This window comes from Actinoplanes sp. CA-252034 (assembly GCF_050956125.1).
In the GTDB taxonomy this organism is placed as follows: domain Bacteria; phylum Actinomycetota; class Actinomycetes; order Mycobacteriales; family Micromonosporaceae; genus Actinoplanes.
The window spans coordinates 9,775,669-9,889,562 of sequence record NZ_CP191846.1; the positions used below are offsets into that span (position 1 = coordinate 9,775,669).

Annotated in this window: 101 protein-coding genes, 2 tRNA genes and 3 pseudogenes (1 of these 106 running past the window's edge); 48 read left to right on the top strand and 58 right to left on the bottom strand. The window is 70.6% G+C overall.

Annotated features, from left to right (window positions below):
- Positions 1-400, top strand: the 3' portion of a protein-coding gene (locus ACQPZW_RS44095; RefSeq protein ID WP_433791952.1) for an RNA ligase family protein. Its footprint begins 221 nt before the window's first position; 400 of the gene's 621 nt are visible here — the last part of the coding sequence; the start codon falls outside the window, past its left edge; it ends in the stop codon at positions 398-400.
- Here the strand turns inward: ACQPZW_RS44095 and ACQPZW_RS44100 are convergent.
- The 5 genes and pseudogenes from ACQPZW_RS44100 to ACQPZW_RS44120 form a co-directional block, all read right to left on the bottom strand.
- Positions 384-1,544 carry a nitric oxide synthase oxygenase gene (locus tag ACQPZW_RS44100; RefSeq protein ID WP_433791953.1) on the bottom strand — a complete coding sequence of 387 codons (1,161 nt, stop codon included), beginning with the start codon at positions 1,542-1,544 and terminating at the stop codon, positions 384-386. The two genes, ACQPZW_RS44095 and ACQPZW_RS44100, sit on opposite strands and share 17 nt — an antisense overlap.
- Positions 1,545-1,678: 134 nt before the next feature.
- On the bottom strand, positions 1,679-3,772 hold the full coding sequence (rho, locus tag ACQPZW_RS44105; RefSeq protein ID WP_433791954.1) for a transcription termination factor Rho: 2,094 nt from the start codon (positions 3,770-3,772) through the stop codon (positions 1,679-1,681).
- A 296-nt stretch (positions 3,773-4,068) separates the two neighbouring features.
- The gene (gene thrB, locus ACQPZW_RS44110) at positions 4,069-5,013 is read right to left on the bottom strand and encodes a homoserine kinase (protein WP_433791955.1); all 945 of its coding nucleotides are present in this window, start codon (positions 5,011-5,013) and stop codon (positions 4,069-4,071) included.
- A 20-nt stretch (positions 5,014-5,033) separates the two neighbouring features.
- Entirely contained in the window at positions 5,034-6,290 is a 1,257-nt protein-coding gene (locus tag ACQPZW_RS44115; protein WP_433791956.1) for an MFS transporter, read from the bottom strand.
- Positions 6,291-6,352: 62 nt separating this feature from the next.
- A pseudogene (locus tag ACQPZW_RS44120) lies at positions 6,353-9,621 on the bottom strand (efflux RND transporter permease subunit).
- A gap of 39 nt (positions 9,622-9,660) precedes the next feature.
- Here ACQPZW_RS44120 and ACQPZW_RS44125 point away from each other — a divergent pair.
- Entirely contained in the window at positions 9,661-10,224 is a 564-nt protein-coding gene (locus tag ACQPZW_RS44125; protein WP_433791957.1) for a MarR family transcriptional regulator, read from the top strand.
- 110 nt (positions 10,225-10,334) lie between these two features.
- On the opposite strand, the gene thrC is transcribed toward ACQPZW_RS44125, so the two are convergent.
- The 4 genes from thrC to argS all read right to left on the bottom strand — a co-directional run bounded on the left by thrC (position 10,335) and on the right by argS (position 15,866).
- On the bottom strand, positions 10,335-11,384 hold the full coding sequence (thrC, locus tag ACQPZW_RS44130; protein ID WP_433791958.1) for a threonine synthase: 1,050 nt from the start codon (positions 11,382-11,384) through the stop codon (positions 10,335-10,337).
- 136 nt (positions 11,385-11,520) lie between these two features.
- Positions 11,521-12,819: a homoserine dehydrogenase gene (locus ACQPZW_RS44135; protein WP_433791959.1), complete on the bottom strand. Its 1,299-nt coding sequence runs from the start codon at positions 12,817-12,819 to the stop codon at positions 11,521-11,523.
- On the bottom strand, positions 12,816-14,201 hold the full coding sequence (gene lysA / locus ACQPZW_RS44140; protein WP_433791960.1) for a diaminopimelate decarboxylase: 1,386 nt from the start codon (positions 14,199-14,201) through the stop codon (positions 12,816-12,818). Before lysA ends, ACQPZW_RS44135 begins: the two co-directional genes overlap by 4 nt.
- A 3-nt stretch (positions 14,202-14,204) precedes the next feature.
- Positions 14,205-15,866 (bottom strand): arginine--tRNA ligase, encoded by a 1,662-nt coding sequence (argS, locus tag ACQPZW_RS44145; RefSeq protein ID WP_433791961.1) that lies wholly within the window; start codon positions 15,864-15,866, stop codon positions 14,205-14,207.
- A gap of 86 nt (positions 15,867-15,952) precedes the next feature.
- Between argS and ACQPZW_RS44150 the strand changes: the two genes are divergently transcribed.
- The 3 genes from ACQPZW_RS44150 to ACQPZW_RS44160 all read left to right on the top strand — a co-directional run bounded on the left by ACQPZW_RS44150 (position 15,953) and on the right by ACQPZW_RS44160 (position 17,558).
- Entirely contained in the window at positions 15,953-16,738 is a 786-nt protein-coding gene (locus ACQPZW_RS44150; protein WP_433791962.1) for a DUF3105 domain-containing protein, read from the top strand.
- Between the two features lie 2 nt (positions 16,739-16,740).
- Positions 16,741-17,382: a DUF305 domain-containing protein gene (locus ACQPZW_RS44155; protein ID WP_433791963.1), complete on the top strand. Its 642-nt coding sequence runs from the start codon at positions 16,741-16,743 to the stop codon at positions 17,380-17,382.
- A 105-nt stretch (positions 17,383-17,487) separates the two neighbouring features.
- A tRNA-Arg gene (locus ACQPZW_RS44160) sits at positions 17,488-17,558 on the top strand.
- Between the two features lie 1,342 nt (positions 17,559-18,900).
- Here the strand turns inward: ACQPZW_RS44160 and ACQPZW_RS44165 are convergent.
- Together ACQPZW_RS44165 and ACQPZW_RS44170 are read right to left on the bottom strand one after the other, a co-directional pair.
- Positions 18,901-19,464: a PIN domain-containing protein gene (locus tag ACQPZW_RS44165; RefSeq protein ID WP_433791964.1), complete on the bottom strand. Its 564-nt coding sequence runs from the start codon at positions 19,462-19,464 to the stop codon at positions 18,901-18,903.
- Between the two features lie 17 nt (positions 19,465-19,481).
- On the bottom strand, positions 19,482-19,931 hold the full coding sequence (locus tag ACQPZW_RS44170) for a helix-turn-helix domain-containing protein (RefSeq protein WP_433791965.1): 450 nt from the start codon (positions 19,929-19,931) through the stop codon (positions 19,482-19,484).
- Positions 19,932-20,067: 136 nt separating this feature from the next.
- Between ACQPZW_RS44170 and ACQPZW_RS44175 the strand changes: the two genes are divergently transcribed.
- Entirely contained in the window at positions 20,068-20,445 is a 378-nt protein-coding gene (locus ACQPZW_RS44175) for a LamG-like jellyroll fold domain-containing protein (protein WP_433791966.1), read from the top strand.
- A 21-nt stretch (positions 20,446-20,466) separates the two neighbouring features.
- Here the strand turns inward: ACQPZW_RS44175 and ACQPZW_RS44180 are convergent, their stop codons facing one another.
- Both ACQPZW_RS44180 and ACQPZW_RS44185 read right to left on the bottom strand, forming a co-directional pair.
- On the bottom strand, positions 20,467-22,308 hold the full coding sequence (locus ACQPZW_RS44180) for a capsular polysaccharide synthesis protein (protein ID WP_433791967.1): 1,842 nt from the start codon (positions 22,306-22,308) through the stop codon (positions 20,467-20,469).
- Between the two features lie 77 nt (positions 22,309-22,385).
- Complete coding sequence (locus ACQPZW_RS44185; protein WP_433791968.1) at positions 22,386-23,963, bottom strand: protein kinase domain-containing protein; 1,578 nt, start codon at positions 23,961-23,963, stop codon at positions 22,386-22,388.
- Between the two features lie 142 nt (positions 23,964-24,105).
- Here ACQPZW_RS44185 and ACQPZW_RS44190 point away from each other — a divergent pair, with 142 nt between their 5' ends.
- Genes ACQPZW_RS44190 through ACQPZW_RS44200 form a run of 3 tightly spaced genes read left to right on the top strand, consistent with a single transcriptional unit; the run spans position 24,106 to position 26,752 of the window.
- Positions 24,106-24,564 (top strand): hypothetical protein, encoded by a 459-nt coding sequence (locus ACQPZW_RS44190; RefSeq protein WP_433791969.1) that lies wholly within the window; start codon positions 24,106-24,108, stop codon positions 24,562-24,564.
- 41 nt (positions 24,565-24,605) lie between these two features.
- Positions 24,606-25,199, top strand: coding sequence for a TetR/AcrR family transcriptional regulator (locus ACQPZW_RS44195; RefSeq protein ID WP_433791970.1), 594 nt, complete (start codon positions 24,606-24,608; stop codon positions 25,197-25,199).
- Positions 25,196-26,752, top strand: coding sequence for an MDR family MFS transporter (locus ACQPZW_RS44200; RefSeq protein ID WP_433791971.1), 1,557 nt, complete (start codon positions 25,196-25,198; stop codon positions 26,750-26,752). Before ACQPZW_RS44195 ends, ACQPZW_RS44200 begins: the two co-directional genes overlap by 4 nt.
- Before the next feature lie 60 nt (positions 26,753-26,812).
- Here the strand turns inward: ACQPZW_RS44200 and ACQPZW_RS44205 are convergent, their stop codons facing one another.
- Positions 26,813-27,169, bottom strand: a complete 357-nt coding sequence (locus ACQPZW_RS44205) for an STAS domain-containing protein (protein WP_433791972.1) — start codon at positions 27,167-27,169, stop codon at positions 26,813-26,815.
- A 295-nt stretch (positions 27,170-27,464) separates the two neighbouring features.
- Here ACQPZW_RS44205 and ACQPZW_RS44210 point away from each other — a divergent pair, with 295 nt between their 5' ends.
- Positions 27,465-28,442 carry an AraC family transcriptional regulator gene (locus ACQPZW_RS44210; protein ID WP_433791973.1) on the top strand — a complete coding sequence of 326 codons (978 nt, stop codon included), beginning with the start codon at positions 27,465-27,467 and terminating at the stop codon, positions 28,440-28,442.
- Between the two features lie 7 nt (positions 28,443-28,449).
- Here ACQPZW_RS44210 and ACQPZW_RS44215 read toward each other — a convergent pair whose 3' ends face one another.
- Entirely contained in the window at positions 28,450-28,779 is a 330-nt protein-coding gene (locus ACQPZW_RS44215) for a hypothetical protein (protein WP_433791974.1), read from the bottom strand.
- Positions 28,780-29,132: 353 nt separating this feature from the next.
- Positions 29,133-30,035 carry a Gfo/Idh/MocA family protein gene (locus ACQPZW_RS44220; protein ID WP_433791975.1) on the bottom strand — a complete coding sequence of 301 codons (903 nt, stop codon included), beginning with the start codon at positions 30,033-30,035 and terminating at the stop codon, positions 29,133-29,135.
- Positions 30,036-30,113: 78 nt separating this feature from the next.
- On the opposite strand from ACQPZW_RS44220, the gene ACQPZW_RS44225 reads away from it, so the two are divergent.
- Entirely contained in the window at positions 30,114-30,479 is a 366-nt protein-coding gene (locus ACQPZW_RS44225) for a hypothetical protein (RefSeq protein ID WP_433791976.1), read from the top strand.
- On the top strand, positions 30,472-30,912 hold the full coding sequence (locus ACQPZW_RS44230; protein WP_433791977.1) for a hypothetical protein: 441 nt from the start codon (positions 30,472-30,474) through the stop codon (positions 30,910-30,912). Before ACQPZW_RS44225 ends, ACQPZW_RS44230 begins: the two co-directional genes overlap by 8 nt.
- A 40-nt stretch (positions 30,913-30,952) precedes the next feature.
- Here the strand turns inward: ACQPZW_RS44230 and ACQPZW_RS44235 are convergent, their stop codons facing one another.
- Genes ACQPZW_RS44235 through ACQPZW_RS44250 form a run of 4 tightly spaced genes read right to left on the bottom strand, consistent with a single transcriptional unit; the run spans position 30,953 to position 35,307 of the window.
- Positions 30,953-32,383, bottom strand: a complete 1,431-nt coding sequence (locus tag ACQPZW_RS44235) for a glutathionylspermidine synthase family protein (protein ID WP_433791978.1) — start codon at positions 32,381-32,383, stop codon at positions 30,953-30,955.
- A gap of 27 nt (positions 32,384-32,410) precedes the next feature.
- On the bottom strand, positions 32,411-32,800 hold the full coding sequence (locus tag ACQPZW_RS44240) for a hypothetical protein (protein ID WP_433791979.1): 390 nt from the start codon (positions 32,798-32,800) through the stop codon (positions 32,411-32,413).
- A gap of 48 nt (positions 32,801-32,848) precedes the next feature.
- Complete coding sequence (gene fabG, locus ACQPZW_RS44245; RefSeq protein ID WP_433791980.1) at positions 32,849-33,610, bottom strand: 3-oxoacyl-ACP reductase FabG; 762 nt, start codon at positions 33,608-33,610, stop codon at positions 32,849-32,851.
- A 50-nt stretch (positions 33,611-33,660) separates the two neighbouring features.
- On the bottom strand, positions 33,661-35,307 hold the full coding sequence (locus ACQPZW_RS44250) for an alpha-amylase family protein (RefSeq protein ID WP_433791981.1): 1,647 nt from the start codon (positions 35,305-35,307) through the stop codon (positions 33,661-33,663).
- Positions 35,308-35,451: 144 nt separating this feature from the next.
- Here ACQPZW_RS44250 and ACQPZW_RS44255 point away from each other — a divergent pair.
- Positions 35,452-36,101: pseudogene (locus ACQPZW_RS44255) on the top strand (DedA family protein).
- Between the two features lie 4 nt (positions 36,102-36,105).
- Here the strand turns inward: ACQPZW_RS44255 and ACQPZW_RS44260 are convergent.
- The gene (locus tag ACQPZW_RS44260; RefSeq protein ID WP_433791982.1) at positions 36,106-37,476 is read right to left on the bottom strand and encodes a carbohydrate-binding protein; all 1,371 of its coding nucleotides are present in this window, start codon (positions 37,474-37,476) and stop codon (positions 36,106-36,108) included.
- Positions 37,477-37,601: 125 nt separating this feature from the next.
- Here ACQPZW_RS44260 and ACQPZW_RS44265 point away from each other — a divergent pair, with 125 nt between their 5' ends.
- Entirely contained in the window at positions 37,602-38,756 is a 1,155-nt protein-coding gene (locus tag ACQPZW_RS44265) for a carboxylate-amine ligase (protein WP_433791983.1), read from the top strand.
- 221 nt (positions 38,757-38,977) lie between these two features.
- Positions 38,978-40,303, top strand: a complete 1,326-nt coding sequence (locus tag ACQPZW_RS44270) for a polysaccharide deacetylase family protein (protein ID WP_433791984.1) — start codon at positions 38,978-38,980, stop codon at positions 40,301-40,303.
- On the opposite strand, the gene ACQPZW_RS44275 is transcribed toward ACQPZW_RS44270, so the two are convergent.
- Positions 40,272-41,114: an Fpg/Nei family DNA glycosylase gene (locus ACQPZW_RS44275; protein WP_433791985.1), complete on the bottom strand. Its 843-nt coding sequence runs from the start codon at positions 41,112-41,114 to the stop codon at positions 40,272-40,274. The genes ACQPZW_RS44270 and ACQPZW_RS44275 overlap by 32 nt on opposite strands.
- A 91-nt stretch (positions 41,115-41,205) precedes the next feature.
- Between ACQPZW_RS44275 and ACQPZW_RS44280 the strand changes: the two genes are divergently transcribed.
- The 4 genes from ACQPZW_RS44280 (at position 41,206) to rocD (ending at position 44,846) form a co-directional block, all read left to right on the top strand.
- Positions 41,206-41,811: an ATP-dependent Clp protease proteolytic subunit gene (locus ACQPZW_RS44280; protein ID WP_433791986.1), complete on the top strand. Its 606-nt coding sequence runs from the start codon at positions 41,206-41,208 to the stop codon at positions 41,809-41,811.
- Between the two features lie 103 nt (positions 41,812-41,914).
- Complete coding sequence (locus ACQPZW_RS44285) at positions 41,915-42,517, top strand: hypothetical protein (RefSeq protein WP_433791987.1); 603 nt, start codon at positions 41,915-41,917, stop codon at positions 42,515-42,517.
- 261 nt (positions 42,518-42,778) lie between these two features.
- Positions 42,779-43,576 carry a dimethylargininase gene (gene ddaH, locus ACQPZW_RS44290; protein ID WP_433791988.1) on the top strand — a complete coding sequence of 266 codons (798 nt, stop codon included), beginning with the start codon at positions 42,779-42,781 and terminating at the stop codon, positions 43,574-43,576.
- Positions 43,577-43,631: 55 nt separating this feature from the next.
- Positions 43,632-44,846 (top strand): ornithine--oxo-acid transaminase, encoded by a 1,215-nt coding sequence (gene rocD, locus ACQPZW_RS44295; RefSeq protein ID WP_433791989.1) that lies wholly within the window; start codon positions 43,632-43,634, stop codon positions 44,844-44,846.
- A gap of 167 nt (positions 44,847-45,013) precedes the next feature.
- Here the strand turns inward: rocD and ACQPZW_RS44300 are convergent, their stop codons facing one another.
- Positions 45,014-46,162, bottom strand: a complete 1,149-nt coding sequence (locus ACQPZW_RS44300; protein ID WP_433791990.1) for an FHA domain-containing protein — start codon at positions 46,160-46,162, stop codon at positions 45,014-45,016.
- 141 nt (positions 46,163-46,303) lie between these two features.
- Between ACQPZW_RS44300 and ACQPZW_RS44305 the strand changes: the two genes are divergently transcribed.
- A complete protein-coding gene (locus ACQPZW_RS44305) occupies positions 46,304-47,074 on the top strand; it encodes a hypothetical protein (RefSeq protein WP_433791991.1) in 771 nt (256 codons plus the stop codon).
- 182 nt (positions 47,075-47,256) lie between these two features.
- Here ACQPZW_RS44305 and ACQPZW_RS44310 read toward each other — a convergent pair whose 3' ends face one another.
- Positions 47,257-48,300 carry a 1-acyl-sn-glycerol-3-phosphate acyltransferase gene (locus ACQPZW_RS44310; protein ID WP_433791992.1) on the bottom strand — a complete coding sequence of 348 codons (1,044 nt, stop codon included), beginning with the start codon at positions 48,298-48,300 and terminating at the stop codon, positions 47,257-47,259.
- Entirely contained in the window at positions 48,300-49,145 is an 846-nt protein-coding gene (locus ACQPZW_RS44315) for a patatin-like phospholipase family protein (RefSeq protein ID WP_433791993.1), read from the bottom strand. The genes ACQPZW_RS44310 and ACQPZW_RS44315 overlap by 1 nt, the downstream gene beginning before the upstream one ends.
- A gap of 84 nt (positions 49,146-49,229) precedes the next feature.
- Here ACQPZW_RS44315 and ACQPZW_RS44320 point away from each other — a divergent pair, with 84 nt between their 5' ends.
- Both ACQPZW_RS44320 and ACQPZW_RS44325 read left to right on the top strand, forming a co-directional pair.
- Positions 49,230-49,592 (top strand): MerR family transcriptional regulator, encoded by a 363-nt coding sequence (locus ACQPZW_RS44320; protein WP_433791994.1) that lies wholly within the window; start codon positions 49,230-49,232, stop codon positions 49,590-49,592.
- Positions 49,574-49,921: a thioredoxin family protein gene (locus tag ACQPZW_RS44325; RefSeq protein WP_433791995.1), complete on the top strand. Its 348-nt coding sequence runs from the start codon at positions 49,574-49,576 to the stop codon at positions 49,919-49,921. Before ACQPZW_RS44320 ends, ACQPZW_RS44325 begins: the two co-directional genes overlap by 19 nt.
- Before the next feature lie 260 nt (positions 49,922-50,181).
- On the opposite strand, the gene ACQPZW_RS44330 is transcribed toward ACQPZW_RS44325, so the two are convergent.
- The 6 genes from ACQPZW_RS44330 to ACQPZW_RS44355 all read right to left on the bottom strand — a co-directional run bounded on the left by ACQPZW_RS44330 (position 50,182) and on the right by ACQPZW_RS44355 (position 59,082).
- Entirely contained in the window at positions 50,182-53,298 is a 3,117-nt protein-coding gene (locus ACQPZW_RS44330; RefSeq protein ID WP_433791996.1) for a cyclic nucleotide-binding protein, read from the bottom strand.
- A 230-nt stretch (positions 53,299-53,528) separates the two neighbouring features.
- Entirely contained in the window at positions 53,529-55,103 is a 1,575-nt protein-coding gene (locus tag ACQPZW_RS44335; RefSeq protein ID WP_433791997.1) for a trypsin-like peptidase domain-containing protein, read from the bottom strand.
- A gap of 39 nt (positions 55,104-55,142) precedes the next feature.
- Positions 55,143-56,711 carry a sensor histidine kinase gene (locus tag ACQPZW_RS44340; RefSeq protein ID WP_433797811.1) on the bottom strand — a complete coding sequence of 523 codons (1,569 nt, stop codon included), beginning with the start codon at positions 56,709-56,711 and terminating at the stop codon, positions 55,143-55,145.
- 38 nt (positions 56,712-56,749) lie between these two features.
- Positions 56,750-57,463, bottom strand: a complete 714-nt coding sequence (locus tag ACQPZW_RS44345; protein ID WP_093619114.1) for a response regulator transcription factor — start codon at positions 57,461-57,463, stop codon at positions 56,750-56,752.
- Positions 57,464-57,538: 75 nt separating this feature from the next.
- The gene (locus tag ACQPZW_RS44350) at positions 57,539-58,324 is read right to left on the bottom strand and encodes a lysophospholipid acyltransferase family protein (protein WP_433791998.1); all 786 of its coding nucleotides are present in this window, start codon (positions 58,322-58,324) and stop codon (positions 57,539-57,541) included.
- Positions 58,321-59,082, bottom strand: coding sequence for a GNAT family N-acetyltransferase (locus ACQPZW_RS44355; protein ID WP_433791999.1), 762 nt, complete (start codon positions 59,080-59,082; stop codon positions 58,321-58,323). Before ACQPZW_RS44355 ends, ACQPZW_RS44350 begins: the two co-directional genes overlap by 4 nt.
- Positions 59,083-59,175: 93 nt before the next feature.
- Here ACQPZW_RS44355 and ACQPZW_RS44360 point away from each other — a divergent pair, with 93 nt between their 5' ends.
- The 7 genes from ACQPZW_RS44360 to ACQPZW_RS44390 all read left to right on the top strand — a co-directional run bounded on the left by ACQPZW_RS44360 (position 59,176) and on the right by ACQPZW_RS44390 (position 69,031).
- Positions 59,176-59,850 (top strand): hypothetical protein, encoded by a 675-nt coding sequence (locus ACQPZW_RS44360; RefSeq protein WP_433792000.1) that lies wholly within the window; start codon positions 59,176-59,178, stop codon positions 59,848-59,850.
- A gap of 34 nt (positions 59,851-59,884) precedes the next feature.
- A complete protein-coding gene (locus ACQPZW_RS44365) occupies positions 59,885-60,805 on the top strand; it encodes an ABC transporter ATP-binding protein (RefSeq protein WP_433792001.1) in 921 nt (306 codons plus the stop codon).
- Positions 60,802-61,611: an ABC transporter permease gene (locus tag ACQPZW_RS44370; RefSeq protein WP_433792002.1), complete on the top strand. Its 810-nt coding sequence runs from the start codon at positions 60,802-60,804 to the stop codon at positions 61,609-61,611. Before ACQPZW_RS44365 ends, ACQPZW_RS44370 begins: the two co-directional genes overlap by 4 nt.
- 205 nt (positions 61,612-61,816) lie before the next feature.
- Positions 61,817-65,527 (top strand): multifunctional oxoglutarate decarboxylase/oxoglutarate dehydrogenase thiamine pyrophosphate-binding subunit/dihydrolipoyllysine-residue succinyltransferase subunit, encoded by a 3,711-nt coding sequence (locus ACQPZW_RS44375; protein WP_433797812.1) that lies wholly within the window; start codon positions 61,817-61,819, stop codon positions 65,525-65,527.
- Positions 65,528-65,590: 63 nt separating this feature from the next.
- Positions 65,591-65,767, top strand: coding sequence for a DUF6104 family protein (locus tag ACQPZW_RS44380; RefSeq protein ID WP_173476669.1), 177 nt, complete (start codon positions 65,591-65,593; stop codon positions 65,765-65,767).
- Positions 65,768-65,834: 67 nt separating this feature from the next.
- The gene (gene pta, locus ACQPZW_RS44385; protein WP_433792003.1) at positions 65,835-67,916 is read left to right on the top strand and encodes a phosphate acetyltransferase; all 2,082 of its coding nucleotides are present in this window, start codon (positions 65,835-65,837) and stop codon (positions 67,914-67,916) included.
- Positions 67,913-69,031 (top strand): acetate/propionate family kinase, encoded by a 1,119-nt coding sequence (locus tag ACQPZW_RS44390; RefSeq protein ID WP_433792004.1) that lies wholly within the window; start codon positions 67,913-67,915, stop codon positions 69,029-69,031. Before pta ends, ACQPZW_RS44390 begins: the two co-directional genes overlap by 4 nt.
- Here the strand turns inward: ACQPZW_RS44390 and ACQPZW_RS44395 are convergent.
- Complete coding sequence (locus tag ACQPZW_RS44395) at positions 69,017-69,178, bottom strand: hypothetical protein (RefSeq protein WP_433792005.1); 162 nt, start codon at positions 69,176-69,178, stop codon at positions 69,017-69,019. The genes ACQPZW_RS44390 and ACQPZW_RS44395 overlap by 15 nt on opposite strands.
- A gap of 125 nt (positions 69,179-69,303) precedes the next feature.
- On the opposite strand from ACQPZW_RS44395, the gene ACQPZW_RS44400 reads away from it, so the two are divergent.
- Positions 69,304-70,131 (top strand): alpha/beta hydrolase family protein, encoded by an 828-nt coding sequence (locus tag ACQPZW_RS44400; RefSeq protein ID WP_433792006.1) that lies wholly within the window; start codon positions 69,304-69,306, stop codon positions 70,129-70,131.
- A gap of 94 nt (positions 70,132-70,225) precedes the next feature.
- Here the strand turns inward: ACQPZW_RS44400 and ACQPZW_RS44405 are convergent, their stop codons facing one another.
- From ACQPZW_RS44405 to ACQPZW_RS44415, 3 genes are all read right to left on the bottom strand, one after another.
- Positions 70,226-71,167, bottom strand: a complete 942-nt coding sequence (locus ACQPZW_RS44405) for a zinc-binding dehydrogenase (protein WP_433792007.1) — start codon at positions 71,165-71,167, stop codon at positions 70,226-70,228.
- Between the two features lie 77 nt (positions 71,168-71,244).
- A complete protein-coding gene (locus ACQPZW_RS44410; protein WP_433792008.1) occupies positions 71,245-72,531 on the bottom strand; it encodes an NAD(P)-dependent malic enzyme in 1,287 nt (428 codons plus the stop codon).
- A gap of 144 nt (positions 72,532-72,675) precedes the next feature.
- Positions 72,676-72,936, bottom strand: a complete 261-nt coding sequence (locus ACQPZW_RS44415) for a S24 family peptidase (RefSeq protein ID WP_433792009.1) — start codon at positions 72,934-72,936, stop codon at positions 72,676-72,678.
- A 133-nt stretch (positions 72,937-73,069) separates the two neighbouring features.
- Here ACQPZW_RS44415 and sodN point away from each other — a divergent pair, with 133 nt between their 5' ends.
- On the top strand, positions 73,070-73,474 hold the full coding sequence (gene sodN, locus ACQPZW_RS44420; RefSeq protein WP_317790294.1) for a superoxide dismutase, Ni: 405 nt from the start codon (positions 73,070-73,072) through the stop codon (positions 73,472-73,474).
- Between the two features lie 101 nt (positions 73,475-73,575).
- Positions 73,576-73,977, top strand: coding sequence for an anti-sigma regulatory factor (locus tag ACQPZW_RS44425; RefSeq protein ID WP_433792010.1), 402 nt, complete (start codon positions 73,576-73,578; stop codon positions 73,975-73,977).
- A 1,540-nt stretch (positions 73,978-75,517) separates the two neighbouring features.
- On the opposite strand, the gene ACQPZW_RS44430 is transcribed toward ACQPZW_RS44425, so the two are convergent.
- Both ACQPZW_RS44430 and ACQPZW_RS44435 read right to left on the bottom strand, forming a co-directional pair.
- On the bottom strand, positions 75,518-76,210 hold the full coding sequence (locus ACQPZW_RS44430; RefSeq protein ID WP_433792011.1) for a FadR/GntR family transcriptional regulator: 693 nt from the start codon (positions 76,208-76,210) through the stop codon (positions 75,518-75,520).
- A gap of 38 nt (positions 76,211-76,248) precedes the next feature.
- Positions 76,249-76,623: a hypothetical protein gene (locus tag ACQPZW_RS44435; RefSeq protein WP_433792012.1), complete on the bottom strand. Its 375-nt coding sequence runs from the start codon at positions 76,621-76,623 to the stop codon at positions 76,249-76,251.
- 51 nt (positions 76,624-76,674) lie between these two features.
- Here ACQPZW_RS44435 and ACQPZW_RS44440 point away from each other — a divergent pair, with 51 nt between their 5' ends.
- Positions 76,675-77,625: a diacylglycerol/lipid kinase family protein gene (locus ACQPZW_RS44440; RefSeq protein WP_433792013.1), complete on the top strand. Its 951-nt coding sequence runs from the start codon at positions 76,675-76,677 to the stop codon at positions 77,623-77,625.
- Positions 77,626-78,033: 408 nt separating this feature from the next.
- Positions 78,034-78,288, top strand: coding sequence for a WhiB family transcriptional regulator (locus ACQPZW_RS44445; protein WP_433792014.1), 255 nt, complete (start codon positions 78,034-78,036; stop codon positions 78,286-78,288).
- 419 nt (positions 78,289-78,707) lie between these two features.
- On the opposite strand, the gene ACQPZW_RS44450 is transcribed toward ACQPZW_RS44445, so the two are convergent.
- The 4 genes from ACQPZW_RS44450 to ACQPZW_RS44465 are packed head-to-tail and all read right to left on the bottom strand — an operon-like array spanning position 78,708 to position 82,031.
- Positions 78,708-79,433, bottom strand: coding sequence for a sirohydrochlorin chelatase (locus tag ACQPZW_RS44450; protein WP_433792015.1), 726 nt, complete (start codon positions 79,431-79,433; stop codon positions 78,708-78,710).
- Positions 79,415-80,182 carry a phosphoadenylyl-sulfate reductase gene (locus ACQPZW_RS44455; protein ID WP_433792016.1) on the bottom strand — a complete coding sequence of 256 codons (768 nt, stop codon included), beginning with the start codon at positions 80,180-80,182 and terminating at the stop codon, positions 79,415-79,417. The genes ACQPZW_RS44450 and ACQPZW_RS44455 overlap by 19 nt, the downstream gene beginning before the upstream one ends.
- Entirely contained in the window at positions 80,179-80,340 is a 162-nt protein-coding gene (locus ACQPZW_RS44460; RefSeq protein ID WP_433792017.1) for a hypothetical protein, read from the bottom strand. The genes ACQPZW_RS44455 and ACQPZW_RS44460 overlap by 4 nt, the downstream gene beginning before the upstream one ends.
- Positions 80,337-82,031: a nitrite/sulfite reductase gene (locus tag ACQPZW_RS44465; protein ID WP_433792018.1), complete on the bottom strand. Its 1,695-nt coding sequence runs from the start codon at positions 82,029-82,031 to the stop codon at positions 80,337-80,339. The genes ACQPZW_RS44460 and ACQPZW_RS44465 overlap by 4 nt, the downstream gene beginning before the upstream one ends.
- Before the next feature lie 697 nt (positions 82,032-82,728).
- Between ACQPZW_RS44465 and ACQPZW_RS44470 the strand changes: the two are divergent.
- Positions 82,729-83,073 (top strand): annotated as a pseudogene (locus ACQPZW_RS44470) (glycosyltransferase family 39 protein); the annotation flags it as partial.
- Between the two features lie 960 nt (positions 83,074-84,033).
- Here ACQPZW_RS44470 and ACQPZW_RS44475 read toward each other — a convergent pair.
- The 4 genes from ACQPZW_RS44475 to ACQPZW_RS44490 all read right to left on the bottom strand — a co-directional run bounded on the left by ACQPZW_RS44475 (position 84,034) and on the right by ACQPZW_RS44490 (position 88,979).
- A complete protein-coding gene (locus tag ACQPZW_RS44475; protein WP_433797813.1) occupies positions 84,034-84,564 on the bottom strand; it encodes an SUKH-3 domain-containing protein in 531 nt (176 codons plus the stop codon).
- Positions 84,513-86,270: a polymorphic toxin-type HINT domain-containing protein gene (locus ACQPZW_RS44480; RefSeq protein ID WP_433792019.1), complete on the bottom strand. Its 1,758-nt coding sequence runs from the start codon at positions 86,268-86,270 to the stop codon at positions 84,513-84,515. The genes ACQPZW_RS44475 and ACQPZW_RS44480 overlap by 52 nt, the downstream gene beginning before the upstream one ends.
- A gap of 100 nt (positions 86,271-86,370) precedes the next feature.
- Positions 86,371-87,918, bottom strand: coding sequence for a sensor histidine kinase (locus ACQPZW_RS44485; RefSeq protein ID WP_433792020.1), 1,548 nt, complete (start codon positions 87,916-87,918; stop codon positions 86,371-86,373).
- A 26-nt stretch (positions 87,919-87,944) separates the two neighbouring features.
- Positions 87,945-88,979, bottom strand: coding sequence for an SIS domain-containing protein (locus ACQPZW_RS44490; RefSeq protein ID WP_433797815.1), 1,035 nt, complete (start codon positions 88,977-88,979; stop codon positions 87,945-87,947).
- Between the two features lie 348 nt (positions 88,980-89,327).
- On the opposite strand from ACQPZW_RS44490, the gene ACQPZW_RS44495 reads away from it, so the two are divergent.
- The gene (locus ACQPZW_RS44495; protein WP_433797817.1) at positions 89,328-90,683 is read left to right on the top strand and encodes a tetratricopeptide repeat protein; all 1,356 of its coding nucleotides are present in this window, start codon (positions 89,328-89,330) and stop codon (positions 90,681-90,683) included.
- Between the two features lie 16 nt (positions 90,684-90,699).
- Here the strand turns inward: ACQPZW_RS44495 and ACQPZW_RS44500 are convergent, their stop codons facing one another.
- A complete protein-coding gene (locus ACQPZW_RS44500) occupies positions 90,700-90,915 on the bottom strand; it encodes a biotin/lipoyl-binding carrier protein (protein ID WP_433792021.1) in 216 nt (71 codons plus the stop codon).
- Between the two features lie 130 nt (positions 90,916-91,045).
- On the opposite strand from ACQPZW_RS44500, the gene ACQPZW_RS44505 reads away from it, so the two are divergent.
- A complete protein-coding gene (locus ACQPZW_RS44505) occupies positions 91,046-91,120 on the top strand; it encodes a 50S ribosomal protein bL37 (protein WP_369700219.1) in 75 nt (24 codons plus the stop codon).
- A gap of 37 nt (positions 91,121-91,157) precedes the next feature.
- Here the strand turns inward: ACQPZW_RS44505 and rsrA are convergent, their stop codons facing one another.
- The 5 genes from rsrA to ACQPZW_RS44530 form a co-directional block, all read right to left on the bottom strand.
- A complete protein-coding gene (gene rsrA, locus ACQPZW_RS44510; protein ID WP_433792022.1) occupies positions 91,158-91,442 on the bottom strand; it encodes a mycothiol system anti-sigma-R factor in 285 nt (94 codons plus the stop codon).
- A 4-nt stretch (positions 91,443-91,446) separates the two neighbouring features.
- Positions 91,447-92,244, bottom strand: coding sequence for a sigma-70 family RNA polymerase sigma factor (locus tag ACQPZW_RS44515; protein ID WP_433792023.1), 798 nt, complete (start codon positions 92,242-92,244; stop codon positions 91,447-91,449).
- Between the two features lie 74 nt (positions 92,245-92,318).
- Positions 92,319-92,912: an alpha/beta hydrolase family protein gene (locus ACQPZW_RS44520; RefSeq protein WP_433797819.1), complete on the bottom strand. Its 594-nt coding sequence runs from the start codon at positions 92,910-92,912 to the stop codon at positions 92,319-92,321.
- Between the two features lie 28 nt (positions 92,913-92,940).
- Entirely contained in the window at positions 92,941-93,336 is a 396-nt protein-coding gene (locus ACQPZW_RS44525) for a WhiB family transcriptional regulator (RefSeq protein ID WP_433792024.1), read from the bottom strand.
- A 192-nt stretch (positions 93,337-93,528) separates the two neighbouring features.
- Entirely contained in the window at positions 93,529-94,206 is a 678-nt protein-coding gene (locus ACQPZW_RS44530; protein ID WP_433797821.1) for an SOS response-associated peptidase, read from the bottom strand.
- Between the two features lie 208 nt (positions 94,207-94,414).
- Between ACQPZW_RS44530 and aroA the strand changes: the two genes are divergently transcribed.
- From aroA to ACQPZW_RS44560, 6 genes are all read left to right on the top strand, one after another.
- Positions 94,415-95,710: a 3-phosphoshikimate 1-carboxyvinyltransferase gene (aroA, locus tag ACQPZW_RS44535; RefSeq protein WP_433792025.1), complete on the top strand. Its 1,296-nt coding sequence runs from the start codon at positions 94,415-94,417 to the stop codon at positions 95,708-95,710.
- A gap of 3 nt (positions 95,711-95,713) precedes the next feature.
- On the top strand, positions 95,714-96,775 hold the full coding sequence (gene rsgA, locus ACQPZW_RS44540; RefSeq protein ID WP_433797822.1) for a ribosome small subunit-dependent GTPase A: 1,062 nt from the start codon (positions 95,714-95,716) through the stop codon (positions 96,773-96,775).
- A 36-nt stretch (positions 96,776-96,811) separates the two neighbouring features.
- Complete coding sequence (gene hisN / locus ACQPZW_RS44545) at positions 96,812-97,612, top strand: histidinol-phosphatase (RefSeq protein WP_433792026.1); 801 nt, start codon at positions 96,812-96,814, stop codon at positions 97,610-97,612.
- Positions 97,613-97,714: 102 nt separating this feature from the next.
- On the top strand, positions 97,715-98,485 hold the full coding sequence (locus ACQPZW_RS44550) for an ATP-binding protein (protein WP_433792027.1): 771 nt from the start codon (positions 97,715-97,717) through the stop codon (positions 98,483-98,485).
- A gap of 9 nt (positions 98,486-98,494) precedes the next feature.
- Positions 98,495-99,049, top strand: a complete 555-nt coding sequence (locus ACQPZW_RS44555; protein ID WP_433792028.1) for a DUF5709 domain-containing protein — start codon at positions 98,495-98,497, stop codon at positions 99,047-99,049.
- Positions 99,050-99,198: 149 nt separating this feature from the next.
- Positions 99,199-99,915 (top strand): carbohydrate-binding protein, encoded by a 717-nt coding sequence (locus ACQPZW_RS44560; protein WP_433792029.1) that lies wholly within the window; start codon positions 99,199-99,201, stop codon positions 99,913-99,915.
- Here the strand turns inward: ACQPZW_RS44560 and ACQPZW_RS44565 are convergent, their stop codons facing one another.
- Together ACQPZW_RS44565 and ACQPZW_RS44570 are read right to left on the bottom strand one after the other, a co-directional pair.
- Complete coding sequence (locus ACQPZW_RS44565; protein ID WP_433792030.1) at positions 99,916-101,154, bottom strand: chitosanase; 1,239 nt, start codon at positions 101,152-101,154, stop codon at positions 99,916-99,918.
- Positions 101,155-101,178: 24 nt separating this feature from the next.
- Positions 101,179-101,430, bottom strand: a complete 252-nt coding sequence (locus ACQPZW_RS44570; protein ID WP_433792031.1) for a hypothetical protein — start codon at positions 101,428-101,430, stop codon at positions 101,179-101,181.
- A 63-nt stretch (positions 101,431-101,493) separates the two neighbouring features.
- On the opposite strand from ACQPZW_RS44570, the gene malQ reads away from it, so the two are divergent.
- The gene (malQ, locus tag ACQPZW_RS44575) at positions 101,494-103,488 is read left to right on the top strand and encodes a 4-alpha-glucanotransferase (protein WP_433792032.1); all 1,995 of its coding nucleotides are present in this window, start codon (positions 101,494-101,496) and stop codon (positions 103,486-103,488) included.
- On the opposite strand, the gene ACQPZW_RS44580 is transcribed toward malQ, so the two are convergent.
- The 3 genes from ACQPZW_RS44580 to ACQPZW_RS44590 form a co-directional block, all read right to left on the bottom strand.
- A complete protein-coding gene (locus ACQPZW_RS44580) occupies positions 103,443-103,775 on the bottom strand; it encodes a hypothetical protein (protein ID WP_433792033.1) in 333 nt (110 codons plus the stop codon). The two genes, malQ and ACQPZW_RS44580, sit on opposite strands and share 46 nt — an antisense overlap.
- 61 nt (positions 103,776-103,836) lie before the next feature.
- Positions 103,837-105,090: a DUF1501 domain-containing protein gene (locus ACQPZW_RS44585; protein WP_433792034.1), complete on the bottom strand. Its 1,254-nt coding sequence runs from the start codon at positions 105,088-105,090 to the stop codon at positions 103,837-103,839.
- Positions 105,091-105,092: 2 nt separating this feature from the next.
- Positions 105,093-106,643 (bottom strand): DUF1800 domain-containing protein, encoded by a 1,551-nt coding sequence (locus ACQPZW_RS44590; RefSeq protein ID WP_433792035.1) that lies wholly within the window; start codon positions 106,641-106,643, stop codon positions 105,093-105,095.
- An 82-nt stretch (positions 106,644-106,725) separates the two neighbouring features.
- Between ACQPZW_RS44590 and ACQPZW_RS44595 the strand changes: the two genes are divergently transcribed.
- Positions 106,726-107,577, top strand: coding sequence for a spermidine synthase (locus tag ACQPZW_RS44595; protein ID WP_433792036.1), 852 nt, complete (start codon positions 106,726-106,728; stop codon positions 107,575-107,577).
- A 160-nt stretch (positions 107,578-107,737) separates the two neighbouring features.
- On the top strand, positions 107,738-108,781 hold the full coding sequence (locus ACQPZW_RS44600; protein ID WP_433792037.1) for a translation initiation factor 2: 1,044 nt from the start codon (positions 107,738-107,740) through the stop codon (positions 108,779-108,781).
- Positions 108,782-108,791: 10 nt separating this feature from the next.
- On the opposite strand, the gene ACQPZW_RS44605 is transcribed toward ACQPZW_RS44600, so the two are convergent.
- Positions 108,792-110,003, bottom strand: a complete 1,212-nt coding sequence (locus tag ACQPZW_RS44605) for a TerC family protein (protein ID WP_433792038.1) — start codon at positions 110,001-110,003, stop codon at positions 108,792-108,794.
- 9 nt (positions 110,004-110,012) lie between these two features.
- Complete coding sequence (locus ACQPZW_RS44610; RefSeq protein ID WP_433792039.1) at positions 110,013-110,594, bottom strand: pentapeptide repeat-containing protein; 582 nt, start codon at positions 110,592-110,594, stop codon at positions 110,013-110,015.
- A 406-nt stretch (positions 110,595-111,000) separates the two neighbouring features.
- Between ACQPZW_RS44610 and ACQPZW_RS44615 the strand changes: the two genes are divergently transcribed.
- Positions 111,001-112,182 (top strand): lamin tail domain-containing protein, encoded by a 1,182-nt coding sequence (locus tag ACQPZW_RS44615; protein ID WP_433792040.1) that lies wholly within the window; start codon positions 111,001-111,003, stop codon positions 112,180-112,182.
- 65 nt (positions 112,183-112,247) lie between these two features.
- A tRNA-Met gene (locus ACQPZW_RS44620) sits at positions 112,248-112,321 on the top strand.
- The last annotated feature ends 1,573 nt before the right edge of the window (positions 112,322-113,894 follow it).

Sequence of the window (113,894 nt, forward strand, 5' to 3'; positions counted from 1 at the left end):
GGCGTACCGGATACCCGACGACTGGCGGGTCTGCGGCGAGTCCATGTGGGCTCGCCGCAGCGTCGCCTACCGCGACCTGCCCGGTGTGTTCCTCGTCTTCGGCATCTGGGACGAGACGAACACGCTGCTCGGCTGGGACGACACAGTGGATTGGGCGCGCCGCCTGGAGCTGCCGGTGGTCCCGGTCCTCTACCGCGGCGGCAGCCTCTCCGAGGCGCGTGCCGCCTGGGCCGCCCAGCGGGACACCGACACCTCCGAGGGGTACGTGGTGCGCGCGGCCGGTCGCATCCCGGCGGCCGAGTTCGACCGCAAGCTGCTCAAGTGGGTGCGGGCCGACCACGTCCGTACCGAGGCTTCCTGGCGTCACCGCGACGACTTCGCGATCAACGAGTTCGCCTAGGGCAGCCCCGCGCCAGCTCCGCGGCCTCGTCGTCGAGGTAGAAGGCGGGACGCTGGTCGAACTCGTCGTAGTAGCGGTGAAAGACCGGGGTGATGCCGCCGGACAGGGGCGGGACGATCCACGTCCAGTCGGCGGGCACCCGGCGGCCGGCCTTCTCCTCGTTGCGCAGGTGCGTGATGAACCGCTGCGACTCGGTGTGGTGGTCGCTCATCTTGACGCCGGCACGCTCGAAGCTGTGCAGGACCGCCCGGTTCACCTCGACCAGCGCCCGGTCGCGCCAGAGCGTCGACTCCCGGCCGGTGTCCAGCCCCATCCGGGCGGCCACGAGCGGCAGGAGGTCGTAGCGGTCGGCGTCGGCCAGGTTGCGCGCGCCGATCTCGGAGCCCATGTACCAGCCGTTGAACGGGGCGAGCGGGTAGTGCACGCCGCCGATCGTGAGGCGCATGTTCGCGATCGCCGGAACCGCGTGCCAGCGCAGTCCCAGCTCGGCGAACCAGCCGAACTCGGGATGGCTGAGCGGCACCTCACGAATCGCACGTTCCGGGAGCTCGTAGACGCGTACCCCCTCGCCGGGTGTCTCGATGATCAGGGGCAGCACGTCGAACGCCTCGCCCTTGCCCCGCCATCCGAAGCCGCGGACCGCGTCGGTGAAGCCGATCTGCCGCGGGTCGCCGACCGCTGTCCCGTCCTCGGCGCGGTACCCGGCGTACCGGATCAGCTGCTCGTTCCAGACCCGGGCGTGCGGCCGGCCGGGCTGGGCGGGGGCGAAGACGCTGATCACCGGCCGGATCTGCCCGCCTCCGGCGGTCTGCAGATGCTGCACCAGCAGGGAGTAGATCTCATCGGCGGTACGGGCGCGCCGTCGATCGAGAACCACGAGACTTCGCCAGTACAGCCGCCCGATGCAGCGGCTCGCGTTGCGCCACGCCATCTTCGCGCCGTGGGTCAGCTCGTCGGTGGTGTGCACGTACGTGCCGGTCGCGGCGATCTGCGCGCGGACGATGGCGAGCCGCGGCTCGACCGGCCCGAGGCGGGGGTTCTCGGTGTAGCACAGGCGCAGGAAGTCCTCGGCTTCGCCGGGGTCGACCGGTGAGCCCGGATCCCATGGCTCGGTCGGGCAGTCCCGGTAGCCGGGCACGATCATCGGGCGCCTCCTTCAGTGTCGAGCGGCGGGGATACCGGAGGTTCGCACGACCCGGGACGGACCGAATCAGACTGGTTGTGCGACAAAAACAACGCAGCCCACCCGTTTGGGTGGGCTGCGTTGTTTTTATTCGTTTATTCGCCAGGCGTGGACTTGGCGATCTGCATCAGGAACTCGATGTTGGTCCGGGTCTGCTTGAGCCGGTCCATCAGCAGGTCCAGGGCAGCGCCGGACTCCAGCGAGCTGAGCACCTTGCGGAGCTTGTGGATGATCGCCAGCTCCTCCTTGCCCAGCAGGATCTCTTCCTTACGGGTGCTGGAGGCGGAGACGTCCACGGCCGGGAAGATCCGCTTGTCGGCGATCTTCCGGTCGAGCTTGAGCTCGGCGTTACCCGTGCCCTTGAACTCCTCGAAGATGACCGTGTCCATCATCGACCCGGTCTCGACCAGCGCGGTCGCGAGGATGGTGAGCGAGCCACCGTTCTCGATGTTGCGCGCCGCGCCGAGGAAGCGCTTCGGCGGGTAGAGCGCGGTCGAATCGATACCACCCGACATGATGCGGCCGGAGGCCGGAGCAGCCAGGTTGTACGACCGGCCGAGGCGGGTCACCGAGTCGAGCAGCACGACCACGTCGTGGCCCAGCTCGACCAGCCGCTTCGCCCGCTCGATGGCGAGCTCGGCGACCGTGGTGTGGTCCTGCGGCGGACGGTCGAACGTGGCCGCGATGACCTCGCCCTTCACCGTGCGCTGCATGTCGGTGACCTCTTCGGGCCGCTCGTCCACGAGCACGACCATCAGGTGGCACTCGGGGTTGTTGCGGGTGATCGCGTTGGCCAGGGCCTGCAGGACCATCGTCTTACCGGCCTTCGGCGGGGAGACGATGAGCGCGCGCTGGCCCTTACCGATCGGCATCACCAGGTCGATGATGCGGGTGGTGAGGATGTGCGGCTCGGTCTCCAGCCGCAGGCGCTCCTGCGGGTAGAGCGGGGTGAGCTTGTAGAACTCGGGCCGGCGACGGGCCTCGTCCGGCTCCATCCCGTTGATGGTGTCGAGACGGACCAGCGGGTTGTACTTGTCCCGCCGCTGCCCGTCGTTGCCACTGTCACGCGGGGTGGACCGCACGGCGCCGGTCACCGCGTCGCCGCGGCGCAGACCGTACTTCTTGACCTGCGACATCGAGACGTAGACGTCGTTCGGTCCGGAGAGGTAGCCGGTGGTACGCACGAACGCGTAGTTGTCCAGCACGTCCAGGATGCCGGCGACCGGGACGAGAACCTCGTCCTCGGTCACGTGCGGCTCCCGGCCCTCACGCTGGCCACCAGTGCGCTCCTCGCGCGGGTTGTCGTCACGGTCACGACCGCGGCGACGGTCCCGGAAGCGGCTGCGACGGCTCCGGCGGCCGGCTTCGCTGTCGTCGTCCCCGTCGTCGTGACCCTGGCCGTCGCGCGGACCACGGTCGTCGCGCTGCTGGTTGTCACGCGGACCACGGTCGTCACGCTGCTGGTTGTCACGCGGACCACGGTCGTCACGCTGCTGGCCGTCACGCGGACCACGGTCGTCACGCTGCTGGCCGTCACGCGGACCACGGTCGTCACGCTGCTGGTTGTCACGCTGGCCGTCACGCTGCTGGCCGTCACGCTGGTTGCGCTGCCGGTCCCGGTTGCGCTCGGGACGCTCGCCCCGCTCGGGACGCTCACCCCGCTCCGGGCGCTCGGTGGGCTCGGCAACCGGCGCGGGCGCGGTGGCCTCGGCCGTCACGGCGGGGGCGGGAGCCTCGGCCGTCACGGCCGCGGTCTCCTGCTGGCGCGGAGCGCTCTCCCGGGAGCCGCGCTCCCTGCGGCTCCGGGACGGGCGCTCGGCCGGCGCGGTCTCGGCCGGCGCGGTCTCCGCCGGCGTGGCCGCGGCCTGCGGTGCCTCGACCGGAGCGGCCTGGGCGGGAGCCTGGGCGACGGCGTCGGAGCCGTTGGTGCGCGGGCGGGGAGCCGTCTCGGCGGCGGCAGCAGCGGGGGCGCCACCGCTCTGGCGCTCGGTGATCGCGGCGATCAGCTCACCCTTGCGCATCCGGGCGGTGCCGGAGATGCCGAGGGAGGCAGCGAGGCTCTGCAACTCCGGCAGCAGCATGGCGGACAGCCCGGTGCCGCCCCGGCGGCGCTTCGTAGCGGTCGCGGTGGTGCCTGCGCCGTCAGCGACGTCAGAAACACCCGACGTCACGTCGGTGGTGTCGCTCAATGGATTCCTTCCGTCGGAAAAAGCCCGAGTCCACCCGGAACTTCAGCCTTGGGCCGGGTGCCCTCGGAACCCGCTTCGCAACAGCGGCGCGGGAGTTCGTGCAGCACGGCAGCTCGACGGTATCCCTGCCCGTCGACTGTCGGCGGGTAGGTCTCGGCGAGTGCAGCAATCTATCGACTGCTGCCCGGCGTTTGCCTTGCTGAGAGTTGAGAAAGGCCAGAAGACCCAGAAATCTCGGGGGTGCGCCGAACCGCAGAGATCGCTTGCTTCGCGGCTGTGCTAGGTCTTGAGCGTAGTCAACTCGTGCGACCTGCGGCAACAGGACCCCGCTCGGCGTGTTCCACCATACCCCCTTTCACACGAGCACCGGCGTCATCCACGCCCAGCACTTCGCTGTGCCAGTGCGCGCCGGGTGCGAAATCGCCCGGGACCTCGGTCAACGCCAGCACGGTCGGACCGGCGCCGCTGACCACGGCGGCCACTCCGGCCGAGCGCAGGGCCGCCACCAGAGCCGCCGTGGCCGGCATTCCCGGAGCGCGGTAGCCCTGGTGCAGACGGTCCTCGGTGGCAGCGAAGAGCAGCGACGGATCACTCGTGAGAGCGTGCGTGAGCAGCGCTGCCCGCCCGGCGTTGAAAGCGGCGTCGTGATGCGGCACCTCGGACGGCAGCGCGGCTCGCGCGGACGCCGTATACCCCATCTCGGCCGGGACGAAAACCGTCGGGCGCACACCCGCGGCCGGCGTCAGCTTAACCGCCCGTGCCCCGTCCGGCTCGGTCCAGGCCACCGTGAACCCTCCGAGCAGGCACGGAGCGACATTGTCGGGGTGGCCCTCGATGCGGGCCGCGATGCGCAGGGCGGCCGCGTCGTCGATCAGGTCGAGGCCACCGGCGATCAGGCCACGGGCCAGTTGCACGCCACCGACGATGGCCGCCGACGAGCTGCCCATGCCACGCGCCTGCGGGATCCGGTTGACGCACTCGACGGCCAGGCCGGCCGGGCGCCCGCCCGCCTCGTCGAACGTCGCCAGCATCGCGCGGACCACCAGGTGGTCGGCGTCGGTCGGCAGGTCACCGGCGCCCTCGCCGAGCACCGTCACGGAGAACCCGCCGTCGGTCACCCGTGCCGACAGGTCGTCGTGCAGCGTGAGCGCCAGGCCCAGGGCGTCGAAGCCGGGGCCGAGGTTGGCGCTGGTCGCCGGCGTGCTGACGGAGACCGTTTCGGTGACGAAGGTCAAGCCCATCGCCACATGCTAGGGCGTGATCATTTCGGAGGAAGGTCCCCGGTACCAGTAATCCCGAATGTCGGCTCGGCCGAGGGCTGGAGCCGACGGGTCGCGATCCGCCAGCCGATCGCGTAGGTGAGTGTGATCGACGCGCAGCCCGCGATGATCCACTTCGAGTCGACCCGGTCGATGGCCGCGCCCGCGAGCAGTTGGCTCACCGCGATCGCCAGCGTCGCCAGCATCATGTCGGTGGCGAACACCCGGCCCCGCAGCGCGTCCGGCACCTCACCCTGCAACGCGAAGTTGGACAGCACCCAGTTGCTGCCGCCGGCGAAGTGCGCGACGAAGACCAGCGCGGCCACCAGCGGGAACCACGTCGCGAACGCGACGCCCAGGTAGCCGATGCCGTACAGGCCCATGGACAGCGCCAGGCCGGGCAACAGCCAGGACGGCCGGTTCAGCACCGGGCGCATCACCAGCGGGCCGACCAGCGCGCCCGCACCACGCAACGCGAACAACAGTCCGGCGCCGAGCGCGCCGACCCCGTGCGCCGCCGCGATCAGCGGGAACACGGTCAGCACCCCGTTGCCGAGCCCGACCGCGGACTTCACCGTGACCAGGGCGCGCAGTCGCGGGCGGGCGCCGATGTAGCGCAGCGACTCCGCCAGGGCGGCCATGGCCCGGACCGGCTCGCCGTCACCGCTGCGCGGCGCCTGCATCGGCCGTCGGATCAGGGTGGTGAGAAGGCTTCCGGTGAGCAGGCAGACGGCCGTCACGGCAAAGCAGGCGTACGGGCTGAAAACGCTGCTGACCACGCCACCCAGCGACGCCCCCACCACCGTCATGGTGCCCCAGGCGGACCCGGCGATCGTGTTCGCGGCGGCGAGATCCTCCGGGTCCACCAGGTTCGGCAGCGCCGCCGACGCCGCCGGGGAGTAGAAGGCCTTGGACACCGCGATCGCCCCGACCGCGACCAGTGCCAGCGGGGCGGTGGCCGCGGACCGCACCGCGAAGAGCAGCAGCACCGACAGGAAGGCCGCGGCGTTCGCCACGATCAGGATCTTCCGGCGGTCCAGGCGGTCGGCGATCGTGCCCGTCCACGGGAGCAGCAGCGCCAGGATCCCGGTGTCCGCGGCGAGCACCATGGCCCCCAGGGTGCCGCCGCCGGTCAGCTCGGGGAGCAGCACGAGCAACGGGACCATGACGAACCAGTCGGCGCCGAAGACGACCAGCTCGGCCGCGAAGAGGCGGCGGAAGTCACGATTGCGGGTAAGGACCGAGAAGGCTGCTGGCACGTACCGACCATATAGGCGACGCCCGGCCCCACCGGGGACCGGGCGTCGCCTTCGTGAACCGCCTACTCGGCGGGACCAGCCGGTTTACGCGGCATCTTCAGCACCTCGAACTGGTCGGTGAAGCCCCGCAGCGCCGACTTGCCCGGCTCGGAACGGGCCTCGTGCGCGCCGCCGCTGGAGTCCGGCGCCGCCGCGGCCGGGACCAGGTCGTCGGCCGGCTCGTCGGCGGCGTGCCTCGGCGCGACGGCGTCGCCGCCCTTGCCCTTGCGCAGCCGCTTGGCGAGACGCTTGGCGCGGCTCTTCTCCTTACGGTTCTCCACCAGCGTGTAGAGCGTCGGCACCAGCACCAGCGTCAGCAGGGTGGAGCTGACCAGACCGCCGATCACCACGATGGCCAGCGGCTGCGAGATGAAACCGCCCTCGCCGGTGAGGCCCAGCGCCATCGGGATGAGCGCGAAGATGGTCGCGATCGCGGTCATCAGGATCGGGCGCAACCGGTGCCGGCCGCCCTCGATCACGGCCTCCTGCACCCCGTACCCCTCGGCGCGGTAATGGTTGATCAGGTCCATCAGCACGATCGCATTGGTCACCACGATGCCGACCAGCATCAGCACACCGATCAGGGCCGGTACGCCGAGCGGGGTGCCGGTGATCAGCAGGAGGCCGATCGCGCCGGTCGCCGCGAACGGGATCGACACCAGCAGGATCACCGGCTGGAGCAGGCTGTGGAAGGTCGCGACCATGATGATGAAGACGATCGCGATGGCCGCCAGCACGGCCAGGCCGAGCTGTTCGAAGGCCTCCGCCTGGTCGGCGCCGACACCCGTGATGGCGATCTCCGCGCCGGGCGGCGTCTGGAGGGCGTCGAGTGCGGTCTTGAGGTCGGCGTTGACCTTGCGCAGGTCGGAGCCGACGACCGCGCCGGTGACGCTGGCCGTCCGGTTGCCGTCGACGCGGGTGATCGTGGGCGGACCGCCGACCTCCTTGACGTCGGCGACCTGGTCCAGCGGCACGGGACCGCGGGCGGTGGTCAACGGCAGGGCCCGCAGCGCGTCCGGGTCGGCCGGCGCCGAGCCGAACGAGATCACCACGTCCTCGCTGGCGCCGTCGACGCTGATCTGACCGGCCGGGACGCTGCGGAACATGCCGGCCACGGTCTGGCCGATCTGCGCCTCGGTGAGCCCGGCCTCCGCGGCGGCCTTGCGGTTCACCTCCACCTCGAGCCGGGGCACGCTGGCCACCAACGTGGTGTCCACGTCGGTGACGCCGGTCACTCCGGCCATCGCGGCCCGGACCTGCTCGGTGGTGGTGGCGAGGACCTCGTTGTCGGCCGCGGCGACCTGCACGGAGAGCTGGCTGCTGCCCAGGCCGGAGCTGTCCTGACCGATCTTGATCTCGCCGGCGTCGGTCAGCCTAGCGAACTGGTCGCGGAGCTCGTCGGAGATCTTCTCGGCGTCGGCGTCCTCGTCCAGCGCCACGTTGAAGTTGGCCGTGCCCGAGCCACCGCCCCGGCGAACGGGTTGGCCGAGTTGCCACCGACGGTGACCTGGTAGGTCGTGATGTCGTCGCGGGCCGCGAGCACGGCCTCGACCTTCTTCGCCGCCTCGTCGGTGGCCGCCAGGTTGGTGCCGGCCGGCAGCTCCTGGCTGATGGTCAGGCTGTCCTGCCCCGACTCGTCGAGGAAGTTGGTCTCCAGGCGGGTGGAGAGTGCGAACGTGCCCATCAGCACCACGATGCCGATCAGCACCGTGGTCCAGCGCCTGGTGGTGGCGAACCGGATCACCGGCAGGTAGCCGCGCTGCAGCGGGCTGCGCAGCTCCTTCTCCTCGGCGGCCTTGCGGACGGCCTCGTTGTCGGCGCCCGCGGGCGGCGGCTTGAGGAACCAGAAGGCCAGCACCGGCACGATGGTCAGCGACACGAACAGCGAGGCCAGCAGCGCCACCGTCACGGTGATCGCGAAGGACGAGAAGATCTGCCCGACCAGGCCGCCGACCAGAGCGATCGGGGCGAACACGGCGACCGTGGTGAGCGTCGAGGCGACCACGGCGCCGGCCACCTCACGGACCGCGCCGAGGATGGCGTGCACCTTCTCCTCGCCGTACTCCAGGTGGCGCTTGATGTTCTCCAGGACGACGATCGAGTCGTCCACCACCCGGCCGACCGCGATCGTCAGCGCGCCGAGGGTGAGCAGGTTGAGGGTGTAGTCGCCGATCCACAGGGCGATCAGCGCGACCAGCACGGACAGCGGGATGGAGACCGCGGTGACCAGGGTCGAGCGGACGCTGAGCAGGAAGACCAGGATGACCACGACCGCCATCACGAGGCCGAGCAGGCCCTCGGTGGTCAGGCTCTCGATGGACCTCTCCACGTACGGCGCCTGGTCGGTGATGACCGTGAGCGTGGCGCCGGAGTCCTTCTGCAGCTCAGCGAGCAGGTCGCGGACCTCGTGCGAGATCGAGACCGGGTTGCCGTCGGGCCGGGCCGTGACCGCGATGCCGAGGCTGTTCACCCCGTCGGTCCGCGTGTACGACTCGGCGGCCGGCAGCTTGCTCTCCACCGCCGCGACGTCACCGAGACGGACCGGGCCGCGCGAGCCGGTCAGGTAGACGTCCTTGAGCTGGTCGACCGAGGTGATCGGGGTGCCGACCTGCACGGTCAGCGACTTGTCCGCCTGGGCGACCGCGCCGGCCGGGATGGAGACGCCGTTGGCCTGGAGCACCGCGGTCAGCGACGACGGGTTGACGCCGGCCGCCCCCATCTTCGCCAGATCGGGGGTGATCACGACCTGCTTGGCGCGGGCGCCGGTGACCTGGGTGTCCCGGACGCCCTCGATCCCGTTGAGCTCCGGCACGACGGTCTCGTTGAGCCGCCGCAGCAGGTCGGCCTCGTCGGAGCCGCCGGACGCCGCGAGCACGATCGCCGGGATGTCGTCGGTGCCACCGGCGAAGACCTGGGGCTCCACGTTCTCCGGCAGCTGCGCCTGGATCCGGTTGAGCGAGGTGGTGACCTGGTTGACGGCGGACTCGATGTCCGTGCCGAACTCGAACATCACGACGACGCTCGACGCGTTCTCGCGGGAGGTGGACGTGACGGTGTCGATCCCGTCGATGCCCTTGACCGCGTCCTCGATCGGCTTCGTCACCTGGTCCTCGACCGTTTCCGGCGAGGCTCCGGGCAACACCGCGCTGACGAACGCGGCGGGCAGCTCGATCGAGGGGAAGAGCTGCTGCTTGAGGGACGGGATCGCATAGAGCCCGAAGCCGCTGATCACGATTGCGATCAGGGCGACGAGACCTCGGTTGGCAAGGCTGAGCCGTGTCAGAGCTGACATGGGCGCTCCCCCGAGAATCGTTCGGTCGATATTGATAGTTTGCATGACGCGAACAAATGGTTTTTCACCGGGCCCCCTGGTACCGTCCAGCAGCAACACCGAACGTCACAAAAGGAGCAGGCGCTGGGCCCGAAAGAGAAGCTCATCGCGGACATCATGGGTTCGTCGATCCAGCTCGAGCACCTGTTCGCCGACGACCGGTCGGACCCGCTCTTCTCGTCACACCTGACGATGTCGCAACTCAAGATCATGTTGCTGCTCTCCCGGCACGGCACGCTCGCCGGTGGAGAGCTCGCCCGATTGCTCGGTGTCGGCGCCGCGGCGCTCAGCGGCATGGTCGACCGCCTCGTCGTGCAGGATCTCATCACGCGCACGGAGGATGTGAACGATCGGCGCGTACGCCGGATCGGGTTGACGAAGGCGGGCACCGAAGTCATCGAGGGCATCATCACGGCAGGGGTCGCCAAGCAGCGCGAGCTCCTCAGCCGACTCTCAGCGGAAGAGTTGACGATCGTCGCCCAGGCGATGGAGTTGCTCGTCCGTGAAGCCGGATCCCGGGCAGCCGAGGAGGCCGCAGCCGATGAGGATCATTCAGGACGGTAGAGACCGGATCGCTGACCTTCAGCGATCCGCAACTCCGGTAGGTCCTGAATGACCCTCAGTCTGGCAGACCACGCTGCGGCCGATCCGGAAACCGGGGAAACCCAGAGGCGCTAGGCCAGGTCGAGAGCCTTCGCCGCCAGCAGGGCGTCGTTCGCGATCACGGTCGGGGACGGGGCGGTCGAGATCGCCCACTCCGGGTCCTTGAGGCCGTGCCCGGTCACCGTGCAGACCACCCGCGAGCCGGCCGGGATCCGCCCCGCCGCCGCCTGCTGCAACAGACCCGCCACACTGGCCGCGCTGCCCAGCTCGACGAAGACGCCGACCTCACGGGCCAGCAACCGGTACGCGGTCAGGATGTCCCGGTCGGTGACCGCCGAGATCAGGCCCTCCGACGCGTCCCGGGCGTCCAGCGCCTTGGTCCAGCTCGCCGGGTTGCCGATCCGGATGGCGGTGGCGATCGTCGACGGGTTCTCGACCACTGCCCCGTTCACGATCGGGGCGGCGCCGGAGGCCTGGAAGCCGTACATCTTCGGCAGCCGCGTGCTGTTGCCGGCCTCGTGGTCCTCCTGGTAGCCCATCCAGTAGGCGGAGATGTTTCCGGCGTTGCCGACCGGCAGGCAGTGGATGTCCGGCGCGTCACCGAGCGCCTCGACGATCTCGAACGACGCCGTCTTCTGCCCGTGCAGACGGAAGATGTTCACCGAGTTGACCAGCGACACCGGGTAGTCCTGGGACAGCTTGGAGGCCAGCGCCAGACAGTCGTCGAAGTTGCCGTCGACCTGGAGCAGGCGGGCGCCGTGCACCAGAGCCTGGGCCAGCTTGCCGAGCGCGATCTTGCCCTGCGGCACGAGGACGGCGCAGGTGATCCCGGCCCGTGCGGCGTACGCCGCGGCCGAGGCGCTGGTGTTGCCGGTGGACGCGCAGATGATCGCCTTGGCGCCCTCCTCGACGGCCTTGGAGACGGCCATCGTCATGCCCCGGTCCTTGAAGGAGCCGGTCGGGTTGGCGCCCTCCACCTTCAGGTAGACGTCGGCGCCGACCCGTTGGGACAGCACCGGCGCCGGCACCAACGGCGTGTTGCCCTCGTGCAACGAGACCACCGGTGTGGCTTCGGAGACCGGCAGCCGGTCCCGGTATGCCTCGATCAAGCCCCGCCACATGGCCGTACTCCTCACTCCTGCTGGGAAGTTCCGGCCCAGCGTGCCGGACTCATCCGGTCCATGGGACCGGATGACCATTATTCAGGACGATGGCAGACGGCTTCGACATCGTGACCGTCCGGATCACGCACGAGCACTAGCCGGCACCACCCTCGACGCGCAGCACACTCGCGATCGACCGGACGATGTCGAGCCCCGACAGCGCCTCGACCGTGGCGGCCAGCGCCGCGTCCGGCGCGCTGTGCGTGACGATGACCAGCTTCGCGTCGTCCGCCCGGCCAGACTGTCGGACCGTGGCGATCGACACCTCGTGCCGGGCGAAGACGCCGGCCACGGTGGCCAGGACACCAGGCTTCTCGGCCACGTCGAGGCTGATGTGATAGCGGGTCAGCGACTCGCCGATCGGGCGGACCGCCAGCTCGGCGTAGTTGCTCTCGCTCGGCGCGCGGGCACCGGTCAGCCGGTTACGGGCGGCCGCCACGATGTCGCCGAGCACCGCGCTCGCGGTCGGCCGGCCACCGGCGCCCCTGCCGTAGAACATCAGCGGACCGGCCGCCTCGGTCTCGACGAACACCGCGTTGAACGCGTCGCCGACACTGGCCAGCGGGTGGGTGAGCGGGATCATCGCCGGGTGCACGCGCACACTCACCGACTCGGCGGTGCGCTGGGCGATGCACAGGAGCTTGATGGTGCAGCCCATCTCCTTGGCGCTGGCCATGTCGCCCGCGGTCACCCCGGTCATGCCCTCACGGAACACGTCGGCGGCGTTGACCCGGGTGTGGAAGGCCAGCGAGGCGAGGATGGCGGCCTTCGCGGCGGCGTCGAAGCCCTCCACGTCGGCGGTGGGGTCGGCTTCCGCATACCCCAACTCGGTCGCCTCCTCCAGCGCCTCGTTGAACCCCGCGCCGGTCGACGCCATCGAGGAGAGGATGAAGTTGGTCGTGCCGTTCACGATGCCGGTGACCGCGGTCACGCGGTCGCCGTGCAGCGACTCGCGCAGCGGCCGCAGCAGCGGGATCGCGCCGGCCACCGACGCCTCGTAGTAGAGATCCGCCGCGCCGTCGGCGGCCGCGTCGTGCAGCGCGCCGCCGTCCTCGGCCAGCAGCGCCTTGTTGGCGGTGACCACGCTCTTGCCCGCCCGCAGCGCCTCGGTCAGCCACGTCCGGGCCGGCTCGATGCCGCCGACGACCTCGATCACCACGTCCACGTCGTCGCGCTTGACCAGGCCCAGCGCGTCCGTCGTGAAGAGCGAGGGGTCGACCGGCAGATCGCCGCGCTCCCGGCCCAGCCGCCGCACCGCGATGCCGGCTATCTCGAGAGGGGCGCCGATCCGGGCGGTCAGGTCGTCACGCTGCTCGTGCAGCAGACGGACCACTTCGGAACCAACGGTGCCGCAGCCCAGCAAAGCCAGGCGGACGGATTTGGCGGGGCTCATCCGACATCCAATGCAAGCAGGTCGTCCTCGGTCTCCCGGCGCACGATGACGCGGGCGGCGCCGTCGCGGACGGCGACCACGGGGGGCCTGGGAACGTGGTTGTAGTTGCTGGCCATGCTCCGGCAATACGCGCCGGTCCCGGGGACCGCGATAAGATCTCCGGGCTGCACGTCGCTGGGCAGGAATTCATCCTTCACGACAATGTCCCCGGACTCACAATGTTTTCCCACAACGCGGGCGAGCAACGGCTCGGCGTCACTGCGCCGGTTGGCCATCGTCGCCGAGTAGGAGGCGTCGTACAACGCGGTGCGGATGTTGTCGCTCATCCCGCCGTCCACACTCACGTAGGTGCGGATGCCGTCGACGTCCTTGACCGTCCCCACCTCGTAGAGGGTCAGAACGGCCGGCCCGACGATGGCCCGCCCCGGCTCGATCGACAGGTGCGGCTTGCGCAGCGAGGCCAGCTCACACTCCGACTCGACGATCTTGTTGATCCGCTTGGCCAGATCGCCGGGCGTCGACGGGTCGTCCTGCGTGGTGTAGGCGATGCCGAACCCCCCGCCCAGGTCCAGCTCGGGCAGCTCCACCCCGCGCGCGTCCCGGATCTGCGCCTGCAGCTCCAGGATCCGCCGGGCCGCCACCTCGAACCCGCTGGTGTCGAAGATCTGCGAGCCGATGTGCGAGTGCAGGCCGCGCAGGTCGAGCACACCCTCGTCGAGGATCTGCGCCGCTGCGGCGAACGCCGCACCGCCGGACAGCGAGAACCCGAACTTCTGATCCTCGTGCGCGGTCGCGATGAACTCGTGGGTGTGAGCCTCGACACCCACGGTGACGCGGAGCAGCACGCCGGGCCGCTTGCTCAGCTCGGTGGCCAGCGCGCTCAGCCGGGCGATCTCGTGGAACGAGTCGACGATGATCCGGCCGACCCCGGCCTCCAGCGCCCGCCGCAGCTCGGACACCGACTTGTTGTTGCCGTGGAAGCCGATCCGCTCGGGCGGGAACCCGGCCGCCAGCGCCACCGCCAGCTCGCCACCGGAACAGACGTCGAGGAAGAGCCCCTCCTCGTCGATCACCCGGACCACGGCCTTGCAGATGAACGACTTGCCCGCGTAGTAGACGTCCGCCTCGGCGAAGGCCGCCTTGAAGTCCCGGCAGCGGGCGCGCAGGTCCTCCTCGTCGAGCAGGTAGGCAGGCGTGCCGTAGTCGGCCGCCAGATCGGCGACGCTCACGCCGCCGATCTCCAGACCCCCGGCGTCCGTCCTGGTCACGGTCCGCGGCCACAGCTGCGGCACCAGAGCGTTCACATCCTCGGGGGTACGCAGCCAGGCCGGCCCGCGACTGCCGAGATCACCGTGCAGGGCCCCGGCCTCGTGTGCGCGCATGCCTTACATCCTCTCCGGCGCGGAGACCCCGAGGAGGTCCAACCCGTTGGCCAGCACCGTTCGGGTGGCCTCGACCAGCCACAGCCTCGACTGCGCGAACTCGGACACCGGCTCGTCGCCCTTCGGCAGCACCTGGCAGGCGTCGTAGAAGCGGTGGTAGTCGGTGGCCACCCGCTCCTCCAGGTAGACCGCGATCCGGTGCGGCTCCCGCAACTCGGCGGCGGTCGCCACCACACCCGGGAACTCGCCGAGCGTCTTGAGCAGGTTGCGCTCCCGCTCGTGGGAGAGCTTCGACGCGTCGTACCCCTCGCCGCGGTTGATCTTCTTCTCCTCGGCGTTGCGCAGCAGCGAGCAGATCCGCGCATGCGCGTACTGCACGTAGAAGACCGGGTTGTCGCTGGAGTTCTTGGTGATCTCCTCGATGTCCAGCGTCAGCGTGGAGTCGGTGGAGGACCGGGCCAGCGAGTAACGGGCGGCGTCCGGCCCGACCGCGTCGAGCATCTCGTCCAGCGTGATGATGTTGCCGGCCCGCTTCGACAGCCGCACCGGCTGCCCGCCGCGGACCAGGTTGACCAACTGGCCGATCAGGATCTCGATGTTCTTCTTCGGGTCGTCGCCGGCGCACGCCGCGATCGCCTTCAGCCGGCCGATGTAGCCGTGGTGGTCGGCGCCGAGCAGGTAGATGCAGCGGTCGAAGCCACGCTCGCGCTTGTTGATGTAATACGCCGCGTCGGCCGCGAAGTAGGTCTTCTCACCGTTCGACCGGATCAGCACCCGGTCCTTGTCGTCGGTGAAGTCGGTGGTGCGCAACCAGATCGCGCCACCGTCCTCGAAGATGTGGCCCTGCTTGCGCAGCTCCTCGATGGCGTGCTCGACCGCGCCGCCACCGTGCAGCGTCTGCTCCGAGAACCAGACGTCGAAGTGCACGCCGAAGCGCTCCAGGCTCTCCCGGATCTCCCTCAGCATCAGCTCGTAGCCGCGGGCCAGGAAGATCGGCAGGGCCTGCTCGGCGGACTGCCCGACCAGGCCGGGATCGGCGTCGGTGATCTCCTTGGCGATCTCGGTGATGTAGTCGCCGACGTAACCGTCCTCGGGCGTGGGCTCACCGTTGGCCGCCGCGAACAGCGACCGGGCGAACCGGTCGACCTGCGCGCCCGCGTCGTTGATGTAGTACTCACTCGTCACCTCGGCACCGGCGGCGGTCAGCACCCGGCGCAGCGAGTCGCCGACCGCGGCCCAACGGGTGTGCCCCAGATGGATCGGGCCGGTCGGGTTCGCCGAGACGAACTCCAGATTCACCCTTTCGCCGGACAGGGCGTCGTTGTGGCCGTACGCTGAGCCGGCCTCGATCACCAGCCCGGCGATCGCGCCGATCGACGCGGTGTCCAGCCGGATGTTCAGGAAGCCCGGCCCCGCGATCTCCACCGCCTCGACGCCGTCCCGCCGGCGCAGCTCCTCGGCGAGCGCCGTGGCCAGCTCGCGCGGGGCGACGCCGGCCCTCTTGCCCAGCTGCAGGGCGAGGTTGGAGGCGTAGTCGCCGTGCTCGGGGTTGCGCGGCCGCTCCACCGTCGTCGCGGCGGGCAGCAGCGCGACGTCGAGTCCGCGCGTCTCGAATACGGCACGAGCGGCTGAGAGAACGGTGTCAGCAAGGTTGGCGGGAGTCACTCAGCCATGCTATCGGGGGTAGACTTCGGCGTTCGGCGGCCACCCGAGCCCCGCCCCTTCCCCTTTTGACGAATCGACGAGGCACGATGAGCATGAGCACCCCGGGGCCCGAACGGGTCCCGTCCACCGTCAAGGTCGGCAAGACCACCGGCCAGGGCAAGCCCCCCACGGGCGGCTCCGGCGCCAACCGGTCCGGTGGTTCACGCCCCGGCGGCAAGGGGGGTAAGGGCCGCAAGCCGGTCACCCCGGTGAAAGTCGCCGGTAGCCGTAACTGGGGCCCGATCGCCGTCGCCGGTCTCGTCGTGGTCATCGCGGTCGGCATCATCGGCTGGGGTGTCTTCGCCTCCGTCAAGAGCGACAAGCAGAAGGCCGTGCCGTGGGAGGAGCGGGCCGCCGCCATCTCCGGCATCGTCAACTACCGCGAGACGAACCCCGACCTGGTCAAGGGCAGCCAGCACAAGAGCGGTGTCCTGAAGTACGAGCAGTCCCCGCCGGTCGCCGGTGAGCACAACCCGAGCTGGGAGAACTGCAACGGCGTCGTCTACACCGAGCCGATTCCCAACGAGCACGCGGTGCACAGCCTCGAGCACGGCACGGTGTGGATCGCGTACCGCCCCGACCTGCCGGCCGACCAGGTCGCCACGCTGGCCGCCAAGGTCGAGGGCAAGGAGAAGACGATGATGAGCCCGTTCACCGGGCTGACCAACGCCGTCTCCCTCCAGGCCTGGGGCTACCAGCTCAAGGTCGACTCGGTGGACGACCCGCGGATCGACGAGTTCATCAAGTCACTGAAGGTGAACGCCTCGATCGAGGGCCCGACCGCCCTGTGCGACCGCGGCGTCTCCGTCACCGGCAGCACCCCGCAGGGCTGACCGTGTCCGATTCCGCCTCCGCGGACGACCCCGCCCCCACGCCGTCCCGGTTCAGCTACTGGATCCCGGTGGCACTGGTGGTGGGGCTCGTCCTCGGCGTCGCCATCGGCCTCCTGGCGCCGCGGGGCGACAGCCTGCCCGCCGACGACTCCGCCGAGGCCGGATTCGCCCGGGACATGACGACCCACCACACCCAGGCCGTCGAGATGGGCCTCATCGCGTACGCGCAGGCCTCCGACCCCGAGGTGCGGACCATGGGCGTCGACATCGCCCTCAACCAGCAGGGCCAGATCGGCATGATGCAGGCCTGGCTCCGCGAATGGCACCTCCAGCCCACCGGCGACCAGCCCGCCATGGCGTGGATGCCGGACGGCGCGGAGAGCGTGGTCAACGGCCTGATGCCCGGCATGGCCACCCCCGAGGAGATGAAGAAGCTCCGCGAGACCACCGGCATCGAGGGCGACCGCCTGTTCCTCCAGATGATGATCAAGCACCACCTGGGCGGCGTCCACATGGCCCAGGAGGTCGTCGAGGTGAGCAAGGACAAAGAGGTCGTCGAGGCCGCGCAGCTGACCATCAACAGCCAGCAGCGCGAGATGACCGACATGAAGTCCCTCCAGGAGAAGCTCGGCGCCGCATCCTGACCAGGCACTATCGACGGGCCGCCGGGTCTTCCCGGCGGCCCGTCCGTTTTCGGCGATACCCGTTGGCCGGGCCGCCGAGGGCCCTGCTAGGCTCATCATCACTGAGCCCCCGTAGCTCAGGGGATAGAGCGTCGCCCTCCGGAGGCGAAAGCGCAGGTTCGAATCCTGCCGGGGCACTTTTCATCACCAGGACTTTTAGGCCGCTGAGCAGCGCATACGCTGTCAGCGGCCTAACTCGTCTGTCCGGCTGTGTCCGGCCGTCACCGGCCCTATACGGCGATCCGTACCGAGGACGCGCCGAAGGACCAAGGCGTCAATCACGCCTAACCCACTGCCGGAGGTCTCGAAAGGCTTCTCCAGCGGCTCGCCGGCGAGCCGGACTACTTGACCAGACCCAAGGCACCAGCACGAGGAACAAGACCGTCAGGACAACGACGGCACCGATACCAAGTCCGATCATCAAGGCCACAGGCGGCAAGGACTTGACGACGATGGCGCCTAGTGCCCCAACTGTCGCCGGACCGGCGAGGCGTCGAAAGTGGCCCGGGACGGGTGTTGCGTTCAGGTCTCCGGCTTGATCCGAGGACTCGTTCACTCGGCGAATAGAAATAGAATCAGCAGCGGTTCTTTTCCGCACAGTAGCTCCCTGGCACACGCTGCTGGGCGAGGCCAAAGAGCGGTGACCGAAAGCTTCGAGGTCCGGTTCCAGGAATGAAGATCATTAGAAGACGACGCGGTGCATACGTTATCGACACGACCGATCCGGCAGATCGGCCGCCTCCCGAGCTGCGCACGGATCTCCTTGAAGCACGCCGACTGGCCCATGAGGCGGGCGGCACCTTTCCTGACGGGCGATCATATGAGGACGGCATCGCTTTCGGGCCTCTGCGGCCCTGGGCGCAATGACGAGCAGCTGGCAGGACAAGTAAAGGGAAGCCATAGAGCAACCGTCACTCAAACTCAGCTCAACGCTGCCTACGCGGCCGCTCGGGCCACCGGGCGCACTCGCATCACCCTTGAGGAGCTTCGCACCACCGTGAGTCAGGCCGGAAACTCGCCCTGACTCACCGACCACATCAGGTGATTCGTCGTCAATCACCTGATACGGGACTCAAATCTGCAGTCAACGCCTCAGCGTTGATCTTTCGGGTCATCACCGTCACACTCACAAGACCCCGGGCTATCCGGGTCTGGCCGGCCCGGCATTCCCGATTCCACATGCACTTCACTCCGACCGCTTCGCCCTTGATCAACCAGGTCGAACGCTGGTTCGGTCTCCTCAGCGACCAGAGGATCACCGTCGTAGACGGCGAACGCGGGCGACGACTCGCAGCAGTCCAGACGACGGCGGTCAGAGATTCTTTGAATGGGCTCTACCGCCCGGTGAAACCGTCAGCAGAGGGATACCCACCGCGTGACGGCACCTTCGACACCGAGTCGACCAACATTGAAGACTCGACCTGTCCCGCGCGGTCATGTCGAGCACCCGCCGAAGCGGCGTCGGTTGACTCGAATCCGCTAGTCCAACAGCATCGCCTGTAGCCGTTGGGCGAACGCCGGCACGCCGGCTTTGGACAACGAGTCAGTCAGGTCGGCCGGAGTCATCGGCGGGCGACGCTTCTCGCCGGCCATCCGGACAACGGTATCGAGTATCTCGCCGGGCCAGACGTCGAGCAGGCCGCACAGGTAGTCGTCCGGCGCGCAAACCCGGACTCCCTGAGATGCCAGCGCCTCGGCGGGAAAGTCTGCGAGATTCCACGTCACGATCGCAGTGGCGCGACCGGCGACGGCGGCGGCCATGTGTACCCGATCGTCGGGATCCCTGCCGGGCATCTGCTCGATCAGATGGGCGTAGGCGGACTCGGGCACCTCGCTGTCGGCGAAGTACTCGCGGATCGCGGAGGTGATCGCTGCGGCCGAGGCAGCGGAGCGGCGTTGCTCCCGCACGATGACCCGCTCCCATTCGGCAAGCAGAGCCTGGGTCCACATCACGTGGTGCACGCCGTCCTCGGTCAGGGCCAGCATGAGATCCATGACCGAGAACGGAAACAGCACATTGGTGTCGACGAAGACTCTGGCCATCGAGATCGTCGCTGCGCTCAGTAGGGAAGGTCCGCGGCCTGAACCGCCTCGGCGATACGTCGGCGCCCCACCCGTCGGCGCTCCCGGCGCTCTTGGAACTCCAACACGTCCACCAGGCGCACCACGCGATGCTTGCTATCGGGAAGGCGCTCCGACGGGATCTCACCGGCGTCCAACAGCCGGACCACGAACGGACGCGACAGTCCGAGCAACTCGCCAACCTCGGCTGGGGTCAGACAGACGTCGGTGGCGAGCACGGTGACACCATGGCCTTGCGACAACTGGCCCGCAGAAGCGACCAGCACGGCCACCAAAGACTCGGACAGCGCGAGCTCCTCCCCGCTGGGCAGGCGCAGGATCGCTTGGGAAAGCTCCGCCCCGGCGCGGCTGATCTCGGCCGCGCGATCACGGTCATCGGAGGTCGGCTCAACTCGGGTCGCCTCGCCCAGCACGCTCGAACGCGCCATCTCAGCCTCCCCGGACCGCCGATATCCGAAACAACTGTAACCCGCGACGGCTACTGCTGCCCATGACAAACTCGGCACGGACAGCGCTGCGAGGCCATCCTCTCCGCGCGATTGCCGCCATGCCCGGATCAGGACCATGCGGGCAGCAGCGCGTTGCGCGTGCGGTACGAGCCGGCCGACGGCGGCGACGGATGCTCGACCTGACCGACGGTTCGGCGCCGCCTCGGCGAGCGCGCCGACCGTCGGCCTCGACCGGTGGCACCACCTCGACGCCACCCACCGGCAGGTGCGGCTGTACATCGACGGAGCACCGGCTGAGTGGATCGATCTCAGCTCCGCCTGGCAGCCTCGTCAGGCGGCCGGCTCACTGCTCGTCTGCCGGTCGACGACGCAGGCGGGACCGGACGGCTGGCTTCAGGGCGACGTCGACGACTTCGAGGCGTACCGGGGCGCGCTGAGCGACGCGGACGTACGGCGGCTGTTCATCGAGCGATCCGTCTGCGAAGTGCCGTGATGGAAACGGCCCGGCAGCGGGTCAGTGGTCTCCGCGGATGATGCGGGCCAGGTAGGACTCGCTGCCGCCGGCCGCTGCGGGGGTCTGGTGGCGCAGTTTGTGAACGAAGGCGCCCTCCGTGATGGTCTGGAACATCTCCGGGTCGTACGGGCGGAGCAGCACCGACTGCAGCGCGTGCGGCGGTGTCGCGTTGAGGCGCAGGCCGGCGTCCCATTCGGTGCGGAAACGGTCGTCCAGGCGGTGCAGCATCTCGAAGACGTGGTGGTGCAGGAGGACGTCGACGATCTCGCCGCGCTTCTCCCACCACAGGAACGACGCCGCCCGCCACAGGTGCATGACGTAGCTGTCGGGGCGGCTCGCCAGGAACCAGTTGACCAGGTAGGGGCCTGTGTAGGTGAAGGCGAACACGCTGCCTTTGGCCAGCGCCCGGTCGATGTGGGGGCGTAACGGCTCGGTCACCAGGCAGGCGGCGTCGACCCAGATGCCGCCGAACTTCTCCAGCAGCAGCATGCGCAGCAGGTCGGAGAAGTGGTAGTGGTCACCCTCCAGCGCGGCGGCCAGGTCTTCCGGCACGTCGACGTAGGCGCCGATGTTCGCCAGGGACAGCTCGTGCACGCGGGAGCCGGGGTTGTTGGCGCGCAGCGCCGCCAGGCAGGCCCTCACGACCGGGGGCGCGACCTCGAAGCCCTGCGCCCAGTAGACGAAGATCGGCTGGTCGAAGGTGCTGTGTGCCGGGCGGGCCAGGCGCTGTTCGGCCTGGGTGCGGATCTGGGTCAGGTGCTCGGCCAGGAAGATGCCCAGCTCACGGCGGGCCCCGAAGGAGGTGACGTCGGCGTCGAGCAGGGCCGTCCCGTCGAACGGAAGCTTCGTGTCGTGGGCCAGCGCCGCGGCGGAGGCCTGACGGCTGTCGTCCCGGCGTTTCAGCTTGTCGTAGGCGAGGGCCAGCGCGTAGCCGCGCTCGAACGCCTCCGGGCGCTTGGCCACCGCGCCGCGTAGCAACTGCTCGGCGGCCGCCCAGCGCTCCTCGGTGAGCGCGATCCGGCCCAGCTCCCAGGCCGCATGGCCGTCCGGGTCGCCGGCTTTGACCACCTGGCGCAGCGCGTCGACGGCCGCCGGGGTGTCGCCGGTCGCGAGTGCCAGCCGGGCCACGCCCAGCGGATCACCGGCCAGCTCCCGAAGCGCCGCCGCCTCGTCCGGCGTCTCCGGGACGGCGACGGAGCTCCCGGAGGAGACGGCGAGGGTACGGCGGGACGGTGAGGCGTTCGGCTCGCCGGTCCATTCGTGACGGTGGACGTCGTCGTCGGGGGTGTCACCGTCGAAATGGCGGATCGGGGCCGGCGTCGCGGTGACGGCGTAGTCGTACCAGATCGTGTCGCCCTGCCCCGCGCCGAACCTCACCCGGACGTCGCGGGCGTTCTCGGGGACGGTGAAGGTGACGCTGATCCGGTGGTGCCCGTACTCGTTGCGGGCCGGCATCGAACGGGTCGAAGACTGCTCCTCGGCCATCCACTCGGCGGCCAGGCGGGGCGGCGGGCCGGCCAGCGGCTCGGCCAGGAAGACCGACACGCTCGCGGTGTAGGAGCCCGGGGACAGACTGGTCAGGGCCGGTGTCACGGCCGCACCGCCACGGCCGGGCACGGTCACCTTGAGGCCGGTCACGCCGGGACGGCCGGGCACCTCGACCCGCTCGGCGGACAGCTGCTCGGGCACGTCGACGCCGTCGGGCGCCACTCGGAAGCCGGGGTCGGGGGCGAGGTTGAGCACCGACGGCGCGACGAGGGGGACGGGCGCGGGCTGCGCCGGGTTACGCCGGAGCACCGTCCGGAACCGGGTGAGCCACTCGTCGGATGCGTTCGCCGTCATCGATGTCCCTTTCGCAGCGTGCCGCCGCAGTTTAGTCGGACATCCGACGCGGTCCGGCAGTGAGCAGACGGACGTGTCTACAAGGGCAGGACCACCGCGGAGGGCCGCCTGCCGACGCAGGTCACGGTCATCCGGTACCGCGCCAGGTCGCCGACGAACACCACGACCGCGGCCGGCGACGGGCCGGGATCGACCTGCTCCACGACGAACCCGGACCGCGGTTCCCAGGCCAGCAACTCGGCGCCGTCGGTCACGCAGGTCGCCTGCACCGATCCGCCCGGTGACTCCAGGCGGCTTCCCAGCGCCGGTGGTGATTCGGACGGCGATGCGGGCACGGTGACGCTCGGTTGTGGAGCGGGCCGCGACGGCGCGTGCGACCCGGGCGCGATCGGCCGGCCACTCGGCGCGGAAACGGCACTTGCACTGGCCACGGGGGCTCGCTCGGGGCGGCTGGCAACCCCGGCGGGGCGACTGCCGCCGGAGGCGGAGGGCACGCGGTGAGTCACTCGGGGTGAGACGGCGGGCGGGGCTGCCACGCCGGGTGACCCGACCGGGTCGTCGCCTCCGGCGGTGAGAGCCAACGGCACGGCGACGGCCAGGGTCGCCACGACGGCTGCGGCGGGCAGCCGCGCCCGCTTCCATCGAGGGGGTACGGCCACCCGCCCCGTGACATTGCCGGGACCCGTCCCGCGCGGCCGTGGTGCGGGCACGGTCACGCCCCGGGCCACGGGGTCGATCGGGCCGTTCCCGCCCTCCCCGGCCTTACGTGAGGAGGCGACGGACGCCTCATGTGCGAAATCGGGCGCGTTCGGCCGTACCACCTCGGATCTTGTGAACACCGTGGCCTCGGCCGCGTCGCCCAGCAGGTCTGCCACCTCCGCCGCGTCCGGCCGTGCCGCCGGGTCCTTGGCCAGGCACCGGGTGACCATGTCGATGATCTCGGCGGGCACGCCGGTCTGCGGGGCCAGCGGAATGGGCTCCTGGTAGACGTGCGCCTTGAGCATCTGGGTGGTGGTCTCGACACTCCACGGCGCGACCCCGGCGAGCAGCCGGTAGAGCAGCACGCCGAGCGCGTAGACGTCGGAGGCGGGCTCGATGGCGCCCCCGGTGAGGCGTTCCGGGGCCAGGTAGGCGGGGGTGCCGAGCAGCACGTCCTCGGGCGTGGCGGGCCCGGCGACCGCGGCGATGCCGAAGTCGACGACCTTGGCCCCGGCCGGGGTGACCATGATGTTGGCGAGTTTGATGTCGCGGTGCACGAGCCCGTCGGCGTGCGCGACGGCGAGGGCGGTGGCCACCTCGCCGCAGATCCGGAAGACGGTGCGCGGTGGAATCGGGCCGCGGGTGATGCGTTCCTGCAGAGTCAGTCCGTTGATCAGTTCCATCACCACATAGGGGACCGGATTTCCGTCCTCACCACACTCCCCGAAATCGTAGATCTGCGCGATGTTCGGGTGGGAGAGGGTCGCCGCGGTCCGTGCCTCGTGCAGGATCCGGGCCCGGAACCGGTCGTCCCCCGCATAGCGTCCGGCCAGCACCTTCACCGCGACCGGACGGTCCAGCACCTCGTCCAGCGCACGCCAGACGACCGCCATGCCACCGCGGCCGAGTTCGTTCTGCAGCCGGTACCGGCCGCCCAGTTTCCGCTCCGCCTCCACCCGACGCAGTGTGCCGAAATGCTCGCCGATTCGCACATCCGAACACCGCTCGAATGGCATTCACCTTTCACGTTCGCATTTCTCCGCCATTCATGGTCGTCCCCGGCTCAGCCGATCGCCGGTGCGCCCGTAGGGTCTACCCATGACGGACGACTGGCGGCATCTGCCCGCACCGGCCCGCCCGATCGCGGCCGCGGCCACCGCCGGTGTCGACGCGGTCCGGGCCGCCGACCGGGCCGCGCTCGACGAGGCGTCGGCGGACCTGGCGGCCCTCGATACGGCACGGACCGGCCTGGTCCTCGGCACGGCCGTCCGCCTGCTGCTGGAGGACGGGCATCCGGACGGGCTGACCGCCGACGACGTGCGGGCCGCGCTGGCGAGTTGCGTCCGGTCGTGGCCGGAGGCCGATCCGCAGGTGGTGCTCTGGCTGCTGGCCGCGGCGCTGGGTGTGCTCGAGGAGGACGAGACGCCTCCGCCGAAACCGGGCGCGCTGGCCCGGAACGCCGTGGTGCTGCTCACCGATCTGCTGGCCGGCCGGGAGGTCAGGCCGTGGTGGACGGCCGCGCTGGCCGAGATCGAGCGGGCACAGCTCAACGACTAAAACTTTGCAGAAACTGCAAGTTTGGATCTAACCTCGTCCGCGTGCACGCGGACAACCCCACCCTGCCCGGACGCCGGGAGCTCAAGCGCCGGCAGACCCGCCTCGCGCTGATCACGGCCGCGCTCCGCCTCGCCGACGAGCGCGGCGCGGACCGGGTGACCGTCGACGAGATCAGCGCGGCCGCCGAGGTGTCGCCGCGCACGTTCTTCAACTACTTCGCCACCAGGGAGGACGCCCTCGTCGGCGACCCCCTGGAGGATTGCGCCGCGCCGGTCCTCGCCCCGGGCCTGCCACTGCTGGACGCCCTGCTGGACGCGCTGGTGCCGGCGTTCGAGCAGATCCAGCGCGACCGTGACCTCTGGCTGCTCCGGATGCGCGTGATCGCCGCCAACCCGCAGCTGCTGCCACTGCTCATCGCCGCGGCCGCCTCCGCCGAGCAGCGACTCGCCACGGCCGTCGCCACCCACTCCGGCCACGCCCCGGACCATCCCCGTCCATCGGTCGTCGCCGCCGTCGCCAACGCCGCCGTACGGGTCGCGCTGATCCGCTGGGCGGGCTCCGGGGACACCCGGCCACTGATCGAACACGTCCGCGAAGCCTTCGCCATCCTTCACGATTTGAGAGAAAGCCGATGACAGCAGTCGAACCCGAAAGCGCCGAAGTCTCCGGCCGGATGTCCCACAAGGAGGTGATCCAGGCGCTGTCCGGCCTGATGCTCGGCATGTTCGTGAGCATCCTGGCCTCCACCGTGGTCGCCAACGCGCTGCCCCGGATCATCGCCGACCTGGACGGCAGCCAGTCCGTCTACACGTGGATCGTCACCACCGAGCTGCTCGCCATGACGGCCACCGTCCCGCTCTGGGGCAAGATGGCCGACCTCTACAGCAAGAAGCTGCTGATCCAGCTCTCCCTCGGGCTGTTCGTGGTGGGCTCGCTGGTCGCCGGCTCCACCCCGAACGTCGAGGTGCTCCTGGTCAGCCGGATCATCCAGGGCGTCGGCGCGGGCGGCATGACCGCGCTCGCGATGATCGTGATGGCCGCGATGATCCCGCCGCGTGAGCTGGGCCGCTACTCCGGCATGTTCGGCGCGGTCTTCGGCGTCGCGACCATCGCCGGCCCGCTGATCGGCGGCGTCCTCGTGGACACGTCGTGGCTCGGCTGGCGGTGGTGCTTCCTGATCGGCGTGCCGTTCAGCCTGATCGCGATCGCGCTGTTGCAGAAGACGCTGCACCTGCCGGTGGTGCGCAAGGAGGTCAGCATCGACTGGCTCGGCGCGCTGCTGATCACCGGTGGCGTCAGCACCCTGCTGATCTGGTCCACCCTGGCGGGCGACAGGTTCGACTGGGCGTCGTGGCAGACCGCCGCGCTCGTGACCGCCGGCGTGGTGGTCCTCGCTCTCGCCGTCCTGGTCGAGTCGAAGGCCAAGGAGCCGATCATCCCGCTCGGCATCTTCCGGCACCGCACCGTCAGCCTGACCATCGTGGCCAGCGTGCTGGTCGGTGTGGCGATGTTCGGCGGGACGGTCTTCCTGTCCCAGTACTTCCAGATCTCGCTGGGCAAGTCGCCGACGGTGGCCGGCCTGATGGGCCTACCGATGATCTTCGGCCTGCTCGTCTCCTCCACGGCGGCCGGCGCGATGATCACCAAGTTCGGCAAGTGGAAGATCTATCTGGTCGCCGGCTCGATCGTGATGACCGTCGGCATGCTGCTGCTCAGCACCATCGACGCGCACACCGCCGTGCCGGTGATCTCGGTCTACATGGCGGTGCTCGGCATCGGTGTCGGCCTGCTCATGCAGAACCTGGTCCTGGCCGCGCAGAACGACGTGCCGGCCGCCGAGCTCGGCGCCACCACCTCGGCGCTGACGTTCTTCCGCAGCATGGGCGGCTCGATCGGGGTCAGCGCGCTCGGCGCGGTCCTGACCCACCGGGTCACCACGCTCTTCAGCGAGAAGCTCGGCGCCGCCGCCTCGGGCGGCGGCGAGGCCAAGGTCCCCGATCTGGAGACGTTGCCGCCCGAGATCCTCGCGGTGATCAAGGAGATCTACGGTACGGCCACCGCCGACCTGTTCCTCGTCGGAGCGCCGATCGCATTCCTCGCGGTGCTGGCGGTGCTCTTCATCAAGGAGAAGCCGCTCTCCACCCTCTCCGGTGACGAACGGCTGAAGCAGGAGTCGGCCCTGCACTGACTCACCCTCGGGGGCCGGTCGATTTCGGTCGGCCGGCCAGCCCGAATGGGTGAAAAATAGTCAGGAAGGGCGCAAACCGACCGAGGTCCGCGGAGCGGGCGGCTCGGCGCACCCGAGGAGACCGACGAGCCCGGAGACCCAGAGCTGCCGGTAGACCGTGGCACTGGGGTGGCTGACCACCAGCTTCACCCCGCTCGCGGCGGCCGTGTGGAAGCAGGCGACCAGGATGCCGATCCCGATGCTGTCGATCAGCATGACCCGTTGCAGGTCCAGGCAGATCCGGCTCGGCGTCATGCCGGTGAGGACGTCGTTGACCGCATCCCTCATGACGTGAGCGTTGTCCAGATCGATCTCGCCGCTCGGGGCGATCTCGACGGTGCCGTCAACCAGCTGGCGGGTCGTGATCGGCAGATACACAGCTGCCCTCTTCCTGGCGTCCCAGCCTTCTGAGCCGACGCCGATCCTGCCGCGGGACACGGTGGCGCCGACCGAAGAAGTGGGGTCGTGCGCTGAGCGGCGTTCGCTGGGGACGCCGACCGGAACCCGCGTTCCTACAACAATCCGCTGGTCTGCAAGTTACGCCACGTAGGCGCGGAACGCCAGAGTAGTTCATATGGCCGGAATGTGCTGGAACGGTCACTGCGTGGCGACCACGTTGACTGTCCACCCACCTGACCGAATACTCACCGTATGCGTTGGAGCGCCAGGCGGCATGGTTGACGCCCTGCCACACGTCACGTCGACGCGGGACACCGTCTACCTCGACAGCGTCGACGGCGAGCGGGCCAGGCAGGTCCTGAATCGTTTCTACCCCCCGGTGTCCGCCGACGGTGATCTCAAGCTGGGCGTCGAGGTGATCCGACTCGGACCGCTCACCGTCGGCCACCTCACGTTCGCCGGCAGCACGACGCTGGACTTCCCGTGCCTGTCCGCCTATCACGTCACCCTGCCCACGTCGGGGCTGGTCCGCGCCCGCCGGGACGGTCACGAGGTCACCGCCACACCGGCCACCGCGCTCGTGTTCCGGCCGGGCGACCGCGTCCGACTGCGCCAGGAGCCGAACACCGCGGAGCTGGACGTACGGATCGAGAGCTGGGCGCTCGAAGCGGAGCTGGTCAGACTGCTCGGCCATCCGATCGACACTCCGATCGACCTGCCGCCCGCCTTCGACCTCACGGGAGGGCCCGCGCACAGCTGGAGCCGGCTCATCCGGCTGCTCCGGGACGAGCTCGAGCACGAGAACAGCCTGATCTTCGAGCCGCTGATCGCCGAGCAACTGTGCAGCAGCGTGCTCAGCGGCCTGTTGCTGAGCGTGCCGCACCGCTACGCCGACGAGCTGGTGGCGCCGGCCGTCACCGGGCCGCCCCGACCCATCCGCCGGGTCCTGGACGCGATCAGCGCCGAGCCGGACCGCCCGTTCACCGTCGGGGAGCTCGCGGCCATCGCCGGAACGAGCATCCGCTCGCTGCAGGCCGGGTTCCGCCGGCACGTCGGCAGCGCGCCCATGACATACCTGCAGCAACTTCGGCTCACCCGGGCGCACGAGACCCTGCGCGCCGGTGACCCCGCGACGATCACCGTCGCCGAGGTGGCACACCGCTGGGGCTTCGCGCATCTCGGGCGGTTCGCGTCCGCCTACCGCAAGCGCTTCGGAGAGTCACCGTCGGAGACTCTGCGGACGACCACCTGAACGGGTGTCACTCCCCGGGGTCGCCACAGCGCCGCGGTTGCGGCACGCCGTCGGCCTGACGGTCCGCGCCCGGCGTCCCGAACAGGTGGCCGCGCGGGGGAACCCAGTCGCGCCAGGGCGCCAGCCGTGGCGGCACGGCGGCCATCTCGCCGTCTCCGGGAGCGCATTGCCCTCGTAGGTACGCCACGACGCGCTCCGCCGCGGCCCCGCCGTTCTCGGCCAGGCTCCGCAGCACCCGGGGGTCGGCCGGCGTCTCCGCACGCAGCAGGGCGGCCAGGCCGGCCAGCGCCTGCGCCACCTCGGAGGCGTCCCGCTCGGCATCCCACAGGCCGGTCATGCCCGCGCTCCCCCGCGCCGGGCCGGATCGTCCATACCTCTGGCTGTGCGGTCGGTCATGCAGTGCATCCCCTCACCCCGACACGTACGCGATGGCGTCGCGGGCCCGCGATCGCCACCGCCGGGCGATTCGGCCCCCGGTGCACGTGACAAGGCGAAAATGTATTCGGCTCGCTACTATGCGTCCATCCGTAACGCGCAGGCTCTGTCCAGTTAGCGCTCAGTTCGACTGGCGCTCGATCAATATGGCCGTTACCCCGCGTAGGCGATCCACTCACGGCCACCCCGGCGAGCAGCCGCAGTTGATCTTTGCAGCCGGTTCTCGGCGCTGTCTCGGCATCGCCGAGACAGCACTCACGAGCGGCCGGGCTCGACGGTGATCGTGGCGCGCTCGGCGAGGGAGCGCTCGGCGGCGACCAGGATCGCGGTCACGGTGGCACCGAAACGGACGTCGACGGCGGAGGCCGGACCACCGGCCGCCGCCACCAGCAGCTGGTCGATGGCACGACCGAGAGCCTCCGAGGGCTCCCACCGGCCGCGGGGCACCTCCCGGAGCCCGGCGTCACCGGCGAAGACGGCCTCCTCGCGGGCCGCGGCGGGCGGCGCGTCCACCGCCAGGGTGAGCCGGCTGACCGCCCCACCGGCGTGCTTGAGCAGCACGAACGTCAGGTCGCGCGGACCGGTCACGGCGGTGACCTCGATCACCGGGCCGAGCACCGGCAGCACCGCGGCCAGCGCGTGCGGGCCGACGTCCCAGAGGCCGCCGCGCTCACGCCGCCACGGCGACGCGCCGAACGGGTTGTCCGGCACGAAGATCGACCCGAGGTGGTCGATCCGGGCCTCAGCCCAGCCGCCGGTCGCCGCCGCCTCGGTCAGGAAGCCGTCCAGCTCGGGCGTGAACCGGCGAGTGAAGAACACCACAGAGGCCACGTCAGCGGTCGCCGCGACGAGGGCTTCGGCGTCTTCGGTACGCAACGCGATCGGCTTGTCCAGCAGGAGGTGCCGTCCGGCTCGTGCCGCCCGCAGTGCGAGTGGCGCCTGCACGTCCGGCGGGAGCGCGATCGCGACCGCGTCGACGTCGGCGATCAGGGCGTCGGCGTCGGAGTAGGCCGTGACGCCGTAACGGCCGGCCAGGTCGGCGGTCTTCTGCGGGTCCCGGCCCCAGACGCCGGCGAACTCCACGCCGGAATGCGCGGCCAGCCCCGGCGCGTGCGCCAGTTGAGCCCATGGTCCCGTACCGAATAGTCCGAAGCGCACCGGTTAGCCCCGCCCTCGCGTTCGTTGATCTCCAGGCCGGAAGTTACCAGGCCGAAGGCGCCTCAGTAACCTGGCCGGGTGAACGGTGCCCTGTCGACGACGACGATCGTCGCCGCCCTCGTCCTGGCGGTCTGGTATCTGGTTCGGACGGCCCTCGACCGGGCGCCGAGCCGCGCCGACCTGATCGCCGCCGTCGTGCTCGGCGCGCTGGTCGCGGTCCTCGTGGTGGTCGCCGTCGCCGGCCTCTTCGACGGCGGGCGGCCCGACGACACCGCCACCTTCGTCGGCTATCTGATCACGACGATCGGGCTGGCCCCGACCGCGCTCGTCCTCGCCAGGATGGAGCCGACCCGCTGGGGCAACCTGATCCTCGGCATCGGCTGCCTGGTCCTGCCCGTCCTAGTGCTGCGGCTGCAGCAGATCGCGTCGGTGCCCGGTGCCTGAGAAGACCCCTGCGGAGACCACCGTCCGCCCCGCCGACGCCGCCCTCGGCTCCGGGATCGGCCGCGTCCTGCTCCTCGTCTACGGCGTCTTCGCCCTGTCCGCGAGCGCCCGCGCCCTGGTCCAGATCTCCACCCACTTCGCCGAGGCGCCGCTCGCCTACCTGCTCTCCGCCTTCGCCGGCCTGGTCTACATCGCCGCTACGGTGGGCCTGGCCCGAGGAGGTCCTCGAGGCCGACTGATCGCCCTGATCAGCTGCACCATCGAGCTGATCGGCGTGCTGGCCATCGGCACCCTGAGCGTGCTGGACAGCGGCGATTTCCCCGACGCCACCGTCTGGTCCGGCTTCGGCAGCGGCTACGGCTACGTCCCGTTGGTCCTGCCGTTCGTGGGCCTGTGGTGGATCTACCGCCACAAGCCCACGTCTCCTGCCTAGACCGGCGCGCGGAGCGAAGCCGGCAGGCCCCGCCGGGGAGTCAACTGATCACGTGTGGCACGAAGTTGCACGTGTTCGTGGTGACCAGGCCGGCGGTGCCGACGCCCTCACGAATCCCCATGCCGGCCGGCTCACCGTCGATCAGCCACGCCCCGATCACCGGATGGACCGGCCCTTCCAGCCCGTCGAACGTGGGCAGCTCGCACAGCTCCTGCACGACGTAGCGCCCGTCCGACCCGTACTCGGAGGGGACGTCGGCGACCGGAGCCCCGTCACGAACCAGCGTGACCGATCCGCCCTCACGCCCCCACACGGGCTTCTTCGCGTAGGACGTCAGCTTGGCCGCCCCGGAGGACTCGGCGAAATAGGCCGGCAGCAGGTATCGACCTCGCTCCGGGTCGTCGCCGAAGAGTTTCCACAGGACCGGGAGCAGGGCTTTGTTGCCGAGCAGTGCAGCCTTGTACGGCGGCTCCATCCACACCGTCCCCCGCTTCTGCGGATCGGCCATGTTACGGAAGAAGGCCTTCCCGCCCTCTTCGTGCCAGAACCACTCCCACGGGTACAGCATGAAGATGACGTCGATCGGCTCGGAACGGTGCTCCTGACCGGGCGCCGGGACGAACAGGACGCGATCGCCCGCCACGTCCCACCCGATCTGGCTCATCGCGATCAGCTCGACCGGGAAGCCCGCCTCCTCGGCCGTGGCCATCAGGTACGCGACGTTCATCCGGTCCTCACCAGAGGTCTCGGAGGTCTCGTACGCGAAGAAGATCTTGGGTTTCTCCGGCAGCCAGGGACGCGCCTCGCGGAGCTTGGCGATGTTGCGCCGCCAGGCACCGGGATCGCCGGGCTCGCCCGGTGTGGCCTCCCAGCCGACGAGACGCTCGTGGATGGAGTTCCATTGACGCCACTCGTGCCGGGCCACGCCGGTCTGGTCCATCCAGTGCCATTGGATGACGGCGGCCTCGACCAGTGAGGTGGGTGTCTGCGCGTTGAACTCGAGCAGCCGCGGGACGGTGCCGGCCCCGTTGTACCACAGATCGAAGCGACCATAAACGGTCGGCGACCAGTCGGGCGTCTGCATCGGCAGCCGGCCGTCCGGGTCCTTGTCCTGATGGGTCCACGTCTCGGCGTCGCCGTCGAACCAGGTCCGGATGATCTGCTCATGCGTGTACTCGGGGATCCCGATGCGGGCCAGGAAACACGACTCGGCGGTGCAGATCGAGGCGAAGAACCCCTGCTTACGACCTTCGACGGTACGCCGGGGGCACTGCTGGACGATCCAGTCGCCGGCCTCCAGGCACATGGCGTAGAGGGTCGCGCTCGCGGTCTCCAGCTCCTCGATCTCGGCCGCCGTGAAGTCGTAGTACGGCCCCTCCTGCCAGTACGAGTACGTCGTCCCGTCGGGGAGGACGTCGTCGTTGTAGGTCAGGCCGAGGCTGTAGTTGGTGAGCCGCCAACCGTCGCGCACCGGCCCGTGCGGAATCCGCCGCAAATGTCAGCCCCCCGAAGACGATCCGCTGCCGCCCTTGCCCACGACACTGGTCTTCACCGTGCCGTTGCTGATCTTCCCGCTGGAGGGGAGACCGAACTTCGACCGCGATGACGCGTCGTTGTAGGCGAACTTGGAGCCGCCGCTGGGCAGTCGGGAGCCGATGGGATAACCCGAGCGGTACCCCGACGAGTGCCAGATGAAGAAGCCGCCCCCACCACCACCGCCACCGTCGTCGTCGCAGAGGTCCTCGTCGACGATCACACCGTTGGCGTCCGCGCAGTAGAAACCCTCGTCCACATATTCGTCGCTGTCGCACGCAGCCAGTCCACCCGCGGCCAGCAGGAGGAAGGTGCTGGTCAACGACACGGTCCGGGAACTCATGCGTCGTTTCATGATTTCTTTGTAACTCTTCTCAGCAAGTTGCCAGCAACCATTAGCCTGTCAGTCCCTCGGCCCGCCCGCGACATAAACGACCTGTCCGGAGACGAACCCGGCTCCTTCGCTGACCAGGAACGACACCGTGTTCGCCACGTCCTCGGGCCGACCGGCGCGGGCGACCGGGATCTGACCGACCGTCGCCTTCTCGAAATCGTCGAAGTCGACCCCGATGCGCGCCGCGGTGGCCCGGGTCATGTCGGTCACGATGAAGCCGGGCGCGACCGCGTTCGCGGTGATGCCGAACTTCCCGAGCTCGATGGCGAGCGTCTTGGTGAAGCCCTGCAGACCGGCCTTGGCGGCGGCGTAGTTGGCCTGGCCACGGTTGCCGAGGGCGGACGTGCTGGAGAGGCTGACGATCCGCCCGTACTTCGCGGCGACCATGTGCTGCTGCACGGCCCGGCTGAACAGGAACGCGCCGCGCAGGTGGACGGCCATCACGGTGTCCCAGTCGTCCTCGGACATCTTGAAGAGCAGGTTGTCGCGCAGCACCCCGGCGTTGTTGACCAGGACGGTCGGCGCGCCGAGCTCGGCCACGGTCCGCTCGACGGCCGCCGTCACCTGATCTTTGTCGGCCACGTCCGCGCCGATCGCGATGGCCGAGCCGCCCGCCGCCACGATCGCGTCGACCGTCTCGGCGCCGGACTTCTCGTCGAGGTCCACGACCGCGATCGCCATCCCGTCGGCGGCGAGTTTGCGGGCGATCGCCGCGCCGATGCCGCGGGCGGCTCCGGTCACTACAGCGACACGACGTACGGACTGCGACATTGCGGCCTCCGATAGTGATCCAAGCTGCTGGAAGCCGATGCTAATGCCGGTCAGGCGGTTCTGCGCATCCGGATCCACCGGTATCCGTACCCGGCGACGCTGATCTTGTCGAATTCGCCCGGCTCCGGGTACTTCTGGTCGGCCAGCACGTCGTTCGGGAAGTCGGCCTCGGCGGCCAGGCTGCTCAGATCGACCACACCGTCCTCGGTGCCCAGATTGTGCACGAACAGCATGGTTCCGGTGTCGGCGTCAGCGCGGTGCACCAGGATGCCCCTCGGCGCCGGCACATCGACGTGGGTGCAGGTCCCGCCGCCGATCTCGGGCGTCTCGCGGAGGGTACGGATCATCCGCTCGAACCACGACAGCAGCGACTTCGGGTCGTGCCGCTGGAGGGTCGCGTTGAGGGTCTCGAAACCGTACTCGCCACCCGAGATCACCGGACGGATCACCTGTTTCGGATCGGCGCTGGAGAATCCGCCGTTCGGCAGGTTGTTCCACTGCATCGGGGTACGGATGGCGTAGCGCCCCTCCAGCTCCAGGTTCTCCCCCATCCCGATCTCCTCGCCGTACCGGATCACCGGCGTGCCACGGAGGCTGAACTGGAGCGCGTAGGCCAGCTCGATCCGCCGGCGGTCGTTGCCCAGCATCGGCGCCAGGCGACGGCGGATGCCCCGCCCGTACAGCTGCATGCTCTCGTCCGGCCCGAACTGGTCGAGGACGTCCTTGCGCTGCTCGGCGGTGAGCCGGGACAGATCGATCTCGTCGTGGTTGCGCAGGAAGGTGGCCCACTGGCCGCCGTCCGGCAGTTTCGGCGAGTCCCGCAGGGCGTCGATGATCGGCTCGGTGTCCTGCCGGGCCAGGCCCAGCACCAGCCGGGCGTTGAGCATGAAGTCGAACAGCATGTGGATGCGGTTGCTGGAGCCGCCCTCGTCGCCGAAGTAGGTCACCAGCTTCTCGGGCTCCACATTGGCCTCGGCCAGCAGCACCGCGTCGCCCTTGCGCCACTGCACGTGCTGGCGCAGGTCGCTGAGGAAGTCGAAGTCCATCGGCGCGGTGGGGCTGCCCGGCTCGGTCTTCTCGATGATGAACGGCACCGCGTCCATCCGGAACCCGGACACCCCGAGCTGCAGCCAGAACGCGCAGATCTTCTTGATCTCGGCCCGGACCTCCGGGTTCTCGATGTTCAGGTCCGGCTGGAACTTGTAGAACCGGTGGTAGTACCAGAGCTTCGCCGTCCGGTCGTAGGACCACGTCTCGTCCTGCTCGCCCGGGAAGACCATCCCCTGCTTGCGGTCTTCCGGAGCGGTCTCGCTCCAGACATACCAGTCGCGGTACGGCGAGTCCGGTGACGATCGGGCCGAGACGAACCACGGGTGCTGGTCGGAGGTGTGGTTGACCACCAGGTCGATGATCACCTTGATGCCCCGGTTGGCCGCCTGGTGCAGTAGCTCGGCGAAGTCGCCGAGCGTGCCGAACCGGGGATCGACGTTGTAGAAGTCGGACACGTCGTAGCCGTCGTCCTTGCCGGGCGACGGGTGGATCGGGTTGAGCCACAGGCAGTTGATCCCGAGCCGGGACAGATAGTCGAGCCTCCCGATCAGGCCACGGATGTCACCGCAGCCGTCACCGTCGGAGTCGGCGAACGAGTCGATGTCGAGGCAATAGACGACGGCCTTGGAATACCACCGGTCACTCATGCGCCTTTACTTGTCCGCGCCTCCGCGCCACGAAACGCGCGCCGCCCCGGCGGGGACGGGTTGGACGGCTCGTTCACGGGTAACTCTCAGAAATCGCCTGCACAGTGTGTGGGGACCTGGTGGCGACATTCGGAAGGCGGGCGCATGGCCGACGGCGATCTCAGCAATCTCGGTGGACTGACCGGCTGGGTTGCCTCGGTGATCGACTCACTGGGCGAGATCGGCGTCGGGCTGCTGGTCGCCCTGGAGAACCTGATCCCGCCCATCCCCAGTGAGATCGTGCTGTCCATGGCCGGCTACCTGGCCAGCGAGGGCCGGGTCAACCTGGTGCTGGTCTGGATCACCGCGACGCTCGGCGCGCTCGGTGGCGCGGTCGCCCTCTACTGGCTGGGCCGCGGGCTCGGCGAGGAGCGGCTCAAGCACTGGCTGGACCGGATCCCCCTGGTCGATCCGGACGACCTGAACAGGGCCGACCGCTGGTTCGAGAAACACGAGCGCGCCGCGGTGCTCTTCGGCCGGTGCGCCCCGGTGGTCCGCAGCCTGGTCTCCATCCCGGCCGGCGCCAACCGCATGCCGATGGGCCAGTTCATGGTCTTCACCACGATCGGCAGCGGCTTCTGGAACGCGCTGTTCATCGGTGGCGGCTACGCGCTCGGCTCCCGCTGGGGGACCTGGAGCAGTACGCCCAGTGGTTCGACTACGCGATCTGGGCGTTCTTCGCGATCGCCATCGGCTCGTGGGTGGTGAAGAAGGTGCGCAAGCGGCGGCAGCGCACCGCCGCCCGCGCACGCTAGACGGTCACTTGCGGAACTGGATCCAGTTGACGTTGACGAAGTCGGCCGGCTGGCCGCTGGTGAAGGTCAGGTAGACGGTGTGCGAGCCGGTCACGTTCGACACGTTGGCCGGGATCGACGTCCAGTTCTGCCAGCCACCGGTGTTCGCGAGTGCGAACGTGCCGATCGGGGCGTTGCTCCGGCTGTCCAGGCGCACCTCGACCAGGCCGCTCACCGCGCTACCCGCGCCGGACGCGACCCGGCCCACGAAGTCCTTCACCCCGCCGGTCCCGAAGTTGACGTTGTTGAACTGGAGCCAGTCGCCGTTGGCGATGTGACTGACGTTCTGCCCGCCCTCGGAGCTGGTCTCGAGCTGCACTCCGGCGGAGTTGTTGAACGACTCGGCCTCGATCCGGGAGTACGCGTCCCGGCTGCCCGAGGGCGGCGGAGTGGTCGGGTTGGTCGGTGTGGTGCCGCCGCTCGACTGGTAGACGGCCACGTAGTCGATCAGCATCGGCACACCCGGCTGGGTGGCCGCGGTCGGGCCGCCGCCGAACGCCGCCGGGAACCCGCCGCCGATCGCCACGTTGAGGATCATGAAGAACCCGTGGTGCAGGGCGTTGTTCCAGGTGGTGGAGTCGACCGCGTTCGAGGTGAGCGTGAAGTAGTTGTTGCCGTCGAGGTAGAAGCGCAGCTGCTCGGGCGAGACACTGCGGTCGTACTCCGTGGCGTAGGTGTGGAAGCTGCCGAGGCAGCCGCTGCAGGCTCGCTCGCCACTGGTCAGACCCGTGGTCTCGTTGCACGGCCCGCCCGGGTTGCTGCCACAGTGCAGGGCGGAGAAGACGCTGGACCGGCCGTTGATGTTCTCCAGGATGTCGATCTCGCCGATGCTGGGCCAGTTGGTCGCACCGACCGGACGGGCCGCGGCGCCGAGCGCCCAGAACGCCGGCCAGTATCCGGCCGCCGCCGCGCCGGTCACGTTGGGTTGCTGGATGCGGGCCTCCATGCGCATCTTCCCGCCGGCCGGGGCGGCGAAGTCGGTGCGCTGGGTCTCCACCCGGCCCGAGGTCCATCGGCCGGCGGAGTCACGGAGCGGCTTGATCACCAGGTTGCCGGCGCCGTCCTGGTAGACGTTGGCCGTCGAGTCGGTCATCGTCTCGATCTCGCCGGTGCCCCAGTTGGCGGCGCCGCCGGGATATCCGGTGCCGGTGGAGTAGAGCCAGTTGGAGCGGTTGAGCCCGGTGCCCGAGGCGCCGGTGAAGTCGTCGCCGAAGACCAGCGTCATGCCGGCGGGTGCGGGCGGGACCGCGGCGTCGGCGTTGGCCACGAAGGTGACCGAGGCGCCGACGGCGAGTATCGACGTGGCCACAGCCAGCAGTTTCCGGGGGATTCTCATGGGGGACGCGCCTTTCCTGGGGGTTGAGAGAGCGCTCTCACAGATTGCACGCTTGTTTCCAGGGGTTGTCAATATGGAAGACAGCCGATCGTTTCCCGCGAGATCCGCTCGGGTAAGCCGCTCCCATGGATACGGCCATCTCCCCCGAACTCGCCGCAAAGGCCGAGCGTGACGACCTTCTCACCCTCGGCGTCGAAGAGGAGTATCTCCTCGTCGACGCGACCGAGCCACGGGCCGCGGAGGCGGTGGAGGAGGTCTTCGCCGAGCTGCCCGCCGACCTGCGGGGCGGGGTGCAGCACGAGTTCTACCGAACCCAGATCGAGGTGGCCAGCCCACCGCAGCTCGAACTGGACGGCTTGGCCACGGCGCTGCGCCGACTGCGCACCGACGTCGGGGCCGCGGCACAACGGGCCGGCGCCCGGCTCGTCGCGGTCGGCACCGGGCCCGCAGCCGGCCACAACGCACGGATCGTCGACAACGAGCGGTACCACCGGATGCGGGAGCGCTTCGGTGACCTCTCCCCCGGACCCGGCATGTGCGGCACCCATGTGCACGTCAGCATCCCCGACCCGGAGACCGGCGTGCAGGTGCTCAACCACCTGCGGCCCTGGCTGCCGGTCCTGCAGGCGGCCACCGCCAACTCGCCGCTATTCGCCGGACGGGAGACCGGGTACGCCAGTTGGCGCTCGATGATGTGGGAGCGCTGGCCCACCGTCGGCCCCACGCCCTACCTGCGCTCCCACGAGCACTACCTGACACTGATCAGCGACCTCGAAGCGAGCGGCGCGATGCTCGACGAGGGGATGCTCTACTGGTACGCCCGGCTGTCGGCGAGCTACCCGACCGTGGAGATCCGGATGGGCGATGTGATGCCCACGGCCGACGACGCGGTGCTGCTGGCCGCGCTGACCCGGGCGCTGGTCGGCACACTGCTGCGCGAGGTCCGGGCCGGGATCGAGGCGCCCGACGTCGAACACCCGCTGCTCATGGCGGCGCACTGGCGGGCCGCGCACGACGGCCTCGAGGGCCTGAACATCGACATGGCGACCCGCGAGCCCCGTCCGGCGTGGCGGCTGATGCGGCAGCTCTTCGACTACGTGCGCCCCGAGCTCGAACGGCACGGCGACCTCGCCACCGCGACCGTCCTGTTGGGACGGCTGCGGGAGCACGGCACCGGCGCGGCCCGGCAGCGGGCACTGCTGGCCGGCGGGGCATCGGTCGGCGACGTGGTCGACTGGCTGGTGCGCTCCACCAGTGGTGAGCACGCTCCCACGGATTAGGTGACGCCGGAAGCGGCTTCAATCACAAATTGCACTTATCGACGTCACTGCAGGTGAGCAGCGCGTATCGCCCTATGTGACCGGTCGGTGACCGATTCGGTATCGCGCGAGATCTTGCGGCACGGTAGGCATGACGAATGTCGCCGCACGCCCCCCTCTCACCTGCGCCGACGTCCCGCGCCAACAATTCGGCCGCCGGGCGGCACCGGGCACCGGATCCGGTGCCCGACGAGACCCCGGCATCGTCCACGGTGGCCAGGCTGACCAGCCTGCGTGCCGCGATCGTCACCGCCTCCGGCGCGACCGTCCCGGCTCCCCGGTCGGCACGGCATCGCGCGGGGGCGTACGAATCGAATGGAGCCGCCCGCGTCTCGTACGGAGCCGCCCGCGTCTCGTATGGAGATGCCCGCGTCGAAGGCGGCCGCGCCGCCCGCCGTCGCTCGCCGGGCCGCACGGCCGCGCCGGACCGCACCACCGGTGGCGCGCACCGCGCTCCCTCGACCATGCCGGTCGAGGCCTGGGTGGCCGCCGCGAAGAACCGGCCGCAGGTCCTGCTCGGCACCCTGGTCGCCGCCGGCCTGCTGCTCACCGCCGTGCCGACGATCCCGCTCGAGGACGGTGGCAGCACCTCGGTGATGACCGCCGCCGCCGAGGCCGTCGGCGTGATCGAGAAGAGCGAGCGGAAGAAGCCCGCGCCGGACCGCGAGCCGGAGGCTGCCGCCGGCGCCCCCGCCGCGACGAGACCGGCCGAGCCCGAGCCGTCCGCTCCACAGTCGACACCGGTCGTGCGACCCACCGAGAACGCACCCCAGCAGGTCGTGGTGCCTGTCGGCGACGGGCCGTTCAACTCGCGGCGCACCACCGGCTCCCCGGTGGTGATGCTCAGCTTCGACGACGGGCCCGACCCGGTGCAGACGCCGAAGATCCTGGCGATGCTCGACAAGTACCAGGTGAAGGCGGTGTTCTGCCTGGTCGGCACGCAGGCCCGACGGCACCCCGACCTGGTCCGCCAGATCGTCGAGGGCGGGCATGTGCTGTGCAACCACACGTGGAGCCACGACCTCAAGATCGGCGGCAAGAGGGCGAATCAGATCAAGGCTGATCTGGAACGGACGAACGCGGCGATCCGCGCGGCGGTCCCGGATGCCGAGATCCCCTACTTCCGGGCGCCCGGCGGCAACTTCACCGACCGGCTCGTCAAGACGGCGTACGTCGACGGCATGACCTCGCTCTACTGGGAGGTGGACCCGCGCGACTGGGAGCACCCCGAGGGCGAGACCTCCGAGCAGCACGTGCAGCGGATCATCGCGCAGGTCAGGAAGGAGACCCGGCCGGGCGCGATCGTGCTGTCCCACGACTTCAACCAGCCGGACACCACCGCTGCGTACGAGCAGTTGCTGCCCTGGCTGGTGGAGAACTTCGAGGTCGGCGTCCCCGGAGCCGAGGCGCCGGAGCCCACGCCCTCGACGCCCGCACCCTCCGCCCCGGAGCCGGTGCCGTCGCAGACGCCGTCCGCTACGCCGAGCGACGCCGCCGCGACCGCGTGACCGGCGACGGCTGGCAGGACGGGCACCAGTAGAGGTTGCGTCCGGCCAGCTCGTCCCGGGCGATCGGGGTGCCACAGACCAGGCAGGGCAGGCCGGGACGGCGGTAGACATACACCTCGCCGCCGTGCCGGTCGACCCGTGGCGCCCGCCGCATCGCCTCGGGGGTGTGCTGCGTGTGGACCGTGTCGATCCGCCCGCGCAGCACGCCCTCCTTCATCAGCGACCGCAGATCGTCCCAGATCGCGGTCCACCGGTCGGCGTCGATCGCGGCGCCCGGGGTCTCCGGCGACAGGCCCGCCCGGAACAACGTCTCGTTGGCGTAGATCAGGCCGCAACCGGCCACTACGGACTGATCCATGAGCAGGGCGAACAGCGATTTGGTGCTGGCACGGACGCGGGCGAACGCGGCGGCCGGGTCGGCGTCGTCACGCAGCGGGTCGGCGCCCAGCCGGGACCGCAACTCCTCGACCGCGCCCGGGTCGAGGACCTCGCAGGCGGTCGGGCCCCGCAGCTCCAGCCAATGACCGGAACCGGTCAGGACCATCCGTAGCTGGCCGACCGGCGCCGGGGCGGGCAGGTCCCCGTCGGCGAACTTGCCGTACAGACCGAGGTGCACGTGCAGAGTGTGCTCGCCCTCGTAGTGGTGGAGCAGATGCTTGCCGTACGCCTCGGTGTCGAGGAGCCGACGCCCGTCGATCAGCGCGGCCCCCGCGGCGAAGCGACCCTGCGGGCTGGCCGCCGTGACCGGATGCCCGGCGAAGAGCTCACGATGGCGGACTGCGAGGCGGTGAATGGTATGTCCCTCCGGCACGCACCAAAGGTAGCCGGGCATTATGCCGTGAGCGGATTCGCCCTGAGGCGAATCGCTGGGATCCGCGGCCCGGCTGGGAGAAAGTGTTCCCATGAGCATTGAGACGACCATGCGGGGCGGCGGCGCGTCCTTCGACGACCAGGTGTTCGACCGGCTGCTGCGGGAGCGGATCATCTTCCTCGGCAGCGAGGTGAACGACGAGGTGACCAACCGCATCTGTGCGCAGATGCTCCTGCTCGCCTCCGAGGACTCCGAGCGCGACATCGCTCTCTACATCAACTCTCCGGGTGGCTCGATCAGCGCCGGCATGGCGGTGTACGACACCATGCAGTACATCAAGAACGACGTGGCCACCATCGCGATGGGCATGGCCGCGTCGATGGGCCAGTTCCTGCTCTGCGCCGGGACGCCCGGCAAGCGGTATGCGCTGCCGCACGCCCGGGTGATGATGCACCAGCTCTCCGGCGGCATCGGCGGCACCGCGGCCGACATCGCCATCCAGGCGGAGAGCATGCTGCACATCAAGCAGGTGATGAACGAGCGGATCGCCTTCCACACCGGGCACACGCCGGAGGAGATCAACCGCGACTCCGACCGCGACCGCTGGTTCACCGCCCAGCAGGCCAAGGACTACGGCCTGGTCGACCACGTGATCGCCAGGGCCACCGATGTGAACGCGGTGAACTCGCTGGTCTGACCCGCTCTCGAAAGGGCACGTCACCTGATGGGGCGTGCCCTTCGTGTCGTTTCCGGGCGGTAGGGGTATGTAGCCCTGTCAAACCTGCCAAGGAGGTTCAGACGTGAGGCTCCCTACCTTTCCTCGCCAGACGACCGCCGACGACGCGAGCACCGAGCGGATCCCGGTGACGCCGCGGCGTGACGAACCCACCACCGCCAACCTCACACCGGTTCGCCCGGACACCACCGTCACTCCCCCGCCGGCCCGCCCGCAGACCTTCCCGCCGCGGACCTCGGCCTCGTCGTCCTCGTCCTCGGTCCCGGCGTCCTCTCTTTCCGAGACCGAACGTGCCAAGGCCGTCTCCGAGCCGGTCGCCGTTCCCGTCACCACTCCCGCTCCGCGGGCCCGGGCGAGCTTCGTCGCGACCCTCGGCCTGGTCCTCTCGGTCGCCGGTGCGCTTCTGGTGCTGTCCGGACCCCTTCTCGGGTACGGCGTGGGCGTGTCCGCGGTGGCGCTGGTCCTCTCGCTCGCCGGCGTCTTCGCAACCCGTAAGCGACACGTGGCCGGCAAGACCGGCGCCGTGATCGGTGTGATCCTCTCGCTCGCCGCCGTGGTGATCGGGGTGCTCGCCCTGGCCGGCCAGCTGTGGTGGCTGGGCACCGACACGCAGACCGTCACGGAGCTTCGGACGTGGCTCGACACACAGTTTGAAACGAGGATTTGACGGGTATCTGATATTCACCGCCGATGATGTGGCGGCGGGACATACCCACTCGGAATCGGGACGGCGCAGGCCGGCCCGCCCCGAATGCCTCCGGCGGTTCGCCGGAGATCGTTGAGGCCCCGGCAAGGGCGGCGGTTCGCCGTCCCGCCGGGGCCTTTGCAATGAATCGCCGTGCACCCTGCTGATCACGCAACGATCCGCCGGTGCACGCATGGTTACTCTCTGGGGATCGCCGGTCACTCCCGCATACCGTTTCTGCTCATGAGCCTGAAGCGCCGCTACCTGATGTGCCGGCCCACCCATTTCGCCGTCACGTACCGGATCAATCCGTGGATGGACCCCACGGCGCCGTATGACAACGCGCTGGCCATCAGCCAGTGGGAGAGCCTGCGGCAGGCGTTCCTCGGACTCGGCCACACCGTCGAGCTGATCGACCCGCTGCCCGGACTGCCGGACATGGTCTTCGCCGCGAACGGCGCCACCGTCGTCGACGGCCGCGTGCTGGGTGTGCAGTTCCGTGACGCCGAGCGGGCCGACGAGGCCCCGGCGTACGCCTCCTGGTTCCGTGAGCGCGGCTTCGAGGTCCGCGAGCCCAAGCACACCAACGAGGGCGAGGGCGACATCCTGCTCGCCGGTGACGTGCTGCTGGCCGGCACCGGGTTCCGGACCTCGCACGCGTCCCACGCCGAGACCCAGGAGTTCCTGCAGCGTCCGGTGATCACCCTGCAGCTCGTCGACCCGGCCTACTACCACCTCGACACCGCGCTCTGCGTGCTCGACGAGCGCACCATCGCGTACCTTCCGCAGGCCTTCTCGCCGGGTTCGCAATCCGTGCTCCGGCAGCTCTTCCCGGATGCGATCATCGCAACGCCGGAGGACGCCGCCGTGCTGGGCCTGAACGCGGTCAGCGACGGCGAGACCGTCGTGCTGCCGGAACAGGCCACCCACCTGGCCGGGGCGCTGCGCGCAGCCGGCTACAAGACCATCGGGGTCGACCTCTCCGAACTGCGCAAGGCCGGCGGCGGTCCCAAGTGCTGCACGCTGGAGGTCAGGTCATGATCGACTGCACCGTGCAAAGCGAGGGCCAGGAGAGCATGACAAGGAGGCACAGCTCGTGACTACCGTCGAATTCCGTACCCCCGGCGCGCTCGCCGACGCCGAGCGCTGGACCGCCCACAACTACCACCCGCTGCCGGTGGTCGTCGCCGAGGCCGAGGGCGCCTGGGTAACCGACGTCGACGGGGTGCGCTACCTCGACTTCCTCGCCGGCTACTCGGCGCTCAACTTCGGGCACCGGCACCCCGGCCTGATCGCCGCCGCGCACGCCCAGCTCGACCGGGTCACCCTGACCAGCCGGGCGTTCGTGCACGACCAGTTCGGCGCCTTCTGCCGAGGCCTCGCCGAGCTGTGCGGCAAGGACATGGTGCTGCCGATGAACACCGGCGCCGAGGCCGTCGAGACCGCGATCAAGGTGGCCCGCAAGTGGGGTTACCGGGTCAAGGGCGTGGCCGACGAGCAGGCCGAGATCATCGTGGCGGCCGACAACTTCCACGGGCGCACCACCACCATCGTCAGCTTCTCCACCGACCCGGACGCGCGGGCCGACTTCGGGCCGTACACCCCCGGGTTCGTCGTGGTGCCGTTCGGCGACCTGGCCGCGGTCCGGGACGCGATCACGCCCAACACGGTCGCCGTGCTCATGGAGCCGGTCCAGGGCGAGGCCGGGGTGCTCGTGCCGCCGGCCGGGTTCCTGGCCGGAGTCCGGGAGCTGTGCACCGACAACAACGTGCTGATGATCGCCGACGAGATCCAGTCGGGGCTCGGGCGTACCGGGAAGACCTTCGCCATCGAGCACGAGGGCGTCGTCCCCGACATGTACGTGCTGGGCAAGGCCCTCGGCGGCGGCATCGTGCCGGTCTCCGCGGTCGCCGCCGACCGGGCCGTGCTCGGTGTACTGCGACCCGGTGAGCACGGCTCCACGTTCGGCGGCAACCCGCTGGCCTGCGCGGTCGGGACCGAGGTGGTCCGGCTGCTGGAGACCGGTGAGTTCCAGGAGCGGTCGGCCCGGCTCGGCGCCCGGTTGCACGCCGGGCTGGAGGCGTTGATCGGCCACGGCGTGATCGCGGTCCGTGGGCGCGGGCTCTGGGCCGGGGTGGACATCGACCCGGCGCTGATGACCGGGCGGCAGGCGTGTGAGCGGCTCGCGCAGCGCGGGGTGCTGGCCAAGGACACCCACGGCTCCACGATCCGGCTGGCGCCGCCGCTGGTCGTCACTGAGGAGGACCTGGACCACGCGCTGACCCAGCTCGCGGCGGTCCTGCGCGGCTGACCTCCAGCGGAGAACGGCTCCCACCGGTGTCTTCGAGCGCTTGAGACACCGGTGGGGCACGGCTCCCGCCGGTGTCTCAGACCGGTGGGGCACCGGTGAGGCCACCCGCCCCTCCCTTAGGCCGGGATCGCTCTCACCGGGCCGGTATGGCTCTCACCGGGCCGGGATCAGCGGCCGACGGGCCGGAACGCCATCGTCGGGGCCTCGCCCATCACCGACTCGGGCTGGACGTTGCCGCCGCTGGCCCAGAGTCTCGACCGGCCGATGAGCACCGCGTGGTAGAGCTCGACGATGTCGTCGTCGGCGAGCACCCGGCTCTCGTCACGCCGCAGGGTGATCCGCGCGTCGTCGTCCATCGAGCCGCCCGGGCGGATCCCCGACCCGTTCATGCTGATGTCGGTGACGGTCACCTGGCCGCCCCGCAGTGTGAACTCGACGTGGCCCCGGCTGATCCATTTCCGCGCGTCGTCGGTCAGCCACTGACCGAGCATGACGCCCGAGCCGCCCTCCGGAGCCCGGCCGACCACGACGCCCCGGTCCTCGGAGACCACGAACCGCTGCCGGATCACGCCGTCGATGCGGACCGAGAAGACATCGGTCGCCGGCCGGGCCCCGACGTCCTTGAGGCGCTCGCCGTGGCGCGGGCAGGTCGGCGCGCCGGCGCGCAGGGCCGGCGGTGGCTGCGAGACGGGGCTCGTATACGTCCTCATGTCGGCGAACGGGCTGTCCGAGTCGCCGCCGTCGCCATAGCTGTTGCAGCTCAGTGACGGGCACCGCCACACCCGGGCGAGCAGCCGCTCGCCCAGCGGCGACCGTGGCACCGGGGGCGTCACCTCGCCCCGCCCCACCCGGGCCACCAGCGTCGGGCCGCCTTGCGCCGACACCAGCGCCAGCAGCCGGCCCGGCTCGGTCACCCACGGGCGGCTGGCACGGAACCGGTCCTCGCGGTCACGGGTGAGCACCGGCAGGCCGAGCATCTCGGCCACCTCCAGCACCCGGTCCTCCACCTGCGGGACGACCTCGACCTTGCCGTCGTCGGCCCAGCGGCGGACGACCATGCGCTCGTTGGACGTGAGGTCGGTGTCGGAGAGCAGACCATGGGGCGTCACCACGTAGACCGGAACGTTCTCCTCGGAGACGTAGCGGCCGAGTGCGTCGACCAACAGCCCCAGACGGACCAGGCTGGCCGGGCGACCTCCATCGAGATCCGCATAACGGACGACTTCTGCCAGATCAACCACGGCCCGGGCGAGCGCCGGGTCGGTGGTGAGCCGCGCCTCGATGGCGTCGAGGACCTTGCTGACCTCGAATCTCACGAGTCCTCCCCCTGTACGTACGCGTGCGGACCCCTCCGATCCATCATGCCCCTCTCATGATCGCCCAGGAAATCGGGCCGGGATTTGTCGGACCCGCCCGCTAGGGTTGGCCCCGTTCAAAACATTGACAGGGAGATACACATGAGTTTCCAACGCTTGGCCGTCGTCTCGGTGACGATCGCCGCCATCGTCGGGCTCGGCGGGTGCAACTCCGAGTCCAAGGATTCCGGCTCCACCGGGGCCGCACCGGCCGCCACGACCGCTGCCGCGGCGACCCCGCTCGAGGAGTTCGTCGCCGCGTCGAAGTCGCTCGCCGACGAGACGATGAAGATGAAGATGTCGATGCCCGGTGGCATCGAGGCCAACGGCTCCGCCGACCTGGCCGCCAAGAAGCTCGACATGACGATGAGCATGAGCATGGGCACGGAGTCGCTGGACATCTCGGTTCGCCTGGTCGGCGAGACGATGTACATGAAGATGGGCCCCACCGGCGACAAGTGGATGTCGCTCGACGTGTCGAAACTTCCGAAGGGCAACTCGCTCAACCCGGAGAACATGGCGAACGCGGAGGGCTTCGCGGCCGCCGCGGTCGAGGTCAAGCGCGACGGTGACAACTTCAGCGGCACGCTCGACATGACCAAGTCGCCGACCGCCGACCCGGAGTCGCTGAAGGCTCTGGGCGCCAAGGCGACCGCCGTCCCGTTCACCGCCAAGCGTGACAGCGAGGGCCGCCTCATCGAGATGGTCGTCGACATGAGCGGGATGGGCGCCGGCGCCGGCAAGATGACCACGACCTACTACGACTTCGGCACCAAGGTCGACGTGGCGGCACCGCCCGCCGCCGAGGTCAGCCCGATGCCCGAGGAGATGCTGAAGGCGTTCACCTCGCAGGGCCAGACCGCCGGGGCGTGATCGCTGAGGCTGGTGGGCCTGTCGCGCGTGCGGCGGCGGCGCGGTGCGATCTCGCGGCCTCCGCGGCGCGGTGCGATCTCGCAGCCTCCGCGGCGCGGTTCGATCTCGCGGCCTCCGCGGCGCGGTTCGATCTCGCGGCCTCCGCGGCGCGGTTCGATCTCGCGGCCTCCGCGGCGCCGGCCTCAAGGCCGGTCGCGGACGAACCTCAAAGGACGCGGGGCGGGCCGGTTCTCGTCGATCCACGCGTCGATGCGGGCCCACCAGTCGTAAAGCCACTCGGTCCGCTCCTGCTCGCCGGTGGGCACCTCCTCCGGCGGCACGCTCCAGAAACGCATCACCAGGCGCTTGTCCATGGGCAACTCGCGCCACACGTCGGCGACGCTCAGCATCCGGTCCAGGCCGGTGTGCGCCACGAAGATCACGCCGGCGTCCGGGGCGGCGTCGATCGCGGCTAGCAGGCCGCCCGGTTTCGGCGGCAGGAGGTTGCGCAGGCTCTCCGCCCGCCCGGCCATGTCGTGCAGACCCCGGGCCCGCAACCGGGCGATCGCGCTGACCTTGCGGCGCGGGGTGAAGTTGCCGCCCTCCGGGAAGATCACGAAGGCGTCGTTGTCGTCCAGACCGGTGGCCAGATCCCCGATCTGCTCCTCCAACGTCGCCGTCCCGGTGCGCCCCGGCGAGATGAACCGGTTGGGCAGACGGTTCAGCAGCACGTCCACCGCCGGATCCCACTGCAGGGCGGCCTTCAGCACGATCCGCGGCTCCCGGGCGAACCAGTTGACCAGCGCGTGGATCAGGGTGAACGAGTCGCCCGGCCCGGCGTGCCGGCTCACCACGATCTCGGGCCGGCCCGGCTGGGCGGTGTCCGGGTCGGTGCCGACCACGTCGATCTCCAGGTGCAGCGACCAGCGCGCGAACCAGAAGAGCATGCTCAGGAAGCGGCCGGTCAGCACATAGTGGGCACGCTGGAACCACGGGCCGCGGATCCGCATGCCGAACCCGGAGGCGACCCAGAGGACCGCCAGCGACACCAGCGCGATCGCGTCCCACACCAGGTAGACGATCACCAGGAAGACCAGGCGGGGCACCCGGAGCCGGCCCGGCACCAGCGGCGAAACCGCGAGCGCCAGGATCAGCCAGATCGGCAGCGTGGTGAGCAGGGTGAACGCCAGCACCACGACGGTGGGTGCGATCACCACACGCCGAACCCAGACCGGCGGCAGCCCCATCACGGGCCCGGCAGCGGGTTGACGTTGGCGGCCAGGTAGCGCCGCGAGGCGGTGTAGGCCCGGCTGATCCGGCGGCCCACCGCGGCCATGTCCCGATACGCCCACGGGGAGTCGTCCCGCCCCTCACCACCGCCGCTGGGCAGCACGTGCACCCGGACATCGGCCGGTAGGGCCGCCAGCTCCCGGGCGAACCGGTGCCGACGGGCGATCTCGAACGCCACCTGGGCCACCTCCCACGGTCGTCTGGGCACGGCGAGCTGTCGCTCGACCCGGCCGACCTGCAGCACGAAGATCAGTCTCGCCCCGATCCGCACCGCCTCGCCGATCGGGATCGAGTTCACGATGCCACCGTCCACATAGTGCTCGCCGGCGATCTCCATCGGTGGGAGCAGACCGGGAACCGCCGACGAGGCGAGGACCGCGTCGACCAGCGGTCCACTGTCGAACCAGTGCTCGGCGGCCCGCTCGATGCTCGCCGCGCAGCAGTGGAACGGCACCTTGAGGTCGGCGAACGTCGCCGACTCGCCCAGCTCGCCCTCCAGCAGGCGGCGCAGCGGGCGGGGCGAGTGCAGATGGGTCCGGGCCGCGAACCGGCGCATCTGACGGCCGATCGAGTCGCCGTAGACGGCCGCGGCCTCCGGCGACGTCCAGAGCCGGACCAGCCGCTCGGTGACGGGCTCGGACGGATCGGATGCGACCAGGGCGCCGTTGACCGCGCCGATCGACGTCCCGACCACCACGTCCGGCCGGAAGCCGGCACGGAAGAGCGCCCGCAACATGCCGACCTCGACCGCGCCCAGCACGCCGCCGCCACCGAGCACGAACGCCACCGGACCGTCGACCATGGGTCCATCCTTGCACGATCTTGCGGTCGTGCCGCAGGTCACGGCCTTGCCTTGACGCCGGTGTCAGGGCCTACCGTCGAGGCCATGCTGATCGGTGAGCTGGCCGAGCGGGCCGGCACGAGCCCACGCACGCTGCGCTACTACGAGGAGCACGGCCTGATCCACCCGAGCCGGGACGCCAACGGCTACCGGCAGTACGACGACGGCGAGCTGCGCGTCGTGCACGAGATCCGGGCCCTGCTCGCCGACGGCTTCGGCGTGGACGACATCAAGCCGTTCGTGGCCTGTCTGCGGGCAGGCAACAGCGCCGGCCACGTGTGCCCGGACTCGGCCGCCGTGCTGCGCCGCCGACTGGCCGAGGTGGACGGCTTCCTCGATCAGCTGACCACGGTCCGGCACCGCCTGCAGACCCAGTTGGAGGAGATCAAATGCCAGATGACGCCCTGATCACGGTGACCGACGCCACCTTCGCCGAGACCGTGCTGGCCGCGCCCACGCCGGTGCTCGTCGACTTCTGGGCGACCTGGTGCCCGCCGTGCGGCCCGATGGCGCGCGTCCTCGGCGAACTGGCCGAGGAGTTCCGGGGCCGGCTGCTCATCGCCGGGCTGGACGTCGACGCGAACCCGGCGACCACCATCGCCTACCGGGTGACCTCGATGCCGACGCTGCTGTTCTTCAACGGCGGTGTGGTGACCGCGACGATCATCGGCGCCCGCCCACGATCGGTGCTCCGGCAGGCCATGGCCAACGTCCTCAGCCCGTACGTGAACACCTGACCTCAGTCCAGCTCGGGCATGGCGACCGGCTGCGGCCGGGGATGGCAGGACCCGCACTGAACCGCGTCCTCCACCACCAGCGCCTCGGCCCGGTCCCGCCGCGCCGACCGCGTCACGTCCAGAATGTACGGTCCGAACCGCGCGTGTTCGGCGCACACGCCACGTCCGCAGAACCGGCACGTCGCGCGGGCCGGCTCGGCACAGAACCAGCAGAGCATGGGCGGCCTCTCCTCACTTCTCGTCGGCGGGGCCGCCCGCTGTCACTCGCTGGACGGATCCGCCGATTGCTCGGGGATGGACGGAGACGGGGAGGGCGGGTCGGCGGACGGCGACGACGCGCTCGGCGAGTTGGCGGACGGAGACGACGCCTTTGACGGACTCGTGCTCGCCGACGGCGAGGGCGTCCGGCTACGGCTAGGACGAACGGACGGCGTCGCGCTGGTCGAGGTGCCGTTGGTCGGCTCGCTCGAGGTCTCGGTGGCCGGGGAGGACGACTCCACGTTAGTCGGGGACACCGACGGATCCACAGAGGCCGGCGGAGTGGATTCCCCGGACGGGAGTACCTCTTCGGCCGGTTCCTCGCTCGGCTGGGCCTCGGTCGGGGGCTTGACAGTCACCCCGTCGCCGCAGTTCAGCTCCTTGCCGTCGGCCGGGCTCGGGGCGCCTCCGACGGTGACCGCCCCGGACGAGACCGTGACGGTGCCCGGGTCGACCGAATACCAGGCGCGATCGCCGCTGACGACGTCGCCCCGGCTGCGGAGCACGGTCAGGGCGAGCGGGGTGAAGGCGCCGCTCGGGCTGCTCGTGTCGGCCAGCAGCCGTCCGTTCTCCAGGGTCAGCTTCCCGGACGGGGTGGACGTGCGGCCGGTCTCGACACCGACCCCGTTGACCACCACCCGCGAGTTGCCGCAGAGCACCACGGCCGCGCCGCCGGGGAAGGTCAGCAGGGCCACGCCCTTGCCGGGGACCTCGACCGTCGAGCCGACTGTCAGGTAGCGCTGCCCGCCCACCTGGAGCGACACGGGAGTACGCCCGGAGTCCGCCGTGACGGCGCCGCGCTGGACGCTCAGCATGACCCGTTCGGCGGGCATCTCCGCCCACGCCGGGCCACTGCGCACGTTGATCAGCAGACTGGCGAGCGCGAACACCAGGAGCATGCTGACGAAGCCCCACATCCGGCGCTCGAAGTGCCGGTCCACGTCGTACTGCTCGTCGGCGTCCGGCGGGCCGGGCGGGACCGCGAGCGGCGGGTGCGCCGAGCCGGGCCGGCCCACGGCCGGGGTGCTGTGGCGCAGCGCCGGCATCGGGACGCCGGGTCCGTAGGTGCCGATCAGCGGCGGCAGGTCGGAGGCGTCCGGGATGATCCAGAGCCGGACCGGCGTCCGTGCCTGCGCCACCATGCCGGGGCTGCCGTCGCCGACCGGGCCCACCAGGGTGCCGCGGCGCAGCTCGACGCCGTCCGGCATGGCGATCACGCCGGACTCGACGACCACGGCGTGGGTGGGGCCGGGCAGGATGACCGGCGCGCCCGGGTCCAGGTCGACCGGGTGCGCGGCGGCGATCAGCGCGAGCCGCTGGTCCTCCTCCAGCGCGGCGAGGGCCGGGGTGTCGGCGAACAGCGCCTCGCCCTCGGCGCGTTCCTGCGGCGGCGGGCCGGGCATCGGCCCGACCACGGTCGTCACCGTCGAGGCGGGCAGGGCCAGCAGGGTGACGCCCGCGGTGTGCCAGTCGAGCTGGGCGCTGCGCCCGGTGAGCGCGGTGGCCAGGCCGACGACACCGCCGGGGCCGACATGGTGGCGGATGGTGCCGCCCGGGTCGCCGGGGCGGCGGCCGTGCAGCGCCCCCTCGACGACCACGTGGACGGCGCTGGGGGTCTCCCCCGCGAGCACCAGCTGGCGGCCGGTCGGCGGGCGCATCCAGCGGGCGCGGGCGGCGAGAGCCTGCAGCGACGGCTCGGGCAGGCCGCCCAGCTCGGAAGCGCGCAGGGCGGCCACCCGGCGGGGCAGGTCGGCCTCCCGGTCGCGTTCGGCGGCCCGCTGCCGGAGCCGGCGGAAGGCACGCGCCAGCCGGCCGAGCAGGAACCAGAGCAGCGGGGCGACCACGCCGAGGACGATCACGATCAGCAGGAGCCGGGCGCCGAGGCCCTCATACCAGAGGCCGACGGCGACGCCGTGGATCCGGTCGGTCCACAGCCGGTAGCCCAGCCCGATCGCGCTGACCAGCCAGAGCAGGCCCAGCACGCCGTAGAGGGCGACGAGCCGGCCCTCCCGGTCCAGCCTGCGCCACCCGGGGCCGCGGCGACGCAGGCGGCCGGCGAGCCAGGAGAGGCCGCGGGCCCGTACGTCCGGGATCTCCAGCCAGTCCATCAGCAGGTACTTGCCGTCCAGCGGCAGCAGCGGGCTGAGATTGAAGAACGTGTGCAGGTAGAAGAGGAACGCCAGCTTGAAGGCGAGGCCGGCGACGACGGGCACGGCGAACCCGGTGACCTGCACCAGACCGGCGAGCCCGAGCGCGGTGGCCGGCCCGGCGGCGGTGACCGCGATCCGGGCCCGGCGGCCGGCCATCCAGACGTCACTGGTGTCGACGAAGACCGAGGGGATGCCGAAGCGGAGCATCAACCCGGCGGCCTGGACCTCCCGCCCGACCCGTTTCGTCGCGAGGGCGTGGCCGAACTCGTGCACCCCCAGCACGAACATGTTCAGCAGCACCAGCGTGCCGGCACCGAGCAGGTATGAGTCGCCCACCAGGAACAGCGAGCGGCTGCCCTGCTGCCAGGCGTCCGCGAACAGGACGAGCCCGGCCAACGCGAGCAGCGCGCCGAGCCAGACCGCGACCCGGGTGAACAGGAACCGCCCCACGCTGCGGTAGAGGGTCGTGACCAGCGCGTCCACCGGGACGGACAGCACGACGCGACCGCGACCGGCGGAGGCGAGCGGCTCGTGGCGAAGCTCGCGCAGCGGACGGAAGGCGTCCATCGGGAGCTCTTCGAGCATCCGGTTGGCGGCCAGGTCGGCGACGACCCGGCGGACCTGGTCGGGGGCGAGACGGCCGGCGATCCGGGCGAACTCGGCGACCAGCCGGGCGACCGTGCTGTCGCCGTCCATCATCAGGGCGAGTTGATACTCCTCCGGCGTGAGCCGAAGGTACGAGCTGCGCCCACCGTCATCGGGCGAGCGGAGCATCACATACCGCCCACCGCGGACCGCGGTGCGATGCCGGACCTCGATGCCGGATCGCAGGACCGGGCGGGCGCTGGCCGGGTTCAGACGGTCGGCGACGGTGTGCCAGAGCCCGGTGTCGGCCGGTCCCGACGGGGCTCCCGGAGCCCGTCCGGCCAGGGCTTCCCACACGTTCGTCCGGGTCTCGACATACGTCAACTGAGGGGGCCTTTCACTCCGCCGTGGCGAACACCGCGCGACCGCACCGACGGACGATGGCTTCGCCGATGGCGAATGGAGATTAGGCGCTCGCCTGCGTGAACGCGAGTCCCGCACGCTGATTCCGTCCCCTTCCACCGAAAGGTCCGGAATCCCGTACGAACAGAATCACGGCGGGTGACGCGCCCACCCCCGGGTCGCGTCACCCGCCGTGGCGGGTGGACTGATGCCTACTCGGATTCCTGGAGCGTGACGGTGACCGTCTGCTCCGCGCCGTTACGGGTGAAGGTGAGGGTCATCTGCTGGCCGACGGCGCCCGCCTGAACGGCAGCCACCAGGTCGTCCGAGTCGTCGATCGCCTTGCCGTCGACCTTCGTCACGACGTCGCCGCGCTGGAGCTTGGCCTTGGCGGCGGCGCTGTTGTCGACCACCGCGCTGACGGCGGCCCCGCCGTTCTCCGCGTTGGTGACGCTGACGCCGAGAGCCGGGTGGCTGACCTTCTTGCCCTGCATGAGGGAGTCGGCGACCTGCTTGGCCTTGTTGCTCGGGATGGCGAAGCCCAGGCCGATGTTGCCGGTGTTGGAGCCGGAGGTGGCGATCGCCGAGTTGATGCCGATCACCTCGCCGTTGGTGTTGACCAGGGCGCCACCGGAGTTGCCCGGGTTGATCGGGGCGTCGGTCTGCAGCAGGCCGGTCATCGTGGTCGGCGCGGACTGCTGTTGTTGCTGCTGCTGACCGCCCCAGGGCGTCTGCGGCTGCTCCTGCTCGCCGGAGGACTGGATGCTGCGGTCCTTGGCGCTGATGATGCCGGCGGTGACCGAGCCCTCCAGGCCGAGCGGGCTGCCCAGGGCGAGCACCGTGTCACCGACCTCGATCTTGGAACTGTCGCCGAAGGTGGCGGCCTTGAGCCCGGACACGTTCTCCGCCTTGATCACGGCGAGGTCGGTGCGCTCGTCGGTGCCGACGATGGTGGCCGAGGTCTTGGTGCCGTCGGCGAAGATCACTGTCACGGTCGAGCCCTGGGCGGTCGAGACCACGTGATTGTTGGTGACGATGTAGCCGTCGGTGGTCAGCACCACGCCGGAGCCCTCACCCGAGCCGGTGGTGATGGAGACGACGTTGTCCTGCACGGCGGCGGCGATCTGGGCCAGCGACGAACGGTCCACGACCCGGGTGACCGAGGAATTGCCGGTCTGCACGGCCGCGGTGGTGTTGTCGGAATCCATGGCCACCGCGGTGGCGGCGCCGATCCCGCCGGAGACCAGCGCGATCAGTAGGGCTGCCGTGCCCGCCAGGAGGACCTTGCGCCCGCGGCCCGGAGGCCGTCCGCCGCCGGCGCCGGGCACGGGGGTCCATCCGGGCGGGGCCTGGCCGCCACCGGACGCCTGCGCCGCGGCGGCCGCGTGCCATGCCTGGTACGCCGCCTGCTGCTGCGCGTAGTCCTGGTACTCGCCGCCCTGCTGCCCGTAGCCGGCCTGCGGGGCCTGGTAGGCGTAGTGCGGGTGGCCGTAGGGCACGCCGCTGGCGGGCTGGGAGGTGACCGGCTGGGCCGACACCGGGTGGGCGGCGGCCGGCTGGGCCGACACCGGGTGGCCGGTCGCCGGCTCACCGGAGGCCGGCTGCCAGGGCGACTGCTGCGCCCAGGTGCTCTGTTGCTGCTGGGTGGGTGCCGCGGACTGGGGAGCACCCGACTGCGGGGCAACCGGCGGCTGCGCAAGCGTCGGCTGCTCAGACTCCACCCGCTCCGCGCTGGTGTTGTCAGCGGCGGCGTCCGCGGGCCGCGGGTTGGTCTCGTTCTCGTTCATGTCGCTAACTCTGCCCCGTCCGACTCGTACCGAACTGTGTTACCCCTGAACGTTTTCTGTGAACCCTTTGTCCCGCTTTATGGTGGGCAAAGACACCCTGAACGTCGCGCCCTGCCCCGCTTCCGAGATCACCTGCACGGAACCTTCGTGCGCCCGCACGATCGCCGCCACGATCGCCAGACCGAGTCCGGTCCCGGTGGCCGCGCGCTCGGTGTTGCGGGTCCGCGCCTCGTCGGCCCGGTAGAACCGCTCGAAGACGCGCCTGGTCTGCTCGTCGCTCAAACCCGGGCCGGTGTCGGACACCTCGATAACGGCGCGATCCTCCTCACCGGAGTACAGCCGGAGCGTGACCGACGCGTCAGACGGCGTGTGCACCAGGGCGTTCGTCATCAGGTTGCCGATCACCTGGCGCAGGCGGGCGTCGTCCCCGTACGCCACCAGTTGCTCCGCCGAGTCACGGACCTCCAGCTCGATCTCCCGCTCCGGTGCGGTGGCCTGGGCCGCCTCCACCGCGTCCATGGCGAGCACCGGCAGTTCCACCGGCGCCAGGGTGAGCGGGCGCTCCCGATCGAGGCGCGCCAGCAGCAGCAGGTCCTCGACGAGCAGCCCCATCCGGGCCGCCTCGTCCTCGATCCGCCGCACCAGGGCGGCCACCTGCTCCGGGTCGGAGACCGCGCCCTGCCGGTACAGCTCGGCGAACCCGCGGATCGTGGTCAGCGGGGTGCGCAGCTCGTGCGAGGCGTCCGCGACGAACTGCCGCATCTTCCCCTCCGACTGGAGGGCACGCGCCTCGGACTGCAGGGCGAGCGACTCGGACGCCAGCGCCCGGGCCTCGGACTGCTGCGCCGCGTCAGCCGCGTAGCGGGCCGCCTGCTCGGAGTCGGCCCGCGCCTGGAAGGCCGCCTCGATCTGGGCGAGCATCGCGTTCAGCGCCTCGGAGAGCCGGCCCAGCTCGGTGGTCGGGTGGCCGCCGGCCTCCTCCGGGTCGGGCACCCGCCGGGTGAGGTCGCCGGCCGCGATCGCCGCCGCCGTCCGCTCCACCTGGCGCAGCGGGATCAGGCTCTGCCGCACCAGCGCGGCGCCCACGAGAGCGAGGGTGATCAGCACTCCGACGCCGACCAGCACATCGACCAGCACGAGCCGGGCGATCACGTCGTCGACGCCGCGCATGCGCTGGCCGACGTGCATGACGGTGTCGTCGGGCAGACGGATGACCAGCATCCGCCACATGTACTCACCGTTCTGCCCGCGCGTGGTGTAGGGCTTGCGCTCCTGCTCGGCGATCGGGTCGTTGCCCTTGAGCAGGAGGGGCAGGTCGGCAACCGTCAGGTGCAGGTCACGGAACACCTTGCCGCCGCCGTCGACCGTGGTGAAGCCGATGATGTACTCGGAGGGCGCGAACACCGCCTGGTAGCGAACGTCCTTCAGGCTCGGCGCACTGTCGGCCATCTCCCACAACTGGGCATCGAGGCGGTCGACCATGTAAGCGTTCAGGAAGTAGGTGCTGGCGGCACTGATCAGGGTCAGCGCGGCGAACACCAGCACCAGGACCGACGCGACCAGCTTCGTCTGCAGGGAGATCCGGCGCAGCCCCCCGTTGCGCGGCATCCGCTCGCGGACCCGCTCGGCAAGTGTCACGCCCGGGCCTAGACGGCTGGCTTACGGAGCACGTAGCCCACACCGCGCAGGGTGTGGATCAGCCGCGGCTGCACGTTGTCGACCTTGCGGCGAAGGTACGAGATGTAGGACTCGACGATGTTGTCGTCACCGCGGAAGTCGTATTTCCACACGTGGTCCAGGATCTGCGCCTTGGAGAGCACCCGGTTGGCGTTGAGCATCAGGTATCGCAGCAGCTTGAACTCGGTCGGCGAGAGTTGCACCCGAGAGCCCGCCCGGTAGACCTCGTGGGTCTCCTCGTCCAGCTCGAGATCGGCGAAGACCAGCCGGGACGGCTGTTCGTCACCGGCGTTGGTGCGGCGCAGCACCGCCCGGATGCGGGCGGTGAGCTCCTCGAGACTGAACGGCTTGGTCACGTAGTCGTCGCCGCCCAGGGTCAGGCCGCGGATCTTGTCGTCGGTGCCGTCACGGGCGGTGAGGAAGACCACCGGCGTCCGCTGCCCGCCCTCCCGCATCAGCCGGATCACCTCGAAGCCGTCCAGGTCGGGCAGCATGACGTCGAGGACGACCAGATCGGGGGTGGAGTTACGGGCGGCGCTGACGGCCGCGCTGCCGCTCATCGCGGTGGTCACCTCGAACCCGGCGAAACGCAGGCTTGCGGAGAGGAGCTCGAGGATGTTGGCATCGTCCTCGACGACGAGCAGCTTCGCTTCGCTCTGCTTGGGCTGGGTCTGGGTGGCCATGGCGCCATTCTCGTCCCAGCCCCTGCACCTTGCCTGCACACTCGCTGAAAATTTCCTGTGCGATATCCGGGCTGATCATGCGGCCAGGCGGTAGCCCCCGCCACCCAGGCTGGCTCGCGCGGCGCGGGCCAGCACGCGCCGGTCCGCTCCCGGGTCGGGCCGCAGCGCCGGGGCCGCCGCCAGGGTCACCGTCAGCCCGCGGGTGCGGGCGATGCGCATGATCGACTCGCCCAGCGTGTCCGCGCCCACGAACGCCGCCTCGGTCGAGTCGTAGCCGACCGACACCGGCACCACCGGGGCGCCGGCATCGATCGCCGCCTGGAAGAGGGCCGACCGGAAAGGCCCACTCTCGGGGCCACAGTAGGTCGTACCCTCCGGAAAGACCACGACCGAACGCCCGGCCCGCAGCGCACCGGCGACCTCGGCCACCGTCTCCGGCAGCGCTCTCGGCCGCGTGCGGTCGATGAAGATGGTGCCGGCCCGCACGGCCGTGCCGCCGATGCCGGGCCAGGCCCGGACGTCGTGCTTGGCCACCATCCGCACCGGCCGGACCGCGGTCAGCGCGACCACGTCCAGCCAGGAGACGTGGTTGGCGACCAGGAGGCTGCCGGGGCGCGGCTCGGCGCCGCGCCACACCAGACGGACGCCGAGGACCGCGAGGATCCCCCGGGACAGCGTCCGCAGCGCGGCACTGCTCAGCATCACCAGGAGGACACCACCGAGGAGTACGGCGGCAAGCGCGCCCACCCGCACCACGGCGCCCACCGGGCCACGCCGCCCGCCGCCGCCGTCACGACAGCGGTCATCGCACCCCGAGGCCGGCTGCCACAGGGTGCCGGCGCTCGTGACGGGCGCGGTCATCGGGACGCGCCGAGGAAGTGCCGGCGGTACCGCGGGTCCAGCCGGTCCATCGAGAACAGCACGTAGAAGTCGGCGCAGTCGAAGTCCGCGTCGTAGGCGGGCTCGCCGCACACCCAGCTGCCGAGCCGCAGGTAGCCACGCAGCAGCGCGGGCGGGGCGGCCTTGGGGTCGGCCTCGACCCCCTCGGCCGGGGTCCAGGGCCGACGGGGCCGGACCCGCAGCGCCGGCGGCGAGAGGTGCTTGGCGTTGACCCGGGCACGCACCCCGGCGGCCAGGGCCCCGCCGTCGCCGAGCGGGACCGAGGCGCAGCCGCCGAGCCATCGCAGGTTGTTGAGGTGCAGGTAGCGGGCGATGCCGGCCCACATCAGGTTGACCACGGCGCCGGAGCGGTGGTCCGGGTGCACGCAGGAGCGGCCGATCTCGACCAGGTGGTCACGCAGCGGCCGCAGCGCGCTCAGGTCGAACTCGGAGTCGGCGTAGCGGCGGCCGGCCAGCTCCGCGGCGCGCGGCGGCAGCATCCGGTAGGTGCCGACGACCTCACCGCTCGCGTCGTCGCGCACGATCAGGTGGTCGCAGTAGGCGTCGAACTCGTCCGCGTCGATGCCCTCGGCGGTCGAGGTGAGCCGGGCGCCGAGCTCGGTGGCGAAGACGTCGTGGCGCAGGCGCTGCGCGGCCTCGACCAGGCCGGGGTCGTCGGCGAGGAGAAGCGTGTAGCCGCTGGTCCCGGTGGGTGCGGCGGCCGTCATGAGAACTCCCATGTGATCTGTGTAAGGCTGATGTCTGCCGATGGCGTGTCGCTTCAGGTGGCGATGCGTGACCGGTTGATGAACTGCGTGTGCGATGGTCGGGGAATGCGTATCCCGGCTCGTTTCAACGGCCCGCCCGGCTCCGGCAACGGGGGCTGGTGCGCGGGTCTCTTCGCGGGCGCGGCGGGCGCCCGGATCGGCGGGCCGCCGATCCGGGTGACACTGCGCGTGCCGCCGCCGCTCGACACCGATCTGGTGCTCGGCGACGGTGTGATCCGGGCCGGTGACGTCCTGGTCGCCGAGATCGACGAGGACACCGACACGGGCCTGGCGGTGCCGCCGGTCCCGCCGGTCGAGGCCGCCGCGGTCGCGAGGGGCTACCCGGGTCTCGTCACCCACCCGTTCCCGGGCTGCTATGTCTGCGGACCGGACCGGGCGCCCGGCGACGGTCTGCGGATCTTCCCCGGCCGGCTCTCCGAAGGACGCACGGCGGCGCCCTGGACCGTGCCGGACGACGTCGTGGCCGAGACGATGTGGGCGGCGCTGGACTGTCCCGGCGGATGGACGGCGATCGGCGCGTCCGGCCGCCCCTTCGTGCTGGGCCGGATCGCCGCCACGGTCGCCGCGCTGCCCGCCCCGGGCGACGAGTGCGTGGTGGTCGGCGCCCTGTCCGGGGTGAGCGGCCGCAAGGCCGTCGTGGACTCCTCGGTGTACGGGCCGGACGGCCGTCACCTGGCGCAGGCACGGGCCACCTGGCTCGCCGTCGCCGGAGTAAGTTGATCACTTCGAGCTGACGGGGGAAGGAGCCGTGACGATGAGCCGGCCCAACTACGCGGAGATCAGCGTCGACCGCCTCACCAAGCACTACGCCAAGGTGCGCGCGGTCGACGACCTCTCCTTCACGGTGCACGCCGGCCGGGTCACGGGCTTCCTCGGCCCCAACGGGGCGGGCAAGACCACCGCGCTGCGGATGATCCTGGGGCTGGTGACGCCCACCTCGGGCGCCGCCACCATCGGCGGGGTGCGGTATGTGGACATGCCCGACCCGATCCGGCAGGTCGGCGCGGTCCTGGAGGCGTCCAGCGCGCACCGCGGCCGCAGCGCCCGCAACCACCTGCGGATCATCTGCCGCGCGGCCGGCCTGCCCGACCAGCGCGCCGACGAGGCACTCGCCATGGTCGGCCTGAGCACCGTGGGGACCCGCAAGTTCAAGGGCTACTCGCTCGGCATGAAACAGCGGCTCGGGATCGCCGCCGCGATGCTCGGCGACCCCCGGGTGCTGATCCTGGACGAGCCGACCAACGGGCTCGACCCGGAGGGCATCAGGTGGATGCGCGACCTGCTCAGGGCGCTCGCCGCCGAGGGCCGCACGGTGCTCGTCTCCAGCCACCTGCTCGGTGAGATGCAGCAGCTGGCCGACGACGTGGTGATCATCGCGGCCGGCCGGCTCCTGCGGCAGGGCCCGGTGTCCGAGGTGCTCGGCGCGACGGCCGGCGCGGCCCGGGTGCGGGTCCGCACGCCGCAGCCGGATCAGCTGGCCGCCGCCCTGCGGGACGCACAGCTGGAGGTGGCCGCCGCGCCCGACGGCTCGCTGCAGGTCTCCGGCGCCGACGCGGCCCGGGTCGGGCACCTCGCCTTCACCGCGGGGGTGGAGCTGCACGAGCTGACCGGGGAGAGCGCCGACCTGGAGCGGGCCTTCCTCGACCTGACGGCCGGAAGGGCGGGGGCGCGATGAACCTCATCAGTGCCGAGTTGCTGAAACTGCGTACCACCTCGTTGTGGTGGATCTTCTTGATCATCCTGGTGCCGTTGTACGGCGTGGCGCTGGCCTTCAACTGGGTGGCCGCGAACGCGCTGGGCGCGCTGGGGCGGGAGACGGAGGACGTCTCGTTCGGGTTCTTCAACCTGGAGCAGACCGTCAGCAACCTCTACACCAGTGGGCAGTTCGGCGGCGTGCTGCTGGTGCTGCTGCTCAGCGCGATCCTGGTGACCAACGAGTTCTTCCACCTCACCGCGACCGCCACGTTCCTCACCACGCCGCGCCGGGAGCTGGTCATCCTGGCGAAGATGGCGGTGTCGATCCTGATCGCGGTGCTGGTCTGGCTCTTCACCACCGCGCTCAACCTGCTGCTCGCCCCGGTGGCGCTCACCTCGACCAACGGCGAGTCGTTCCTCGGCGAGTCGTTCGTCTGGCAGGCGATCGGGCTCAACCTGCTGGTCCATGTGCTGTGGGGACTGGTCGGCATCGGCTGCGGCGTGCTGATCCGCAGCCAGATCGGCGCGACGATCACGTTGACCGTCCTCTACGTCGTCGGCACGCAGATCTTCACGGCGGTCTTCGCCCTGCTCGCCAATCTGGTCGACGATTCGATCATGAAACTGCGGATCATCATCCCGACGCTCGCCTCGGACCTGCTGGTCTCCGGTCCACAGAGCGCGGACGATCTGCCCCGCTGGGTGGGCGCCGTGGTGCTGCTGGCCTATGCCGGGGTGGCCGGGGTGCTCGGCACGCTCATCACCAGACAGCGGGACATCGCCTGACCTGTCGCGACCCGGCGTTGTACTCTCGCCGGGTCGCGACGAGGCGGCGGGAGAAGCTGCCGGTCGCGGGGTCTGATTGGCCACAGAGCGGACGTCCACACCGGCAGCGCCTGTGCACGGCGTAGCCTGGACACCGGATCCTACCCGTCCCGCGTGACGGATCAGTCACGCGATGACAAAAACGGTGAAAGAGGCGAACGCGGCAGTGTCGACGCAGCAGACTTCGCAGGACAATCCACTCGCGGACTTCGGCCCCAACGAGTGGATCGTCGATGAGATGTACCAGCGCTACCTGGCCGACCCGACCAGTGTCGATCCTGCCTGGCACGATTTCTTCGCCGACTACAAACCGGCGACGTCCCAGGGCTCGATCGCGACCCCGGACGAGGCGACCGCGGCCAACGCGACCGCGACCGCCGCCAAGGCCGGCACCGACGCCCCGGCCGCAGCCACGGTCGCCCCGGCCAAGCAGGTGACCCCACAGCCCGCGGCGAAGCCGGCCGCGGCACCCGCGCCGGCCGCCAAGCCCGCGGCCAAGCCGGCCGCCGCCGAGGCCCCGGCCGGTGCCAAGACCGTCACCCTGCGGGGCGTGGCCGGCAAGATCGTGCAGAACATGGAGGCCTCACTCCAGGTCCCCACCGCCACGTCGGTGCGTGCGGTCCCGGCCAAGCTGATGGTCGACAACCGCATCGTCATCAACAACCACCTCTCCCGGGGGCGGGGTGGCAAGGTCAGCTTCACCCACCTGATCGGCTGGGCCCTGGTCCGCGCGGTCGTCGCGCACCCGGAGATGAACAACTCCTACGCCGAGATCGACGGCAAGCCCACCCTGGTGCAGCCGGAGCACATCAACCTCGGCATCGCGATCGACCTGGTCAAGAAGGACGGTTCGCGCACGCTGGTGGTGCCGTCGGTCAAGAATTGCGAGACGCTCGACTTCCGGGGCTTCTGGCAGGCGTATGAGGACATCGTCCGGCGGGCCCGGCGCAACGAGCTCACCATGGAGGACTACTCCGGGACGACGATCTCGCTGACCAACCCCGGCGGCATCGGCACCGTCCACTCCATCCCGCGGTTGATGAGCGGGCAGAGCGCGATCATCGGCGTCGGCGCCATGGAGTACCCGGCACCGTACTCGGGGATGAGCGACGAGACCCTCACCGAGCACGGCGTGAGCAAGGTCACCACACTGACCAGCACCTACGACCACCGGGTCATCCAGGGCGCGCAGTCCGGCGAGTTCCTCAAGGTCATCCACGAGCTGCTGCTCGGCAACCACGGCTTCTACGACGAGATCTTCACGTCGCTGCGGATCCCGTACGAGCCGGTCCGCTGGGTGCGTGACGTGGCCCGTACCTCCGAGGGCCAGATCGACAAGGCCGCCCGGGTCATCGAGCTGATCCACGCGTACCGGGTACGCGGTCACCTGATGGCCGACACCGACCCGCTCGAGTTCACCATCCGCAAGCACCCCGACCTGGACGTGCTGCAGCACGGTCTGACCCTGTGGGACCTGGACCGCACCTTCCCCGTCGGCGGTTTCGCCGGCAAGGAGAAGATGAAGCTGCGGGACGTGCTCGGCGTCCTGCGCGACAGCTACTGCCGCCGGATCGGCATCGAGTACATGCACATCCAGGACCCGGAGGAGCGCCGCTGGGTCCAGGAGCGCATCGAGGTCAAGTACGCCAAGCCGGACGCCGACGAGCAGAAGCACATCCTGCACCGGCTGAACGCGGGCGAGGCCTTCGAGACCTTCCTGCAGACCAAGTTCGTCGGCCAGAAGCGGTTCTCGCTCGAGGGTGGCGAGTCGCTGATCCCGCTGCTCGACGCGGTGCTCCAGTCCTCGGCCGAGGCGGGGCTGGACGAGATGGTGATCGGCATGGCCCACCGTGGCCGGCTGAACGTGCTCACCAACATCGTCGGCAAGCCGTACGAGAAGATCTTCAACGAGTTCGAGGGTCAGATGGACCCGAAGACCGCGCACGGCTCCGGCGACGTGAAATACCACCTGGGCCAGACCGGGAAGTACACGACGCCGGACGGCGAGTTCTCGACGACCGTCAGCGTGGTGGCCAACCCGTCCCACCTGGAGGCCGTCGACCCGGTCCTGGAGGGCATCGTCCGCGCCAAGCAGGACCGTCTCGACCTGGGCCTGCACGGCTACACGGTGCTTCCGGTACTGGTGCACGGCGACGCCGCGTTCGCCGGTCAGGGCGTGGTCGCCGAGACCCTCAACCTGTCGCAGCTGCGTGGTTACCGCACCGGCGGCACGGTCCACGTGATCGTCAACAACCAGGTCGGCTTCACCACCGCCCCGGAGTACAGCCGGTCCTCGATGTACTCGACCGACGTCGCCCGGATGGTCGAGGCGCCGATCTTCCACGTCAACGGCGACGACCCCGAGGCCGTGGTCAGGGTTGCGAAGCTGGCCTTCGAGTACCGCCAGGCGTTCAACAAGGACGTCGTGATCGACATGATCTGCTACCGGCGCCGCGGTCACAACGAGGGCGACGACCCGTCGATGACCAACCCGCGCATGTACCAGATCATCGACACCAAGCGCAGCGTGCGGAAGCTCTACACCGAGGAGCTGATCGGCCGCGGTGACATCACCGTGCAGGAGGCCGAGGAGCAGCTGCGCGACTACCAGGGTCGTCTCGAGGAGGTCTTCAAGGCCACCCGCGACGCCGCCGGCAACCCGCCGCGGCCGCACATCATCGCCGAGGAGCCGGAGCCCGAGGTGGAGTCGGCGATCAGCCCGGACGCGGTCCGTGCGGTCGGCCAGGCGCACGTCGAGCTGCCCGAGGGTTTCACCCCGCACAAGCGGGTCCAGCAGCTGCTCGACCGGCGGGCGAAGATGTCCACCGACGGCGGCATCGACTGGGGCTTCGGTGAGCTGATCGCCTTCGGCTCGCTGCTCGCCCAGGGCGTGACGGTCCGGCTGGCCGGTCAGGACTCGCGGCGTGGCACGTTCACCTCGCGGCACGCGGCCATCGTCGACTCGAAGACCGGTAAGGACTTCCTGCCGCTCAGCTCGCTGGCCACCGGAAGCGCCCGGTTCTTCGTGCACGACTCGCTGCTCAGCGAGTACGCGGCGATGGGCTTCGAGTACGGCTACTCGGTGGAGAACCCGGACGCGCTGGTCCTCTGGGAGGCCCAGTTCGGTGATTTCGTCAACGGCGCCCAGTCGATCGTGGACGAGTTCCTCTCCTCCGGCGAGGTGAAGTGGGGCCAGAAGTCGTCGCTGGTGCTGCTGCTCCCGCACGGCATGGAGGGCCAGGGCCCGGACCACTCGTCCGGCCGCCCGGAGCGGTTCCTGCAGCTCTGCGCGCAGGACAACATGCGGATGGCGAACCCGACCACCCCGGCGAACTACTTCCACCTGCTGCGCCGCCAGGCCCTGTCGACCAAGCGCAAGCCGCTGATCGTCATGTCGCCGAAATCGCTGCTGCGGCACAAGCTGGCGACGTCCGCGGTGAACGACTTCACCCAGGGCGCCTTCCAGCCGGTGCTGGGCGACGCCGGGGTCAACGGCCAGCCGCTCGACGGCTCGTCGGTGAAGCGGGTCCTGCTCTGCTCGGGCAAGGTCTACTACGACCTGTTCCAGGCGCGGGCCGACCGCGGCATCACCGACACGGCGATCATCCGGATGGAGCAGATCTACCCGCAGCCGGTCGAGGAGCTGAAGGCGGAGCTCGCGAAGTACCCGAACGCCGAGGACTTCGCGTGGGTCCAGGAGGAGCCGGCCAACCAGGGCGCCTGGTCGTTCGTGGCGCTCAACCTGCTGGAGCACCTGGAGGGCGTCCGGCTGCGCCGGATCTCCCGCCCGGCGGCGGCCGCCCCGGCGGTCGGCTCGGCCAAGATGCACGACGCCGAGCAGGCCGCGCTGATCGAGGCTGCGCTGCCGCGATCGTGACCGTCTGAACGACAGTGAAGGGGCCGTTCCGGGAGACCGGGGCGGCCCTTTTACGATCCAGGCATGTACTTCACCGATCGTGGCATCGAGGAACTTGTCCAGCGGCGCGGCGAGGAGACCGTGACCCTGGAGTGGCTCGGCGAGCAGCTGCGCACCTTCGTCGACATGAACCCGGAGTTCGAGACCCCGATCGAGCGTCTCGCCACCTGGCTGGCCCGCGACGACGAGGACGACGAATGATCCGGTGACCCGGGTCTTGCGGTGATCGGGACTTTCGGCCCGGCCCGGCAGGTTCCGGGCCGGTAGGTTGAGGGTCGTGGCACGCAGCGTGTACGTCGCGGGTTTGGGCCCGTCCGTCGGCAAGGGGACCGTCGCGCTCGGCATCGTCGAGCTGCTGTCCCGTCAGGTGGCGAAGGTGGCTGTCTTCCGGCCGCTGGTCTCCGCGAGTGGAAGGGACCCGCTGCTCGACGTCCTGCGGTCGCGCTATCCCGGCCCGGTCGGGGTGGAGGACTCGTTCGGCGTCACCCTCGCCGAGGCCGGTGCGCTGGTCGCCGACGGCCGGCGGGAGGAGCTGATCGGCCGGATCGTCGAGCGTTACCGCGAGGTCGAGCGGCGCAGCAGCGCGGTCGTGGTGGTCGGCAGCGACTTCACCGACAAACCCGAGGAGGGCGGCGAGGAGCTGCCCCGCGAGCTGGCCTTCAACGCCCGGCTGGCGACCGAGTTCGGCAGTGTCGTGGTGCCGGTGGTCAGCGGAGAGGGGCGATCGGCGGACTCGCTGGCGGCGGCCACGCGTAGTGCGTACCACTCCCTGGTCGATCTCGGCGCGACGGTCGTCGCGGTGATCGCGAACCGGGTGCCGCACGGGATCGCCGGCGGGGTTCAGGAGGGCCTTCCGGTTCCGTTCTGGGCCGTGCCGGAGGTGGCGGCGATCGCCGCGCCGACGGTGGGCGAGGTGGCCGCCGCGCTGGATGCCACGGTGCTCGCCGGGTCGGCCGGCGCGCTGGAGCGGGACGTGCTCGACTACGTCGTCGGCGCCGGGCACGTGCCGACCGTGCTGGGCGCGCTGACCGATGGAGCCCTGCTGATCACCGCGGGCGACCGGGCCGATCTGCTGGTGGCCGCCAGCGCCGCGCACGCGGCCGGAAACGTGACGCTGGCCGGGCTGGTGCTGACGCTCGGGGAGCCGGCCGACGAGCGCGCGGTCCGGGTGATCGAGCGGCTCAACACCGGGCTGGCCATGCTGGTGACCAAGGCCGACAGCTATCACACGATCGCCGCCGCCGACCGGATCACGGCGCAGCTCAGCACCCCTCGCAAGATCGAGGCGGCGCTCGGCGTCTTCGAGGAGAACGTCGACACGGCAGAGCTGTCGGTGCTGCTCGACGTGGCCCGGTCCAGCCGGGTGACGCCGCTGATGTTCGAGAACGATCTGATCGACAAGGCTCGCGCCGACCGGCGGCACCTGGTGCTGCCGGAGGGCACCGAGGAGCGGATCCTGCGGGCCACCGAGACACTGCTGCGCCGGGGTGTGGCCGAGCTGACCCTGCTCGGCGACCCGTCCGAGATAAACCGGCGGGCCCGCGAGATCGGCGTCGAGATCGGCGGGGCGCACCTGGTGGACCCCGGCTCGTCGGAGCTTCGGGAGCAGTTCGCGGAGCGGTATGCGGAGATCCGCAAGCATCGCGGGGTGACCCTCGATCTGGCGTACGACGTGGTCCGTGACGTCAACTACTTCGGCACCCTGATGGTCGCCGCGGGCCTGGCCGACGGCATGGTCTCCGGCGCCACCCACACCACGGCCGCCACGATCCGCCCGGCGTTCGAGATCATCAAGACGGTGCCCGGCCTGACCGTCGCGTCCAGTGTGTTCTTCATGCTGCTCGCCGACCGGGTGCTGGTCTACGGCGACTGTGCGGTCAACCCCGACCCGGACGCCGAGCAGCTCGCCGACATCGCGCTCTCGTCGGCGCAGACCGCGGCCGCGTTCGGCATCGAGCCGCGGGTCGCGATGCTGTCGTATTCGACCGGCAGCTCCGGCGCCGGCGCCGATGTGGACAAGGTCGCCGCCGCCACCGCGCTGGTCCGCGAGCGCCGGCCGGACCTGCCGGTCGAGGGCCCGATCCAGTACGACGCGGCGATCGACCCGGCCGTGGCCGCCGCGAAACTGCCCGGCAGCGCGGTCGCCGGCAAGGCCACCGTCTTCGTCTTCCCCGACCTGAACACGGGTAACAACACCTACAAGGCCGTGCAGCGGTCGGCCAACGCGGTCGCGGTCGGGCCGGTGATGCAGGGCCTGCGGGCGCCAGTCAACGACCTGTCCCGCGGCGCGACCGTGAAGGACATCGTCAACACGGTCGCCATCACGGCGATCCAGGCGGGAGCGGAATGAGCAGGGTACTCGTACTGAACAGCGGCTCGTCGTCGCTGCGCTACCGGCTGTTCGAGGGCTCGGAGGTGCTGGCCAAGGGGCTGGTCCAGCGGATCGGCGAGGCGGGCGGCGACGCGGCCGACCACGGGGCCGCGCTGCGATCGCTGATGGACGAGCTGGATCTGTCCGGGCTGGCCGCGGTCGGGCACCGGGTGGTGCACGGCGGCGACCGGTTCACCACCTCGACGGTGGTGGACGACGACGTGCTGGCCACCATCGAGGAGCTGATCCCGCTCGCCCCGCTGCACAATCCGGCCGCGCTGACCGGGCTGCGGGTCGCCCGTGACCTGCTGCCCGGGATCCCGCAGGTGGCCGTCTTCGACACGGCGTTCCACTCGACGATCCCGCCCGAGGGCGCGCTCTGGGCCATCGACCGGGAGCTGGCCGCGAAGTGGGGACTGCGGCGGTACGGGTTCCACGGGACCTCACACGCGTACGTGTCCCGCGAGACCGCCCGCGTGCTCGGCCGGCCGGTCGAGGAGACCAACGTGATCACCCTGCACCTGGGCAACGGGGCGAGCGCGACAGCGGTACGCGGTGGCCGCAGCGTGGCCACCTCGATGGGTATGACACCGTTGCCGGGCCTGGTGATGGGCACCCGGTCGGGTGACATCGACCCGAGCCTGATCTTCCACCTGCACCGGGTGGCCGGGCTCGCGGTCGACGAGATCGAGGAGTTGCTGACCCGGCGCTCCGGCATGCTGGCGCTGGCCGGCGACAACGATCTGCGGGCCGTGCACGAGCGTTACGAGGCGGGCGACCCGGACGCCACGCTTGCCTTCGACATCTACTGCCGGCGGATCCGTGAGTACACCGGCTCCTACCTGGCGGTGCTGGGCCGGGTGGACGCGATCACCTTCACCGGCGGGGTCGGGGAGAACTCGCGGGCGGTCCGGGCGAACACGCTGGCCGGCCTGGAGGCGCTCGGCATCGCCGTCGACCCGGGACGCAACGAGCGCAACGAGACCGTCATCTCACCGGACGGGTCGCCTGTTGCCGTGTGTGTCGTCCCGACCGAGGAGGAGCTGGAGATCGCCTCGGAGGCTCGGAAGGCGATCGGGTCAGCGCAGGACTAGCACCGCGATCAGCGCGAGGAGCACGACCGCGACGAGCCCGCCGATCACATACGGGATCTTGGACGGCGCCTCGGCCTCCGGCCCCGGGCGGGTGAACGCCCGGAACGCCTCGGTGTTGCCACTGGGGTCGACCTGGTTATCCGACATGCGCACGACCCTAGCCAAAAGGGTCAAGATACGCGAAGCGCGGCACCTGTTCGGCGGACCCCGTGTGATGTCGGCAACCCCCTTTTACCAGGGATTTCTGATCTTCGGGCGGCAGAATGGCCCGGATGCAACGCCGTTCCTTCCTCACCCTGTTCGCCGCCGCCGGCCTGAGTGCGTGCTCGGCCCCTGGCGCCCCCACACCCGACCCGATGTCTTCGCAACCGGCGGCTCCCGCGTCGACGGCTCCCGCAACGGAGCTCGCCTTCAACCGCGGCGGTGACCGGCCACTGCCCACGAAGATCTGGCTGCCCGCCGGGAACGGCCCGCATCCGCTGATCTATTTCAGTCATGGGCTGACCTCGCAGCCCAACGACTACGCCGGGTTGCTGGCGGCTTGGGCAGCGGCCGGCTTCCTGGTGGCCGGGCCGAAATATCCGCATACGTGGTATGAAGCGCCTGAATACAACGCCGATGACGTGGTCAACCAGCCCGCCGACGCCCAGTACGTGATCACCGAACTGCTGAAATCACTCGGCGGCCTGATCGACCCGCAGCGTATCGCCGCCGCCGGGCACTCGGCCGGCGCGATCACCACGGTCGGCCTGTTCAGCGGAAGCCGGGACACTCGCCTCATGGCGGGGCTGATGATCGCCGGACGGCAGATGGCACAGCCGTCCCCATTCGCCGGGCCGGCCGCGCCACTGCTGTTCATCCAGGGCAAGAAGGACAAGACGGTCACCTACGAGCAGGCGTACGGCGCCTACAACGAGGTGCCGTGGCCCAAGGGCTTCCTGGAGATCCCGGACGCCGGCCACCTGCCGCACCAGGACGAGCCCGCCCTGGTGGCCGCCACCACCACGGACTTCTGGCGCTGGACCCTCAACGGCGATCAGGCCGCCCGGCAGCGGCTGCCCCAGGAGGTCGAGTCGGCCATGCTGACCAGCACCTTCTAAGGCTCGTTCCCGAACGCCGCCCCTCAGAGTCCGGCTCCTCCCGCCCGGCCTTCAGGGTGCGGCTCCTCCCGCCCGGCCTTCAGGGTCCGGCTCCTCAGGGCTCGATGACGATCTTGCCGAAGATGTCGCCGCCGGCCAGCCGGGCGAAGGCCTGATCCGCCTCGGCCAGGCGATACGTCGAGTCGATCACCGGGCGGGCCCGGCCCGACGCCACCAGCTCCAGCAGGGCGGCCAGTTCGTCCGGGGTGCCCATGCTGCTTCCCAGGATCTCCAACTGCATCGCGAAGACCCGGCGCAGGTCGATCTCGGCCCGGTGCCCGGCGGTCGCGCCGCACACCACGATCCGGGCGCCGGGAGCCGAGCACTTCATCGAATGGTCGAAGGTGGCCGCGCCGACCGACTCGATCACCAGGTCGACCCGCTCCGGCAGGCGGGCGCCCGGCTCCACCGCGGTCGCACCGAGCTCGGCGATCCGCTCCCGCTTACCGGGGTCGCGACTGGTCGCGTACACCCTCTTGCCCAGGCCCACGGCGAGCGCGACCGCCGCGGTCGCCACGCCGCCGCCGGCGCCCTGGACCAGGACCGCGCCGGCCTCGGCGACCCGGCCGCGGGTGACGAGCATGTGGTACGCCGTGAGCCAGGCCGTGGGCAGGCAGGCCGCCTCGGCGAACGACACCCCGGCCGGTTTGGGGATCAGATTCTCCCGGGGCGCGGCCAGGCGCTCGGAAAGGGTCCCCGGGTGCCGCTCGGAGAAGAGCGAGAAGCCCCGCGGGTCCGCCTTGTCCTCCACCACCGGATAGACGACGACCTCGTTGCCGTCCGGGTCCACACCGGCGGCGTCGCAGCCGAGGATCATCGGCAACCGGTCGGCGGGCAGCCCGACGCCACGCAGGGACCAGATGTCGTGGTGGTTGAGGGAGGCGGCCCGCACGTCGACGGGCACCCAGCCGTCCGGGACGGCGAGCGGCAGCTCACCGACGGTCAGGCCGCTGAGCGGCTCCTCCGGGTTCAGGGCGGAAGCATAGGCAGCGCGCATCTCCCGACCTTAGCGACCGTTAACGCGGCACGCCGCCCTCACCGATCAGGCGGGGCGGCGTGAGGACCGTCGATCTGTCAGGCGCGCTGAGCCTCGACCGGCGGAGCGATGACCGGCGCGGTGACCGGCGCGGCAGCCGTCACGGTGACCGGCGCCGGTGTGGGCGCGACCGCCCGGCGGGCGACCCCGTCCTCGATCGCCGCGGCCGCGACCGCGGCGGCCACCGCCGGAGCGACCCGCGGGTCCAGCGGCGACGGCACGATCGCGTCCGGCCGGAGCTCGTCGGCGACGATCGCGGCGATCGCGTCGGCCGCCGCGACCTTCATCCGGTCGGTGATCGTGGTGGCCCGCACGTCGAGCGCCCCGCGGAAGATGCCGGGGAACGCCAGGACGTTGTTGATCTGGTTGGGGAAGTCGCTGCGCCCGGTCGCGACGACCGCCGCGTACTTGTGCGCGACCGTCGGGTGGACCTCGGGCGTCGGGTTGGCCAGCGCGAAGATGATCGCGCCCGGCGCCATGCCGGCCAGGGCCTCCTCACCGATGTTGCCGCCGGAGACGCCGACGAGCACGTCAGCGCCGATCAGCGCCTCGGCGATCCCACCGGTACGCCCGGAGACGTTCGTGACGGCCGCGATCGCCGCCTTCATCCCGCTGAGGTCGCCGCGATCGGCGTGGATGATGCCGCGCGAGTCGACGACGATCGTGTTGGCGCCCTGGACACCGGCGGCGATCAGGGTGTTCGTGATCGCGACACCGGCCGCGCCGGCCCCGCTGATCACCACGCGCAGATCACCGAACGAGCGTCCGAGCAGCTTGGCGGCGTTACGCAGAGCGGCCAGCGTGACCACCGCCGTGCCGTGCTGGTCGTCGTGGAAGACCGGGATGTCGAGCTCGGCGTCCAGCCGGCGCTCGATCTCGAAGCAGCGCGGCGCGCTGATGTCCTCCAGGTTGATGCCACCGAACGACGGCGCCATCGCCTTGACCGTGGCGATGATCCCCTCGACGTCCTGCGTGTCCAGGACGATCGGGATCGAGTCGACGCCACCGAACTGCTTGAACAGGACCGACTTGCCCTCCATGACGGGCATCGCGGCCTTGGGCCCGATGTTGCCGAGCCCCAGGACGGCGGAACCGTCGGTGACCACGGCGACCGTGTTCGAGGTCCAGGTGTAGTCGGGGTAGAGCGCCTCGTCCTCGGCGATCGCCTCACAGACCCGGGCGACCCCCGGGGTGTACGCCAGCGACAGATCGTCGCGGCTGGCCAGCGGGACGGTCGCGCTCATCGTCATCTTGCCCCGGCGGTGCAGGTCGAAGACGGGATCGGCGGCCAGGGCGGGATCGAGCTCGAAACTGAAGAAAGACACGGTGAAACTCCACACTGCATCGACATTGATACGTGGCACCTGCTGGAATCCCGGTCGCGAGTATGCGCCGGAACCGCGGTGCGATGCGGGGATCACCCGGTACAACCACCTCCAGCGCGGGTGTGCGCTGGGGATCAGAGGACACTAACGTAACCGGAACGGTCTCGGGTAGTAGCGAAATATCACACGCCCGATGACATCGGCGGTGCCGTGAGCACGGGAATCGTCCTCGACGAATTCGTTGTCACCGACCAGCCACCACCCTCCGTCACGCTCCTCGACCGCGCGTTTGACGACCAGCAGGCCGGGTCTCGACCGGAACTCGGCAACCACGACGTCACCCGGCCGCACCCGGCCACCGCGCCGGACGATCAGCGCGTCACCGGCACGCAGCGTGGGAACCATCGAGGGACCTCGGACGAGTACGGCGAACAGTGGTAATTGCCACCGCACGGCATCAAGCCTCCGTCGCGTTACCGCATGGGCGTAAGGGGTAGTGTCAACCTCGGATCATCGCAAACTCTATGGAGGAGTCCTGATGCGACTTCCGCGTTTCCTCACCCCGAGCACCGTGGTCAGCGCCCACTGCGACCTGCCGTGCGGTGTCTACGACCCGGCCCAGGCCCGGATCGAGGCCGAGTCCGTCAAGGCGATCGCCGAGAAGTACCAGGCGAACACCGACCCCGAGTTCCGCACCCGGGCCATCCTCATCAAGGAGCAGCGGGCCGAGCTGGTCAAGCACCACCTGTGGGTGCTGTGGACCGACTACTTCAAGGCTCCGCACTTCGAGAAGTACCCGCACCTGCACCAGCTCTTCAACGAGGCCACCAAGCTCGCCGGCGCCGCGGGCGCCAAGGGCCAGGTCGACCCGGCTGTCGCCGACCAGCTGCTCGGCAAGATCGAGGAGATCTCCAAGATCTTCTGGGAGACCAAGCAGGCCTGACCGCTCCTTACCGAGCGTCGGTCGTCGACGGCGCGGCCGGGCCGGATGGCCCGGTCGCGCCGTTCAGCCGCTAGAGTCTCTCCATCGGGAGGAGGGCACGGGTGACCCAGTTGACGGAGCCGGATGTCGGGGACGACGTCGTATTGCTGACGGTGCCCGCCGACGGCGGCTATCTGGGCGTCCTCCGGACGGCCACCGCGGGCCTGGCCGCCCGCCTGCACTTCGCCCTCGACGAGATCGAGGACCTGCGCATCGCCGTCGACGAGGCCTGCGCCATGCTGCTGGCCATCGCCACCCGCAACGCCGAGCTCGAGTGCCGCTTCGCCGTCACCGACGACGCCCTCACCGTCGAGGTGACCGTGGCCACCGTCCGCGGCGCACGCCTGCCCTCCGAGGCGTCCTTCGCGTGGAAGGTCCTCACGGCCCTCACGACGTCGGCCGCCGCCGAGGCGAACGGCCGCCACGCCACGATCCGCCTCCTCACCCGCCGCACGGAGTTCTGACCCGGCCACCGCTTCGGTCCCGGCCACCCAGGCGTTGCGGTCCCGGCCACTCACGGCAGGCGTTCCGGTTCCGGCCACCTCTGGCAGGCGCCCTCTTGTCCTGGGCATATCTGGCCGGCGTGGCGGTCCCGGCCACCAAGGGAAGGCGTTGAGGTCCCGGCTATGGCGAAACCACGGTGATACGCCGTCGGCCGCACCCGGCCGCGCCCACACCTCCCGTGGCTGTCCCCGCGAGGCACCATCCACCCCGGCCGAAACGCGACCGCCGGGGCAAGGCCGTTGGTCACCGCCCTACGCGCCCCGCCCCGCCAGACCTTCCTCCCGGTCCCAAAGCTCCACGTCGCGCCTACTCCGATCCCGTGGACGCCCGGTAACGACCGGCCGTCCTCGCCTCCGTCAGAGCCGACGCCTCACCCGCCCTGATCGCGCCCGAGTCGCAACGACGCCGGGTCGGACCCTCTTACCGCCCCTCTGCAGGCGGCAATCCCACCCCACGCCGGGCACCCCAACCGCTTTGGGCCCGACCCAGAACGCCAATCCAACCCGAGCCACCAGTCGGTCACGGGCCGAAACAGCAACCACACCCGACACCAAATCTGGGCACCTCCCACCGCCCTCTACAGGCGGCCATCGCACCCACTCCCACATCGGGCACACCAGCCGCCCTCGGGCCCCACCGAAAGCGCCCGCGTCAGGTCGGATCTGTCATGCAAGATCGCGCTGCAGACAGGAGACCGCGTGAGATCGCACGAAAGCGCCCAGTTGCCGGACCTGTCGTGCACGATCGCGCCGTGGACAGGAGACCGCGCGAAATCGCCTCAGAGGGCGCGAGATCGCCTCACCGACGCGCGAGATCGCCTCACGGACGCGCGAGATCGAATCACGGGCACGCGAGATCGAATCACGGGCACGCGAGATCGAATCAGGGGCGGGGGATCGCGTCGACAGGCGTGGCCCCTGCAAGATCGCGCCGGATGCGGGAGATCGCGAAAGCGCGCCGAACTGCGGAAACCATGCAACTCGCGCCGCGGCCGGGCGACAGCTCAGGATCGCACCAGCGGCGGGAACTTATGCAGGAACGCGCGACCGGCCGCAAATCTTTCAAGATCATTCAGCAGCGCGGAGATTGCGCAAAATAGGCAAACGGCAAAAGACTCTACCTGTGGCGGCCGCCTTGTGGATACCGACGGCGGCTACGCGTGAACGGTGAGTGGCGCCACCCGGCGGCCGCGCTGCGCGAACGGTGAGTGGCGAATCAGCCCGGCGGGATGGCCAACAGGATCAGCTCGGGGTATCAGGTCGAGTACCAACCGGCCGCGCTGCGCGAACAGTGAGACGAATCAGCCCGACAGCCGCGCTGCGCGAACAGTGAGTGGTGCCAGCCGGCGATCGCACCGCGCGAACGGTGAGAGACGAATCAGCCCGGCGGCCGCGCTGCGGCCGGGAGTGGGCAACGCCTCGCGTGGACAGCTACGGGAGGTGTGGGTCGGCGGGGCGGCCGGCGGCGTACCGCCAAAGGGTTATCAGAATCGGACAACCGTCAGCGGACCGCGGCGGCGATGTAATCGAGGTGCCGGGCCGCCGCCCGGGAGGCGCCCTCGGCATCGCGCGCGACCAGGGAGTCGAGCATGGCGCGGTGATCGTTGTCGATGTTGGCCCAGTAGCCCTCCGGCAGCGACCCGATCACCTCCTCCCCGTAGGTGACCTGGTAGAGCGGCCGCCCCACCAGCTCGAACAGCGGGTTTCCGCTCGCCCTGGCCATCGCCCGATGGAAGGCCGAGTGCGCGGCCAGCATGGTGTCGAAGTCGTCGATGCCGGGGTCGAAGAGGGCGGCCCGGAGCTCGATGAGGTGCGCCTCCTCCCGGCGGACCGCGGCCAGCCCGGCGGCCGGGACCTCCAGGGCTCGCCGCAGCTCCAGCAGGTCGGCGAGGCCGATGGCCGCGGAGTGGGTGAGCAGGGCGAAGCCCGTGGAGAGGCCGTCGGCGAGCTGCTCGGCGTCGGGGTGGGCGACGAAGCTGCCCCCGGTGACGCCCCGGGTGGTGACGATGAGGTGCTGGCTGGCGAGCAGGCGCAGCGCTTCCCGGACGGTGCTCCGGCTGACGCCGATCTTGACGCACAGCTCGGGCTCGGGCGGAAGTCGTTCGCCGGGTTGCAGGCGGCCGGAGGTGATCTCCGCACGCAACTCGTCGGCTAGCTGCTGGTAGGCGGGTGGGCGCACCGTTGAGCCGGTCACTCGTCCAGGTTAGGCCCTGATCCGGTTCCGGGGACCCGCTAATCGACGCCCAACGCTCGACTACTGGGCGGAACGAGGATCAGAGCGGCGGTCATCGCGCCGAGAACGAGCAGCGCGACGCCGGCCCAGAGCGTGCCGTACTGGACCAGGAACCCGCCGGTGGCGAGGAGGAAGAGCTGCACGACGACGGCCGGGCCGCGGGCCCGCACCGCGCGGCGGCCGAGGGCGCGCGCCACCAGGAAGACGGCGCCCGCGGCGAGGGCGGCCATCACGGTGAGCGAGGCGGCGACCGCGAGGACGACCTGGTCGCGGGTCAGATCGAGGAAGACGAGGTACGCGGTGAGCGCGGCGAGTCCGGCGCTCTGCAGATAGAGCAGCCGAACCCCCCAGTCGAGGGTGGGAACGCTGGTCACCGCTGCACCATACGGCAGCTTTCTCCCCACCCGGCGGGTACAGTCCCGCGCATGCGCGCACTGCTGGTGGTGAACCCTCGGGCGACGACCACCACGGAGCGCAGCCGCGACGTGCTGGTGCGGGCGCTGGGCAGCGCCGTGGAGCTGTCGGTGCGCTATACGGAGCGCCGTGGTCACGCGACGAGGCTGGCCCGGGACGCGGCGGAGAGCGGCGTCGACGTGGTGGTGACGCTGGGCGGCGACGGCACGGTGAACGAGGCGGTCAACGGTCTGCTGACCGCGCCGGCCGCGCTGGCCGACCTGCCGGGCCCGATCGCGGACCGGCTTCCGGCGCTGGCCGTGGTGCCGGGCGGTTCGACCAACGTGTTCGCCCGCGCGCTGGGCCTGCCGCGCGACTGGGTCGACGGGACGAGCGTGATCCTGGACGGGCTGCGGGACGGCCGGCACCGGGTGATCGGGCTGGGCCGCGCCGACGACCGCTATTTCACGTTCACGGCCGGGCTCGGCTGGGACGCGGCGACGATCCGCCGGGTGGAGCAGGCCCGGCTCCGGGGCCGCACGTCGACGCCGGCGCTCTACATGCGGTCGACGGCGAGCCAGTTCCTCTTCGGGACGGACCGGAGGAATCCTTCGTTGACGCTGGAGCGCCCGGGTGAGACTCCGGACACGGACCTGGGCACGGTCATGGTGCAGAACACCGCGCCCTGGACGTACGTCGGTGGGCGTCCTGTCCATTTGAATCCGGACGCCTCGTTCGATCTCGGACTCGACGTGACGGCGCTGCGACGTCTGACGATCGCGGGGAGCGCTCGCACCGTGACACAACTCGCGTGGCGGGCGAGTGCTCCGCGAGGTAAACAGGTGTTACGTCTGCATGACATCGCCGAGTTCACCGTGGTGGCGTCCCGACCCCAGGCATTCCAGCTGGACGGCGACTACCTCGGGGAGCGGCAGAAGGTGCACTTCGTGTCCGTTCCATCTGCGCTACGTGTGATCTGCTGACTTCGGGGTACGGGTTCCGGACAGGTGCTCACGATCCGTTACAGAAACACGGGCAAAAGGTCTGCGAAGTGGCCGGGACCGTACTACATTGATGGGAGCGTTCGTCAACCGGCTCCAGCAGTAACGGCTGAACCGGACATATGGGTGCGTGAGCCAGCTCACCCGCCGGGAGAAACTTCCAGCGCTACCCTTGACAACGCGTGAGTTCGTGAAAGCATTCACAAGCGAAAAGAAGTAACCGGTTGCCACATGTGCGCGTTCCTAAACAAGAAGCGCAGAACGGGACCGAACAAAAGCTTGCTGACGCACCGGTGAGCGTACGGGCACAAGCCGTCGCCGACCACTGCGCATGCATATAGGTAAACAGCACTGTTTTCATTACCCATCCGAAACAAGGAGTTTGCCGCCATGGACTGGCGTCACGATGCGATCTGCCGCGACGAGGACCCCGAGCTGTTCTTCCCGATCGGGACGAGCGGACCGGCGCTCCTGCAGGTCGAGCAGGCCAAGGCCGTGTGCCGGCGGTGCCCGGTGACCGAGGGATGCCTTACGTGGGCGCTCGAGTCGGGTCAGGACGCCGGCGTTTGGGGCGGGATGAGCGAGGACGAACGGCGTGCCGTCAAGCGTCGCGGCGGCCTTCGGGTCGGCGTTCCCACCGCCTGAATCAATACCCCCACACAGCATTCGCGCCCCGGGCCATACGGCACCGGGGCGTCTTGCTGTTTCGGACTCCTCACAGCGCGTGCCACTCCATTGTGCGGCAATTCGATCACCGTACGTTTCCACGGAGCCCCTTAATGATCTCGAAATGCCGCACCTGACGCTTTGCGTCGCGACTCCCGCACACTCCGCATAGGACGATCGCGCCGAAGCCCGATTCGGCGCCGGATCATTGCATAGCGCAGAGTGATCGTCACCGAGAGCGACGGATTCTGGTGAATATTGCCAGTCATCTCTCAGAAACGCCTCAGAGCCCCGCTCCGCCTCCGGAACGGTCCACGTAGGGCAGAGTCCGGATTGAAGGTCCTCAGTGGCGCTGAGACGGCGGTGGGGGCCACACGGCGGTGCGAGGGGCGACGGGATCAGGCTGCGGTGGCGAGCGGCCCGGACAGGACCGCCTCGACACGGGAGGCGATCAGCCGTACCAACTCCGGCCCGTCTCCGAGCGGCTCGGCGACCGCGACCGCCCCCGCCTCCCGGGCGGCCCGCACCGAGGCGTCGTAGAGCAGCCCCGGCGCCAGGAAGTAGGCGGCCATCCCCACCCGGCGCGCACCGGCGGCCCGCAGCCGCTCGACGGCGTCACCGGCCCGCTCCCCCGGCCCGGACGCGTAGGAGACCGCCGACGGCAGTCCCAGACGCCGCCCCAGCGCCACAGCGGCGTCGGCGACGGTCTGGCGGGCCTCGTCGTTCCGGGTGCCGGCAGCGGCGAGCACGACGGCGTCGAGCCCGTCCGTGGGCAGCCGGCGGGAGACCGCGGCGAGCAGCAGAGGAGAGGCGGGCCCGAGGACGTCGGTGGCGGTCACCCTGACCGGCAACGAGGAGGCGTCGCGGATCACCGCGGGCAGGTCGACCCGTCCGTGGTAGGCGGCGGTCAGCAACAGCGGCACCAGAACCGCCCGGGAACCGCCGGGCAGGGCCGCCAGCACGTCCAGCGGGCGGGGGCCGGCGTGGTCCAGGTACGACGCCCGGACCAGCCACTCGGGCCGGGCCCGGGCCACCGCCCGCGCCAACGACGAGGTCGACGCGGCGGCCCGGGGATCACGGCTCCCGTGGGCGACCAGGACGACGGTCAGACGTGCAGACCGCATTCGGTCTTCTCGAACATCGCCCAGCGCCCGGCACGCGGGTCCTCGCCGGCCTTGGTGCGCCGGGTGCACGGCCAGCAGCCGATCGACCCGTAGCCCTTCTTGAACAGCTCGTTGACCGGCACGTTCCACCGGCTGATGTAGGCGTCGACGTCGTCCTCGGTCCAGGCGGCGATCGGGTTGACCTTCACCTTGCCCTTCTTGGCGTCGAACGCGACGACCGGCGTGTTGGCCCGGGTCGGCGACTCGTCCCGGCGCAGGCCGGTGGCCCAGGCGTCGTACTCGCCGAGGGCACGCTCGAGCGGCTCCACCTTGCGCAGGAAGCAGCACTCGTCGGGGCTACGGGCGAAGAGGCGGGGGCCGTACTCGCCGTCCTGCTGGCCGACGGTGAGGCGCGGCCGGATCGAGCGGACGTTCACGTTCATCGTGCGGACGACCGTGTCCCGGACCTTGAGGGTCTCCGGGAAGTGGAGGCCGGTGTCGAGGAAGACCACGTCCACGCCGGGCGACACCCGGGAGAAGAGGTGGGCCACGACGGCGTCGGCCATCGAGCTGGTGACACAGAAGCGCTCGCCGAAGGTGTCGGTCGCCCACTTGGCGATCTCCTCGGCGGGCGCGCCCTCCAGGTCCGCGGCCGCGGCGAGGGCGAGGGCCTGGAGGTCGGCGGGTTTACGACGTTCGGGATCAGCGCTGAGGACGGGCCCGCCCAGGTTGACCAGGCCCAGACCGGAGGCGTTGAGGAGGCTGCTCATTTGCTGCTCACTCCTTGGGACAGAAGGCCGATGAACTTGACGGAGAAGACGCGGACACAGGAACGGCACTCCCAGGCGCCGTGCGAGGCCTCGTTGGGGCGGAGGTCCTCGTCACCGCAGTAGGGGCAGTACAGGGGCGGCTGCCGGGTCTCGCTCATTTCAGTAGCTCCTCGTCGGCTCGCAGCACCCAGGTCGCGAAGGTCTCGCTCCCGTCGCGGCCGTCCAGGTAGTTCTGGGCGACGCGCTCCACGTACTCCGGAAGCTCCTCGGCCGTGGCTTTCAGACCGCGGACCTTGCGCCCGAACCCGGCGGTCTCGCCCTTGGCCATGCCGAGCGCGCCACCGAGGTGGATCTGGAAGCCCTCGACCTGCTCGCCGTGCGCGTTCAGGACGAGCTGGCCCTTGAGGCCGATGTCGGCGACCTGGGTGCGGGCGCAGGCGTTGGGGCAGCCGTTGATGTGGATCGACAGGTCGGCGTCGAAGCCCTTGAGCCGGTCCTCGAGGCGGGCCACCAGCTCCTCGCCGCGCGCCTTCGTCTCGACGATCGCGAGCTTGCAGTACTCGATGCCGGTGCAGGCCATCGTCCCCCGGCGGAAGGCCGACGGACGGGCCTCCAGCCCGATGGCGCGGAGGCCTTCGACGAGCGGTTCCACCTGGTCGTCGGCGACATCGAGGACCAGGAGCTTCTGGTACGCCGTGAGCCGTACCCGCTGCGACCCGTGCTTCTCGACCAGGTCGGCGAGCCTGGTCAGCTGCTCGCCCGAGGACCGCCCGACGACCGGCGCCGCTCCGACGTAGTTGAGCCCGTCCCTCTGCTTGTGCACGCCGATGTGGTCGATCGGCTTCTCCGGCAGGTCGGGCGACGGCCCGTCGACGAGCGCCCGGCCGAGGTACTCCTTCTCCAGCACCTCGCGGAACTTCTCCACACCCCAGTCGGCGAGCAGGAACTTGAGCCGGGCCCGGTGGCGCAGCCGACGGTAGCCGTAGTCCCGGAAGATCCCGACGACGCCCTCCCAGACGTCCGGGATCTCGGCCAGCGGCACCCACACGCCCAGCCGCTCGGCCAGCCGCGGGTTGGTGGAGAGCCCGCCGCCGACCCACAGGTCGAAGCCCGGGCCGCGGTCGGGGTGCTCGACGCCGACGAAGGAGATGTCGTTGGCCTGGTACGGCCCGTCGGCGAGCCAGGAGATCTGCGACTTGAACTTGCGGGGCAGGTTCGAGTAGGCCGGGTTGCCCACGTACCGCTTGACGATCTCGTCGATCGCCGGGGTCCCGTCGATCACCTCGTCGACCGAGATGCCGGCGACCGGGCTGCCCAGTACGACGCGGGGGCAGTCACCGCACGCCTCGGTGGTCTGCAGCCCGACGGCCTCCAGCCGGCGCCAGATCTCCGGCATGTCCTCGACCCGGATCCAGTGCAACTGGATGTTCTGCCGGTCGGTGATGTCGGCGCTGCCCCGGGCGAACTCGGTGGCGATGCCGGCGATGGTGCGCAGCTGTGCCAGGTTCAGCGCGCCGCCGTCACAGCGCACGCGGAGCATGAAGTACTCGTCCTCGAGCTCCTCCGGCTCCAGCACCGCCGTGCGGCCGCCGTCGATCCCGGCGCGCCGCTGGGTGTAAAGCCCCCACCAGCGGAAACGCCCACGGAGGTCGGCCGGGTCGATCGAGGAGAAGCCGCCGTGCGCGTAGATGTTCTCGATCCGCGCGCGAACGTTGAGCGGGTTGTCGTCCTTCTTGCTGCGCTCGTTCGGGTTGAGCGGCTCGCGGTGTCCGAGCGCCCACTGACCCTCGCCGCGCGCCTTGCGGGGGCGGGCGGTCGGCCTTGCAGCGGGAGTGTTGCTGGGCGCCATTTCGGCGTTCCTCCGGGTTTCGTGGGCGCGCGGTGCCGCTCACGGCCCTTCAGGAGGCTCGTGACGTCTGTGTCAGGAGTCGGGCCCGGCGGTACGCACACCCGAACGGGAAATCGGGCGTCGTCAGGAAGCCGGACACATCGCGCTGCGGACACGGCCGTAGTCAACGTGGCGGCGGGCCACGAAACGGCGGTCAACTGCAGCGGTCATGTCGATAAGACTCTCACGCGAAAGTAAAGTCGGCTAGAGAGGTCCAGATTCCGGGAGTGTGGCCAACCGCACCGCCCGTTCACCCGAGCGTCTGGCGGGTTCTCGCCCATCGACAACTGCCCGGTAAGGTTCGCCTCACGTTCGCCGGTCCATACGTCGAAGGTCGGAGATGGCTGTCCAAACCCTGAACGACGACTCGCCGACCCAGGTTCTGGCCGGCCCGCCGCGCCGGCGCCTGCCGAGTTCAGCCACGTTCGGGGCGCTGGCGTCGTCGATGGTGCCGGCACTGCTGATGCTCGTGGTCGGCCGGTTCCGGATGGGCAACCCGTCGCTCGGGCGAGACGAGAGCGCCACCTGGGTGGTCAGCCAACGGACCCCGGGGCAGATCGTCGACCAGGCCGGCAACCTGGACGGGGTCATCGCGCCCTACTACATGTTCATGCACTACTGGACGGCCGTCTTCGGTGACTCCGAGATCACGATGCGGATGCCGTCGCTGCTCGCCGTCGCCATCGGTGTCGGTGTCGCCGGTGAGCTGGGGCGCCGGCTCTTCAGCCCCGGCGTGGGCCTGGTCGGCGGGCTGCTGCTGGTGGCGATCCCACAGCTGAGCTGGTATGCGCAGGAGGCCCGGGCGTACGGTCTGGCCTTCCTCTTCGCCACCACCGCGACGCTCCTGCTCTACAACGCGGTGGACAAGCAGCGCTGGTGGCGCTGGCTGCTGTACGGCGTGACGGTCACCCTCACCGGCCTGGCCCACATCTTCGCGCTGCTGATGCTGGCCGCCCACCTGTACATCGTGGTCTCCCGCTGGTGGCTGAGCCGGCAGAGACCGATCTTCTGGTGGTTCCCCACGACGTTCGCGGCGCTGCTCCCGCTGGCGCCGTTCGTCTACCTGGGCGCGACCCAGCGCGGCGGGCAGCTGTTCTGGATCGAGAAGATGAGCCTCCAGACGGTCCTGGGGGCGCCGGCCGCGATGTTCGGCACCGTGATCGGGAGCCTGGTGATCATCGGGTTGGCGCTGGCCGCCCGCTGGCCGGACCGCGCGCTGATCCGTGAGCTGGGAGTGCTGGCCGTGGTCCCGCCGGCCGTGCTGATCGGTGTCTCCTTCGTCACCGACCCGATCTGGGTGCCCCGTTACGTGCTCTTCGTCCTGCCGGCGTTCGCCCTCTGCGCCGCGGCCGCCCTGCACGGGCTCCGGTTCCGCTCCGCGCTCGTCGTGGTCCTGGTCGCGGCGACCGCGATCCCCGACCAGCTGACGATCCGCGGCCCGGCCACCCACATCGGCGCCGACTACCGGGCCCTCGCGAAGATCATCTCCAAGGAGCAGCGGCCGGGCGACACGATCGTCTACGCCGAGTCGGGCAACTGGGGCTGCGCGCGGGTATCGCGTACCAACTCCGTGGCAAACCGCAGCCGATCGACGTGCTCGCGCAGACCCCGGCGGCCGAGGCCGGTCAGCTCGCTCCGCTGGAGTGCGCCGACCCGGCGCCGTGCCTGGCCACCGCCGGGCGGGTCTGGTATTTCCGGCAGTGGCAGACCGGCAAGCCACTCGACGACGCCGGCCGCCTCGCCCCCGTGCTCAGCACCGACTACAAGCAGATCGGCATCTGGAAGCGGACCAAGGGCACCCTGGTCCTGCTGGAGCGCAAGCCCACCCGCTGACGGACCGGGTGATCAGTTCCCCGCAGAGCTGATCATTCCGATTCCGTGCATGTCGGCCCGGCCCGGCCCGGAGAACATGTCGGCGCGGCTCTCCCGAGAGAACCGCGCCGGCACATCATCAACCCTGCTGTCAGCCGTCCTCAGAGCTGATCATCTGAGGCTTGTAGCCCAGCACCAGCCGTTCCAGCGCACGCGGCGCAGGTCCGTAGCCGGCCAGCCAACTGGTCACGAAATAGATGACCGAGTTCTCGTCGATCGCCAGGCGGAACATCTCACGCTTGAAGAAGCCCACCGGGAACAGCGAGCGGCCGATGATCTCACCCCATTCGGCGTACCGACCTTCGTCACCCAGTTCGCCCAGTTCATCCGTCGGATCGAACTCGAACGGATCTCGTCCCACATCCACGCCCGCGCCGCTCACGTCGATGGAGAGGCCGCCGAATTCGGACAGGAATCGCTCGGCCGCCGGATGCATCGAGACCTCCGACCCGGGCCCCGTCCGCCACCTTTCGACATCGACCGACCGGCCCGGATACCAACCGGCCCGTCGCATGACCTCGTCGACCTGAGGCGGGAACCGATACGGGTGAGTATCACCACCGGGCACGGTCACCGGTTCCATCTCGTCATCCACCTCAATCCGTACCAGAAGGTCAGCCATTGGCAACTCTTGCACGGACCCGCCGGTTGCTTGTGGCCCGCGTTGTTCCTGTTGTTGTGCACGGTGTAGGCGGCGACCTTCGCACCTCGCGGATTCCGGCCCTTGTTGAGAGCGTCGGACAGGCACTGCGGCAATCCGCACTGCCCGTGACCGTTGGACCGAAACCTTGCCGGGATGAGATTCAGCACTGCTCTCACCTGAGGATGAAGCTGGGGCTTGCCGCCCTTCATGCTGGTTCTCGAGATGACCTCGGTGCTCAGGTCGTCGAGCGTGATCTGAATCGACTCCGCCATCTGCGGCCTCGTCGCACGGGTGAGGCCCTCCTGCGCCTGGGTATCGTCGGCCAGCTTCTTGGCTGCGGCGATGACCGGGCACTCCTCGGGATTGGCGCCACCCTGGTTGTGCACCAGGAGCTGCTCGGCGCCGACCTTGACGAAGTACGTGTGGATGTCGTCGACGGTCAGGTTGTAGACCGTGGCCACGGCGTCGTACGCGGCGACGTCGAGCACAGTGACCCGTGAACCGTCCGGCCGGAGCAGACTCTGCCCCGGCTGAAGGTGCTCGGCGGACAGCCACTTCCGCTCGTCGTCCACCCAGAACGGGTGGCCGTCGGTGGCGGTGACCCGGCCGTCCGACTTCCCGTCGGCGTCGGCGTCGATGCTGATCTCGACCAGCCGTTTGTCACCGGAACCGATGATCTGGGCGGTCACCGGGCGCGCACCGGATTCGCCGGTCTCCGGGTCGGCGGCCCAGACCACGTCGTCGACCGCGATGTCCTCGATCGGCTTGTAGCTGCCGTCCGACATCAGCACGGGCGTACCCGGGACGAAGCTGTTGCATCCGGTAGGCGGCTCGAACTTCTGAACCACCTCCTTGACCTTGCCGGCGCCCCGGGCCGCGGTCTTCGCCTGGCGGACGCCCGGCATCATGCCGGCGATTCCCATGGCGCAGCCCGCGACGTCGCCACCTACACAGGTCTTCGCGGTGTCGATGGCACCAGCCACCGCCGCGACCGCACCGGCCGCCGCGGCCACGACCTGGGCCGGGGGCGGCAGGACCGCGGCGACCACGGCCACCGCTCCGGCGACGTCCGCGATGGTCCCGGCGTTGTCGACCACCGCCTTGGCGGCGGTGGTGGCGGCGCTCGCCACCGAACTGGCGGCCTTCTGAATGCCGTTCTTGATGGAGCCCCAGAACAGGCCGTCGGGGTCGGAGAAGGTGGTCGGGTTGTTGTTGGAGTACGCATACGGGTGCATGCGCTGCGGGTCGTACTCGTCGATCTCCGGGTCGACGGAGATGAACGCGCCCAGCCTCGGGTCGTAGAACCGCGCCCCGAGCAGCGTCAGACCGGTGGGGTCGCCGACACCGCCGACGAAGCCACGCTGTCCAGCGGGCCACTGCGGCGCGGTGGTGCCGGCGCGGGGGTTGCCGTACGGGTCGTTGTACTTGACCGTCTCCACCCGGGAAACCGAGTTGACCGCCCAGGTCGCCGAGCCCTGCGGGTCGGCGCCCAGCCAGATGATGTCGCCCTTGCGGGTGGCGGTGTCGGTCCGCGATGCGACGGTGTCGCCGGCGTGCTCGTAGTAGCGGGTGGTGTTGGTGCCGGCGGCCCCGGCCGAGTTGTACTCGTGACCATAGACGAAGACGCTGGCCGCGCCACCCGGGTCGATACGGGCGATCCGGTTGCCGTCGACGTCGTACACCATCGAACGCGACAGCGACTCTAGGAATCAACATGATCTTGGTCAATATTGATTGGCCAGATGTCACATCCGTCACGTGAATCGGCTGCCGACGGCCTCGTCGTCAGCGCTTGCCGAGGGGCACGACCAGGACCGCCTCGGTGCCGCCGCCGGCCCGGTTGCGCAGCTCGATGCTGCCGCGCAGCTCGCCGGTGGCCAGCGCCCGCACGATCTGCAGCCCGAGCCGGTTGCTGCCCTCGAACTTGAAGCCCTCCGGCAGGCCCCGCCCGTTGTCGGCGACGGTGACGTGCAGCTGCTTGCGGAATCGGTGCGCGGAGACGACGACCTCACCGGCCGGAGCCGCGGGAACCGGCGCCTCGGCGTCCTCGTCCGGGGCCGGGAAGCCGTGCTCGACGGCGTTGATCAGCAGTTCGTTGAGGACCATGACGAGCGAGGTGGCGATCTCGGCGGGCAGCACGCCGAAGGTGCCCTCGCGGCGGATCTTCACCGAGGCGCCGGTCGTGGCCACCTCGGTGGCGGCGGACGCGACCCGGTCGACGATGCCGTCGAACTCGACCGCCTCGTCGCTGGACATCGACAGGGTCTCGTGGACGAGGGCGATCGATGCGACCCGGCGCACCGACTCCTCCAGGGCCATCCGGGCCTCGGGGGCGTCGACCCGGCGGGCCTGCAGGCGCAGCAGGGCGGCCACGGTCTGCAGATTGTTCTTCACCCGGTGGTGGATCTCCCGGATGGTGGCGTCCTTGGTCATCAGCGCCCGCTCGCGGCGGCGCACCTCGGTCACGTCACGGACCAGGACGAGCGCGCCGATCGGCACCCCTGCCGGGAGCAGCGGGAGCGCCCGGGTGAGCACGGTGGCCCCACGCGCCTCCACCTCCATCCGGGCCGGGAACTCGCCGCGCAGCGACGACAGGATCCGCTCGGCGGCATCGTTGCCCTCCAGCGGGTCGCCGGAGAGCCGGCTGGAGAGTTTGGCCAGCTCCTCGCCGACCAGGTGGGCGTTGAAGCCGAGCCGACGGTAGGCGGACTGCGCGTTGGGACTGGCGTAGGTCACCTTGCCGGAGGCGTCCAGCCGGATCAGGCCGTCGCCGACGCGTGGCGCCGAGGTGATCTCCCCGGGCAGACGGGGCGGCGGGAACGTCCCGTCCGCCACCATCTGCGCCAGGTCGTCGGCCGTGGTCAGGTAGTTGAGCTCCAGCTGGCTGGGGGTGCGAGCGGTGCTGAGGTTGGTGTCGCGGCCGATCACCGCGATCACCTCGCTGAGCGCCTCCTCCAAGTCGGTGGCGTCACGCAGCCGGACCGGGATGGCCTCGTGGCGGGCGGGGGTGTCCCCATACCAGACCGGGTCGCCCTCCCGCCAGATCCGCTCCTGCGTGATGGCGACGTCGAGGTGCGCCACCTCCGGGCCGCCGACGATCTTGCCGACCTGGTCGTCCTGGTACGCAGTGGGCGCCGTGGTGGGCCGCACCTGCGCGACGCAGAGGAACTCCCGTGGCCGTCGTGGCTCCCCCTTGATCGGCACCCAGAGCAGCAGATCCGCGAACGAGAGATCGGACAGCAGCTGCCAGTCACCGGCGATCCGGTGCAGGTGGTCGATGTCGGCGGGGCTGAGGCTGGTGTGTTCTTCGACGAGATCGCGCAGGGTGGACACCGTCCCAGCCTGCCATGCCCGTGTTTCTAAAGAGTCGTGGTGACCTTCTTGAGCCCACGGGGCGCGTCCGGGTCCTCGCCGCGGGCCAGTGACAGGGCCAGCGCCAGCTGCTGCACCGGCAGGATGTCGAGCAGCGGGGCGTAGCGCTCGTCGACGGAGGGGACGGCGAGCCGGGCCGAGGCGCCGTCGACGTCCGTGCTGCCGATGGTCACCACGTCGGCGCGGCGCTCGCCGAGGCGGGCCACCACGTCGCGCATCGACTGTCCGCCGGGACCGTCGCCGACCACGGCCAGCACCGGGATGTCGTGGTCGGTCATGGCGAGCGGCCCGTGCAGCAGGTCCGCGCCGGAGAAGGCGAGCGCCGGCAGGTAGGAGGTCTCCATGAGCTTGAGGGCGGCCTCCCGGGCGGTCGGGTAGGCGTAGCCGCGCCCGGTGGTGACGAGGCTGGCGGCGAACCGGTAGCGCTGTGCCAGGTCGGCGGCGGACCGGTCGGTCAGCACGTCGGCGGCGAGCTGCGGCAGCTTCTCCAGCGCGGCACGCTCCTCGGCGGGCAGCCGGCCGTCGCCGGACCGGATCCCCTCGATCAGCATCAGCAGGGCGAGGAGCTCTGCGGTGTACGACTTGGTCGCCGCGACCGCCCGCTCGTGCCCGGCCACCACGTCGATGGAGAGCTCGGCCGCCCGGGCCAGCGGCGAGTCGGGGTTGTTGGTGACGGCGAGGGTGAGCGCGCCGGTCTCCCGGGCCACGTTGAGCACACCGGTGAGGTCGGGCGAGCCGCCGCTCTGGCTGACGCCGATGACCAGGGTGCCGGTGAGGTCCGGCCGGGCGCCGTAGAGCGTGATCGCGCTCGGGGACGCGCTGGCGACCGGCAGGCCGAGCCGGATCTCGGCCAGGTAGGCGGCGTAGAGGGCGGCGTGGTCGGAGGTGCCGCGGCCGACGAAGAGGACGCTGCGCGGCGCCCGGCGGGCGATCTCGGCGGCGACCCCGGCGATCGCCGTGGACGGGCCGGCCTCGAGCAGCCGTGCGAAACCGGCGGGTTGTTCGGCGATGTCCTCCGACATCCCCAGGCCTCGCTGTGTCACGTGATCCTCCCTTTCTCACGCACCAGATGCGCGATCTGTGCGCAGTCTTGCAAGAACAAGCTTACTTGGTCAAGATTTCGTGCACGAATGAGCAAACGCGAGGACTGACAATCGGGCCCACTTCCCCTAGGGTCTTCACTCGTGGATTCCCGCCCATCGGCACGCCGTGACCTCGCGCGCGCACGCGCCGCCCTGGAAGCCGGCGAAACCGGTTCCGCCGCCGGGCATCTCGCCGCGGCGCTGGCCCACACGCCCACCCTGCCCGAGATTCACGAGCTGCTCAGCCGCTTGGCCGCGGCCTCGGAGGGCGGGCTCGACCTGTTCCCGATGGAGCCGCACGCGCCGGTCGGACGACTCGCCGCCCGCGCCCATCTGCTCGCCGCCGCGGGCCGCCCCGAGGAGGGCCTGCCACTGCTCGCCGCGGCCAGCGGGCACAATCCGTCACTCGACTGGGCCGGGGTGCCGTGGGTCGCGGAGCCGGCACTCGGCGCTCGCATCGATCCGGGGCAGCTCGCGCGTACCGTGATGCGCCTGTGCACCGCGGTCGGCGATCCGGCGCCCACCGAGACCGTGGGACCGCTGCGGCCGTACCTCTCGGTGGTCCGGCACGCCGTCTCCGCCCACGGTGAGCACGCCATGCTGCTCGGCGCCGGCTCGGCACTGGCGCGCCGCCTCGGCGAGGTCCGGCTGGCGGTGGAATGGGCCGGGCGGGGCGCTCGCGCGCAGCCGTCCAAACTCGGTGAGATCTGGCTGGGGTACGCACTGCGCAGCGCCGGCCGGATGCCGGAGGCGCTCGCCGCCCTCCGCCGGGCGGTCGCCTACGACCCCGACGACCTCTCGGTCTACGCCGACGTGGCGGCGACCCTGGCCGACCTGGGCCGGCTGGACGAGGCCCTGCGCTGGACCGAGCTGGCCCTCGAACGCGATCCGGACTTCGACTGCGTGGTGCACACCGCCCACCGGCTGCGGTACCGCGCCGACGGCGACGTCGCCCACCTGGTCGGCCTGGCCGACTTCATCCGGGACCATCCGGACGACGCGCACGAGCACACCGATCTCGAGGAGTGCTGCCGCACCACCCCGTGGCTGAGCGGGCTCCCGGCCGGCGCACCGCTGCCCGCGGGTCGCGCCCCGGTCAACGCGGAGCCGTCCGCCGACGCGCTGCGCCGCCTTCAGCGGGTCGCCGGCCAGACCTGGGCGCACCCGCCGGGCGCCTACGACCGGGCTCTCGGCCTGGTGCTGGTCGAGCCCTGGGAGCTGCTGGCGCTGCTCGCGCACCCGGAGACCGCCCGGCCGGACCAGCAGAACGGTCTCGAGGTCTGGGCGTGCCTCGGCCTGCTGCATCACGGGACCGAGGAGCCGTGGGCGGAGTCGAGCCGCCGGCGTCTGCTGCTCGGGCTGCTCGACGGCGACGTGGACCGGGTGACCCAGGCCGCGCTGTTCGCGCTGGTCGCCTACGCCTGGGTGGACCCGGAGGCGCGTGCCGACGTCGCCGCGGTGGTGGCGGGGCGGCTCACCGAGACCGCCTCCGGTGCTTCCGCCCGCGCGGTGGCCGAGCTGGCGCTGACCGCGCCGGGCCTGGACCGGCCGACCCGGGAGCTGGCCGCGGCCACGCTCCGGGTGCCGGCCGTCCCCCGCCAGCGAGGAAGGGGACGGTCGCTACTGCGCTGGCGCCGCGACTAGCCGCGTCCGGCGAGACTCAGGAGATCACGGCGATCAGGTCGCCCTCCTGGACGACGTCGCCCTCGTTGACGGCGAGCTCGGAGACGGTGCCGTCGGACTCGGCGATCACCGGGATCTCCATCTTCATCGACTCGAGGATGACCAGCGTGTCCCCCTCGGCGACGGTGGCGCCGGGCGCCGTCACGACCTTCCACACATTGGCCACCATCTCGGCACGGATCTCGTCCGCCATGGTCTCTGCCTCCCTCATCGTCAACCGGTGACGCCATCAAACCACGGTTCAGGTGCGGGTGAGTCCTGCCCGGCCCGACGCGCCCATTACGATCGGCACGAGTTCAAGCACCACGGAAGGGAGAGCCGTCATGGCGAAGAAGGCCCGTAAGAAGAAGGCCCGTAAGAAGAGCGGCGCCAACCACGGCAAGCGCCCCAACAGCTAAACGAAAAGGCCCGGCGACTGCCGGGCCTTTTGGTTTGTCAGGGAAGGTATTCGCGGGTCTCGGTCTGGACCTCCAGCTGGCCGAGCTTGCTGCGCAGCCGCTCCCGCAACTCCACCGGCGCGCGCTCGTCGCCGCAGCACCGGCCGACCAGCGCCTTCACCTCGTGCTCGATGCCGAACTCGCGAAGGCACCCGGAGCACTCGTCCAGGTGCTTCTGGATCAGCAGCCGCCGGTCCTCGGAGCACTCCAGATCGAGGTAGAGGTACACCTCGCTGAGGACGATGCTGCAGTCGGTGTCGTGCTCGTTCTCCTGCTGGCCCATGTCGTCACGCCCCCTGCGGCTCGGAGGTCGCGGTCCGGGTGATGCCCCGGTCCACCGCGTACTGCTCGAGCAGCTTGCGCAGGTTGCGACGGCCGCGGTGCAGCCGGGACATGACCGTGCCGATGGGAGTGCCCATGATGTCGGCGATCTCCTTGTACGAGAAACCCTCGACATCGGCGAGGTAGACGGCGAGCCGGAAGTCCTCCGGCAGGGACTGCAGCGCTTCCTTGATGTCGCTGTCCGGCAGACGGTCCAGCGCCTCGGTCTCAGCCGACCGCAGACCCTGCGACGTGTGCGACTCGCTCGACGCGAGCTGCCAGTCGGTGATCTCCTCGGTCGGCGCCTGCACCGGCTGCCGCTGCTTGCGCCGGTAGGAGTTGATGTACGTGTTCGTCAGGATCCGGTAGAGCCAGGCCTTCAGATTCGTGCCCTGCTCGAACTGGTGGAACGCGGAGAACGCCTTGAGAAACGTCTCCTGCACCAGATCCTCGGCGTCGGCCGGGTTGCGGGTCATCCGCAGGCCGGCCGCATACAACTGGTCGACGAAAGGCAGCGCCTCGCGCTCGAAGCGCGCCCGGCGCTCGTCCGTTCGTTCCTTCTGGGCCACCCTGGACTCTCCCCTCGACCGCCCCGCCGAGGATACGGGTAGTGCCCCTGTAACGCTCTCGAAAACCGCCGGTGTGCTCACGCTCACCGGCTGCGGCACCGGCGTGGTCTCCACCGCGGGCCACTCGGGGGAACCCAGAAGGTCCCGCACCCGGACCGCCTCCCGGCCCTCGCGCTCGACGCTCCCGACACCCACTGGCCAACCCCTTCCGCTGACGTCCGTCCAGCTGGGTAACGCCTGCGGCGGGTGTGTGCATTCCCTTCACGTTCTCACCGGGCCCAGTGATGGCGGCGCAGCCACTCCAGGACGACCGCCACGGTGCCGGGAAGATCCTTTCGCAGATCATGAACAGCACCGGGGCGTACCGCGACCTCGACGACACCTCCGGGTGACGGGACCCCGAACGGGTCACGGTCGCCGTTCACCACGAGGGTCGGCTCGGCCACGGGCAGCTCACCGGCCCGGCTCTTCTCCGGCCGGCCCGGCGGATGCAGCGGAAAGGCCAGGGCGAGAACCCCCGCGGCGCCCAGCGTGGTCGCGGTCCGGCACGCGACGCGCGCGCCACTGGAGCGGCCACCGACGATCAACGGCAGGCGGGGTACGCGTAACGCTCCCACCACCGAGACCCAGGACTCGTCGAGCTGCCCGGCCGGAGCGGGCGCACGCCGGCCGGCCACCCGGTACGGCTGGGTGACAAGCGCGACCCGCACGCCGGCCGCCACCGCCGCGTCGTGCACCGCGACCAGGTCGGGCGCATCGACCCCGCCCCCGGCACCGTGGCCGAGGACGAGCAGGCCGAGCGCCGGCCCGGACGGGTCGGTGACGGCCACGGCGGCGGGGCCGCGTGGGGTTTCCAGCGTCATCTCGGAGCGCGACACGCGCTCCGTTCTATCAGCGGCTGACCGGAATGAGGGTCAGAAGACGCCGATCCTCGTCGTCCGGCGCGTCGTCGACCTCTTCACCGTCCGCCTGGATCCGCTCCCGCCAGGCCACCAGCATCGCCCGGCGCTCCCGGGGCGTGGTGCCGCCCCAGACCCCGTGGCAGTCGCCGACCTGTAGCGCCCAGGCCAGGCACGGGCCCTGCACATCGCAGGTGCCGCAGAGCGCGACGGCTCCGCCCGACGGCTCGTTGGGTGCCGGAAAGAACGTCTCAGGATCGACCGCGCGGCAGGCGCCCCGTGTGCGCCAGGCCTCATCAGAACACCGTTGCGCGATCGCCTCGAGCAGTCGCGGGTCGCGTCGCGCGATAGCAACCTCGTGCGGACGCGGCATGCGTGCTCGTGTCATCAGCCCACCTCCCCCGTGGGACCGGAACTGCATGTGGCGGCCGGGCCGCACCTTACGGTCCAGCACCACTCCGGCGCTGGTTTGTACCGCAAGCTACAAGATCAGAACAAGGGGTCTATCTATCTGGAAACAAAGTTGCCAGTCTAAAATCGCAACATATCCCGACAAATATTCGCGTTGATCTTCGAGAGTTCAAAAAAGCGTAATGTTGGCAGCCGTCTCGATCAGCTCGGGGCCGTTGTTGCGCACATTGCCCACGGCGGCGCCCACCGGGCGTACCTCGATGGCCTCCAGATCGTGCTCGGAGAGCGGGCGCAGCAACCGCTCGGCATCGCCATCGCCGGCCAGCCAGTCGGCCCAGCGATCGGCCGGCAGGATCAGCGGCATCCGGTCGTGCACCTTCTTCAGACCGCCCAGCGCCGCCGTCGTGATCACGCTGCAGGTGAGCACCGACTCGGGCCCCCAGGCCGACCAGAGACCGGCGAAGGCCAGCGGCGCCTCGTCCGCCGGAGTCATGTAGAAAGCCTGCTTCTGCTTGCCGTCGCGGACCCACTCGAACCAGCCGTCAGCCGGGATCAGGCAGCGCCGCTTGGCGAACGAGCTCGCGAAAGACCGCAGCTCGGTGACCGTCTCGGCGCGCGCGTTGATCATGCGGGCGCCGGCCTTCAGGTCCTTCGCCCAGTGCGGCACCAGCCCCCATCGGGCGGTGTCGAGCACCCGGCCCTCGTGCTCCTTCGACATGCGCACCAGGGGCACCGCATCGGTGGGCGCGACATTCCAGCTGGCGCGCAGCGGCTCGGCGACGTCCACGGCCTCGAAGAGCTTGCTGAGGTCGGCGTTGCTCTTGGTCGTCGCGTATCGCCCGCACATGAGCAGCAGGCTACGCCGCCCACCGGACACCCGTCCGCCCCGAAACACCCCCCGACCGGCTGGATACCGTCGTCAAAGCCGCGGCCCCCGCGGGCGGAGCCACACGGTCCCGATCCCGGCCGGACAGGTCACACGGGCGGGCGTACGGCGGTGGAAAAGTCCCGCGGGCCGGGAACGCGGGCCGGAATCGTCAGGGGGCGACGGCAGAATGGCGAGCGTGACAGCTGAACCCCGTCCCTGGCTCGCCCCGTCCGCCACCGGCCCCGTCACGGCGACCGTGCGGCTGCCCGGCTCCAAGTCGATGACCGCCCGCGCGCTGATCCTGGCCGGCCTGGCCGACGGCCCGTCGGTGATCGAGGCGCCGCTGCGCGCCCGTGACACCGTGCTGATGGCGGCCGGCCTCCGTGCGCTCGGCGTCGAGGTCGACACGACCGACGACGCCCGCTGGGTGGTGACGCCCGGCCCGCTGCGGGGTCCGGCCCGGATCGACGTGGGGCTGGCCGGCACCATCACCCGGTTCCTGCCACCGGCGGCCGCGCTGGCCGAGGGCCCGGTCGAGTTCGACGGCGACCCGCATATGCGCAAGCGGCCCCTGCGCCCGATCGTCGAGGCGCTGCGGGCGATCGGCGTGACCGTCGACGCCTCGCCGATCGACGGCCTGCCGCTGACCGTGCACGGCTCCGGCGTGGTCGAGGGCGGCGAGGCGGTGATCGACGCGTCGGCGTCCAGCCAGTTCGTCTCCGGCCTGCTGCTCTCGGCGGCCCGGTTCGCCAAGGGCCTGACCCTGCGGCACGAGGGCCCGCCGGTCCCGAGCGCCCCACACCTGCGGATGACGACGCACATGCTGCGGGCGGCCGGCGCGGTGGTCGACGACAGCGTGGCTGACGTGTGGACGGTCGAGCCCGGCCCGCTGCGCGGCCGCACCTGGACGATCGAGCCCGACCTGTCCGGCGCGGCGCCGTTCTTCGCGGCGGCCGCGGTGACCGGCGGGGCGGTCACCCTGGCGGGCTGGCCAGCCGACAGCTGGCAGCCGGTCGACCAGGCCGTCGAGATCTTCCGGTCGCTGGGCGCCGAGGTCACCCGGACGGCCGAGGGCCTGACCGTGCGGGGCACCGGCACGCTGCGCGGCATCACCGCCGACCTGTCCGAGGTCGGCGAGCTGACCCCGGTCGTGTCGGCGCTGGCCGCGCTCGCCGAGGGCCCGTCGGAGCTGCGCGGGGTGGAGCACATCCGCGGCCACGAGACCGACCGGATCACGGCGCTCGCCACCGAGCTGGGCAAGATCGGGGCGGCGGTGACCGAGTTCCCCGACGGGCTGCGGATCGAGCCGGGGCCGCTGCGCGGGGCCTCGTTCGAGACCTACGCCGACCACCGGATGGCACACGCCGCGGCGGTGATCGGACTCGCCGTGCCGGGCGTCGACCTCACCGACGTAGGTTGTACGTCGAAGACGTTGCCCGAGTTCCCCGAACTCTGGGCGGGACTCGTGGCGAAGAGGAGCTAGACCCTGCCAGCGCGTAAACGCGAGTACGACGAGGACGACGTACGGATCCGGCCCGGCCGGTCGTCCCGCCCGCGTACCCGGACCCGGCCGAAACACGACGACGCCGTCGACGCCCTGGTCATCACCGTCGACCGGGGCCGTTACGGCTGTGTCCGAGAGGACAGCGGCGGCCTGGACGTGATCACCGCGATGCGGGCCCGTGAGCTGGGCCGCAAGTCGGTGGTGGTGGGCGACCGGGTGGCCCTGGTCGGCGACTCGTCCGGCGCGACGGGCACGCTGGCCCGGATCGTCCGGATCAGTGAGCGCACGTCGGTGCTGCGCCGCACCGCGGACGACGACGACACCACCCCCGAGGGCCGTCTCGAGCGGGTGGTGGTCGCCAACGCCGACCAGCTGGTGATCGTGAGCGCACTGTCCGACCCGCCGCCTCGGACCGGATTCATCGACCGGTGCCTGGTGGCGGCGTACGACGCGGACATCGAGCCGCTGCTCTGCCTGACCAAGGCGGATCTGGCCGGCCCGGAGCAGGTGCTGGGCTACTACGCCGAGCTCGACCTGCCGCACGTGCTGGTGCGCCCGGGCAGCGACCTGGCGGAGTTGCGCGAGCGGCTGGCGGGCCGCATCTCGGTGCTGGTCGGCCACTCCGGGGTGGGCAAGTCGACACTGGTCAACCGTCTGGTGCCGGATGCTCTGCGGGCGGTCGGCGTGGTCAGCGCGATCGGCAAGGGCCGGCACACGTCGACCAGCGCGGTGGCGTTGCGGCTGCCGCCGGTCGGGCGGTCGCGCCGCGATCCGGGCTGGATCGTCGACACCCCGGGGATCCGGAGCTTCGGCCTGGCCCACGTGAGCGCGGAGAGCCTGCTGCACGGGTTCCCCGACCTGGTCGAGGGGACGCTGGAGGACCAGCCGAACTGTGGTCACACGGCCGCCGACGGCGACTGCAGGCTGGACGCCTGGGTGGCCGAGGGGAAAGCCGACGAGCGCAGGCTGGCGTCGTACCGCCGTCTGCTCTCCAGCCGGGCCGGCGAGGGTGACGGGCGGGACACCGTCGCCGAGGAGGTCTGAAGGCGCGAGGCCGGGTCGATGGACTAGCTTTCTGGCATGGCCGGATATGCCGATGACCTTGCGCTTGCCCACGTCCTCGCCGACTCGGCCGATGCCATCTCGATGGCCCGGTTCCGGGCCCTCGATCTGTTGGTCGAGGAGAAACCCGACCTGACCCCGGTGTCCGACGCCGACACCGCGGTGGAGAAGGCGATCCGCGCCATCCTGGCCCGGGCCCGGCCCCGCGACGGGGTGCTCGGCGAGGAGTTCGGCCGGACCGCGGCGACCGCCGGCCCCGGTAATCGGCACTGGGTGATCGACCCGATCGACGGCACGAAGAACTTCGTCCGCGGCGTGCCGATCTGGGCCACCCTGATCGCGCTCATGGAAGGTGACACCCCCGTGGCCGGCCTGGTCTCGGCGCCCGCGCTGGGCCGCCGGTGGTGGGCCGGCCGGGGGCTGGGCGCGTTCGCCGGCAGGAACCAGCACTCGGCGACCCGGATCAACGTGTCGTCGGTGCGCAAGCTGTCCGACGCGAGCTTCTGCTACGCGAGCCTGAACGGGTGGGCCGACAACGGTCGCCTCGACCAGATGATGGACATCCTGCTCGGGGTCTGGCGCAGCCGGGCGTACGGCGACTTCTACGGCTACATGCTGCTGGCCGAGGGCGCGCTGGACGCGATGGCCGAGCCCGAGTTGTCGCTGTGGGACATGGCGGCGCTGATCCCGATCGTCACCGAGGCCGGCGGCAGGATCACCGACCTGGACGGGCGGCCGACCGCCGACAAGAGCTCGGTCATCGGCACCAACGGCCTGCTGCACGAGAGCGTGCTGACCGCTCTGGCCCGCCGCGGCTGACAACCACTCGTTCCGGCATGACCGCCCTGGTACGGGGTATCCCCGCACATACCGTGCTCACGAAATGCGCACGGTCCACGGGTCATGCACAATGGAGCGATCATGCCGAGCGAGGTTCGTCACCTGGTGGACCGCGGTCAGGCCTACCCTCTGGTCCGGTTGTCCGGGGTGCTGGACGGCGCCACCACGACGCCGGTCCGATCAGCGCTGCTCGACGTGCTCGCCGCCCAGCCGGAGGCGATGGTGGTCGACGTCACCGGGCTGCGGCTCGCCGAGCCGGACGCGATCCAGGTGCTGCGTGAGGTGCTGGACGAGACGCGGGACTGGCCGGGCAGCCATCTCGCGCTGTGCGGCACACCCGACGTCACTGCCTGGCGGCCCACCGGCTGGCCGGTCTGGCCGGACGCCTCCGGCGCCTTCGCCGCGCTCGGTGCCCCCGACTCTGCGGAGCACCGGATCGCCGTCGATCTGGAGCCGGTGACCGGCGCCGCCCGGCGCGCCCGTGAGGTGATCACCGAGGCCTGCGGGCGGTGGGACCGGCCGGACGTGGCCGGCAACGCGTGCATCGTGGCCACCGAGATGGTCAACAACGTGGTGGCGCACGTCCGCACCCCGATGAGCCTGCTGCTGGCCCTGCACGGCGAGACGATGGACGTGGCCGTGCGGGACTTCTCGCCGGCCCTCCCGCGCTACGGGGGCCCGGTGGCGCCGACGGCGTACGGAGGCCGTGGCCTGCTCCTGATCGGCACGGTCGCGGAGCAGTGGGGTCATCTGGCGCTCGACGGCGGCAAAGTCGTCTGGGCGCGCCTGGGCACGGCGGGCCGGAAAGCTCCGACGCCGCGACCCGGCATGATCGACCCCGCTCGTGGGTAGTCTGCCGGCATGCGAGAGAACGACTACCCGGCCGAGGTCACCGATCCGGAGGCGTCGGGACTGCCGGACACCGCCGATGACGATTCCTCCGCGTACGACGAGGTGAACAGCTCTCGATGGGCCGACGGGCCAGACCCGGCCGCGCTCGCCGGAGTCGGCCCGGGTGGGTCGAACCGGTTCGGGGAGACCGCCGAGGAGCAGCTGCACGGCGAGTCGCTGGACCGGCGGCTGCGGCAGGAGGAGCCGGACTTCGGCGCCGAGCCGGCCGAGCGGCCGCGTGACCCGTTCGACGAGACGATCGACGACTCGCAGCAGCGCGAGTTCGACCGTGACGTGTGGGAGCCGGGGCCGACCTCGGATCCGTCGTCGCCGGTGTCGCTCTACGACGACGGCCAGCTCGACGGCGACTCGCCGCGCCCGGTGGGCCGCCTGGTCGCGCCGGACGAGGGCTCGGGCTGGGACGACGAGGCGGACAGTGTCGCCTACGACGCGGGCGCGGCCGGTGGAGGCGCGAGCGCCGAGGAGCTCGCCATGCACGAGACCAACGCCCCGGACTACCGCTGACGCCGACCTCCGGGTCACTGCCGGCCTCCGCCGCCGGTGGCCTGCGGGTCACTGCCGGCCGAACGTCCGGTCACAGTCACATAAAGACTATTGCCGGTAGCGCTCCCGGTTGAGGAGAGTGCCCTCCTGATCTTCTAGCTGGGGGAGCCATGAGAGGGCGCGCTCTGATCGCGGCCGCGGTGATGCTCGCGGCGACGTGGGCCACCGGCGCCGAGGCGGCCACGGTGAACCGGACCGTGCTCAGCGACGGCTTCACCGGCGACCGCGGCGCCCGGCCGGACGGCGACGTCTGGACGGTCGCCGACGACCGGCGGGGCTTCGCCGTGCTGGACGGCGAGGGCCGGCTGGTGCTGGGCTCGGCGCTGCGCACCGGGAAGACCTTCGCCCAGGCGAACGGCCGGGCCGAGGCCCGTATCCAGGGCCGGCGACCGGACGGGGCGTGGCGGGCGCTCGGCGTGCTCGACGGGCAGGGCCGGGTGCCGGCGGGCTCGGTGGAGACGCTGGCCTCGGACCGGGTGGACGACGACGGCTTCCACACCTACGCGATCGACTGGTCGCCGGCGACGCTGACCTGGTCGGTCGACGGCCGCAAGGTGCTCCGCTTCACCCGGGCGGAGCAGGGCGCGCCGCTGATGTTCGTCCTCAACCTCGCGTCCGGCGGCTACTACTCGAACACGATGCTCGTCGACTGGGTGACGGTCCGGACGCCGGTGCAGGTCGACGCGGCGAAGTGGAAGGCGTTCACCGCGTACGACGTGGGCCGGCTGGTCGAGTACGAGAAGGTGGTCTACAAGGTCCGCGAGGCGCACACGTCGCTGCCCGGCTGGCAGCCCGACCTGGTGCCGGCGCTGTTCGCGAAGGCCTGATCAGCCGGTCACCGAGTACCGGTCGCCGTAGACCTCCCAGTTCAGCGGGGTGGCCAGGTCCAGGTTGCCGGCGTCCAGCAGGACCCGCTGAGCGGTGTCGATCCGGCTGGTGTCGCTGTGTGCCGCCTCGGTACGCATCTCGGCCGCCCGCGCGTCCAGGAAGGCCGACAGGTACGCGATCTCGTCGCCGCCCTGCACCGGGGTCCGCAGGCGCCCCACCACCTGCTGCCGGATCGAGCGCAGCCCGGAGATGCCGTGCATGACGGCCGCGTCGTAGTAGGCGAACTGGCCGAGAGCGCGCAGCCCGTCGGCCTCGGCCAGGCGCACCGCCGGTGAGAAGTACATCCGGTCCCGGGCATCCTCCTGGACTTTGCGGAACACCGGGTCCCCGGCGGCCGCGGCCCGCCAGGCGTCGGGGAAGCCCGGGTCGAGGCCGTCGTGCGAGTCGGTGCCGTCCACGGCGCGCAGCGCGGGCAGATAGCCGGCCAGCACGTTGCCCGGTTTACGGCGGGTGTACTCGGTGACCGCGGCGAGCATGTCCGAGGTGCCGGAGCAGAAGCCGACGATCCCGGCGGTGTAGCCACGGCCGTCTCGCAGGTCCTCGATGTAGCCGTATTCCGAGCGCCACTCCAGGGTCGAGTTCTCGGCGCTGGAGACGAGTTTGAGGGCGATCTCCTTCTTGGCCGGGGCGCTCAGGCCGGCGGCGACCGGCGGGACGTCGGCGGTCGCGGGAGGGTTCACGGCGGGCGCGGGACGGCCCGGACCGTACGCCCGGACGTCCCACAGTGAGTAGCCCTCCGGGGTGCCCCGCTGGGTGGCCAGCACGCGCAGGTGACGGCCTGTGGCGGAGAGGCCACGGATGTCGTCGACCGCACCGTCCCCGGTGGACGTCCGGTACAGGTCGCGCCACGTCGCCCCGTCGTCGGACAGCTGGATGCGGTACGCCTTCGCGTACGCCCTCGCCCAGTGCAGGCGCACCCGGCGGACCTCCTGGGCCGTACCCAGATCGATGAGAACCCACTGGGTGCCGGATCCGGCGGCACCGCTGGACCACCGGCTTCCGTCGGTCGTGTCGTCGGCGCTGGAGGCGGGCCACGCGATGCTCTCGGTCGCCGACGCCAGCACCGGCCGGCCATGGCTGAGCACCACGTCCGCGGAGGCGCCGGCCGCCGTGACCGAGACCGCCAGAGGCACGCAGAGCACCGCAGCGATCCCGCCGCCCAGCACCACCGATCGCATGGGTCAACGCTAGGCCGGACGGCCTCAGCGACGTCGGCGCTTCCGGGAAATCAGGTACACGATCACCGCGATGACCACGATCACACCGAGGCAGCAGACGATCCCGATGGTGCCGAAGCCGAAGCCACCGCGCCGGGACTTGCGAGCCGCCTCGACGACCAGCTGAGCTGCGCCGTTGTCGGCCGCCCAGGCCTGCGCCGGGATCAGCACACCGAGAGTCAGGCCCGTCAGGGCCGTGATGAACCATTTACGAAGTCGTCGAGCCATCTCACCCATGTGCCCCATGCTGGCCGATGTACGCAATGGGTAGGCGTCGTGTACCGAGGGAATGGGAGTGGCATGGACACGGATCTGGTGGCCCTGGCCGAGGCGCACGGGGTGGCCACACGGTACGAGAACTGGCAGCGCCAGGAGACCGAGGTGGCGCCCGAGTCGGTGATCGGGGTGCTCGGCATGCTGGGCGTCGACGCGAGCACCCCGGCGGCGGTCCGGGCGTCGCTGGCCGAGGCCCGGCGACGGGACAGCGGTGATCGACTGCCCGGGACGATCGTGCTGCGTGCCGGGAGCGGGCGGGAGCTGCCGGGCCCGGCCGAGGTGACGTTGGAGGACGGCACGGTACGCCGGCTGGACCGCCTGCCGCCGGACCTGCCGCTGGGCTGGCACCGGCTGCGGCACTCGGACCAGGAGGTCACCCTGGTCGTGGTTCCCGAGCAGTTGCCGGAGCCGCCGGACACGTGGGGCTGGATGCTGCAGCTCTACACGTTGCGCTCGGCCGGCTCGTGGGGCATGGGCGATCTCGGTGACCTGCGCGACTTCGTGGCCGGGTCGGCGGGGGCGGGGCTGGTCGTGCTGAACCCGCTGCACGCCATCACCCCGGTGGCGCCGGTGCCGGCCTCGCCGTACTCGCCGTCCAGCCGTCGTTTCGCCAACCTGCTCTACCTGCGGGTGACCGACACCGCGGAGTTCCGGCGCGCCTCCCCGGCGGTGCGGCAGCGGGTGGAGGAGCTGCGGCCGGCGCCGGCCGCCGACGGTCTGATCGACTACACCGCGGTGTTCGCCGCGAAACTGGCCGCGCTCGAGCTGCTCTGGCCCCTGGCCGGTCCGGTCGACCTGGACCGGGATCCGGGGCTGACCGACTTCGCCCGGTTCTGCGTGCTCGCCGAGGAGCACGGACCGGACTGGCGGGAGTGGCCGGCCGAGGTACGCCGCCCGGACACCGCGACCGTCCGGGCGATGAACGGTGACCGGGTCGCCTTCCACATCTGGATCCAGGGGCTGCTGGAGGAGCAGTTCACGGCGGCGGACCCGGGTGGCATGCCGGTCGGCATCGTCTACGACCTGGCGGTGGCCGTGGAACCGTCCGGCGCCGACGGGTGGCTGCTGCAGGACGTGCTGGCGATGGACGCGCGCACCGGGGCGCCGCCGGACGCGTTCAACCAGCTGGGCCAGGAGTGGGGTGGCGTGGCGTGGCGGCCGGACCGGCTGGTCGAGACCGGCTACGACGCGTACCGGGACATGCTGCGCCGGATCTTCAAGTACGCCCGGGGGCTGCGTGTCGACCACGTGGCCGGGCTGTGGCGCCTGTGGTGGGTGCCGGCCGGGCTGGGGCCGGCGAACGGGACCTACGTCCACTACGACCCGGAGGCCATGCTGGGCATCCTGGCGCTGGAGGCGTACCGGGCCGGGGCCGTGGTGATCGGCGAGGACCTGGGCACGGTCATGCCGGTGGTGACCGAGGGACTGCAGCGCACGAACATGCTGGGCTCGGCGGTGCTCTGGTTCACCCGGGACGACGAGGGCGGCTACCGTCCGTCGGCCGGCTATCCGCGTAACGCGCTGGCCAGCGTCTCCACGCACGACCTGCCGACCGCGGCCGGGTTCCTGGCCGGGGAGCAGGTCGAGGTGCGGGCGGCGCTGGGGCAGCTGGCCGCGCCGGTGGAGCAGGAGCGGGAGTCGTGGCGGGCGGACCGGGCGCTGCTGTTGGAGCGGCTGCGCGAGGAGGGGCTGATCGGCACGGAGCCGTCGGACGAGGACGTCGTGGTGGCGATGCACGAGTTCCTGGCCCGTACGCCGTGCCGGCTGGTGACCGCCTCGCTGCACGACGTCCTGCTGGAGCGGCGCCAGCCGAACCTGCCCGGCACCTTCGACGAGTATCCGAACTGGCGGATCCCGCTGGGCCGGGACCTGACCGAGGTGGTGGCCGACCCGCTGCTGCGCAAGGTGGCCGGCATCCTCGGCGGCCGCCCGGCGCCGCTGCCCGGGCGGCATCCGGGTGTGGCCCGGGCGGGTCAGATCGCCAGCGGCTCCGGTGGCGGGTCGTCGTCCAGCGCGTAGAGCATCGGATGCAGCGGCAGGTAGGTGTGCGGCTCCCGGCAGCGGGCCGGGGGCAGCAGTGAGGAGCGGTGGTCCGGGTGCTCGTGGCAGTGCCGCAGCGCCCGGGTCACCGTGTCGTCGTGGTGGCGCCCGCCGCCGTACTCGCCGCAGCCGGCGCAGTCCCACCGCCAGAACGGCGCGCCCTCGTCGGAGGTGTGGCGCCGGATCCGCAGGGGCGGCCCGGCCCGGCCCGCCCGCGAGGGCTGCCGCTGTGCGCCGATCATCTCGGCAAGCGAATTGCTGGACATGAGAGCAGTGTGGAACGCGCCGATCACGACCTATGGCCGTTTTGCGAGAATATCGCCGCTTTCAGCGTGCGGTGACGAGGCCCAGACTCGACGCGGCCACTCCCGGGAAGACACTCGACAGGTCACCGACACCGCACCGGGCGCGCAGGATCTCACCGATCACCGCCCGGTAGTCGGTGGTCACCGCCAGATCGCCGTCACGCAACTGCGCCGTGGTCAGGCCGGGCCATGTGCCGTACACCTTGCCGCCCTTGACGTTGCCGCCCAGCACGAACATGGCGTTGCCGTAGCCGTGGTCGAGCCCACCGGAGCCGTTCTGCGTCACCCGCCGGCCGAACTCGCTGATCGTGATCAGCGTGACCCGGCGCAACCCGTCCGGGCCGAGATCGGCGGCGAACGCGGCGAGCGCCGTCGCAAGGGCCTTGAGCTGGTCGAACATCCGCCTCCCGGCGACCGCCGGACCGAGGTTCTCGTGCATGTCCCAGTCGCCGGAGTCGACGGTCGCGCTCATCAGCCCGCTCCCCGACTTGACCAGACGGGCGACGTCGCGCAGCGCCGCCCCGAGCTCGGTGCCCGGATAGACCGCGCCGTTGGCCGGCGTGTATCCCGCCGCCCGCAGCTGCGCGGTCTTCTGCAGCGCGTCGTTCAGCTGCCCGGCGGTCTGCTTGAGTGCCACCGGCGCGCTCTCGTAGAGCTTCGCCATCGTGGCCGCGATCGGCCGGCCGGCCTGCTCGCCGGTGAGAACGGTCTTGTCGATCGAGGCGATGCCCAAGTAGGGCGCGGGGCCGGCGAGCACGCGGGCCGGCATCGCGGTGCCCAACGCCACCGCCCGCATCGGGTCGGCGGATCCGGAGAGGCCGAGCATCCGGTTCAGCCAGCCGGTCCGGATCGAGGTGCCGGGTGCCGCCCGTTCCAGATCCTCCATGGCCGAGAAATGCGATCGGTTCGGCGCCGGCTGCCCGACCGCCTGAACGGCGGCCAGCTGACCACCCGTCCAATACGGCAGCAGCGGCGACAGCGCGGGATGCAGACCGAAGAAGGATCCACCCCCGATCAACTGCGTCTTCGGTACGGCAATCGTGGGCCGGGCCGCGTAATAGGCGGAGTCGCCCGCCGGGACCACGGCGGAGAGCCCGTCGAAGCCGCCTCGGAGCGACAGCAGCACCAGCACGTCTCCCGTGTATCCGGGGTCGGCTGCGAACGCCAGGCTCGTGTCCAGGCCCGCCCCGGCCAGCCCGGCGAGAGCGCCCGCCAGCACCGTTCGCCGGCTCGGCCGGGCCTGACGGCTCTCGTCGCATCCACACTGTTCGCTCATCGTCACCTCACCGCGAAGGACGGGGAGTTGAGCAGCATCCCCATCAGGTACGGGTACATCCAGCCGGCCGCCGGATCGTTCGCCTTGAGCGGCGCCGCCGGGGTCTTGCCGTAGAACTCGGCCAGCGCCGTGATCTGCTGGGCCGTCGGCACGGTGCCGGTTAGCCGGAGCGCCGTCCTCTCGATCAGCGCGCCGTACGTCGCGGGCAGCGCCCCCACCATCCCGGTCAGCAGGTTCGCCGGCCGGACCAGCGTGTCCGGCCACCACCCGGCCGCGATCGAGAGGTGGAGGTTCCACCGCGCCAGCAGACCGGACGGTGACGCCCAGGCGGCCGCCACGTCCGGGTAGCCGTTCGGCGGCCCCCAGCCCAGCGGGGCGTGCCCGGCGTCGCGGGCCATCCCGTAGAGGCTCTCCAGGAACTTGGTGCCGGTGGTCGCCGGGCCGTAACCGAGGGTCCGCACGGTCGCGGCCAGGTCCTCCATCGGGGTCCGGGTCTTGGCCCCGGTCGACGCGGCGAACTCGGCCGACGTGAACAGCGCCCGCAGCACCGGCACGATCGCCGTCCGGTTGTCCAGGTAGACCTTGATCAGCGAGGTGACCAGCGAGGCCGGCGGCTCGTCGGCGACGAACCGGACGCACAGCTTGGTGACGATCCGGCGGGCGGTGGCCTGGTGCATGGCCAGGTAGTCGAGCAGCTCGAGAGCGGCCGCCTCACCACCGGTCGTGGTCGCGTTGACGTGCTGGAAGGCCAGCACCCGTACCGCGCCGGTGGCGTGGACCAGCGGGTCGTACCGGTACTTCCCGGTGGCGCCGTCCACGGTGAGGCCGGTGAGCAGCCGAGCTGCGTTCTTCACGTCCACCTCGGTGTAGGCCAGCCCCACGGTGTGCAGCTCGAGCAGCTCACGCCCGTAGTTCTCGTTCGGGGCGTCGCGGCTGGAGAACCGGTTGTCCAGGTACGTGAGCATCGCCGGGTGCCGGGCCGACGCCTTCAGCAGGTCGGCGAACGTCCCGAGGGCGTACCGGCGGATCATCGTGTCGTAGTCGATGCGGCTGTCCCAGACGTCCCCCTGCGGGCACGTCACGTTGAGGTGGTTGCTCCAGAAGTCGGTCATGACCTCGTGCAGCTGCCGCTCGCTCCAGATCGCCCGCGCCACGGCCGCCCAGCTGAGCTGCCACATCGGGTCCCAGCTGTACTGCTTGAGGGTGCCGGCGGCGACCCGGGACCGGATCTCGGCGGTGGAGAGCCGGGCCAGCGGCAGTCGGGCGACCACGCCGTCGGCCACCGGGTCCGCGATCGCCGACGGGCCGAGCTGCCGGTCCAGCCACGCGGTGGCGCCCAGCCGGCGGATCTCGGCGATCGAGGCGGGGCTCGGCCCGAAGGTGGCCCGGCGCAGCAGATGCAGCAACGGATCGGTGGGCAGGAGACCGGCCGGGGACGGCTCGGCGGCCGCCGCGGCGGTGGGCGTGCCGGTGGTCAGGGCGGTCGCGGCGCCGGCGGCGGCGATCCCGCCCACCACACTGCGCCGCGTCATCGTCTGCGGAGTCGCACTCACGGGGTTGAACGTCGGACGTCTCCCCGGTCACTTGTGCGTTCCCGCACCGGTGCTCCCGATCTGCTACCGGGATACTTGCCCGATGGCACAGCGCAGGGCATCGCGGACGCGGGTGGAGACGGTCGCCTCCGGCGTGGCCGAGCTGGTGCCCGACCCCGACCGAGACACCGCCTGGACGCTGCTGCTCGACGGCGCGCCGCAGTCGCACGTCGACCTGGCCGACCCGGCTCACCTGGAGTTCGAGTACGTGCGGCGGATGGCCGCCGCCATCGATCTGGCGGCGCCGGCCGGGCAGCCGCTGCGCGTGCTGCATCTCGGCGGCGGCGCGCTCACCCTGCCGCGGTATGTCGCGGTCACCCGGCCCGGCTCGGCGCAGCGGGTGGTCGAGATCGACGGGCCGCTGGTGGAGCTGGTCCGGCAGGCGCTGCCCCTGCCGGCCAATGCCAACATCCGGGTACGCGTGTCCGACGCCCGTGCCGCGGTCGAGGGGATGCGCGACGCCGGGTACGACGTGGTGGTCCTGGACGTGTTCGCCGGCGCCCGCACCCCCGCGCACCTGGCCTCGGCCGAGTTCGCGCAACAGGTCGCCCGGGTGCTGGCCCCGGCGGGCCGGCTGATCGCAAACGTCGCCGACGGGCCGCCGCTGCGGTATGCGCGAGCCCAGGTCGCCACGATCCGGGCCGCACTGCCGGAGGCCTGCCTCGTCGCCGACGCGGCGGTGCTGCGCGGGCGGCGCTTCGGCAATCTCGTGGTGATCGCCGGGCGTACCCCGCCGCCGATCGCCGAGTTGTCCCGGCGGGCCGCCGGTGACTGGTTCCCGGGGCGCGTCGAGGCCGATCTTGATCGTTTCACCGCCGGAGCGTCTCCCGTTCCGGACGCCACGGCGGTACCCTCTCCCCTACCGCCCGAAGGGCTCTTCGGTAACCGTAAGTGATCGTTGGGTCGGCCGTTGGTGTATCGCTGGTCACCGTCCTGTGTCGATTTCGCGAGTTCCGGTGTGATTCACGCCCGGTGACTGGCGACACCGCCGGTACCCGGTTGTAATCGTTGCGGCCGCTGTTCACGAGATCGCGGCAGGCACGGGGAAGGCAACCATGTTCCACCAGCACTTCCTGTCCCTCGCGGGCACGGACCTCGGACCGCTGGACAGCGGTGAGCGCATCCTGTGGCGCGGCCGCTGTGCGGTGGCCGAGTATGCGTTCGACGAGGCGTCGTCACTGCCCCGGTGGACGCTGCCGGAGGAGACCGACGTCGTCGTCACGGACCGCCGGGTGCGCTACGTCCACGACCGCGACGATACGCACAGTAGTGGCGAGTTGTTCTGGCTCTGGCCGCAGCATCTCCGTGTCCAGCCGGGAAACCGCGAGACCGGCCGTAACGGGACGGTCACCCAGATCCAACTGGTGTGCAAGGGCCCGGACGGCACCTTCCCGGCCCTGGTCTTCGCCGGCGGCGAGCTGAGCAAGGTCAGCGCGGCGGATCATCTGGCCAACACGATGCGCCAGGCGATCGCCCGGTTCCGAGTGGAGAACGCCGACCTGATCGGGGTCCCGGCGGTGCAGGCGCGGATGCTGTCCCGGCTGGTCATCGGCCCCGAGTTCAGCAACCACCTGGGCGGGCAGGGGCAGACCGTGACACTGCTCGGCGAGGTCGCGGTGCCCGCTCCGGACGCCAGGGAGCCCGCCTACCAGCAGGCGGCCCACCAGCAGGAGCCCGCCTACCAGGAGCCGGCCCACCAGGCGCAGCCCTACCAGGCGCCGGTGTACCAGGAGCCGGCATATCAGGGACCGGCATATCAGGAGCCCGTATATCAGGAGGCCTACCAGGCGCCGGTCTACCAGGAGCCGGTGTATCAGGAAGCCGCCTACCCGGAGCCGGTGTATCAGGAGCCGGTGTATCAGGACGCCTACCCGGAGCCGGTCTCCGGCTCACAGGGCTGGTCCGACCGCCCCGGCGTGGAGGCCGACGCGCTCCGCGCCGAGGAGGCCCTGCGCGCCGAGCTGGACTCCCGGCAGTCCGAGCCCGACCTGGCGTCCCGTGCCGCGACCCTGGCCGCACGGGTGGCGAACCTGGTCTCCCAGTCCCCCGACGACGGGCAGACGACGAACCTCTCCTCCTACCTCAACCGGGACCGCTGATCGTCTCCGGTCACGTCGTCGCCGGCACGAAACAGTGGCCGGCGGCGACCCGCTCCCGGTGCACCCGGTGCGCGCGGTCCAGCAGCTCCATCAGCTGCACCTCCTGACGGATCAGGGCCCGCTGCTTCTCCGGCAGCGCCTTGAGCTTCTCCTCCTCGGCGAGCAGCCGGTGGTAGACCTCGTCGCAGTACTCCGGGTCGGTCTCCACGTCGAGGAACTCCGTCGCCGACCGGCGAGCCGCGGCCGCCGCCGTGCGGGCCTGCCCCTTCGGGCTGAGCAGCGACGCGACCACGGTGATCACCAGGACGCCGACGATGGCCCCCAGCGAGACCGTGGTCGGGATCTCCACGACGTCGACCGGGTCCCCGCCGTTGATGAACGGCACATTGTTCTCGTGGAGGGCGTGCAGGACCAGCTTCACGCCGATCAGCCCGAGGATCGCGGCCAGCCCGTAGGACAGGAAGACCAGACGGTCCAGCAGGCCGTCGATCAGGAAGTAGAGCTGCCGCAACCCCAGCAGGGAGAAGGCGGTGGCGGTGAAGACCAGGTACACGTTCTGGGTCAGGCCGAAGATCGCCGGGATCGAGTCCAGCGCGAACAGGATGTCGGTGCCGCCGATCGCCACCATGACCAGCAGCATCGGCGTGAGCACCCGCTTGCCGTCCTGATAGGTGACGAGCTTGTCCCCGTCGTACGTGTCGGAGGTCCGCAGGAAGCGACGCGCCAGCCGGATCACGATGTTGTCCGGGGCCTCGCCGTCGTCGCGCTTCTCCTTCAGCAGATTGCCCGCCGTGACCAGCAGGATCAGCCCGAACAGGTAGAAGATCCAGGCGAACGAGTTGATCAGCGCGGCGCCGAGCAGGATGAACCCGGTCCGGGCGATCAGCGACACCACGATCCCGAACAACAGCACCTTCTGCTGGTCGGCGCGGGGCACCTTGAAACTGCTCAGCAGCAGCAGGAAGACGAACAGGTTGTCGACCGAGAGCGCCTCCTCGGTCACGTAGCCCGCAAAGTACTCCTGGCCCATCGTCGAGCCGCCGAAGATCCAGACGCCGACGCCGAACAGGATCGCGATCGACACGTAGATCGACGTCCACAGTGCCGCCTCACGCAGCCGTGGAACATGGGCCTTGCGCACATGGAAGAAGAAGTCGAAGAGCAGAAGGCCGACGATGCCGGCAACGGTCAGAGCCCACACCACACCGGACACCGGTTGCATGCGCCCATCCTAAGGGTGATCGGCGTCAGTCACTGCGGCTCGCAGCTGCGACGCGGTCAGGAAGATCGCTCCGTCCAGATTCGCGCCGCGCAGGTCCGTACCCCGCATGTCGGCGCCGGTGAAATCGGCCCGCCGCAGATCCGCATCGCGCAGGTCCGCGCCGATCAGCAGCGCGCCGCGGAAGCTGGCGCCACGCAGATCGGCGCCGCGCAGACGGCGGCCGATCAGCTGGGCGCCGCTGTGGTCCGGACGGCGCCCACCGACCCGGGACCGGGCCATCTCGCTCGCCCTCCGCAACAACGGCACGACCATGATCCGGTACGCCTCCACGTCCAGCCCGCGCAACCCGCCCGGCTCGCCACCGGCCAGAGCGTCGGTCTCGTCCAGGGCGGCCTGCAGTCTCGGGTGCAGCCGGCGCGCCTCGTCCAGCTTCAGCGCCTCGGTCAGATACCACATCAGCTCGTGCAGCTGGCGCACCACCGGAAGCAGCGCGAACATGTCGCCGGCCAGCTCCGGGGCGGACCGCCAGTCCCGCCCGCCGAAGGTGTCCTGAGTGATCCGCTGACCGGCCCCGAAACAGTCGAACACCACACAGCCGGGAAAACCACGCCGTGGCAGATCCTCATGAATGGTGCAGCGGAAATCGTCACCCAGATTTCGGCAGGGCCGCCCCGCCGGTTTGTCGACCGCGAAATCGGACGACTTGGCGAATGCGGGCGCAACACAGCACAACGCGGCGCACCGAGAACAATCGGCGGCTAGTTCGTTCATTCCTTGCACATTCCCTCGATCGACGCTGCCGACTACTTTACCGGCACCCGGTCGAACACCTCCGACCTGCAAGTTTGATCACGGCCAAAAGGGCGGCACTTGCGGGTAGGGTCCGCAGACGGGATGAACGATGACCACGTCGATTCGCTTTCGATAACCTCATCGCCCGGCCGCACAACGGAGGATTTCCAAAACCATGTACAGACGACCGAAAACAGTTTTCGGTATGGGTTCCGCTCTCGGCGTGCTCATCGCCGGCACCGGAGTCTTCGGCAGTGCGCCCGCCTGGGCCGCCGCGCCGACCTTCGACACCCCGGCCGCTCAGGTCGGCTACGGCACGGTGACCCTGACCGGCACCGCCACCGCGAACGCCACCGTCACGCTGCGGGAGGCCGCCTACAAGTGGGGCAAGGACGCCACCAACGGGTCCGAGCTGTCGCCGGCCACCCAGTTCGAGGACGACCTGCCCACCACCGTCACCGCCAACAGCAGCGGCCGGTGGACCATCCGCCGCACCATGGACTCCGGCTTCGTGTGGGCCGTCGAATCCGGCGGAGAGTACTCACGGATCGTGCAGGCCCCACTCAAGGTCGGCGCCACCTTCACCGTCACGTCCACCGGCGCCGGCAGCGTCAGCTACAACGTGCACACCAGCCCCGATCAGCCGTACTTCCCGGTCCGGGTGGAACGGCAGAGCGGCAGCACCTGGGTCGAGGTGGCCTCCGGCGTCACCGACGGGCCCGCCGGTGAGGGCGGCGCCACCCCGCCCAACGACGACGGCGACGGCAACGCCGAGTTCCAGGGCGCCGCCACCGGGCAGCCGGGCGGGCAGCAGACCTACCGGGCCGTCATCGCCGAGACCGGGAACGCGGCGTACGCCTCCGCCGAGAACCTGATCACCAGCAACACGTACACCCAGATCGTCAACGTCGGCGGCTCCGGTGGCGGCACCACCCCGCCGACCACCACCCCCACCACACCCCCGACCACGACACCCACCACACCGCCGACGACACCGCCGCCGTCCACGCCCGCCGTCGGCTCGGTGCAGTTCACCCGGATCGTCTACAACGCACCCGGCGTGGACAACCGCACCAACAAGAGCATCAACGGCGAATACGTCCAGCTAACCAACCGCAGCAAGAAGAACGTCAACCTCAAGGGCTGGACGTTCCGCGACGCCGCCGGCAACCTCTACCGGTTCACCGGCAACTACACGCTCTACGCCGGCAAGTACCTGACCATCCGCACCGGCAAGGGCACCAACACCGCGTTCACCCGCTACTGGGGCAAGAGCTACCACGTATGGAACAACAGCGGCGACACGGCGACCCTGCGCACCGACGCCGGAAAGACCATCGACAGCTGCAAGTGGACGAAGGCCGGAAAGGGCTACACCACCTGCTGAATCGCATCCGCTCCGGGGGGTCGTTTTGGCGCCCCGGAGCAAGTGCGCTAGTGTTTAGGAACCGACGCGGGGTGGAGCAGCTCGGTAGCTCGCTGGGCTCATAACCCAGAGGTCGCAGGTTCAAATCCTGTCCCCGCTACGAGTGCAGGGGGCCCTTGTCCGCGGAAAGCGCGGACTGGGGCCCTCTTCGCGTTTCACCGGGGGGCCGAGCCCCCCGGACCCCCGCGTTACGGTTGGCTGCGGGTGGTCGTGTGGTGCTGGTCACTTCGGGGCTTCGCCCCTGGCGGTGGGTGCTTCGGGGCTTCGCCCCTCGCGGCGCGTGTTCGGGGCTTCGCCCCTTCGCGTCTCGCCGTTCGCCTCTCGCCCCCGCGCCTCGCCTCTCGCCCCCGCGCCTCGCGTCTCGCCCTCGCGCCTCGCGCGTCGCGTCTCGCCCCCGCGTCTCGCGTCTCGCCCTTTGCGTCTTCGCGCCCTCGCCCGTCGTTCCTTTGCTCCTTGGGCTGCTCGGGGTTTGCCCTCTGGGGCTTGCTCGGGCGCTTCGCTGTTCGCTGTGTGCTTTCCGCTGGCCAGGGTGGGGGGGGTCGCGGGCCTGTATCAGGGTGCTTTCGGCTACCGCCTGCACTATGCGGGGGTCCAGGAGCCAGGCTGTGCCGTCGTTCTGGCCGGCTCCCACGGTGTAGAGGCGCGGGATGGCCCCCGCTTCGGCCAGCAGGTCGTTGATCACGGCCAAGGGGCGGACCGTGGACACCTGCCAGGCCTGCTTCGTGTCCCAGTCGGCCGGTGTCCAGACTGTGCAGTGGTGGTTGTTGATGGAGATCACGTAGTCGCCGTCCTCGGTCACCCTGGGGCGGTTGATGTCGTCCATCCTCAGAACCACGCCATGGTCGCGTAGGGCCGGCTCCAGGGCTTCCAGGACGCGTCGTACGCCCGCCTCGGCCATGGTCTCGCCGTCCACGAAGAAGTAGCGCGTGCCGGGCTCCTCGTCGACGGTGGCCTCCCCGCCGAAGGGGTAAGTGCCGTTCGCCACGGCCCGCTCGCCCTCCGCGGCTTCTTCGGGCGAGAAACCGCGCCACATTCCGAGCTCGCGCAGTGTGTGCGCCAGTTCGACCCACCGCTGGTCCATCACAGCATCATCCTCAGACATCAACTCTCGTGGAACCACGCCACCGCTGGATGGTCAGTCATTGCCGAGGGGCCGCTGACGGCGTTCGACTCGCAGCAGCCTTGTGAGTGACGTAAGGAACGCCCGTGGCCGGGCTCAACCTGACGCCCTCAGGAGCACCCTGCTCGGCCGCACAGCGGGCCGATCTATGGCCCGGTCGCACCGCCGACAGCACCGCCGATCGCTGCACTGCATGACCCTGCCTGCCTGCCGCCTCGCCTCGCCTCGCCTCGCCTCGCCTCGCCTGATCACAACTACAGGGACGACGAGCCGGGTTCTGCCAGCCTTCGGCAAGAAGGCCCTCTAGTCGAGCTGATGGGGAGGCCCGCGTCTTCGGCCTTGGGAGGGGCGCCACCCAGGGCTGGATCTTGGCCATGGCGGTGGTGTCCCGCGGACGGGTGGCGCAGGATCCATTTCATGGACCGTCGATGAGTCAAGCTGAGGCGAGAGCTCGAGATCCCGGGATGTGAGGCACCTGTCGGCCGTCGGACGCGGAGTCCCTGGTCACCGCCGGAGGACATCCGTTCGGCTCTCCGATGGCGCGGAGAGCGGC

Coding starts and splice junctions, on each gene's coding strand:
- ACQPZW_RS44100 (WP_433791953.1), bottom strand. CDS start 1,544: ATGATCGTGCCCGGCTACCGGGACTGCCCGACCGAGCCATGGGATCCG.
- thrB (WP_433791955.1), bottom strand. CDS start 5,013: ATGGGCTTGACCTTCGTCACCGAAACGGTCTCCGTCAGCACGCCGGCG.
- thrC (WP_433791958.1), bottom strand. CDS start 11,384: ATGTGGCGGGGCTTGATCGAGGCATACCGGGACCGGCTGCCGGTCTCC.
- ACQPZW_RS44135 (WP_433791959.1), bottom strand. CDS start 12,819: ATGAGCCCCGCCAAATCCGTCCGCCTGGCTTTGCTGGGCTGCGGCACC.
- lysA (WP_433791960.1), bottom strand. CDS start 14,201: ATGCGCGCACACGAGGCCGGGGCCCTGCACGGTGATCTCGGCAGTCGC.
- ACQPZW_RS44150 (WP_433791962.1), top strand. CDS start 15,953: ATGAGCATGAGCACCCCGGGGCCCGAACGGGTCCCGTCCACCGTCAAG.
- ACQPZW_RS44165 (WP_433791964.1), bottom strand. CDS start 19,464: ATGGCCAGAGTCTTCGTCGACACCAATGTGCTGTTTCCGTTCTCGGTC.
- ACQPZW_RS44170 (WP_433791965.1), bottom strand. CDS start 19,931: ATGGCGCGTTCGAGCGTGCTGGGCGAGGCGACCCGAGTTGAGCCGACC.
- ACQPZW_RS44175 (WP_433791966.1), top strand. CDS start 20,068: ATGCGGGCAGCAGCGCGTTGCGCGTGCGGTACGAGCCGGCCGACGGCG.
- ACQPZW_RS44180 (WP_433791967.1), bottom strand. CDS start 22,308: ATGACGGCGAACGCATCCGACGAGTGGCTCACCCGGTTCCGGACGGTG.
- ACQPZW_RS44190 (WP_433791969.1), top strand. CDS start 24,106: ATGACGGACGACTGGCGGCATCTGCCCGCACCGGCCCGCCCGATCGCG.
- ACQPZW_RS44200 (WP_433791971.1), top strand. CDS start 25,196: ATGACAGCAGTCGAACCCGAAAGCGCCGAAGTCTCCGGCCGGATGTCC.
- ACQPZW_RS44210 (WP_433791973.1), top strand. CDS start 27,465: ATGGTTGACGCCCTGCCACACGTCACGTCGACGCGGGACACCGTCTAC.
- ACQPZW_RS44215 (WP_433791974.1), bottom strand. CDS start 28,779: ATGACCGGCCTGTGGGATGCCGAGCGGGACGCCTCCGAGGTGGCGCAG.
- ACQPZW_RS44240 (WP_433791979.1), bottom strand. CDS start 32,800: ATGAAACGACGCATGAGTTCCCGGACCGTGTCGTTGACCAGCACCTTC.
- fabG (WP_433791980.1), bottom strand. CDS start 33,610: ATGTCGCAGTCCGTACGTCGTGTCGCTGTAGTGACCGGAGCCGCCCGC.
- ACQPZW_RS44250 (WP_433791981.1), bottom strand. CDS start 35,307: ATGAGTGACCGGTGGTATTCCAAGGCCGTCGTCTATTGCCTCGACATC.
- ACQPZW_RS44260 (WP_433791982.1), bottom strand. CDS start 37,476: ATGAGAATCCCCCGGAAACTGCTGGCTGTGGCCACGTCGATACTCGCC.
- ACQPZW_RS44265 (WP_433791983.1), top strand. CDS start 37,602: ATGGATACGGCCATCTCCCCCGAACTCGCCGCAAAGGCCGAGCGTGAC.
- ACQPZW_RS44280 (WP_433791986.1), top strand. CDS start 41,206: ATGAGCATTGAGACGACCATGCGGGGCGGCGGCGCGTCCTTCGACGAC.
- ddaH (WP_433791988.1), top strand. CDS start 42,779: ATGAGCCTGAAGCGCCGCTACCTGATGTGCCGGCCCACCCATTTCGCC.
- ACQPZW_RS44305 (WP_433791991.1), top strand. CDS start 46,304: ATGAGTTTCCAACGCTTGGCCGTCGTCTCGGTGACGATCGCCGCCATC.
- ACQPZW_RS44310 (WP_433791992.1), bottom strand. CDS start 48,300: ATGGGGCTGCCGCCGGTCTGGGTTCGGCGTGTGGTGATCGCACCCACC.
- ACQPZW_RS44315 (WP_433791993.1), bottom strand. CDS start 49,145: ATGGTCGACGGTCCGGTGGCGTTCGTGCTCGGTGGCGGCGGCGTGCTG.
- ACQPZW_RS44320 (WP_433791994.1), top strand. CDS start 49,230: ATGCTGATCGGTGAGCTGGCCGAGCGGGCCGGCACGAGCCCACGCACG.
- ACQPZW_RS44325 (WP_433791995.1), top strand. CDS start 49,574: ATGCCAGATGACGCCCTGATCACGGTGACCGACGCCACCTTCGCCGAG.
- ACQPZW_RS44335 (WP_433791997.1), bottom strand. CDS start 55,103: ATGAACGAGAACGAGACCAACCCGCGGCCCGCGGACGCCGCCGCTGAC.
- ACQPZW_RS44340 (WP_433797811.1), bottom strand. CDS start 56,711: ATGCCGCGCAACGGGGGGCTGCGCCGGATCTCCCTGCAGACGAAGCTG.
- ACQPZW_RS44345 (WP_093619114.1), bottom strand. CDS start 57,463: ATGGCCACCCAGACCCAGCCCAAGCAGAGCGAAGCGAAGCTGCTCGTC.
- ACQPZW_RS44350 (WP_433791998.1), bottom strand. CDS start 58,324: ATGACCGCGCCCGTCACGAGCGCCGGCACCCTGTGGCAGCCGGCCTCG.
- ACQPZW_RS44355 (WP_433791999.1), bottom strand. CDS start 59,082: ATGGGAGTTCTCATGACGGCCGCCGCACCCACCGGGACCAGCGGCTAC.
- ACQPZW_RS44360 (WP_433792000.1), top strand. CDS start 59,176: ATGCGTATCCCGGCTCGTTTCAACGGCCCGCCCGGCTCCGGCAACGGG.
- ACQPZW_RS44365 (WP_433792001.1), top strand. CDS start 59,885: ATGAGCCGGCCCAACTACGCGGAGATCAGCGTCGACCGCCTCACCAAG.
- ACQPZW_RS44370 (WP_433792002.1), top strand. CDS start 60,802: ATGAACCTCATCAGTGCCGAGTTGCTGAAACTGCGTACCACCTCGTTG.
- ACQPZW_RS44380 (WP_173476669.1), top strand. CDS start 65,591: ATGTACTTCACCGATCGTGGCATCGAGGAACTTGTCCAGCGGCGCGGC.
- ACQPZW_RS44390 (WP_433792004.1), top strand. CDS start 67,913: ATGAGCAGGGTACTCGTACTGAACAGCGGCTCGTCGTCGCTGCGCTAC.
- ACQPZW_RS44395 (WP_433792005.1), bottom strand. CDS start 69,178: ATGTCGGATAACCAGGTCGACCCCAGTGGCAACACCGAGGCGTTCCGG.
- ACQPZW_RS44400 (WP_433792006.1), top strand. CDS start 69,304: ATGCAACGCCGTTCCTTCCTCACCCTGTTCGCCGCCGCCGGCCTGAGT.
- ACQPZW_RS44405 (WP_433792007.1), bottom strand. CDS start 71,167: ATGCGCGCTGCCTATGCTTCCGCCCTGAACCCGGAGGAGCCGCTCAGC.
- ACQPZW_RS44415 (WP_433792009.1), bottom strand. CDS start 72,936: ATGGTTCCCACGCTGCGTGCCGGTGACGCGCTGATCGTCCGGCGCGGT.
- sodN (WP_317790294.1), top strand. CDS start 73,070: ATGCGACTTCCGCGTTTCCTCACCCCGAGCACCGTGGTCAGCGCCCAC.
- ACQPZW_RS44440 (WP_433792013.1), top strand. CDS start 76,675: ATGCGCGCACTGCTGGTGGTGAACCCTCGGGCGACGACCACCACGGAG.
- ACQPZW_RS44445 (WP_433792014.1), top strand. CDS start 78,034: ATGGACTGGCGTCACGATGCGATCTGCCGCGACGAGGACCCCGAGCTG.
- ACQPZW_RS44450 (WP_433792015.1), bottom strand. CDS start 79,433: ATGCGGTCTGCACGTCTGACCGTCGTCCTGGTCGCCCACGGGAGCCGT.
- ACQPZW_RS44455 (WP_433792016.1), bottom strand. CDS start 80,182: ATGAGCAGCCTCCTCAACGCCTCCGGTCTGGGCCTGGTCAACCTGGGC.
- ACQPZW_RS44460 (WP_433792017.1), bottom strand. CDS start 80,340: ATGAGCGAGACCCGGCAGCCGCCCCTGTACTGCCCCTACTGCGGTGAC.
- ACQPZW_RS44465 (WP_433792018.1), bottom strand. CDS start 82,031: ATGGCGCCCAGCAACACTCCCGCTGCAAGGCCGACCGCCCGCCCCCGC.
- ACQPZW_RS44475 (WP_433797813.1), bottom strand. CDS start 84,564: ATGGCTGACCTTCTGGTACGGATTGAGGTGGATGACGAGATGGAACCG.
- ACQPZW_RS44480 (WP_433792019.1), bottom strand. CDS start 86,270: ATGGTGTACGACGTCGACGGCAACCGGATCGCCCGTATCGACCCGGGT.
- ACQPZW_RS44490 (WP_433797815.1), bottom strand. CDS start 88,979: ATGTCGGAGGACATCGCCGAACAACCCGCCGGTTTCGCACGGCTGCTC.
- ACQPZW_RS44495 (WP_433797817.1), top strand. CDS start 89,328: ATGGAGCCGCACGCGCCGGTCGGACGACTCGCCGCCCGCGCCCATCTG.
- ACQPZW_RS44500 (WP_433792021.1), bottom strand. CDS start 90,915: ATGGCGGACGAGATCCGTGCCGAGATGGTGGCCAATGTGTGGAAGGTC.
- rsrA (WP_433792022.1), bottom strand. CDS start 91,442: ATGGGCCAGCAGGAGAACGAGCACGACACCGACTGCAGCATCGTCCTC.
- ACQPZW_RS44520 (WP_433797819.1), bottom strand. CDS start 92,912: ATGACGCTGGAAACCCCACGCGGCCCCGCCGCCGTGGCCGTCACCGAC.
- ACQPZW_RS44525 (WP_433792024.1), bottom strand. CDS start 93,336: ATGACACGAGCACGCATGCCGCGTCCGCACGAGGTTGCTATCGCGCGA.
- ACQPZW_RS44530 (WP_433797821.1), bottom strand. CDS start 94,206: ATGTGCGGGCGATACGCGACGACCAAGAGCAACGCCGACCTCAGCAAG.
- aroA (WP_433792025.1), top strand. CDS start 94,415: ATGGCGAGCGTGACAGCTGAACCCCGTCCCTGGCTCGCCCCGTCCGCC.
- hisN (WP_433792026.1), top strand. CDS start 96,812: ATGGCCGGATATGCCGATGACCTTGCGCTTGCCCACGTCCTCGCCGAC.
- ACQPZW_RS44550 (WP_433792027.1), top strand. CDS start 97,715: ATGCCGAGCGAGGTTCGTCACCTGGTGGACCGCGGTCAGGCCTACCCT.
- ACQPZW_RS44555 (WP_433792028.1), top strand. CDS start 98,495: ATGCGAGAGAACGACTACCCGGCCGAGGTCACCGATCCGGAGGCGTCG.
- ACQPZW_RS44560 (WP_433792029.1), top strand. CDS start 99,199: ATGAGAGGGCGCGCTCTGATCGCGGCCGCGGTGATGCTCGCGGCGACG.
- ACQPZW_RS44565 (WP_433792030.1), bottom strand. CDS start 101,154: ATGCGATCGGTGGTGCTGGGCGGCGGGATCGCTGCGGTGCTCTGCGTG.
- ACQPZW_RS44570 (WP_433792031.1), bottom strand. CDS start 101,430: ATGGGTGAGATGGCTCGACGACTTCGTAAATGGTTCATCACGGCCCTG.
- malQ (WP_433792032.1), top strand. CDS start 101,494: ATGGACACGGATCTGGTGGCCCTGGCCGAGGCGCACGGGGTGGCCACA.
- ACQPZW_RS44580 (WP_433792033.1), bottom strand. CDS start 103,775: ATGTCCAGCAATTCGCTTGCCGAGATGATCGGCGCACAGCGGCAGCCC.
- ACQPZW_RS44585 (WP_433792034.1), bottom strand. CDS start 105,090: ATGAGCGAACAGTGTGGATGCGACGAGAGCCGTCAGGCCCGGCCGAGC.
- ACQPZW_RS44595 (WP_433792036.1), top strand. CDS start 106,726: ATGGCACAGCGCAGGGCATCGCGGACGCGGGTGGAGACGGTCGCCTCC.
- ACQPZW_RS44600 (WP_433792037.1), top strand. CDS start 107,738: ATGTTCCACCAGCACTTCCTGTCCCTCGCGGGCACGGACCTCGGACCG.
- ACQPZW_RS44605 (WP_433792038.1), bottom strand. CDS start 110,003: ATGCAACCGGTGTCCGGTGTGGTGTGGGCTCTGACCGTTGCCGGCATC.
- ACQPZW_RS44615 (WP_433792040.1), top strand. CDS start 111,001: ATGGGTTCCGCTCTCGGCGTGCTCATCGCCGGCACCGGAGTCTTCGGC.